The sequence below is a fragment of the Duganella fentianensis genome, from assembly GCF_964031615.1.
Taxonomy (GTDB): Bacteria; Pseudomonadota; Gammaproteobacteria; order Burkholderiales; family Burkholderiaceae_D; genus Rugamonas; species Rugamonas fentianensis_A.
In genome coordinates this window covers 115,343-204,941 of the sequence record NZ_CAXIQN010000018.1, presented here as the reverse complement: position 1 = coordinate 204,941, position 89,599 = coordinate 115,343, and the positions used below count along the sequence as shown (strand labels likewise).

87 protein-coding genes, 2 tRNA genes and 1 other RNA gene (1 of these 90 only partly in view) are annotated in these 89,599 nt (G+C 59.7%); 39 read left to right on the top strand and 51 right to left on the bottom strand.

All coding sequences use genetic code 11. The features are described from left to right. The coding region (locus ABNT42_RS12645) for a T6SS immunity protein Tli4 family protein (protein WP_348697441.1) at positions 1-578 on the top strand (578 nt) is incomplete at its 5' end. A 49-nt stretch (positions 579-627) separates the two neighbouring features. Here ABNT42_RS12645 and ABNT42_RS12640 read toward each other — a convergent pair. The 3 genes from ABNT42_RS12640 to ABNT42_RS12630 all read right to left on the bottom strand — a co-directional run bounded on the left by ABNT42_RS12640 (position 628) and on the right by ABNT42_RS12630 (position 1,602). Then, the gene (locus ABNT42_RS12640) at positions 628-975 is read right to left on the bottom strand and encodes a helix-turn-helix domain-containing protein (protein ID WP_348697440.1); all 348 of its coding nucleotides are present in this window, start codon (positions 973-975) and stop codon (positions 628-630) included. Next, entirely contained in the window at positions 953-1,333 is a 381-nt protein-coding gene (locus ABNT42_RS12635; protein WP_348697439.1) for a type II toxin-antitoxin system RelE/ParE family toxin, read from the bottom strand. Before ABNT42_RS12635 ends, ABNT42_RS12640 begins: the two co-directional genes overlap by 23 nt. Before the next feature lie 192 nt (positions 1,334-1,525). Continuing rightward, positions 1,526-1,602, bottom strand: a tRNA-Met gene (locus ABNT42_RS12630). 171 nt (positions 1,603-1,773) lie between these two features. Here ABNT42_RS12630 and ABNT42_RS12625 point away from each other — a divergent pair. From ABNT42_RS12625 to ABNT42_RS12590, 8 genes are all read left to right on the top strand, one after another. Then, complete coding sequence (locus tag ABNT42_RS12625) at positions 1,774-2,355, top strand: NUDIX hydrolase (protein ID WP_348697437.1); 582 nt, start codon at positions 1,774-1,776, stop codon at positions 2,353-2,355. After that, a complete protein-coding gene (gene aat / locus ABNT42_RS12620) occupies positions 2,352-3,080 on the top strand; it encodes a leucyl/phenylalanyl-tRNA--protein transferase (protein WP_348697436.1) in 729 nt (242 codons plus the stop codon). Before ABNT42_RS12625 ends, aat begins: the two co-directional genes overlap by 4 nt. Positions 3,081-3,169: 89 nt before the next feature. After that, a complete protein-coding gene (locus tag ABNT42_RS12615; protein WP_348697434.1) occupies positions 3,170-3,898 on the top strand; it encodes an arginyltransferase in 729 nt (242 codons plus the stop codon). 35 nt (positions 3,899-3,933) lie between these two features. Beyond that, positions 3,934-4,974: a quinone-dependent dihydroorotate dehydrogenase gene (locus ABNT42_RS12610; RefSeq protein ID WP_348697433.1), complete on the top strand. Its 1,041-nt coding sequence runs from the start codon at positions 3,934-3,936 to the stop codon at positions 4,972-4,974. Between the two features lie 24 nt (positions 4,975-4,998). Next, entirely contained in the window at positions 4,999-6,045 is a 1,047-nt protein-coding gene (locus tag ABNT42_RS12605) for an aldo/keto reductase (protein ID WP_348697432.1), read from the top strand. A gap of 103 nt (positions 6,046-6,148) precedes the next feature. Next, on the top strand, positions 6,149-6,400 hold the full coding sequence (locus ABNT42_RS12600; protein ID WP_348697430.1) for a PbsX family transcriptional regulator: 252 nt from the start codon (positions 6,149-6,151) through the stop codon (positions 6,398-6,400). Beyond that, positions 6,394-6,741: a type II toxin-antitoxin system ChpB family toxin gene (locus ABNT42_RS12595; RefSeq protein WP_348697428.1), complete on the top strand. Its 348-nt coding sequence runs from the start codon at positions 6,394-6,396 to the stop codon at positions 6,739-6,741. Before ABNT42_RS12600 ends, ABNT42_RS12595 begins: the two co-directional genes overlap by 7 nt. Positions 6,742-6,897: 156 nt before the next feature. After that, a complete protein-coding gene (locus ABNT42_RS12590) occupies positions 6,898-9,267 on the top strand; it encodes a TonB-dependent receptor (protein WP_348697426.1) in 2,370 nt (789 codons plus the stop codon). A 126-nt stretch (positions 9,268-9,393) separates the two neighbouring features. Here ABNT42_RS12590 and ABNT42_RS12585 read toward each other — a convergent pair whose 3' ends face one another. The 9 genes from ABNT42_RS12585 to ABNT42_RS12545 all read right to left on the bottom strand — a co-directional run bounded on the left by ABNT42_RS12585 (position 9,394) and on the right by ABNT42_RS12545 (position 16,850). After that, positions 9,394-10,329, bottom strand: coding sequence for a CysB family HTH-type transcriptional regulator (locus ABNT42_RS12585; RefSeq protein WP_348697424.1), 936 nt, complete (start codon positions 10,327-10,329; stop codon positions 9,394-9,396). Beyond that, complete coding sequence (locus ABNT42_RS12580) at positions 10,326-11,396, bottom strand: sulfate ABC transporter ATP-binding protein (RefSeq protein WP_348697422.1); 1,071 nt, start codon at positions 11,394-11,396, stop codon at positions 10,326-10,328. Before ABNT42_RS12580 ends, ABNT42_RS12585 begins: the two co-directional genes overlap by 4 nt. Before the next feature lie 2 nt (positions 11,397-11,398). Then, the gene (cysW, locus tag ABNT42_RS12575; RefSeq protein WP_348697420.1) at positions 11,399-12,289 is read right to left on the bottom strand and encodes a sulfate ABC transporter permease subunit CysW; all 891 of its coding nucleotides are present in this window, start codon (positions 12,287-12,289) and stop codon (positions 11,399-11,401) included. Beyond that, complete coding sequence (gene cysT, locus ABNT42_RS12570; RefSeq protein ID WP_348697418.1) at positions 12,286-13,152, bottom strand: sulfate ABC transporter permease subunit CysT; 867 nt, start codon at positions 13,150-13,152, stop codon at positions 12,286-12,288. Before cysT ends, cysW begins: the two co-directional genes overlap by 4 nt. Before the next feature lie 122 nt (positions 13,153-13,274). After that, complete coding sequence (locus ABNT42_RS12565; RefSeq protein ID WP_348697416.1) at positions 13,275-14,048, bottom strand: sulfite exporter TauE/SafE family protein; 774 nt, start codon at positions 14,046-14,048, stop codon at positions 13,275-13,277. A gap of 78 nt (positions 14,049-14,126) precedes the next feature. Then, positions 14,127-14,765 carry a peroxiredoxin gene (locus tag ABNT42_RS12560; protein ID WP_155433193.1) on the bottom strand — a complete coding sequence of 213 codons (639 nt, stop codon included), beginning with the start codon at positions 14,763-14,765 and terminating at the stop codon, positions 14,127-14,129. 23 nt (positions 14,766-14,788) lie between these two features. Continuing rightward, positions 14,789-15,364 carry an alpha/beta hydrolase gene (locus tag ABNT42_RS12555; RefSeq protein WP_348697411.1) on the bottom strand — a complete coding sequence of 192 codons (576 nt, stop codon included), beginning with the start codon at positions 15,362-15,364 and terminating at the stop codon, positions 14,789-14,791. 2 nt (positions 15,365-15,366) lie between these two features. Continuing rightward, positions 15,367-16,368 (bottom strand): sulfate ABC transporter substrate-binding protein, encoded by a 1,002-nt coding sequence (locus ABNT42_RS12550; RefSeq protein WP_348697408.1) that lies wholly within the window; start codon positions 16,366-16,368, stop codon positions 15,367-15,369. A gap of 98 nt (positions 16,369-16,466) precedes the next feature. Continuing rightward, the gene (locus ABNT42_RS12545) at positions 16,467-16,850 is read right to left on the bottom strand and encodes a diacylglycerol kinase (RefSeq protein WP_348697405.1); all 384 of its coding nucleotides are present in this window, start codon (positions 16,848-16,850) and stop codon (positions 16,467-16,469) included. Between the two features lie 103 nt (positions 16,851-16,953). Between ABNT42_RS12545 and ABNT42_RS12540 the strand changes: the two genes are divergently transcribed. Continuing rightward, complete coding sequence (locus tag ABNT42_RS12540; protein ID WP_348697400.1) at positions 16,954-17,733, top strand: IclR family transcriptional regulator; 780 nt, start codon at positions 16,954-16,956, stop codon at positions 17,731-17,733. On the opposite strand, the gene pbpG is transcribed toward ABNT42_RS12540, so the two are convergent. The 3 genes from pbpG to ABNT42_RS12525 form a co-directional block, all read right to left on the bottom strand. Then, the gene (gene pbpG / locus ABNT42_RS12535; protein ID WP_348697448.1) at positions 17,715-18,722 is read right to left on the bottom strand and encodes a D-alanyl-D-alanine endopeptidase; all 1,008 of its coding nucleotides are present in this window, start codon (positions 18,720-18,722) and stop codon (positions 17,715-17,717) included. The genes ABNT42_RS12540 and pbpG overlap by 19 nt on opposite strands. Positions 18,723-18,874: 152 nt before the next feature. Next, positions 18,875-19,570 carry a nitroreductase gene (locus tag ABNT42_RS12530; RefSeq protein WP_348697399.1) on the bottom strand — a complete coding sequence of 232 codons (696 nt, stop codon included), beginning with the start codon at positions 19,568-19,570 and terminating at the stop codon, positions 18,875-18,877. 28 nt (positions 19,571-19,598) lie between these two features. Continuing rightward, positions 19,599-20,507, bottom strand: a complete 909-nt coding sequence (locus tag ABNT42_RS12525; RefSeq protein WP_348697397.1) for a DMT family transporter — start codon at positions 20,505-20,507, stop codon at positions 19,599-19,601. 230 nt (positions 20,508-20,737) lie between these two features. Between ABNT42_RS12525 and ABNT42_RS12520 the strand changes: the two genes are divergently transcribed. Then, positions 20,738-21,295 (top strand): phasin family protein, encoded by a 558-nt coding sequence (locus tag ABNT42_RS12520; RefSeq protein WP_348697396.1) that lies wholly within the window; start codon positions 20,738-20,740, stop codon positions 21,293-21,295. A 143-nt stretch (positions 21,296-21,438) separates the two neighbouring features. Here ABNT42_RS12520 and ABNT42_RS12515 read toward each other — a convergent pair whose 3' ends face one another. The 6 genes from ABNT42_RS12515 to ABNT42_RS12490 form a co-directional block, all read right to left on the bottom strand. Beyond that, positions 21,439-22,161, bottom strand: coding sequence for an ABC transporter ATP-binding protein (locus ABNT42_RS12515; RefSeq protein WP_348697395.1), 723 nt, complete (start codon positions 22,159-22,161; stop codon positions 21,439-21,441). Further along, a complete protein-coding gene (locus ABNT42_RS12510) occupies positions 22,161-22,931 on the bottom strand; it encodes an ABC transporter ATP-binding protein (RefSeq protein WP_348697393.1) in 771 nt (256 codons plus the stop codon). Before ABNT42_RS12510 ends, ABNT42_RS12515 begins: the two co-directional genes overlap by 1 nt. A gap of 10 nt (positions 22,932-22,941) precedes the next feature. Further along, positions 22,942-24,159 carry an ABC transporter ATP-binding protein gene (locus tag ABNT42_RS12505; protein ID WP_348697392.1) on the bottom strand — a complete coding sequence of 406 codons (1,218 nt, stop codon included), beginning with the start codon at positions 24,157-24,159 and terminating at the stop codon, positions 22,942-22,944. Positions 24,160-24,174: 15 nt separating this feature from the next. Beyond that, on the bottom strand, positions 24,175-25,104 hold the full coding sequence (locus ABNT42_RS12500) for a branched-chain amino acid ABC transporter permease (RefSeq protein WP_161033890.1): 930 nt from the start codon (positions 25,102-25,104) through the stop codon (positions 24,175-24,177). A 280-nt stretch (positions 25,105-25,384) separates the two neighbouring features. Beyond that, entirely contained in the window at positions 25,385-26,350 is a 966-nt protein-coding gene (gene ispH / locus ABNT42_RS12495; RefSeq protein WP_348697391.1) for a 4-hydroxy-3-methylbut-2-enyl diphosphate reductase, read from the bottom strand. A gap of 7 nt (positions 26,351-26,357) precedes the next feature. After that, positions 26,358-26,813: an FKBP-type peptidyl-prolyl cis-trans isomerase gene (locus tag ABNT42_RS12490; RefSeq protein ID WP_348697389.1), complete on the bottom strand. Its 456-nt coding sequence runs from the start codon at positions 26,811-26,813 to the stop codon at positions 26,358-26,360. A gap of 90 nt (positions 26,814-26,903) precedes the next feature. Here ABNT42_RS12490 and radC point away from each other — a divergent pair, with 90 nt between their 5' ends. From radC to ABNT42_RS12470, 4 genes are all read left to right on the top strand, one after another. Next, entirely contained in the window at positions 26,904-27,578 is a 675-nt protein-coding gene (radC, locus tag ABNT42_RS12485; RefSeq protein WP_348697388.1) for a DNA repair protein RadC, read from the top strand. Between the two features lie 172 nt (positions 27,579-27,750). After that, a complete protein-coding gene (gene rpmB / locus ABNT42_RS12480; protein ID WP_008451488.1) occupies positions 27,751-27,987 on the top strand; it encodes a 50S ribosomal protein L28 in 237 nt (78 codons plus the stop codon). Between the two features lie 13 nt (positions 27,988-28,000). Then, on the top strand, positions 28,001-28,168 hold the full coding sequence (gene rpmG, locus ABNT42_RS12475) for a 50S ribosomal protein L33 (RefSeq protein WP_155433177.1): 168 nt from the start codon (positions 28,001-28,003) through the stop codon (positions 28,166-28,168). 205 nt (positions 28,169-28,373) lie between these two features. Then, a complete protein-coding gene (locus ABNT42_RS12470; protein ID WP_348697385.1) occupies positions 28,374-28,919 on the top strand; it encodes a discoidin domain-containing protein in 546 nt (181 codons plus the stop codon). A gap of 63 nt (positions 28,920-28,982) precedes the next feature. On the opposite strand, the gene ABNT42_RS12465 is transcribed toward ABNT42_RS12470, so the two are convergent. The 5 genes from ABNT42_RS12465 to ABNT42_RS12445 form a co-directional block, all read right to left on the bottom strand. Next, a complete protein-coding gene (locus ABNT42_RS12465) occupies positions 28,983-30,185 on the bottom strand; it encodes a fatty acid desaturase (RefSeq protein ID WP_348697383.1) in 1,203 nt (400 codons plus the stop codon). A gap of 153 nt (positions 30,186-30,338) precedes the next feature. Continuing rightward, complete coding sequence (locus ABNT42_RS12460; protein ID WP_348697382.1) at positions 30,339-31,676, bottom strand: mechanosensitive ion channel domain-containing protein; 1,338 nt, start codon at positions 31,674-31,676, stop codon at positions 30,339-30,341. Between the two features lie 145 nt (positions 31,677-31,821). Then, complete coding sequence (locus ABNT42_RS12455) at positions 31,822-33,123, bottom strand: RsmB/NOP family class I SAM-dependent RNA methyltransferase (protein ID WP_348697380.1); 1,302 nt, start codon at positions 33,121-33,123, stop codon at positions 31,822-31,824. Positions 33,124-33,142: 19 nt separating this feature from the next. Continuing rightward, positions 33,143-33,754 carry a phosphoribosylglycinamide formyltransferase gene (gene purN, locus ABNT42_RS12450; RefSeq protein ID WP_155433174.1) on the bottom strand — a complete coding sequence of 204 codons (612 nt, stop codon included), beginning with the start codon at positions 33,752-33,754 and terminating at the stop codon, positions 33,143-33,145. 91 nt (positions 33,755-33,845) lie between these two features. Next, positions 33,846-34,232 carry a barstar family protein gene (locus tag ABNT42_RS12445; protein ID WP_348697447.1) on the bottom strand — a complete coding sequence of 129 codons (387 nt, stop codon included), beginning with the start codon at positions 34,230-34,232 and terminating at the stop codon, positions 33,846-33,848. A gap of 450 nt (positions 34,233-34,682) precedes the next feature. Between ABNT42_RS12445 and ABNT42_RS12440 the strand changes: the two genes are divergently transcribed. The 5 genes from ABNT42_RS12440 (at position 34,683) to ABNT42_RS12420 (ending at position 39,057) form a co-directional block, all read left to right on the top strand. Next, complete coding sequence (locus ABNT42_RS12440; protein ID WP_348697378.1) at positions 34,683-35,201, top strand: glycine zipper 2TM domain-containing protein; 519 nt, start codon at positions 34,683-34,685, stop codon at positions 35,199-35,201. A 116-nt stretch (positions 35,202-35,317) separates the two neighbouring features. Then, complete coding sequence (locus ABNT42_RS12435; RefSeq protein WP_348697445.1) at positions 35,318-36,094, top strand: spermidine synthase; 777 nt, start codon at positions 35,318-35,320, stop codon at positions 36,092-36,094. Between the two features lie 22 nt (positions 36,095-36,116). Continuing rightward, entirely contained in the window at positions 36,117-37,949 is a 1,833-nt protein-coding gene (locus ABNT42_RS12430) for a GspE/PulE family protein (protein ID WP_348697376.1), read from the top strand. A 69-nt stretch (positions 37,950-38,018) separates the two neighbouring features. Then, positions 38,019-38,094: transfer RNA gene (locus ABNT42_RS12425), tRNA-Lys, on the top strand. 183 nt (positions 38,095-38,277) lie between these two features. Then, on the top strand, positions 38,278-39,057 hold the full coding sequence (locus ABNT42_RS12420; RefSeq protein WP_348697374.1) for an ABC transporter substrate-binding protein: 780 nt from the start codon (positions 38,278-38,280) through the stop codon (positions 39,055-39,057). Between the two features lie 14 nt (positions 39,058-39,071). On the opposite strand, the gene ABNT42_RS12415 is transcribed toward ABNT42_RS12420, so the two are convergent. Then, entirely contained in the window at positions 39,072-39,917 is an 846-nt protein-coding gene (locus tag ABNT42_RS12415; protein WP_348697372.1) for a PhzF family phenazine biosynthesis protein, read from the bottom strand. Positions 39,918-40,050: 133 nt separating this feature from the next. Here ABNT42_RS12415 and ABNT42_RS12410 point away from each other — a divergent pair, with 133 nt between their 5' ends. Continuing rightward, complete coding sequence (locus ABNT42_RS12410; RefSeq protein ID WP_348697371.1) at positions 40,051-42,135, top strand: S9 family peptidase; 2,085 nt, start codon at positions 40,051-40,053, stop codon at positions 42,133-42,135. A 78-nt stretch (positions 42,136-42,213) separates the two neighbouring features. On the opposite strand, the gene ABNT42_RS12405 is transcribed toward ABNT42_RS12410, so the two are convergent. From ABNT42_RS12405 to ABNT42_RS12380, 6 genes are all read right to left on the bottom strand, one after another. Further along, a complete protein-coding gene (locus ABNT42_RS12405) occupies positions 42,214-42,927 on the bottom strand; it encodes a BON domain-containing protein (protein ID WP_348697369.1) in 714 nt (237 codons plus the stop codon). A 99-nt stretch (positions 42,928-43,026) separates the two neighbouring features. Beyond that, positions 43,027-43,713, bottom strand: coding sequence for a hypothetical protein (locus tag ABNT42_RS12400; protein ID WP_348697367.1), 687 nt, complete (start codon positions 43,711-43,713; stop codon positions 43,027-43,029). A gap of 128 nt (positions 43,714-43,841) precedes the next feature. Continuing rightward, positions 43,842-45,539 (bottom strand): hypothetical protein, encoded by a 1,698-nt coding sequence (locus ABNT42_RS12395; protein WP_348697365.1) that lies wholly within the window; start codon positions 45,537-45,539, stop codon positions 43,842-43,844. Between the two features lie 69 nt (positions 45,540-45,608). Continuing rightward, positions 45,609-47,102 carry an efflux transporter outer membrane subunit gene (locus ABNT42_RS12390; protein WP_348697363.1) on the bottom strand — a complete coding sequence of 498 codons (1,494 nt, stop codon included), beginning with the start codon at positions 47,100-47,102 and terminating at the stop codon, positions 45,609-45,611. Positions 47,103-47,156: 54 nt separating this feature from the next. Then, positions 47,157-48,767, bottom strand: coding sequence for a DHA2 family efflux MFS transporter permease subunit (locus tag ABNT42_RS12385; RefSeq protein WP_348697361.1), 1,611 nt, complete (start codon positions 48,765-48,767; stop codon positions 47,157-47,159). Positions 48,768-48,778: 11 nt separating this feature from the next. Further along, entirely contained in the window at positions 48,779-49,918 is a 1,140-nt protein-coding gene (locus ABNT42_RS12380) for an HlyD family secretion protein (protein WP_348697359.1), read from the bottom strand. A gap of 136 nt (positions 49,919-50,054) precedes the next feature. On the opposite strand from ABNT42_RS12380, the gene ABNT42_RS12375 reads away from it, so the two are divergent. The 3 genes from ABNT42_RS12375 to ABNT42_RS12365 all read left to right on the top strand — a co-directional run bounded on the left by ABNT42_RS12375 (position 50,055) and on the right by ABNT42_RS12365 (position 52,391). Continuing rightward, the gene (locus tag ABNT42_RS12375) at positions 50,055-50,756 is read left to right on the top strand and encodes a TetR/AcrR family transcriptional regulator (protein WP_348697357.1); all 702 of its coding nucleotides are present in this window, start codon (positions 50,055-50,057) and stop codon (positions 50,754-50,756) included. 56 nt (positions 50,757-50,812) lie between these two features. Beyond that, positions 50,813-50,995 carry a hypothetical protein gene (locus ABNT42_RS12370; protein ID WP_348697355.1) on the top strand — a complete coding sequence of 61 codons (183 nt, stop codon included), beginning with the start codon at positions 50,813-50,815 and terminating at the stop codon, positions 50,993-50,995. A 103-nt stretch (positions 50,996-51,098) separates the two neighbouring features. Continuing rightward, the gene (locus ABNT42_RS12365; RefSeq protein WP_348697353.1) at positions 51,099-52,391 is read left to right on the top strand and encodes a M20/M25/M40 family metallo-hydrolase; all 1,293 of its coding nucleotides are present in this window, start codon (positions 51,099-51,101) and stop codon (positions 52,389-52,391) included. A 159-nt stretch (positions 52,392-52,550) separates the two neighbouring features. Here ABNT42_RS12365 and lpdA read toward each other — a convergent pair whose 3' ends face one another. From lpdA to aceE, 3 genes are read right to left on the bottom strand one after another with little or no spacing between them, the layout of a single operon-like run. Next, a complete protein-coding gene (gene lpdA / locus ABNT42_RS12360) occupies positions 52,551-54,326 on the bottom strand; it encodes a dihydrolipoyl dehydrogenase (RefSeq protein WP_348697351.1) in 1,776 nt (591 codons plus the stop codon). Positions 54,327-54,335: 9 nt separating this feature from the next. Beyond that, positions 54,336-56,009 carry a dihydrolipoyllysine-residue acetyltransferase gene (gene aceF / locus ABNT42_RS12355; protein WP_348697349.1) on the bottom strand — a complete coding sequence of 558 codons (1,674 nt, stop codon included), beginning with the start codon at positions 56,007-56,009 and terminating at the stop codon, positions 54,336-54,338. A 30-nt stretch (positions 56,010-56,039) separates the two neighbouring features. After that, positions 56,040-58,730: a pyruvate dehydrogenase (acetyl-transferring), homodimeric type gene (gene aceE / locus ABNT42_RS12350; RefSeq protein ID WP_348697347.1), complete on the bottom strand. Its 2,691-nt coding sequence runs from the start codon at positions 58,728-58,730 to the stop codon at positions 56,040-56,042. A 268-nt stretch (positions 58,731-58,998) separates the two neighbouring features. Here aceE and folD point away from each other — a divergent pair, with 268 nt between their 5' ends. The 5 genes from folD (at position 58,999) to ABNT42_RS12325 (ending at position 64,362) form a co-directional block, all read left to right on the top strand. After that, positions 58,999-59,847, top strand: a complete 849-nt coding sequence (gene folD, locus ABNT42_RS12345; protein WP_348697345.1) for a bifunctional methylenetetrahydrofolate dehydrogenase/methenyltetrahydrofolate cyclohydrolase FolD — start codon at positions 58,999-59,001, stop codon at positions 59,845-59,847. Positions 59,848-59,881: 34 nt separating this feature from the next. Then, the gene (locus ABNT42_RS12340; protein WP_348697343.1) at positions 59,882-61,954 is read left to right on the top strand and encodes a M3 family metallopeptidase; all 2,073 of its coding nucleotides are present in this window, start codon (positions 59,882-59,884) and stop codon (positions 61,952-61,954) included. 211 nt (positions 61,955-62,165) lie between these two features. Then, entirely contained in the window at positions 62,166-62,591 is a 426-nt protein-coding gene (locus ABNT42_RS12335; RefSeq protein ID WP_348697342.1) for a DNA polymerase III subunit chi, read from the top strand. After that, a complete protein-coding gene (locus ABNT42_RS12330; protein WP_348697340.1) occupies positions 62,588-62,983 on the top strand; it encodes a hypothetical protein in 396 nt (131 codons plus the stop codon). The genes ABNT42_RS12335 and ABNT42_RS12330 overlap by 4 nt, the downstream gene beginning before the upstream one ends. A gap of 236 nt (positions 62,984-63,219) precedes the next feature. Further along, positions 63,220-64,362 carry a branched-chain amino acid ABC transporter substrate-binding protein gene (locus ABNT42_RS12325; RefSeq protein WP_348697338.1) on the top strand — a complete coding sequence of 381 codons (1,143 nt, stop codon included), beginning with the start codon at positions 63,220-63,222 and terminating at the stop codon, positions 64,360-64,362. Positions 64,363-64,552: 190 nt separating this feature from the next. Here the strand turns inward: ABNT42_RS12325 and ABNT42_RS12320 are convergent, their stop codons facing one another. After that, positions 64,553-64,873, bottom strand: coding sequence for a c-type cytochrome (locus ABNT42_RS12320; protein ID WP_348697444.1), 321 nt, complete (start codon positions 64,871-64,873; stop codon positions 64,553-64,555). Positions 64,874-65,048: 175 nt separating this feature from the next. Here ABNT42_RS12320 and ABNT42_RS12315 point away from each other — a divergent pair, with 175 nt between their 5' ends. Beyond that, on the top strand, positions 65,049-65,273 hold the full coding sequence (locus ABNT42_RS12315; protein ID WP_348697336.1) for a TIGR04438 family Trp-rich protein: 225 nt from the start codon (positions 65,049-65,051) through the stop codon (positions 65,271-65,273). A gap of 45 nt (positions 65,274-65,318) precedes the next feature. Here the strand turns inward: ABNT42_RS12315 and ilvD are convergent, their stop codons facing one another. Continuing rightward, positions 65,319-67,181 carry a dihydroxy-acid dehydratase gene (gene ilvD / locus ABNT42_RS12310; protein ID WP_348697335.1) on the bottom strand — a complete coding sequence of 621 codons (1,863 nt, stop codon included), beginning with the start codon at positions 67,179-67,181 and terminating at the stop codon, positions 65,319-65,321. Between the two features lie 178 nt (positions 67,182-67,359). On the opposite strand from ilvD, the gene ABNT42_RS12305 reads away from it, so the two are divergent. After that, the gene (locus ABNT42_RS12305) at positions 67,360-68,277 is read left to right on the top strand and encodes a LysR family transcriptional regulator (protein WP_348697333.1); all 918 of its coding nucleotides are present in this window, start codon (positions 67,360-67,362) and stop codon (positions 68,275-68,277) included. Continuing rightward, on the top strand, positions 68,271-69,122 hold the full coding sequence (lgt, locus tag ABNT42_RS12300) for a prolipoprotein diacylglyceryl transferase (RefSeq protein ID WP_348697331.1): 852 nt from the start codon (positions 68,271-68,273) through the stop codon (positions 69,120-69,122). The genes ABNT42_RS12305 and lgt overlap by 7 nt, the downstream gene beginning before the upstream one ends. A 6-nt stretch (positions 69,123-69,128) precedes the next feature. On the opposite strand, the gene ABNT42_RS12295 is transcribed toward lgt, so the two are convergent. The 8 genes from ABNT42_RS12295 to ABNT42_RS12260 form a co-directional block, all read right to left on the bottom strand. Next, positions 69,129-69,959 carry a sulfite exporter TauE/SafE family protein gene (locus ABNT42_RS12295; protein WP_348697329.1) on the bottom strand — a complete coding sequence of 277 codons (831 nt, stop codon included), beginning with the start codon at positions 69,957-69,959 and terminating at the stop codon, positions 69,129-69,131. Then, positions 69,956-70,423: an EVE domain-containing protein gene (locus ABNT42_RS12290; RefSeq protein ID WP_348697328.1), complete on the bottom strand. Its 468-nt coding sequence runs from the start codon at positions 70,421-70,423 to the stop codon at positions 69,956-69,958. Before ABNT42_RS12290 ends, ABNT42_RS12295 begins: the two co-directional genes overlap by 4 nt. Before the next feature lie 63 nt (positions 70,424-70,486). Then, a non-coding RNA gene (gene ssrS / locus ABNT42_RS12285) (6S RNA) lies at positions 70,487-70,667 on the bottom strand. A gap of 46 nt (positions 70,668-70,713) precedes the next feature. After that, positions 70,714-71,028 (bottom strand): cell division protein ZapA, encoded by a 315-nt coding sequence (locus ABNT42_RS12280; protein WP_348697327.1) that lies wholly within the window; start codon positions 71,026-71,028, stop codon positions 70,714-70,716. Further along, positions 71,025-71,267, bottom strand: a complete 243-nt coding sequence (locus ABNT42_RS12275; RefSeq protein ID WP_348697326.1) for a hypothetical protein — start codon at positions 71,265-71,267, stop codon at positions 71,025-71,027. The genes ABNT42_RS12280 and ABNT42_RS12275 overlap by 4 nt, the downstream gene beginning before the upstream one ends. 212 nt (positions 71,268-71,479) lie before the next feature. Further along, positions 71,480-74,068 carry a TonB-dependent receptor gene (locus tag ABNT42_RS12270; protein ID WP_348697324.1) on the bottom strand — a complete coding sequence of 863 codons (2,589 nt, stop codon included), beginning with the start codon at positions 74,066-74,068 and terminating at the stop codon, positions 71,480-71,482. 155 nt (positions 74,069-74,223) lie between these two features. Beyond that, positions 74,224-75,186 carry a LysR substrate-binding domain-containing protein gene (locus ABNT42_RS12265; RefSeq protein ID WP_348697322.1) on the bottom strand — a complete coding sequence of 321 codons (963 nt, stop codon included), beginning with the start codon at positions 75,184-75,186 and terminating at the stop codon, positions 74,224-74,226. A gap of 52 nt (positions 75,187-75,238) precedes the next feature. Next, on the bottom strand, positions 75,239-76,147 hold the full coding sequence (locus tag ABNT42_RS12260) for an SMP-30/gluconolactonase/LRE family protein (RefSeq protein ID WP_348697320.1): 909 nt from the start codon (positions 76,145-76,147) through the stop codon (positions 75,239-75,241). Between the two features lie 253 nt (positions 76,148-76,400). Here ABNT42_RS12260 and dgoD point away from each other — a divergent pair, with 253 nt between their 5' ends. The 7 genes from dgoD (at position 76,401) to groL (ending at position 85,954) form a co-directional block, all read left to right on the top strand. Beyond that, a complete protein-coding gene (gene dgoD / locus ABNT42_RS12255; protein ID WP_348697318.1) occupies positions 76,401-77,549 on the top strand; it encodes a galactonate dehydratase in 1,149 nt (382 codons plus the stop codon). Between the two features lie 44 nt (positions 77,550-77,593). After that, positions 77,594-80,092, top strand: a complete 2,499-nt coding sequence (locus ABNT42_RS12250; protein WP_348697317.1) for a beta-galactosidase — start codon at positions 77,594-77,596, stop codon at positions 80,090-80,092. 26 nt (positions 80,093-80,118) lie between these two features. Next, entirely contained in the window at positions 80,119-81,099 is a 981-nt protein-coding gene (locus ABNT42_RS12245) for a substrate-binding domain-containing protein (RefSeq protein WP_348697315.1), read from the top strand. A 1-nt stretch (position 81,100) separates the two neighbouring features. Next, complete coding sequence (araG, locus tag ABNT42_RS12240; protein ID WP_348697313.1) at positions 81,101-82,702, top strand: L-arabinose ABC transporter ATP-binding protein AraG; 1,602 nt, start codon at positions 81,101-81,103, stop codon at positions 82,700-82,702. Further along, positions 82,699-83,688, top strand: a complete 990-nt coding sequence (araH, locus tag ABNT42_RS12235) for an L-arabinose ABC transporter permease AraH (protein ID WP_348697311.1) — start codon at positions 82,699-82,701, stop codon at positions 83,686-83,688. Before araG ends, araH begins: the two co-directional genes overlap by 4 nt. A gap of 283 nt (positions 83,689-83,971) precedes the next feature. Next, positions 83,972-84,262, top strand: coding sequence for a co-chaperone GroES (gene groES / locus ABNT42_RS12230; protein ID WP_008451606.1), 291 nt, complete (start codon positions 83,972-83,974; stop codon positions 84,260-84,262). A gap of 45 nt (positions 84,263-84,307) precedes the next feature. Next, positions 84,308-85,954: a chaperonin GroEL gene (gene groL / locus ABNT42_RS12225; RefSeq protein ID WP_348697308.1), complete on the top strand. Its 1,647-nt coding sequence runs from the start codon at positions 84,308-84,310 to the stop codon at positions 85,952-85,954. 115 nt (positions 85,955-86,069) lie between these two features. On the opposite strand, the gene ABNT42_RS12220 is transcribed toward groL, so the two are convergent. The 5 genes from ABNT42_RS12220 to ABNT42_RS12200 form a co-directional block, all read right to left on the bottom strand. Then, positions 86,070-86,495, bottom strand: coding sequence for a hypothetical protein (locus tag ABNT42_RS12220; protein WP_348697307.1), 426 nt, complete (start codon positions 86,493-86,495; stop codon positions 86,070-86,072). A gap of 32 nt (positions 86,496-86,527) precedes the next feature. After that, entirely contained in the window at positions 86,528-87,517 is a 990-nt protein-coding gene (locus tag ABNT42_RS12215; protein ID WP_348697305.1) for a glycosyl hydrolase 53 family protein, read from the bottom strand. 132 nt (positions 87,518-87,649) lie between these two features. After that, positions 87,650-88,531: an SMP-30/gluconolactonase/LRE family protein gene (locus ABNT42_RS12210; RefSeq protein WP_348697304.1), complete on the bottom strand. Its 882-nt coding sequence runs from the start codon at positions 88,529-88,531 to the stop codon at positions 87,650-87,652. A 61-nt stretch (positions 88,532-88,592) separates the two neighbouring features. After that, positions 88,593-89,213 carry a 2-dehydro-3-deoxy-6-phosphogalactonate aldolase gene (locus tag ABNT42_RS12205; protein ID WP_348697302.1) on the bottom strand — a complete coding sequence of 207 codons (621 nt, stop codon included), beginning with the start codon at positions 89,211-89,213 and terminating at the stop codon, positions 88,593-88,595. 31 nt (positions 89,214-89,244) lie between these two features. Beyond that, a protein-coding gene (locus ABNT42_RS12200) for a 2-dehydro-3-deoxygalactonokinase (RefSeq protein ID WP_348697300.1) crosses the window boundary here: on the bottom strand, positions 89,245-89,599 show its final stretch. Its footprint extends 539 nt past the window's final position; 355 of the gene's 894 nt are visible here — the last part of the coding sequence; its start codon lies off the right edge, out of view; its stop codon occupies positions 89,245-89,247.

Genomic DNA, 89,599 nt, shown 5'->3' with positions numbered 1-89,599 from the left:
AAGCACAATTTAGTACCCCAATAAATCCGAAGAAATCATCCGAAGAGCGGGTCAGAATTCGGTGCAAATTACGGGTCAGAATCAAATGCAAACTAACAGAAGGTGGATTTGCCAAGTCTGAATACGATTATGAAAAAGCCTCAATCGGTGTCCGATTGAAAGAATTCCCGGATGTCCATCTCTCGATCATGTCCTTAAAAAACGGAGACTTCCTCGTCGAAGGTGACGATATCGAAGACCGGATGAAAGAGGCACAGGAGGACACACCCCACGGTCCTGGCACATGGTACTCAAGAGTCGACTTTCTGCGCCGCGCGCCGCGCCAGATCGCGCACTGGAAAGGCTCGGAAGTGCTGGCTCACTTGCCGCCGCAGAAAACTGCTACTGAATCGCATGAATTCCACTTTACCAGCAGCGGTGCGAAGAACGATCGCTACTACACCCGCCTCGACATCGAACTTAATACTGGCGTCAAAGGCAACCGTCAGGGCGCCGTCCATACCAGCTTGAACGACACCGAGGCCGTGGCGCTCTGGGACAAACTCCTTTCAACACTACAAATCCGTCCCTACCATTAGAACTCAGTACGCGCCACGAACGCACTGACAGCAATTTCGCCCCTTAACCTTACGCCACCGCGAGCAACGCTTCGATGCCCTTTGTTTCAATCAGCTGTAACAGCTTCGCCGCCGCACCAGTCGGATGCTTATGCGCACTTTCCGATTCCCACTTCTGCACTGTCGATACACTCACATTGAGTACCGCTGCAAATACTGATTGACTCATACGGGCATGTTCTACTCTGATTTCCATCACCCGACCAGGCGGATATTGCGGCGGTGTGGAGCATAGGTGAGAAATCAGGCAGAGATCCTTTTTGGAGAGCAATCCACTCTGATTCAATCCTTGTGCAGTCTCGAGCAACTCGCTCAGAACCCGTCGCTGCGCCCCATCATTTGGGCTCATCTTTGCCATCACAAATCTCCTCGAGTTTTCCTGCCAGCACCAGACTATCTAGCTGGTCGGGATTGAGCGTATGAAAACCAGCCGCAACCATTCTCGCCACCTCAACTTCAACGAGGCTAAAATCATAGCCAGCATCACTCTTCTTGCGGCCTGTCAGAAACACAATCGAATACGCACTTCTCTTTGCAATCAGTACTCGCGTGGAACCCCGCTTACCATGTCCGGAAACCGCTACTCTCTTCTTGCATACGCCACCACCTAAGTCTGCATCCCAGATCCCCGCAGCGACCTCCCTAGCAGCCAAGCATAAGACCGCATCCGATAACAGGCCTCCTGCCCAACGGGCAAAGGTTTTAGTTTTGAACACGCGTTTTTCTCCAGCCGAAGTAACCATAGCACATAGTGCAATAGCACGTAAGAGTCATCGTGGCTAACAGCTTATTGCCGTCGCTCATACTAACGCTGGTGAAAGCTCAAGCGGAAAACGAAAAATGGGAGAAAAAACTGGCTGGAAAAGACAAAAGCCGCTGATACCTGACGATATCAACGGCTTGGAATTTGGTTGCGGGGACAGGATTTGAACCTGTGACCTTCGGGTTATGAGCCCGACGAGCTGCCAGACTGCTCCACCCCGCGTCTGATGCGAGTATTATAGGCTAGATCAGCAGTTTAGGCAATATTAATCCTGAAATCGCTGACGATAGCCCGAATAAATGCAGCCATAAGCCCCTCGCGGCCATGCCGTAGCGGTCCCATTCAGTGTAAAGTAGCTGGCGTGAGCATCCTTACTATCGCTGGCTATCCTCTATGAAATTCTGTTCCGAATGCGCCTCCCCTGTCAGTCTGAAGATTCCGGCAGGTGACAACCGCCCCCGCTACGTCTGCGATAGCTGCGACGCGATCCATTACCAGAATCCGAAAATGGTACTGGGCACGGTGCCCGTGTGGGAACAGGATGGCGAGCTCAAGGTGCTGCTGTGCAAGCGCGCCATCGAGCCGCGCTATGGCTACTGGACGCTGCCGGCCGGCTTCATGGAAAACGATGAAACCACGGGCGAAGCAGCGCTGCGCGAAACCCGCGAGGAAGCCGGTGCCAACGTCACGCTAGGCAAGCTGTACACCCTGCTCAACGTCGCGCGCGTCCATCAGGTGCACATGTTCTATCTGGCAACCCTGCAGAATCTGGATTTCGCCCCCGGCGAAGAAAGCCTCGACGTGCAGATGTTCAGCGAGAACGAAATCCCGTGGGACGATCTGGCTTTCCCCACCATTCAGACCACACTGGAACTGTTCTTTGCCGATCGCGCCAAAATCCGCGCCGGTGGCGACTACGGTTTCCACACGCAGGATCTGACCCGCCCCATGCGCTCGGACGCCGCCACCAAGTGATCCCCTGGCTAGACCACGATACGCCCTTCCCTGACGTTAGCACGGCGCTGACGCAGGACGCGCCCGGCCTGCTGGCAGCCGGTGCCGATCTGTCGCCCCAGCGTTTGCTGCTGGCCTATCAGCACGGCATCTTCCCATGGTTCTCGGAAGGCCAGCCCATCCTGTGGTGGAGCACCGATCCGCGCATGGTGCTGAAGACGGAACAGTTCCGCATCACCGACAGCCTCAGAAAAACCCTGCGCAAGGTGGAAAAGGACCGGCTGGCCGGTGGTCGCTGGCAAGTGCGCTTCGACAGCGCCTTCGAGCAAGTGATGCGGTCCTGCGCCGCACCGCGCAAAGACGGCCCCGGCACGTGGATTTCGGAAGACATCATCGCCGGCTATTGCGGCCTGCACCGGCTCGGCTACGCCCACTCGGCCGAAGTCTGGCTGGACGGGCAACTGGTGGGCGGTGCCTATGGCGTATCGATCGGGCAGATGTTTTATGGCGAATCGATGTTCGCCCGCGTCACCGATGCCTCCAAGATCGCCCTCGCCTATCTGGTGGCCTTCCTGCGCCAGCATGGCGTGCAGATGATCGACTGCCAGCAGGAGACGGGCCATCTGGCCTCGCTGGGCGCCGCCCCTATCAGCCGCGCGGCGTTTCTGGCGCATCTACGCCACAGCATCACGCTGCCGCAGATCCGCGACTGGCAAGTGATTGCACCGCTGCCCGCAGCCAGTTAAGCTAGCCATACGCATAGCGCAAGCGACAGCGCAAACCTGCCGCTTGCGCTATCATGGATTCCAACCGAACCGTGCCCGACAGGACGTGCATGACGCAACTCAACGAATTGCCATTTGCCACGCTGCAGTTTTATACGACAGCGCCCTATCCGTGCAGCTATCTCGATGCACGGCAGGCTCGTTCGCAGGTAGCCACGCCTTCGCACCTGATCAACGCCGATGTGTATTCCGAACTGGTGCGCAACGGTTTCCGCCGCAGCGGCATCTTCACCTACCGGCCATATTGCGATGGCTGTCAGGCCTGCATCCCCGTGCGCGTGGTCAGCCAGCAGTTCCAGCCCAACCGTAACCAGCGCCGCGCTTGGGCGCGCCACAGCGACCTGATCGCCTCGGTGGCGGCACTGGCCTTCTCGGACGAGCACTACGAACTGTATCTGCGCTACCAGAACCGCCGCCATGCGGGCGGCGGCATGGATCAGGATAGCCGCGACCAGTACGCCCAGTTTCTGCTGCAAAGCCGCGTCAACACGCGGCTGGTGGAGTTCCGCGATGCCGACGGCACGCTGCGCATGGTCAGCATCATCGATGTGCTGTCCGACGGTCTGTCCTCTGTCTACACCTTCTTCGACCCCGATGTGGCCGGTGCTTCCTACGGCACTTACAACATTCTGTGGCAAATTGCCCAGACGCAGGACCTGCAGCTGCCCTATGTGTATCTGGGCTACTGGATACGCCAGAGTCCGAAAATGTCCTACAAAACCAACTTCCAGCCACTGGAAGCGCGCATCAAAGGCCACTGGAGCGTGCTGGACGCCTGATAAAATACGGGCTAAACATCAACCGAGCCCTGCCCATGTCCGCACACTCCCTGTACTCCCTAACCCGTCCTCTGCTGTTTTCCATGGATCCGGAAGCAGCCCACAACTTCACCCTGCCTGCGCTGAAACGCGCTCACGCGCTGGGTCTAACCAGCCTGATCAGCAAACCGGCGGCCGATCCGCGCACTGTGATGGGACTGACGTTCAACAATCCGGTCGGCCTCGCCGCCGGTCTGGACAAGGATGGCGCCTACATCGACGGGCTGGCCGCACTGGGCTTCGGCTCGATCGAAGTGGGTACCGTGACGCCGCGTCCGCAGGCGGGCAACCCCAAGCCACGTATCTTCCGCCTGCCGGCAGCGCACGCCGTCATCAACCGCATGGGCTTCAACAATGGCGGTGTGGATGCGTTTGTGGCCAACGTACAGTCGTCGCGCTTCTATCAGGACAAGCTGGGCATACTGGGCCTGAACATCGGCAAGAACGCCGATACGCCAATCGAACGCGCGGCGGACGACTACCTGCACTGTCTGGAAAAAGTCTACCCCTACGCCAGCTATGTGACGGTGAATATCTCTTCGCCGAACACCAAGAACCTGCGCCAGCTGCAGGGCGGCTCGGAACTCGATGGCCTGCTGGGCCAGCTGAAAGAGGCCCAGTCGCGTCTGGCCGACCAGCACAAGCGCTATGTGCCGCTGGCCCTGAAAATCGCCCCGGACATGGACGGCGAGCAGGTGAAGAACATCGCCGACGCGCTGATCCGCCACCGCATCGATGGCGTGATCGCCACCAACACCACGCTCAACCGCGATGCTGTCACGGGCATGCTGCACGGCGCCGAAACGGGCGGCCTGTCCGGCGCACCCGTGTTCGAGTTCTCGAACACCATCATCCGTCTGCTCAAAGCGGAACTGGGCGACGCGCTGCCGATTATCGGCGTGGGCGGTATCATGCGCGGCGAAGACGCCAAAGCCAAGATCGCCTGTGGCGCCCAGCTGGTACAACTGTATAGCGGCCTGATTTATGCAGGACCGGCGCTGGTGCGCGACTGCGCCGACGCGCTGCGCCAGCGCTAAGACCCAAACCGGAAAAGGAACAGCATGGACAAAGTACAACTGGGCCAGAGCGCCCTTGAAGTGAGCCGCATCTGCCTCGGCACCATGACCTTCGGCGAACAGAATACCGAAGCCGAAGCGCATAGCCAGCTTGATTACGCGCTCGAACGGGGCATCAACTTCATCGACACAGCGGAGATGTATCCCGTTATGCCGAATGCCGCCACGCAGGGTTCGACCGAGCGCTATATCGGCACGTGGCTGAAAAAGACGGGCGCACGCAGCAAAGTGGTACTGGCCACCAAAGCGGCCGGCCCGAACAAGCAGCTGACATGGGTACGGGGCGGCAAGCAGAACTTCGATGCGGCCAATCTGCGCGCGGCCGTAGAAACCAGTTTGCAGCGCCTGCAGACCGACCATATCGATTTATACCAATTGCACTGGCCTAGCCGTAATGTGCCGATCTTCGGCGCCAGCGTGTTCAAGCCCGACAACGAGCGCAAACACGTCGCCATCGAAGAGTCGCTGGCCGCACTGGGTGATCTGATCAAGGAAGGCAAGATCGGCGCGATCGGCGTATCGAACGAATCGTGCTGGGGCGTCAGCGAATTCATCAAGCAGTCCGAGATGAAAGGCCTGCCGCGCATTGCCACCATCCAGAACCTGTACAACCTGACGGCGCGCCATTTCGAAACCAGCCTGCTGGACGAAACCTGCTTCCGCGAGCAGGTCAGCCTGCTGGCCTACAGCCCGCTGGCGTTCGGCCAGCTCACCGCCAAGTACCACGACAATCCGCAGGCACATGGCCGCCTGACCATCTTCCCGCCGACCTGGAGCCCGCGCTACCTGCGTCCGGCCGTGCTGGAAGCGGTGGGCCGCTACGCCAAGCTGGCACGTGACCACGGGCTTACGCCAACCCAGCTGGCACTGGCGTGGTGCTACTCGCGCTGGTTCGTCGCCTCCACCATCATCGGTGCCACCAATCTGGATCAGCTCAAGCAGAATATCGACGCCTACCAGATCAAGCTGTCGGCCGAAGTCATCGCCGAAGTCGATGCCATCCACGCCAGCATTACCAATCCGGGCCAGTAATCCACTCCGCCACCGAAGGATATACATTGTATAAACAAAGCGTTTGACAGGATTTTTTTAATCCACCTACAATGGACCTCGGCAAATCAAGACGGGAGGATCTATGGAACTTTCAATTCAGAAATGGGGCAACAGTGCCGCAGTGCGGCTACCCACGGAATTGCTAGGCATCATGAAGGTGTCGCTAGGCGATAAACTCTCTGTCAATATCCAGCCGGATGGGGTTCTTCTCAAAGCCGCGCGCCCGGCCTACTCGCTGGCAGAGTTGGTGGCGCAATGCGATGCCAGTGCAGCGGAGCCGGCCGATCTCGCTGCCTGGCAAAGCGCAAAACCGGTCGGCCGAGAAACATGGTAGCGCGTAGCAAATTCGGGCGCGGCGATGTGGTAATGGTCAATCTGAATCCGACCGCAGGCCATGAGCAGCAAGGCATGCGGCCGGCACTGGTTCTGTCCACCAGCGCATTCAATGCACTAGGCACCGTGCTGGTTGCGCCTATCACTCAGGGCGGCGATTTCGCCCGTCACGCGGGTTTTGCCAGTCCACTTGCGGGCAGTGGCTGCAAAACCCAGGGCGTCGTTCTGGTCAATCAAATCCGCATGCTCGATCTGGAAGCACGCAAAGCCAAGCGGGTAGAGACGGTGCCCGAATTCGTCATTGAAGACGCGCTCGCGCGTCTGCGCGCAATTACTGATTAGCGCCGACGACCGCAGTGGACGGCTGCTGACGTGGATTTTTAATGCAGCGCCAGCACGATATCCAAAACTTGCATATCATTAGACATATCCATTCGTGGGCAATCCGCTAGCACGCTGGTAAGATTTTCTTCATCCACAACGTAGAAAGTTCGTCTCATGCGCACCCGCACCATTGCACGTCCCCTGCTGTTAAGCACCCTGATTTCCACCATCGTCATTCCTGCCTTCGCCCAGCAATTGCCGGCCGAAGGCGAACTGCAATCCGTCGTCGTTACGGGCACGTATGCCAAGAACCGCCGCACCGTCGATTCCGAATCGCCGATCGATATCATCGGCGCACGCGAACTGCAGGCTAGCGGCTCGACCGAACTGGCCACCGTGCTGGGACGGCTGCTGCCATCGATGAACTTCCCCCGTCCATCGGGCGCCGATGCCAGCGACGCCGTGCGTCCGGCCCAGCTACGCGGTCTGTCGCCCGACCAGACGCTGGTACTGGTGAACGGCAAGCGCCGTCATAGCTCCGCCGTGGTCAACGTCAACGGTACCCAAGGGCGCGGCTCGGCCCCCGTCGATCTGAATGCCATTCCCCTGTCGGCCATCGATCACATCGAAGTGCTGCGCGATGGTGCAGCCGCCCAGTATGGTTCGGATGCGATTGCCGGTGTGATCAACATCATCCTGAAAAAAGGTGCCGGTGGTGGCGATGCCGAAGTGGGCGTGGGCGAATACCAGAAACGCGACGGCAAACAGCTGACCGTGCGTGGTTCTACCGGCTTTAACCTTGGTGATCAGGGCTGGGTACGGGTGGCACTGGAAGCGGCCGACCGCGATCCGACCAACCGCGCCGGTGCCGATTTCCGCAATCCGGCCGAGCCGCGCTACGGCAAGGTCAACCAGCGCTTCGGCGATCCGGAAACCCGCCCGCGCAGCGTCTTCGTCAACAGCCAGTACCGCGTCAACGACGATATCGACTGGTACGCCTTCGCCAACTATGGCCAACGCAACACCTCTGCTGCGGCAACGTGGCGCACTGCGCTAGTCAGTGGCGCCCAGCGCACCCCGCTGTATCCGGAAGGCTTCCTGCCGCTGGAGAACAGCGAATCGCAGGACACCTCGCTGGTGACGGGTCTGCGCGGCGAAGCTGCCGGATGGCGCTGGGACGTCAGCCTGAACTACGGCCGCAACGAATTCCAGCTCGACCTCGATCACACCGTCAACCAGACACTGGGCGCAGCCAGCCCGACCCACTTCTACGCGGGCAAGCTGCTCAACACCCAGCAACTGTTCAACGTAGATCTGGCACGCGAATATCCTGTCGCAGCCTTCAGCGGCCCGCTGACGGTGGCAGTAGGCGCCGAAGCACGCCACGAAAGCTACGAGATCGGCGCAGGCGACGAAGCTTCCTACATCGGCACGGGTGCGCAGGGCTTCTCCGGCTTCCGTCCCGTCAATGCTGGGCGCAACAGCCGCCATAACGAATCGGTGTACCTGAATCTGGAAGCCGATGTGACGCGCCAGTTCTCCACGTCGGCCGCGCTGCGCCATGAACGCTACAGTGATTTCGGCAGCACCACTTCGGCCAAGGGATCGGCGCGCTATGCCTTCAGCGAGGCGTTCTCGCTGCGCGGTACGGCTTCGTCGGGCTTCCGCGCACCGTCGCTGGCGCAGCAGTTCTACACCATCACCACCACCAACTTCTCGGTAGTGAATGGCGTGAATACGCCGATCGAGACGGGAACATTCGCCGTGGGTAGCGCTGCCGCCGCAGCGCTGGGAGCGACCCCGCTGAAAGCGGAGAAAGCCCGTAACTACAGCCTCGGTTTGCAGTTCTCCCCGCTCACTAACTGGAGCACCACGGTGGATGCCTACCGTATCGACATCGATGACCGTATCGCCCTGTCGGCCAATATGACGCTGTCGCCCGCGCTGCAGGCAGCACTGGCCAAGCAGAACATCCTGGTGGGTGCAGGCCGCTACTTCACCAACGCCATCGATACCCGCACCACCGGCGTGGATGTGGTGAGCACCTATCGTCTCGATCTGGCCAGTGCTGGCCGCTACGATCTGACGCTGGCCTACAACCACAACAAGAACTCGCTCGAGCATGTGAATGCCAACCCGGCCATCCTCACGGCCAACAACCTGACGCTGATCGACCGCCAGACCATCAACCGTCTGACAGTCGGCTCGCCCAAGGACAAACTGAGTCTGGCAACGGATGCCAACTGGGGCGCATGGTCGGCACGTGGCGTAGTCACCCGCTACGGCAGCTTCACGGTCCCGCAGAACAACGCCACGCTGGATCAGACCTATGATCCGCAGTGGGTGCTGGATCTGTCCACTAGCGTCAAACTGAATAAGAACTGGCGTCTGAGTGCGGGCATCGATAACGTCACCAACCGCTATCCCGATCAGGTCACCTCGGCCGGTAACCTGAACAACAACGGCATCAACCCGTATAGCGGCTTTGCACCGAACGGCTTCAATGGCCGCTACTACTATGCCAAGGCGGCCTATAACTGGTAAGCCCGGGACGTAAAAAGCCGGCAAGCGGGAATTCCCTGCTTGCCGGCTTTTTTATTTATCGAACCAGTTTTCTAACGCTTCTAGCGTACTTGCATGGGGTGCAAGGGGGCGGAAATTCTTACCTCGCTATGCGGCTAATTCCCCGCCATTCATTGCCGCATCAATATCGGCGCGGGTCAGCTCGGGAGCGAACTGCTGGATGAAGTGGTAGGCATACGATCTCAAATAGGCGCCGCGGCGCACCGCTAGCCGCGTGGTGTTCTGCGCAAACAAATGCGACGCTTCCACTGCCCGCATACCCTTGTCGCGGCCATGATCGAACGCCATCGAAGCGACGATACCCACACCGAGGCCCAGCGCCACATACTGCTTGATCACGTCCGAGTCCATCGCCGTCAGCACGATATCGGGCTTCACGCCGGCCTGCGAAAACGCCGCATCGATGTGGCCGCGCCCCGTGAAACCAACGTCGTAGGTAATCAGCGGGAACTCGGCCAGATCTTCCAGCCGGATCGGGCTGCGTGCCAGCAGCGGGTGGCCATCTGGCACCACGATCAGGTGGCTCCAGCGGTAGCAAGGGAAGGACACCAGATCTGGGAACTGCGACAGACCTTCGGTGGCGATACCGATATCCGTCTTGCCCGACAAAATCCACTCGGCAATGTGCTCCGGTGCGCTCTGTTGCAGAGCGATGCGCACTTCAGGATAGGCTGTGCGGAAGCTCTGCACCACTTTCGGCAGTGCATAACGCGCCTGCGTGTGGGTGGCGGCCACACTCAATGTGCCGCTCTGCTGCCCCGTGTATTCAAGGCTGGCCTGCTGCAGATTTTCTGCTTCGATCAGCAAGCGGTCGATAATTTTCAGGATGCCTTTGCCCGGCTCCGTCATGCCCGTCAGGCGCTTGCCGTTACGCTCGAAAATCACCACGCCCAGTTCATCTTCCAGTTCGCGGATCTGGCGGCTCACACCGGGCTGCGAAGTGAACAGCGCATTCGCCACTTCCGTCAGGTTGTAGCCGCGCCGTGCTGCTTCGCGGATGGAGCGCAATTGCTGGAAATTCATATCGCCACTCCTGCATCGACGAACACCTGCAGGCGCTTAGGCCGCACCACCAGCGTTTCGCCTTCGCGCAATTGCAGCGCGCTATAGCGCTCGTTACCCAGCACGGCTTCGATCAGTTCGCCCGTATCGGCGCGTTCCAGTTCCAGCTGCGCCAGCGGGCCGATGGCGTGACCACGCAGCAGCTTGACGACGATGCCTTCCGCACCGGGCGTATAGCGTTCGATTTCCAGATCATGGGGGCGCACATAGGCCGTGCCCTTGCCCGCATGGCCGGCCTGCTCAGGCACAGCAAAGCTGACATCGCCACTCGCCAGCACGCCATCCTGCACGCGGCCATGGAACATGTTCACATTCCCGAGGAAGCTGTACACGAATGGCGAAGCAGGATGGTTGTAGACCTGATCGGGTGCGCCGATCTGCTCCACCTGCCCTTTGTTCATCAGCACCACCTGATCCGCTACTTCCAGCGCCTCTTCCTGATCGTGCGTGACGAAGATCGAGGTCACATGCAATTCATCGTGCAGACGGCGCAGCCAGCGGCGCAGTTCCTTGCGCACCTTGGCATCGAGCGCACCAAACGGTTCGTCCAGCAGCAGCACGCGCGGCTCCACCGCCAGTGCGCGCGCCAGCGCGATACGCTGACGCTGGCCGCCGGACAGTTGCGGCGGATAGCGGTCGGCCAGCCAGTCCAGCTGCACCAGTTCCAGCAGCGACTTTACTTTGGCGCGGATCTGCTCTTCCGACGGACGCTGGGCACGCGGCTTGACACGCAGGCCAAAAGCCACGTTCTCGAACACCGTCATGTGCTTGAACAGCGCATAGTGCTGGAACACGAAACCCACCTGACGCTCGCGCACATGGCGCTGCGAAGCGTCTTCCGCATCGAGCAGCACCTGACCGGCATCCGGATGTTCAAGGCCGGCGATGATACGCAGCAGCGTGGTCTTGCCGCAGCCGGAAGGCCCCAGCAGCGCGGTTAGTTCGCCATTCGGAAAATCCAGCGACACATTATTCAGGGCGGTGAATTCGCCGAAACGCTTATGGATGTTTTTAACTGCTATCGTCATGATTACTCCGTAGTGCGAACATCGTCCGCGCGATTTTCATTCAGGCGCCAGGCGACAAAGGTTTTCAGTGCCAGCGTGACCAGTGCCAGCAGCGCCAACAGGGAAGCCACGGCAAAGGCGGCCGCAAAGTTGTATTCGTTGTAGAGGATCTCTACCTGCAGCGGGATGGTGTTGGTTTCGCCGCGGATATGGCCGGACACCACCGACACGGCACCGAACTCGCCCATGGCACGGGCATTACACAGAATCACGCCATACAGCAGACCCCATTTGATATTCGGCAGCGTGACACGACGGAAGGTATCCCAGCCCGACGCGCCCAGTACGATGGCCGCTTCTTCTTCTTCGCTGCCCTGTGCCTGCATCAGCGGAATCAGTTCGCGCGCCACGAATGGGAAGGTAACGAAGATGGTGGCCAGCACGATGCCCGGCACGGCAAACAGAATCTTGATTTCATGTTCCTGCAGCCACGGCCCGAACCAGCCCTGCGCGCCGAACAGCAGCACGTAAATCAGACCGGAGATTACGGGCGAAACGGAGAACGGCAAATCGATCAGCGTGAGCAGTATGCTCTTGCCGCGGAAATCGAATTTGGCGATACACCACGATGCCGCCACACCGAATACCAGATTCAGCGGCACGGCGATCACGGCCGTCAGCAAAGTCAGCTTGATCGCTGCCAGCGCATCTTCTTCCACGATGGCCGCCGCGTAGGCATCCCAGCCCTTGCGCAAGGCTTCGACAAACACGGCCACCAGCGGCACAAACAGGAACAGCGTGAGGAAGGTCAGCGCCACGGCGATCAGCACACCGCGTACCCAGCGCGGTTCCAGTATCTGCGGTGGCGAAGGCAGTTCGCCACGACGCACAGGCGTATTCGGCAAGGCGCTCATGCTTTGCCTCCTTTGCCGCGTGCCCAGGCCTGCAGCAGGTTAATACTGAGCAGCATAAGGAAGGACACCACCAGCATCACCACGGCGATCGCCGTCGCACCGGCATAGTCATATTGTTCCAGCTTGGTGATGATGAACAGCGGCGTGATCTCGGAAATCATCGGCATATTGCCGGCGATGAAAATCACCGAACCGAATTCGCCGGTGGCACGAGCAAACGCCAGCGCAAAACCCGTCATCAGCGATGGCAGGATGGTGGGAAATACCACGCGGGTAAAGGTCTGCAGCGCGCTGGCGCCCAGACTGGCGGCCGCTTCTTCCAGTTCGCGTTCGGCGTCTTCCAGCACGGGCTGTACGGTACGCACCACGAACGGCAAGCCGATGAAGGTCAGCGCAATCACCACACCGATAGGCGTGAACGCCACTTTCAGACCGAACTGCCCCTCCAGCACGCGGCCGAACCAGCCGTTGGCCGAATACAGCGCCGTCAGCGTGATGCCGGCCACCGCGGTCGGCAGCGCGAACGGCAGATCGACCAGTGCATCGACTATGCGTTTGCCGGGGAATTCGTAGCGTACCAGCACCCATGCCACCACCAGACCGAATACGGCGTTGATGGCGGCACCCAGCAGCGAGGCGCCGAAGGTCAGACGGTAGGATGCCATCACGCGCTCGTTGGTGACGGCATGCCAGAAGCCGTCCCAGCTCAGGGTGAAGGTCTTGAGGAAAACCGCCGACAGCGGAATCAGCACGATCAGGGTCAGATACAGGATCGTGAACCCCAGCGACAGCCGGAAGCCCGGCATGACGCGGAATGGTGCGCCCTGCTTGACTAGCGCGGGCGCAGCGAGAACTGCAGACATAGATGCTCCCTTATTACAAATTCTTCTATAAGGGCGTCATATTCTCACTGATGCTTCATAATCCAAACGAAGCTTTTATCATTTAATTAGACGTTTCTGCTATATAGCTGAGCGCTAGCGCTTCAAGACACCAGCTTGGCCGCCACGGCCACCAGCGTGAAGGCCAGCAGGCCGCGCAGCAGGCGTTCCGGCACGGCACGCGCCGCATACGAGCCGATGGTAATACCGGGCACAGAGCCCACCAGCAAGGTCAGCAGCAGGCTCCAGTCAATCGAGCCCAGCCACCAGTGCCCCACGGCCGCAATCGCCGTCAGCGGCACCGCATAGGCGATGTCCGTACCGGCCACTTCGGCTGGCGTCAGGCGCGGATACAGCATCACCAGCAAGGTTGCGCCGATGGCACCGGCACCGATGGAGGAAATGGTGACCAGCGTGCCCAGTACGGCACCGGAAATGATGGTGGCCCACACCAGTTTATCGCCCTGCAACTGGCGATCAGGGTGAGCATTAATCCATGCCAGCATTTTGCGGCGGAACAGAATCGCCACCACCGTCAGCATGACGGAACCGGCGATCATGTAGCGGATGATCTGGCCGATTTCCTTGTTGAGTGTACCGAAGTGTTTGAGGGAATAGCTTGCCAGCAGGGCAGCCGGCAAGGCGCCCAGACACAGACGGCGCACGATTTCCCAGTGCACCGTGCCGCGCAGGCGATGAGTGAACGTGCCCACGCCTTTGGTGAGCGAAGCAAAGGCCAGATCGGTACCGACGGCCACGGCGGGCGAGACCCCGAACAGCAGCGTCAGCAGCGGCGTCATCAGCGAACCACCGCCCACGCCCGTCATTCCGACCAGCAGACCGACACCAAAACCCGATGCGACAAACGACAAATCCATACATTCCCCCAAGAGTAGACCGCAGGGTACAGACTCTTGGGGGAGAACCAAACAACGCAGTTTTTATTTGCTTATGCGTTATTTGTTAGGCTGTGGCGTCACGCGCAGGTAAGGACGGGCTGCCGTATAGCCTTTCGGATACTTTTGCTTGAGCACTTCCGGGTCCTGCACTGTCAGTGGAATGATGACATCATCGCCATCTTTCCAGTTGCCGGGCGTGGCCACCGTGTAGCCATCCGTCAGCTGCAAGGCATCGATCACGCGCAGCACTTCATCGAAATTACGCCCTGTGCTCATCGGGTAGGTGATGTTCAGGCGCACTTTTTTGGCCGGATCGATCACGAACAGCGTGCGCACGGTGGCGGTAGCGGAAGCGTTCGGGTGGATCATGTCGTACAACGTCGATACCTTGCGGTCGGCATCGGCAATGATGGGGAAGCCCACCACCGTGTTCTGCGTCGCTTCGATATCGGCGATCCACTCCTTGTGCGATTCGGCCGGATCGACCGACAGCGCGATGGCCTTGACGTTGCGCTTGTCGAATTCCGGTTTTAGCTTGGCCGTCAGGCCCAGTTCGGTGGTGCAGACCGGCGTGAAATCAGCCGGATGGGAAAACAGCACTACCCACGAATCGCCTGCCCACTCATGGAAACGCAGCGGTCCGATGGAAGAGTCCTGCTCGAAATCAGGGGCGATATCGCCCAGTCGTATGGTCATATTCTGCTCCAGATCGTCATCAGTTACACACAGAAATCATAGGCTACAGCCCTCTTATTCTGCGCCTTTTCTGCTAAAAAATACAATGTTTCCAAGCCTTGGGGCCAGTCACCGAGATTCGACTCGGCATTGATGTGGCCCAGCGCTCCCGCATCGACCAGCACACTGTTCCAGCGTTGCGCCCAGTCGCCGGCTTTCTCCAGCGTCATCCACGGATCGTTGCGGCTCCCCACCACGATAGAGGGCACGGGCAGTGCCTGCTGCGGCAACTGGGCCGCCACCTTGAACTTGTCCGGATCAGCCGGCGCCACCAGCAGCACACCCGCCACACCGGCCGGATGACGCGCCACGCTGTGCACACTGGCCAGCGCGCCGAAGCTGTGCGCCACAATCAGCACTGGCCGGCTATCACGGCCATGCTGACGGTGATGATCGATACGGCTGGCCCAGCGATCCAGATCAGGCTGGGCCCAGTCTTCCTGCCGCACCCGCTCGAAAGCGGGATTGTGCAGCTGCCAGCGACTTTGCCAGTGGCCCGGCCCGCTGTTATGCAGACCGGGGGCAATCAGCACGCGAAATTGGTCGAGTGGGCTAGCCATGATTATTTCGGCTGATAGATCTGATCGAACAGGCCACCGTCCGCGAAGTGGGTCTTTTGCGCCTTGGTCCAGTCGCCGGCCACCTGTGCCAGCGTGAACAGCTTCACGTTAGGGAACTGGTTGGCATATTTCTTGGCGTACTTGTCGACCACCGGACGGTAGTAGTTCTTGGCGATGATGTCCTGCGCTTCATCCGTGTAGAGGAAGTTCAGATAGGCTTCCGCTACTTTGCGGGTGCCGCGTTTGTCCACCACCTTGTCCACTACCGCTACTGGCGGCTCGGCCAGTATCGAGACAGAGGGCGCGACGATATCGAACTTGGTCGGGCCCAGTTCCTTGATCGCCAGCAGCGCTTCGTTTTCCCATGCGATCAGCACGTCACCGATACCCCGTTCGACGAAGGTGGTGGTGGCACCGCGTGCACCGGAATCGAGCACCGGCACGTTTTTGTACAGCTTGCTCAGGAATTCCTTGGCCGAAGCTTCGCTACCGCCCGGCTGGCGCAGGGCGTAGCCATAGGCAGCCAAGTGGTTCCAGCGCGCGCCGCCGGAAGTCTTAGGATTCGGCGTAATCACGGCCACACCCGGCTTGACCAGATCGCTCCAATCCTTGATGCCCTTAGGATTGCCTTTACGTACAAGGAACACGATGGTCGAGGTGTAAGGCGTGCTGTTGTGGGAGAGTTTTTTCTGCCAGTCGGCACCCAGCAGTTTGTGCTCGGCGATGGCATCGATATCGTAGGCCAGCGCCAGCGACACCACATCCGCTTCCAGACCATCGATCACGGCACGGCCCTGCTTGCCGGAACCACCGTGCGACTGCTTGATTTTCACCGTGTCGCCCGTCTTGGCTTTCCACTGTTTGGCAAATTCAACGTTGACGTCCTGATACAGTTCGCGGGTCGGGTCGTAGGAAACGTTGAGCAGAGAGATTTCTGCTGCCAGTGCAGGAACGGCAGCGGACAGAGCAAAGACAGCAGCAGCGATAATTTTTTTGGACAGCATAGGATTCCCCTGTGAATGAAGGTCTCCAGATTAATGCTGTCCTTTATAATTTAAAACGAAGCTTTTAGCAGTTCAATATACCAAAACTTCATATACCATCACAGAAAGCGATCGGTCAGCACCACGCCCCATGCTGCTGCCGCCAGCAAACAGGCCAGCAACACGGCAGCACTGCCGAAATCCTTGGCATTTTTGGACAGCGGATGGCGCTCCAGCGACACCCTATCCACCACGGCTTCGATCGACGAATTAATCAATTCCACGATCAGGATCAGCACCAGCACGCCGATCAGCAGCAGTTTTTCAAACGCCGAGATGCGCAGCGCCAATGCAATCGCGCTACCTACCACCAGCAACGCCACTTCCTGCCGGAAAGCCGCCTCGTGGCGCCACGCCGAACGGAAACCATCGCGCGAATAGCGCAGAGCGGCAAACAGCCGCTTCAGACCCGGTTTGCTTTTGAATTCACTGGTAGGTTGCATGGATTTGCCACATTAGAAGGATGCCTCATTATGCATTATTTCACATTGTTTTCACATTGTGGTATAAAGAAGTCATCGCATACCGCACCGCACCAACCACATCATGAAAATCGAACCGGTAACCGAACAAAAAACCACCATACAGGTGATCGAACGTATGGTGGCTTTACTCGATGCTCTGGCCAAATATCCCGACCCTGTCAGCCTTAAAGAACTTTCCAAAGTCTCGGGGCTACACCCTTCCACCGCACACCGGATTCTGAACGATCTGGTACTCACCCGCTTCGTTGACCGGATCGAACCGGGCACCTACCGGCTCGGTATGCGGCTGCTGGAACTGGGCAACGTGGTCAAGAGCCGCCTGTCTGTGCGGGAGGCAGCCGTGGACTTTATGCGTGCACTGCACAAAAGAACCCAGCAGACCATCAATTTATCAGTTCGTCAGGGCGACGAAATCGTCTATATCGACCGTTCTTTCTCGGAGCGTTCGGGCATGCAGGTGGTTCGCGCCATCGGTGGCCGCGCCCCACTGCACCTGACCTCGACGGGCAAACTGTTCCTGTCGGTGGATGAGCCCAAAGCCATCCGCGCCTACGCCACCCGTACGGGACTGGCCGGCCACAACAAGAACTCGATTACGGATCTGCCGAAACTGGAGCGGGAACTGAATCTGGTGAAGTCGCGCGGCTATGCGCGCGATAACGAAGAACTGGAACTGGGCGTGCGCTGCATGGCCGCCGGCATCCACGACGACAGCGGCAAGCTGATTGCCGGCCTGTCCATCTCGGCACCGGCCGACCGTCTACAGGAAGAGTGGCTGGAAGATCTGGTCACCACGGCCAACCAGATCTCCGCCACGCTCGGTTACATCCCCGTCGAATAAGAAGGCGAGCTAAGCGCTGCAGGCTTGAGCGCTTCCAGCCACTTGCGCATGCGGCCCGCATCGGCTGCACGCGCCTGCTTGCCCTTGGAATCGAGGAACACCATGATCACGGCACGGCCTTCGATCACGGCCTGCATCATCAGGCAGCGCCCTGCCTCGTTGATGAAGCCCGTTTTCTGCAGGCCGATCGACCAGTCAGGGCTGGCCACCAGATGGTTGGTGGTACCGAACTGCATAGGCTTGCCATTGGCTTCCACGATGGCTTTCACATCGGTCGAATACTGGCGCAGCAGCGGCTGCTGGTAGGCGGCCATGGCCAGCTTGGCCAGATCGCGCGCACTGGCCACATTCATCTTGGACAGGCCGCTGGAATCCACATAATGGGTATCCGTCATGCCCAGCTCGCGCGCCTTGGCATTCATGGCTTCCACGAAGGCCGGCTTACCACCGGGATAGTGGCGCCCCAGCGCCGAGGCAGCACGGTTTTCCGAACTCATCAGCGCGATGTGCAGCATATTCGCGCGGGTCAGCTTGCTGCCCACTTTCAGACGCGAACTGCTGAATTTCTCGCGGTCCACATCCTCATCCGTCACCGTCAGGACTTCATCCATGTCCTGCCCTGCTTCGACCACCACCAATCCCGTCATCATCTTGGTAATGGAGGCAATCGGCAGCGCCACATCGGAATTCTTTTCGAACAGCACTTCGGCATTCGACTGGTCGAGCACCAGCGCCACATTCGATTTCAGATCAAGCGGATCATGGGTCTGGCTCAGACCGGCCAGATCGCCCATGGTCGGCACCGCAGGTGCTGCCACCATCATGCGCTGGTAGACCACCTTGCGCTTGCCATTGACCATCATCACACGCTTGACCGTGCGCTCGGCCGAGGCGGCCGCCACCACTTTGCTACTCTGCGCCTTGGACTTCTTGCCATGCTTCTTGGCCGCGCCACCATGGGCCGCGTGCGCCACACCGGAAACCAGCATCAGTGCGATCAGCGCACCGCCTGCTTTGGAAATGAGCGTTCTTTTAACCATTCCTATCCCCGTTTAACCTAATCAACAACGCTATTCAACAACGAGCAATTACTTGCAGTTTAGCAAATTGCTAAGCCAGCACAAGCCTTGCCCCTATAAAACTATTCGACAAATTTCACAAACTCTTGAAGCGCCATGCGCTCCGTCTGCAAACTATTTTCTACCTTGCTGTGATCAGCATAGCCCAGTGCCATGCCACACACCACAGTTTCCTGATCCGGTAACTGCAATTGTTCCGTAATAATCCGGTGATACTGGGTAAATGCAGCCTGCGGGCAGGTATCCAGACCACGGCCGCGGGCTGCCACCATGATGTTCTGCAGGAACATGCCGTAGTCCAGCCACGATCCTTGCTCCATCACACGATCGATGGTGAAAATCAGCCCCACGGGCGCACCGAAGAAATCGTAATTTTTGCCATGCTGTGCCGCCATGCCGGCCTTGTTGTCGCGCGTCAGTCCCAGCAGCGCATACAGATCCCAGCCCACCTTGCGACGGCGGTCGATGAACGGCGACACCCACTGGCTCGGGTAGTAGGCATATTCTTCCGTGTGCTGGGCGGCCACGGCCGGATCGTTGTGGGCGGCCAGAATGGCAGCAGTCAGCTGGGCCTTGCGCTGGCCCGTCAGCACATACACTTTCCATGGCTGGGTGTTGGTGCCGGACGGTGCCCGCCCTGCCACCTGCAGCAGTTGTTCGATATCTTCGCGTGCCACTTCCTGCGGCAGGTAGGCGCGGATCGAGCGGCGGCTGGTAATCGCGGCATCAACGGCCTGCTGGGTAGAACTGGAAATCATACGGTCTCGCTCATAGTGCGCACGGGCGCTAGTTAGGTTTCTTCACGACAAATATAACACCAGTCACGGCCAAACCCATCCCCAGAATACCGAGGCTATTAAAGGCTTCACCGAACATCAGCCATGCCATGATGGCCGTGGTGGGCGGGGTCAGATACATCAGACTGGTCACTTCCGTGGCGTGGCTGCGGCGGATCAGGGCAAACAGCAGGAAGATGGCGCCGATCGACAGGCCCAGCACCGACCATAGCAAGGCAGCGAGGAAGCGCGGCGTCCACTGCACCGCAGCAAAATCTGGCCCCAGTCCTTCCAGCCAGACGGCCAGCGGCAAGACTAGCAACAAAGAAGCCGAGAACTGGATCACCGTACCCGTACGTAGATCAAATTGGGCGCAATAACGTTTCTGGTACAGCGTACCCGCCGTGATCGACAGCAATGCCAGCACGCATAACAGAATCGCCGGCGTGGTCAGGCCGACCAAGCGGATTTTAGCGGCCACCACCAGTGCCACCCCACCCAGCCCGAAGACCAGCCCCAGCCACTGACGGGGACGTACCCGTTCGCCGATCAAGCGGGCCGACAGTGCCGTCAGAATAGGCTGCATTCCCACGATCAGGGCGGACAACCCAGCCGGCATCCCCTGCTTGATGGCGCACCAGACCCCGATCAGATAACCGGCTTGCACCAGCAACCCTGCCAGCGCGATATGGCCTATGCGGCCATGCGGCCACGGCGCCCGCAACAGCAGCACAGCCGGTACTAGGAACAGCAGAACACCGAGAAAACGCAGCACCAGAAACGTCAGCGGCGGCGCATACGGCAGGCCGAACTTGGCGACGATGAAACCGCTACTCCACAGCAGCACAAAAAACAGCGGCAATGGCGACAGAAAAGAAGCGCGTGCTGCGCTGCGTGATGGTGGGCTGGCAGTAGTCATCGTACGAGTCTAACACGGCCGCGCACACCCTGTGCCTAGCTCTACGAGATGTCAATATTACATGCTTTGATGCAACGCACAAAAAATGCTTGACTTAATTTTTGAAGCCCGTAGAATTCGCCTTGTTGCGTTGCACAATATGTTGTTCGGTCTGAAACGTCGCTGCTTTGTTTCTAACCGGCTATAAGAAACAGCAGTACCCACAAAATACCCTACTACTGGAGAAACACATGTTTTCGATCCCTGAGCAATTTTCCAATGCGACCAAAGCTAACTTTGAATCGCAATTCGCTATTTTCTCGGCCCTGACCAACAAAGCTTTCGAAGGCGTAGAAAAATTCGTCGACCTGAACCTGAACGCTGCCAAAGCATCGCTGGAAGAGTCGTCGGCTACCGCCAAGCAACTGCTGGCTGCCAAAGACCCACAGGAATTCTTCTCGCTGGCCACCGCACAAGCTCAGCCAGCCGCTGAAAAAACCTTGGCCTACGGCCGTCATCTGGCCAGCATCGCTTCGAGCACTGGCGCCGAGTTCAGCAAAGCTGCTGAAACCCAGATCGCTGAAACCAACCGTAAAGTGATCTCGCTGGTTGACGAAGTGAGCAAAAACGCCCCAGCCGGCACCGAAAACGCTGTAGCCGCATTCAAATCGGCCATCGGCAATGCCAACGCCGGCTACGAGCAGTTCGCCAAAACCGCCAAGCAAGCTGTTGAATCGCTGGAATCGAACCTGAACCAGGCTGTTAGCCAGTTCAGCGCCGCTGCTACCAAAGCAACTGCCAAGAAATAATACTTCTCAACCTACGCGGTTGATCGCCCCGGCCCTGCCGGGGCTTTTTTTTATCTGGGGTCAGGTCGGGCAAAGTGCAGGTGTCAGGTCGGGCACATGGGCAACGGTTGAGTCTGTCCCTTTGCCCGACCTGACCCCACATTTTATTCGCCGAGGTAGGCGGCTTTTACGCGGGGATCGTCGAGCATGTCGGCCGCATTGCCCGTCATGGTAATCACGCCAGAATCCATCACATAGCCGCGGTGCGCGGCCTGCAGCGCCAGTTTGGCATTCTGCTCTACCAGCAGGATGGTCACGCCCTGCGCCGAAACGGCACGGATCACTTCGAAGATCTTTTCCACCATGATCGGCGACAGCCCCATCGACGGCTCGTCCAGCAACAGCAGTTCCGGATGCGACATCAGCGCGCGCGCCATGGCCAGCATCTGCTGTTCGCCGCCAGATAAAGTACCGGCCAGCTGGGCCGAGCGCTCCTTGAGACGGGGGAAAGTCTCGTACCATTTAGCGATGTCGGCATCGATGCCGGCCTGATCGTTACGGGTGTAAGCGCCCATCATCAGGTTTTCATGGATGGTCATGCGGGTGAAGACGCCCCGCCCTTCCGGTACCATGGCCAGCTTTTTCTCTACCAGATGGAAAGACTGACTGCCTTTCAGCGAAGCGCCCTTATAGGCCACCGTGCCTTCCACCTTGCAGGCTGGCAGCGTGCCAGTGATGGCTTTCAGGGTGGTGGTCTTGCCCGCGCCGTTAGCGCCGATCAGCGCCACCAGCTCGCCTTTGTTGACTTCCAGATCGATGCCTTTGACGGCCTTGATACCACCGTACGCGACTTTCAGTCCCGATACTTTAAGAACGTTGTCGCTCATTAATGCGATCCTCCCAGATAGGCGTCAATCACCGCCTGATTACTCTGTATTTCGGCCGGCAAGCCTTCGGCGATAGGTTTGCCGTATTCCAGCACCATCAAGCGGTCACACAGGCTCATCATCATCTTCACGTCGTGCTCGATCAGCAGCACGGTCTTGCCTTCGTTTTTGATTTTTACCAGCAGTTCGCGCAGCGCCAGTTTTTCCGTGGCATTCATACCGGCGGCCGGTTCGTCCAGCGCCAGCAGTTGCGGTTCCGTCGCCAGTGCACGGGCGATTTCCAGCCGGCGCTGGTCGCCATAGGACAGGAATTTAGCGGTACGGCTAGCAAACTTACCTATCCCTACAAAGTCCAGCAACTCCTGGGCACGACGACGGATCGCCGCCTCTTCCTCGCGCGCGGCCTTGTGGCGGAAGATGGCGCCGAACACGCCCTGATGGGTGCGCACATGGCAGCCCACCATGACATTTTCCAGTGCCGTCATTTCCCCGAACAGGCGGATATTCTGGAAAGTACGGGCAATACCGGCCTTGGCCACTTCATGCGGCGCCGACGGCGAATACGGTTTGCCCGCCAGCTCGAACGTGCCCGTATCAGGCTGGTACAAGCCGGTAATGACGTTGAAGAAGGTGGTTTTGCCGGCACCGTTCGGGCCGATCAGGCCATAGATCTGGCCGCGCATGATTTTGATACCCACATCGGTCAGCGCCTGCAGGCCGCCGAAGCGCTTGTTCACACCGGCGATGTGGAGGATTACTTGTTCGCTCATCTGTCTTTCCTCAGGCCGCCATGGTGCCGGACGATTGTTCTTTGGTGTCGGAATCGCTATCAGGGCGATCTTCATGCTTGGGCGCTGGCCACAGGCCGGCCGGACGGTTCAGCATGATCAGCACCATGGCCAGACCGTACAGCAGCTGGCGCAGCACTTCCGCTTCCACCAGCACATGGCCGAACAGGCGTTCCTGCAGCGGCTCCACCACATGGCGCAGCACTTCCGGCAACGCCGCCAGCAGCGCGCCGCCCATGATCACGCCGGGAATATGGCCGATACCACCGAGCACCACCATGGCCAGCACGGCGATGGATTCCGTCAGCGAGAACGATTCTGGCGAGACAAAACCCTGGAACGACGCAAACATGGCACCGGCAATCCCGCCGAACGAAGCCCCCATCGAGAAGGCCAGCAGTTTGACGTTACGGGTATTGATGCCCATGGCCTTGGCGGCGATTTCATCCTCGCGGATCGCCACCCAGGCACGGCCCAGACGCGAGTGCTGCAGACGGGTGGTGACGAACACCACGGCCACGCACAGGAACAGGAACAGGAAGTAGTAAGCATTCACGGACGGCATGGCATAGCCGCCCACCATCACGGTGGCGCGCGAACCAGCCTCGCCGGCCAGATTCACGCCGAACACGCGGATAGGATCGATCAGGTTGATCCCCTGCGGGCCGTTGGTAAAGTTGATCGGCTCGTTGAGGTTGTTCATGAAGATACGGATGATCTCACCGAAGCCCAGCGTCACGATGGCCAGATAATCACCACGCAGTTTCAGCGTCGGCGCGCCCAGCAGCGCACCGAACAGACCGGCCAGCGCCGCTGCCAGCGGCACGATGACCCACACCGACAGGTGGATACCGTTCTGCTGGATTTCCGGACCCAGCACCGCCACCAGCGTATTGCCGATCGCCGGATATTCATTGATCAGCGATTCCAGCAGCGTCGCAAACTGGGGCGAAGCCAGCAGCCCCGTCATGTAGGCGCCGACCGCATAGAAAGCGATGTAGCCCAGATCGAGCAGACCGGCAAAGCCCACCACAATATTCAGGCCTAGCGCCAGCATGATGTACAGCAGCGCCATATCGACGATGCGCACCCACGAGTTACCGAACGGTGCCGCGACAAACGGGAAGATCAGCAGGCCGATCAGCACCACTGCCATGCTGGCATAAGCCTGACGGGGATTACGGGAGGTATCGAAATTCAAAAGTGCCATGGTCATCCTTCCTGCTTAGGCGCGGTCCGCCACACGCTCACCCATGATGCCCGATGGGCGCACGGTCAGCACGATGATCAGTACCACGAAGGCGAAAATATCCTGATAGTGGCTGCCAAGGAAACCACCGGTCAGATCGCCGATATAGCCGGCGCCCAGACTTTCGATAATGCCCAGCACGATGCCACCTATCATGGCGCCGTAAATATTGCCGATGCCGCCCAGCACCGCGGCCGAGAATGCTTTCAGTCCCGGCACAAAGCCCATGGCAAACTGGATGGACGCATAGTTGGCGCCCCACATCACACCGGCCACGGCGGCCAGCGCGGCACCCAGCGCGAAGGTGGTGACGATGACGCGGTTGGCATCCACCCCCATCAGTCCGGCCACGCGGGGATTTTCCGCCGTGGCGCGCATGGCGCGGCCCATCTTGGTTTTTTCTACCAGCAGCACCAGTCCCACCATGGACAGGGCGGCCAGCACCAGCAGCAGAATCTGGGTTTGCGAAATCAGCGCGCCACCGATCATGATGGGTTCCGACGACAGCAATTGCGGGAAGGCCAGCGGGTTACGCGACCAGATCATCATGGCCACCGTCTGCAGCAGAATCGACACGCCAATCGCCGTAATCAGCGGTGCCAGACGGGGGGCATTGCGCAGGCGGCGATAGGCCACGCGCTCGATCAGCACATTCACCAGCATACAGACAGGGATCGCACCGGCTATCGAGATGGCCAGTTTGACGTAGCCGGGCAAGTCCGGCGCGTATTCATTGAGGTACTTGAGGATGGTCAGGCCCGTCATGGCGCCCACCATCAGCACATCGCCGTGGGCGAAGTTAATCAGGTTAAGCACGCCGTACACCATGGTGTAGCCGAGTGCGACCAGTGCGTACATGCTGCCGAGCACCAGTCCGTTAATAATTTGTTGGATAAAAGTATCCATGCAGAGTGCCTTTACTATTGTGTTACACAGCCGGTTCAAGTAACAAAAACGGCACCCGGAGAAGTGGTCTCCGTAGTGCCGCCGTTGACTACGCTTTTACGTTGCAAGTTCTGTGCCTGAATCAGCACCTCGCTGCGAGCCGCGTCCTCTACGCTCAGGACTGCCAGTTGACAGTTCATCTACTAAAGGGCGAAGCAATGATAGCGAGATTTTAGGAAAACGAACGGCGGAATAATCCGTAAAGTGCTAAATATTATTCCGTTATCCGTCTGGTAGCGCCTCAAGAGGCGCTAGGCGTCTCCTCTGTGGCTTTGTTGCCATCCAGCCCCTTGGGCAGCGGGAAAGTGACCGCTTCTTCCACGCCGTCCAGCGTGCGGACACTGCGTGCGCCCAGTTCCTTGAGCCGGTCGATCACGGCCTGCACCAGCACTTCCGGCGCCGAAGCACCGGCCGTAACGCCGATGCGCGCCTTGCCTTCCAGCCATTGCGGCTGGATCAGACTGGCGTTATCCACCATATAGGCAGGCGTGCCCTTCTTCTGCGCCACTTCGCGCAGGCGATTCGAGTTCGAGCTATTCGGACTGCCCACGACAATCACCACTTCCACCTGCGGCGCCATGAATTTCACGGCATCCTGACGGTTGGTGGTGGCGTAGCAGATATCGCCCTTCTTTGGCTCGATAATGGCCGGATAGCGCGCTTTCAGTGCCGCGATGATGTCGGCCGTGTCGTCCACCGACAGCGTAGTCTGCGACACATAGGCCAACTGGTCCGGCTTGGACACATTCAGCTTGGCCACATCTTCCACGGTTTCCACCAGATACATGCCGGCATCAGCCTGCCCCATCGTGCCTTCCACTTCCGGATGGCCCTGATGGCCGATCATCACGATTTCGCAGCCCTGCTTGCGCATCTTGGCCACCTCCACGTGCACCTTGGTGACCAGCGGGCAAGTGGCATCAAAGATGCTCAGACCGCGCGCTTCCGCTTCGGCCCGTACCGCGCGCGAGACGCCGTGTGCCGAGAACACCAGCGTATTACCGGCTGGTACATCATCGAGTTCTTCGATGAAGATGGCGCCCTTGGCGCGCAAGTCTTCCACCACATAGGCGTTGTGCACGATTTCGTGGCGCACATAGATCGGCGCACCAAACTGGACCAGTGCGCGCTCGACGATCTCGATGGCACGGTCAACGCCGGCACAGAAACCGCGCGGCTGGGCTAGCAGAACTTCTTTATCGCTCATCCGTTCCTCACAGCACAGAAATAATCTTGACTTCGAAGGTCAGCGGTTCGCCGGCCAGCGGGTGGTTGAAGTCGAACAGGCAGACTTCCTCGCCCAGTTCGCGCAGCACGCCAGCAAAACGGCCGCCACCGGGCGCCGCGAAATCGACCAGATCGCCCACCTTGTATTCCGCATCGGGGCTGGAGTTTTCATCCAGCGTGGCACGCGACACTTGACGCACCAGTTCCGGATTACGTGGCCCGAAGCCCACACCCGGTTCCAGATTGAAGGTACGGTGCGTGCCTTCTGGCAGTCCCAGCAGCAATTCTTCCAGCACCGGCGCCAGTTGACCCTGGCCCAGCATCAGGGTGGCAGGATTGGCGTTGAAAGTAGTAACGATGTCTTTGCCATCGAGCGAAGCCAGACGGTAATGCAGAGTGAGATAAGCCGATTGGGTGACGACAGCAGGTTGCGCGTTTGACATGACGTGAGATTGGTTAGGCTAAGGAAGGCTATATTGTAAGCCAAGCCAGCCAAAACGCCCCGTATAGCTGGCATCGCATGGAGCGCTAGCATGCCGATCAAGCAATGGCCGCAACAGCAACGTCCGCGCGAGCGCCTGATCCGCGAAGGCGCGCACGCGCTGTCCGATGCCGAACTGCTGGCGCTGTTCCTGCGCACCGGCGTGCCCGGTTGCGATGCCGTGCAACTAGCGCAAGGCATGGTGCAGCATTTCGGCTCGCTGCAAGCCCTGTTCGGCGCCAGCCTGAGCCAGTTCTGCGCGCTGCACGGACTGGGACCGGCAAAATACACCCAGCTACAGGCCGTAATGGAACTGGCCCGGCGCGCCATCGGCGAGGAAATCCGCAGCGGCACGGCGATGTGCTCGCCAGCCGCCGTCAAACAATATCTGCGCGCCACCTTCAGCGGGCAAGCGCGCGAAGCCTTCCATGTGCTGTTCCTGGATGTAAAGAACCGCCTGATCGAAGCGCGCGAAATGTTTCGTGGCACATTGACCCATACCAGCGTATATCCGCGCGAAGTGGTGAAAGCGGCACTGGCCAGCAACGCAGCCAGCGTGATGCTGGCACATAACCACCCGTCCGGCTCGCCCGATCCCAGCGAATCGGATCTGCAGCTGACCCGTGCATTAATTCAGGCGCTAGCCCTGGTCGATATCCGCATCCTCGACCATTTCATTGTGGCCGGCCAGCAGGTTTACTCGTTTGCCGAGCATGGCCAGCTTTAGGTTTACCCCTATGCGCTCAAGGGTTTACGCGCGGTTTCTCAGGGAAGACACAATTGTTAAATTTAATCATCGAAACGAGACACAATTGTTTTTCACAAGTCATTGAAAAAGCTCAGTTTTTTAGATATACTCTTGTTTTTCCAATTCTGGAATGTCTTTTAAGGAGTGCGTTATGGCACGTGTTTGCCAAGTTACTGGGAAGAAGCCGATGGTCGGCAACAACGTTTCCCATGCAAACAACAAAACCAAGCGTCGTTTCCTGCCTAACCTGCAGAACCGTCGTATTTTTGTTGAATCTGAAAACCGCTGGGTCTCCCTGCGTCTGTCCAACGCTGGTCTGCGCGTAATCGACAAAGTCGGCATCGATGCCGTACTGGCCGACATGCGCGCCCGTGGCGAAAAAGTCTAATTAGGGAGCTACCATGGCAAAAACTGGCCGCGACAAAATCAAACTGGAATCGACCGCAGGTACGGGTTTCTTCTACACCACCACCAAGAACAAGCGCACCATGCCAGCTAAAATGGAGATCATCAAGTTTGATCCTAAAGCTCGCAAGCACGTAATGTTCAAAGAAACCAAGATCAAGTAATCGATCGCCGTTTCCGAAAAAGCCGCTCAGCTTACGCTCAGCGGCTTTTTTATTTCCTAGACAAGAAACAACTGCCCGTGCGCATTGTGCCGCAGCATATAAAAAAAATAATTGCATTGCTAAAGTAGTACGCTATAATTCCCCTTAGAAATTGCTTAAGAAATATTTTTATTACCTTTAAGTAAATAAACATCTGGGGATACACATGAAAAAAACTCTGCTAGCCAGCCTCGTTGCCCTGTTCGCTGTAACGGCTAACACTTACGCTGCTACCAATATCGCTGCCGATCTGTCGGCGCAAAGCTATACTCAAAGCAGCACCTGGGGTGGCTTCACAGCCCGGACTGCTTTCAACGGCGGCAGCTGGAATGCAGGCAGCCACGGCTACCAATGGTTGCAGGTGGACCTTGGTGAAGTAAAGAATATCGCCAGCGTGCAATACACCCTGAACCTCCTGCCGAATAACGACGTCGCGCAGAAAGTGTTTGTTTCCGACTCCGCCATCGGCAATAACTGGAGCAGCCTGACTCCGGTCGCATCGTTCAGCGGCTTTGGTCGTAACGGTGATGTGCTGACCCAGTCCATCAATACCAGCGGCCGCTATGTGGAAATCCTCGCCTATGGCGGCCAGAGCTGGACGGCCCTGTCGAATGTTAATGTGACTGCAGTGCCAGAGCCGGAAACCTATGCAATGTTGCTGGCAGGTCTGGCCATGGTAGGCGCCATGCGCCGTCGCCAGAAGTCGGCCTGATACATCTGCACACAAGTAAAAACGGCACCCTCGGGTGCCGTTGTTTTTTTGCTCGTGCGGGTATCAGGCGTAGCTACGTAGGCGCAGCGAGAATTCTTCCAGCGACTTGATACCGGACGCTTCGGCGCGGTCGCACCAGTCCTGCAGTTTCTGCAACAACTGGTCACGGGTAAAGTGCGAGCGCTCCCAGATCACGCCCAGCTCCACCCGCATCTGGTGCATGGTTTCCAGCGCCTTGCTGTGCTGGAACAATTCACTCAGCTGCTGCTGTTGCGGCGCTTCCAGCTTGGCCGGTTCGCGCTGCAACAGTTTGCGCGAGGATTTCAGGAAGCGCGCTTCCAGTTCGGCCTTGTGCTTCAGGTGTACCAGCTCTTCTTTCCAGGCCTGCTTGAGTGATTTGGCATACTTGGCCATCACATCATAGCGATTAGTGATCACCGATTGCAGCGTATCGAAATCTGCTTCCAGCTTGCCCTTGGCAAACTTAGGCGCAGGTGCACGTTTCTTCACTTTGGCCAGCCCCACCATTTCCATCGCACGAATATAGCCCCAGCCAATATCGAACTCATACCACTTTGACGACAGCTTGGCCGAAGTAGCGAAAGTGTGGTGGTTGTTGTGCAGTTCCTCGCCGCCGATCAGCAGACCCAGCGGGAAAATATTGGTCGAAGCATCGGCGCAATCGTAGTTGCGGTAACCCCAGAAGTGACCAATGCCGTTGATCACGCCGGCCGCCATCACGGGGATCCACATCATCTGCACGGCCCAGACAGTAATTCCGATCACGCCGAACAGCGTGAAGTTAATGATGAACATCAGCACGATGCCCATCCAGCTACGCCCCGCGTAAATCTGACGCTCGAGCCAGTCATCCGGCGTGCCGTGGCCATACTTTTCCATGGTTTCCAGATTCAGCGCTTCAGCGCGGTACAGTTCAGCCCCCTGCCAGAATACCGTCTTGATGCCGCGGGTGACAGGGCTATGGGGATCTTCTGCCGTATCGCATTTGGCGTGGTGCTTGCGGTGGATCGAGGCCCACTCCTTGGTCACTTGCGCCGTCGTCAGCCACAGCCAGAAACGGAAGAAGTGACTAGGAATCGCATGCAGATCCAGCGCACGGTGAGCCTGATGGCGGTGCAGGAAGATGGTCACGCTGGCGATCGTGATATGGGTCACGATCATGGTGTAGGCAAACACCTGCCAAGCACTGGCGCGGGTGACGCCGTTCGACAGGAAATCCAGTACATCGTTTAGGTTCAAGCTCATTACTACTCCAAGGTGGGCACGTCTCGTGTTCGGGTACTTACGCCAATATTGCGCTTTTTACAGGCAGATCGACCCCGTAACCGCTTCTAATAGGCAGATATTGTACGCCGGTTTGCCGCTGACTTAGTCAGGGTTTTCCCTACGTCATTAAAACTAAGCGGGCGTCTTGGGGCTTTCCACAGGGGAAAACGGTGGCACGGCCGGCCCCAGTATGCGCATTTCCCGTTGCGGGAATGGAACAGAGATATTGTTCTCCTTGAGTGCGCGCCAGACGGCACGGTTCACATCGGAGATCACCCCGCCACGGCCGTTCTGCGGATCATTGATCCAGAAGCCCAGTTGCAGGTCCAGACCATCGGCGCCAAAACTGAGCAGCTGGGCCGACGGTAACTTATCTTCCTTCAGCACCCGTTCGACCGACAGCGCCGCCTGTTCCAGCAAGCGCAGCACCTGATCCACGTCGGTATCGTAGGCCACCGACACTTTGGTAGACAGCCACAACTGGCTATTCGACAGCGAAGAATTCTGCACCGCGCCCGACACCAGCATTTCATTCGGCACGATAGATTCCACTCCGTCCAGTCCCTGCAGCACGGTGTAACGGGTATTAATCTGGGTCACGCGGCCGCTATATTTATCGACTGTAATCATGTCGCCTATGGTCAGGCTGCGGTCCAGCAGAATCACGAAACCAGACACATAGTTACTGGCTATTTTCTGCAAGCCCAAGCCCAGCCCTACCCCCAGCGCGCCGCCGAACACGGACAGCACGGTCAGGTCTATTCCCACCAGCGTCAGGCTCATCAGCACAGCCACGAGGATAAGCAGCGCGCGCGCCGTGCGCGCTACCACCACACGCAGATTGGTGTGCATGCCCTGCACTTTCATCAGCTGTTCTTCCAGCGCAGCACCCGCCCACATGGCCAGTATCAGCAGTACGACCACCGAGACGGTGGCTTGCAGAACGTCAGCAATCGAGACTTTATATTTACCTAGCGGCAGGATGGTGTTCTCCATGTAATCGAACACATCCACCCACAGGCCGGTGATGTACAGCACGAACGCCAGCCAGACCAGTAACTGGAACACTTTCTCGAAAGCCTGCATGGTGGCGCCGATCTGACCTTCGCGGGCAAACACCCGCCGCAGCAGATAAAAAGTGAAGCGGATCACTGCCAGCGAACCAAAGATGGGCAGCGCCACCTTGAGCAGATTCACATGCTGGTGATATTTCACGAACAGCACCCGCGCCAGCCACAGCCAGCCCACGACGGCCAGCGGCGCCAGCACGCGGCCAAAGCTTTCCACGCCCCACTCGATGACGCCAGTATGGCCGTCACCGTGACCGAAACGCCGGCGGAACAGCCGCGCCAGCCCGAAACCCAGCAGCACAGACAGCACTACCGCACCCAGTTGCCATAGCAGGCTAGGGTCTTGCAGGTCGCCGGTCAGGTCATCGATCAGGTTCAGCAGCGGCTGTTGTGGGTTCATCTTCATGCAGAGCGAGTTAAAAACATTGCTAGATTAACGTAAAAAAGGCCGGTTACCCGGCCTTTTCAGATCAGTGGTGCGGCAGCTCAGTATGACCGGCTGCGCTTAAGCCGCCCTGAACCGGCTTACCCGCACAGGAGGCGAATTATTCCTCGCTATCCTGCTCTGCTTCCTTGGCGGCTTTTTTCGCCATCGGCTTGCGCTCGAACACGGCGGCGAAGAAGCCGTCCGTTTCATGCTTGTGCGGCAGCAGTTTCAGGTAGTCACCCATTTCCAGCGCGATCTTCTGTTCGGCCAGCACTTTGCTCATCGGTACCAGTTCGAAGTCCGGATGGGTTTCAATGAACTGCTGGGCGATGAAGTCGTTCTCGTCGTCGAGGAAGCTGCAGGTGGCATATACCAGACGGCCACCGCCTTTCAGCAGACGGGCCGCACCATCCAGAATGGCGGCCTGCTTCTGCTGCAGTTCGGCGATAGCGCCCGGTTGCTGACGCCATTTCACGTCCGGATTACGGCGCAGCGTACCCAGACCCGAGCATGGTGCATCGACCAGCACGCGGTCGATCTTGCCGGCCAGACGTTTGATCTTGGCGTCGCGCTCGTGCGCGATCAGCACCGGATGCACGTTGGACAGGCCGCTACGAGCCAGACGAGGTTTCAGCTTGGACAGGCGCTTTTCCGACACGTCGAACGCATACAGACGGCCCGTGTTACGCATGGTGGCGCCCAGCGCCAGCGTCTTGCCGCCAGCACCGGCGCAGAAGTCCACGACCATTTCGCCGCGCTTGGCGCCGACGATGGCCGACAGAATCTGGCTACCCTCGTCCTGCACTTCGATATGGCCTTGCTTGAACAGGGGCAGGTTCTGCAGCGCCGGCTTTTGCAGCACGCGCAGACCCAGCGGCGCGAACGGCGTCGGCGTGCTGCGGATCGGTGCTTCCAGCAGCTTGGCGGCCACGTCTTCGCGGTTATCCTTGAGCGCGTTGACGCGCAGGTCCAGCGGCGCCGGCTTGTTCATGCCGTCGGCCAGCAGCAAGGTTTCTTCTTCGCCCATCTGCTCGACCAGCTTGTCGAACAGCCATTTCGGCATATTCGAACGGCTCGATTTATGCATCAGCTTGCGGTCGATCTGCATGATGCGCTCGACCCATGCCACTTCTTCTTCCGTCAGGCCGCCCAGCGATTCCACGCCCACGGCGTCGCTCATGCCCAGCAGGGTCAGACGGCGCATGGTGGCACCGCCACCGGCTTCGGAAAAATCGGTGTAGAAGGACTTGTTGCGCAGTACGTTGTAGATACACTCGGCAATAGCGCCGCGCTCGCGGCCGCCCAGGCGGGGGTGATCTTTGAAATAGCGCGACAGGGTGGTGTCGGCAGGCGCGGAAAAGCGCAAAATCTCGCGCAACACTTCTTCGGCGTTGGCGAGTATCGCTGGTGGCAATCTCATGGAGTTCCTTGTTTAGTTTTTACTTACTGTGGTCGACCTGGACCGCGCCCTGCACTATCGTTAGCCGGTCTTCGACAAACCAGCGTACTGCCTGCGGATAAATGACATGTTCCTGCTTGAGCACCCGGGCGGACAGGGTGTCTACGGTATCGTCGGGCATGACCGGCACGGCAGCTTGCGCCACCATCGGGCCATGATCGAGTTCGGCGGTGACAAAGTGCACGGTAGCACCATGCTCGGCCACCCCGGCCCGCAGTGCCTGCCCGTGGGTATCGAGACCGGGGAACAGGGGCAGCAGCGAAGGGTGGATATTGAGCATGCGCCCCGCGTAATGTTCCACGAACGGGGGCGTGAGTATCCGCATGAAGCCGGCCAGCACCACCAGATCGGGCGCATAGCCATCGATCACAGTCTGCAGGGCCGCGTCGAACTCGGCGCGACTGGCATAGTCTTTATTGGCGACCACAGCCGTCGGGATTCCCTGCGCCGCTGCAAAACCTAGCCCGGAGGCATCGGCGCGGTTGCTGATCACTGCAGCGATACGGGCGGGCCAGCGCTGCTCCTGGCAGGCGCGTACCACGGCTTCCATATTGCTGCCGCGACCGGAAATCAGGATGACGATATTTTTCATAGCCCGCCATTGTACCTTGTTCAGGCTGTCGGGACTACCACTAAGCGGGCGTCGGCGCGGCCAGCGCGCCGTTTTACAAGGCGATCAGCCCTTATTCGAACGAGTAGAACACCCGGAATGGCACTTTTTTCTCGGCCCAGTAGTCGGCCGCGTCGCGGAACACGTCGAGCAAGGTTTCACGCGCTTCCTTGTCGAATTTCTGGGTATTCGGCAATTGCTCCAGCACCACGAGGAAGCCGTTCTGCTGACCGGCAGCGGCCATGGTTTCCGTCAAAGTGGTCCGCAAACCATCAAAATTCTTGCCTACACCCTTAGGAAAACGGAAGGACTCGGAAATAATGCCCAGCACCTGCTGTTTGGTCAGGCCGGCAATGCAGTGGGCGTAGAGGAAATGCTGCTCCAGCCGGGCCGCTTCTTCCTGCAATTCGGCCACGCGGAACGCGCGTATCGATTGCACCAGATTGGCTGGCACGCTCATCAGCAAACTCTCGGGTCCTTCGGCTTGAGCTGGCATGTAAGGGGTGTCCACTTTTTTGTCGGGAGTGCCTAGCTTGTGAATTAATGAGTAGATAATTTGAGCACCTGTGCACTTTACGCGGCGTACGGATCGGCGTATGACCGCGGCGGTATCCTATGTTTCACGAATTCCCTACGCGTATTAGGGTAACGTGTTGTTCCTTTCAGATCAACTTGATTGTGGTTTCCCACGCAATATTTGTTAAAAACAGAACATTTTGTCAGAGATTGTGGGCTAATTCGGCACATTTTCCCTCTTGCAGCGGGGCGACGGGCTAACGGGGCCGATGTTACAATTTGTTGCCATAGATACTTAATCAGCACTAGTTGTCGTCGTGCGCGGGGGTTACCATACTCTCCATGCAATATCAGAATCCCTGATAAGACATTCAAATTGAAACGAGGTCACCAAATGAACTTGCAAGCCAAACTGATCGCATCCGTCCTGTGCGTGGGCGCCCTGCCTTTCACCGCTCAAGCAGCCGATTTCGAAGATTTCGGCCGTGTGGTTCGGGTCACCCCGCAAGTGGAACAGATCAACCGTCCACGTCAGGAATGCCGCACCGAATACGTGCAGGTGCAGCAGCCAGCGCCCCAGCGCGGCGTAGGCGGCGCCATTGTTGGCGGCCTGATCGGCGGTCTGGCCGGTAATCAGGTCGGTGGCGGCACGGGCCGCTCGGTGGCCACTGCCGCCGGCGCCATCGCCGGTGCACTGGTGGGCGACCGTGTCGACAACGCCAATACCCCTAACAGCGGCGGCGTACAGGAACAGCAGGTGAAACAGTGCCGTACCGTGGATCACTGGGAATCGCGTACGGCCGGCTATGAAGTCACTTATGACTACCGTGGCCGTAACTACACCACCGTGATGTCCTACGATCCGGGCGAGCGTGTGCGTCTGCGCGTTGTGGTGGAGCCTGCCCAGCGTTAATTTCAGCGCGATATATCCTGCACTGCCGGCCTCTGAGCCGGCAGTGCCGTTTTCAGGCTTGCCTTGATCTAAAGCATCGCGGGATAATGCCAATTCACACTGTCGCCACCCGTCCCATGCTGATCAAACGTAAATCCATCGAAAAAGAAGAATCCTCCCGTCCTGCGCGCAAACCTAAATATGCGCCCGTGACCCTGTCGGAACAGGAGGGCGTACGTTATCTGCACTTCGGTACGGAATGGGTGCAGGGTGCCATGCGCATCCGCAAGCCCAACTGGCCGGAGCTCGAATATGCCCAGCAGATGATGGCATGGATGCTGTGGCTACCCCAGCCGCGCCACATCACCCAGCTGGGTCTGGGTACGGCCACGCTGACCAAGTTCTGCTACACCACTTTCCCTGATGCGACGGTAACGGCGGTCGAACTCAATCCGGCCGTCATCGGCATTTGCGCCTCGATGTTCAAACTGCCGCCCAATGATGCGCGGCTGCAGGTAGTAGAAATGGATGCGCTCGACTACGTCAATGATCCGGCCAATGCCGGCACGCTCGATGCCCTGCAGGTAGATCTGTACGACGCCACCGCGCGCGGCCCCGTACTGGATACGGCCGAGTTCTATCAGGCCTGCGCCAACTGCCTGAACGACGACGGCATCATGACCGTCAACCTGTTTGGCGACCACCCCAGTTACGCGCGCAATACCAAAGCCATCAAGTTCGCCTTTGCACAAGTGATTTGCCTGCCACCGGTGCATGATGGTAACGTGATTGCGATTGCCTTCAAGCGCCAGCGCAACATCGATCTGGAAGCCTTGAAACTGCGGGCTGCCGAGATCGTGGCGGCCACCAAACTACCAGCCAAGAGCTGGGTAAAAGGTCTGGCAGCGACCTAACTCCTTTTGAAAGCGGCGCCCGATGTCTGTCACCCCTGCTACTGCATCCGCTAATGCGCCGCTGCCACCAGCCGCGCCACTCGATCTGCAGCAACTGTATAGCTGGCTGCTAGCCGACGGCATGCTACGCAAGACGGACGTCAAGGAAATGTATGCCCACAGTCAGGGCATCCTGAAAAACGCCGTCGGCAGCATGCACCCGCTGTGCGCCATCGCCCACAGCAAGATCCTGTCGGCGCGCCCGCCGCACAAACTGCTCACCCTCGATCTGCTGTGCGAATGGCTGGCCGCCCGTTGCGGCCTCGGCTTTACCCGCATCGATCCGCTCAAGGTGGATTTCACCCGTGTGGCCGATGTGATGTCGGCCAGTTACGCGGCGCGCTTCAACATCCTGCCGCTGGAAATCAGCGCCGATACGCTGGTGGTGGCCACTGCTGACCCGTATGTAACGGAGTGGGAGCACGAAATCAGCAAGATTTCGCGCCGCGCCATCCGCCGCGTGATCGCCAACCCGCTCGATATCGCCCAGTACATCACCCAGTTCTTCAGTCTGGCCAAGTCGATCAAGAAGGCCAACAAGCACAATGGCAATGACCTCGCTCTGCGCAACAATTTCGAGCAGCTGGTCGAAATGGGCAAGAGTAACAAGCAGGTCGATGCCAACGACCAGCATGTAATCAATATCGTCGACTGGCTGTGGCAGTATGCGTTCGAGCAGCGCGCTTCGGACATCCATCTGGAGCCCAAACGCGAACTGGCGGCCATCCGTTTCCGTATCGATGGCGTGCTGCATCAGGTGTATCAGGTGCCGGCGGTAGTGATGATCGCCATGACGGCGCGTATCAAGCTACTGGGCCGCATGGATGTGATCGAAAAGCGCCGCCCGCAGGATGGCCGCATCAAAACCCGCACGGCGGGCGGGCAGGAAATCGAACTGCGCCTGTCCACCCTGCCCACGGCCTTCGGCGAAAAGCTGGTGATGCGGATCTTCGATCCCGAAGTGGTCGTCAAGACGCTGCCGGAACTGGGCTTCCCACCGGCCGAAGCGCAGCGCTGGGATCAGCTGACTCAGCGCCCGCACGGCATCATTCTCGTTACCGGCCCCACTGGTTCGGGCAAGACCACTACCCTGTACACCACGCTCAAGGCACTGGCCACACCGGAAGTAAATGTCTGCACGGTGGAAGATCCGATCGAAATGGTGGAACCAGCTTTCAACCAAATGCAAGTGCAGCCTGGCATCGAACTCTCGTTTGCCGACGGCGTGCGCGCCCTGATGCGGCAAGACCCCGACATCATCATGGTGGGCGAGATCCGCGATCTGGCTACGGCCGAAATGGCCATACAGGCGGCTCTGACGGGCCACCTCGTACTCTCCACCCTGCACACCAACGATGCGCCATCTGCTGTGATGCGCCTGCTGGAACTGGGTGTCCCCTACTATCTGCTGGAAGCGACCCTGATCGGCATCATGGCGCAGCGGCTGGTACGCACCCTGTGCAGCGACTGCAAGCAGCCGGACGGTAGCATCAGCGACGAGATCTGGGATAGTCTGGCTGGCGGCTGGAATATTCCCAAGCCTGGCACTGTGTACCGCCCGGTCGGCTGCCCCGAATGCCGCCAGACCGGCTACCGCGGCCGCACGGGGCTATATGAACTGCTCAGCGTTACACCGGGCTTCAGCCAGCTAGTCAAGGCCGACAGCAAACTGGAAGCGCTGCGCGCCCAGAGTCTGGCCGATGGCATGCTACCGCTGCGTATCGCGGGCGCCCACAAGATACTGGAAGGCGTGACCAGCGCCGAGGAAGTGCTAAAAGTCACGGCGGCACTGGGCAGTCCTACCAGCGCCAGCTAAAAAAAACACACTAGTTAAAAAATAGCTTTGCTATTTTTAATAGCCTGTATATAATAATGCCTCTTTCGGGGGTCGTTAGCTCAGCTGGTAGAGCAGCGGACTTTTAATCCGTTGGTCGCAGGTTCGAATCCCGCACGGCCTACCACCGAATTTGCAGTAATAAATCAAGGAGTTACGAGTAATCGTAGTTCCTTTTTTTACGCCTATACCTAGCCCAGCACCGCTATTTTCTATTGCTGCGCCGTTGCAACACCCACTCCCCCATCCTGCACAGACGTCTGCACCATAGTGGTGTAAGCTAGACAATTATTAGTGCAAAGGAGACAGCATGGCGAGATGGCGTGACAGACTCAGGCTAAGGCTCAGCGGCCTCGGCATGGTCTTGCTGTGCGCCTTCAGTCTGCCAGTCCACGCCATCGTCATCCGCACCGCCGCACAGGAGGGCACGGAGCCCAAATTCATTGCCGCTGGCGGAGAACGGATAGTCGGCATGTGTGTCGATATCTACCGCGCCATCGAGCAGATCGATCCGGAATTGCAGATCGTCGGCGATCAGAACTGGAAGCCGCTGGTCCGTGCCTACTCGGAAATCGAGCATGGCCAGCTCGACATCGGCTGTGCCGTCCAGCGCATCGGCCAGCGCGAGCGCCGCTTCGATTTCATCGGGCCGCCACTGTACAACAATGAGTACCATTTTCTGGCGCGCATCAACGACCCCGTCAAAATCACCAGCTGGGAAGATCTGCGCCAGCTAGCGCCGGACAATACGGTACTGATCAACCGCGGCTTCGCGGCCGGCGACATCATCCGCGCGCAAGGCGGCATACCCATCGACGAGAGTGCTACCAATCAGGTGTTGAATCTGCAGAAGCTGGTGGCGGGGCGAGGCCGCCTGTTCTTTCATCGGGGGCGCGATCTGCGCAAATTGCTGGAGCGCACAGGCAATAGTGGCAAGGTGCGTATCTTGCCGCAAGTGATGCTTAGCTCGCCCGTCTATTTCGCTACCAGCAAATTGCTGGCACCTCAAACGCGCGACCGGCTCGAACGGGCGCTGTTCCAGCTGGAAAAAAGCGGCGAGCTGGACCGGCTAATCCGCAAGTGGGACTAGCCGGCCGCAACGGCTTATTCTCCCATCATGCGCGCCCGCCCCGACACGCGGATGGCAGCGCCAGCCTCGGCCGGTATGCTGACCTGCAGGTGGCAGGGCGCGCCCATATCCACGCCCTGCTCGATGGACAGACTACCGCCATGCGGCCAGTCCAGATCGCGCAGATAACCGGCCAGCGCAGCGGCCGCAGCCCCCGTGGCCGGATCCTCATACACACCACCCGAAGCAAACGCATTACGCGCATGGAAGCGCTGCGGCGTTTCCGCATAGATCAGCGAGATCGTCGTCAGCCCATGCTGCTGCATCAGGCTGCGCCCTGTAGCGAGCTGGTAGCGCATCGCGCGCAGCTTGTCGCGGCTAGTCAGCGCCAGCACCAGATGGCTGGCACCACCATTCGCAATCGCCGGCGGAATCCGGTCATCCAGATCGGCCAGCCGGTAGCCAAACAGTTCCAGCGCGGCCTGCACCAGCGCCGGTGGCGCCGGTAGACTGCTGGTCATGGGCGCCTGCAGCGTGGCATGGCCAAGGCCATCGCGCGCCTGCGCCTCCACCACTACCTGACTATGGTTGGTCGTCAGCGGGAACACGCCGTCGCCATGCTGCTGCGCCAGCACGGTGCCCAGCGCAATCGTGGCGTGGCCGCAGAACGGCACTTCCCCGTCGGGCGAGAAATAGCGTACCCGCCAGCCATCGCCCATTGGTGCAGCGAACACGGTTTCCGAATAGCCCATCTCTGTCGCTATGTGCTGCATGGCCCGCTCATCCGGCAAGGCCGCACGTATCATCACGCCGGCCGGATTGCCGCCCTGATCGTCAGCAGTAAAAGCAGCAACCTGATGGACTTTGATGATGGTTTGCATAGCTGGTTCTCCATAGAAAGGGTTGAATGGAAAAGCTTCTTGATTGACAGCAATGAGAGAGTTAGCCACTATCACATTTCACCGACTTACCAGCGAACTCGTCATGACTATACCGCGACTTTCCCTTATCGCCATGTTAATTTCTGTCGGCTTGAGCCAGCCTGTGCTCGCCGCCACCGAAGACAATACGGCCAAACATGCCATCACCCATGAAGATGTGTGGTTGATGAAGCGCGTCGGCGCACCGCTACCTAGCCCGGACGGTAAATGGGCCGTATTTTCCGTTACCGATCCAGCCTACGACAGCAAGGAGCAATGGTCCGATCTGTGGATCAAATCCCTCACCGACGACACCCCGGCGCGCCGCCTGACTTTCAGCAAAGGCGGGGAAGGCAGCATGAACTGGTCGCCGGACAGCCGCTATCTGGTGTTCGTCGCCAAACGCGATGGCGACGACGCTGCCCAGATCTACCGCCTCGACCTGCAGACGGGCGGCGAAGCCCAGCGCCTGACCAGCCTGACGCTGGGCGCCCGCGCGCCACGCTACAGCCCCGACGGCAAACAACTGCTGTTCGTCAGCGACATATATCCGGGCAATAGTTCGGAAGACGACATCAAGAAATCGGCCAAGGAGCACAAGGACCGCAAGTATTCGGCGCGCGCCTATGAAACCTTCCCGCCCCGCTTTTTCGATAAGTGGCTGGATGAGAAGAAAGTCCGCCTGTTCGTGATGGATGCCGAAGCCGGCGCCAAGCCGCGCGATCTGCTGAGTAGCACCCGTCTAGCCGCCCTGCCCGGCTTTGGCGGCGCACAGGGTGACGAAGGCCAGTCGCTCGAAGCGCTGTGGGCACCGGATGGCAAGACCATACTGTTCGTAGCCTCCACCAACCGCGACGAACTGGCGCGTGCCAGCGGCTACACCCAGATCTACAGCATGCCGGTCACCGGTGGCGAACCGCAACAACTGACGCGCGACCGCCACAGCTACCATGGTCTGAAATTCGGCAACGAAGGTAAAGCCCTGTTTGCACTGACGGAAGCGGAACAGGAAGGCAAAGTGTATGACGTGACGCGCCTGATCAGCTTCGCATGGCCTTTCACCAGCAATATCCCGAAAGTGCTGACGGCCACGCTGGACCGTTCGATCTCGCGCTACGTGCTGCCGGCTGGTAGCAACCGCGTGCTGTTCAGCTACGAACACGCCGGCCTCGAACAGCTGCATTCGATGAATCTACAGGGTGGCGATCTGCGTGCAGAGAAATCCCTGCCTACCGGCAGCATCAACGCGCTGGCCGCTGGTGGCAAGCAGATCGTCGGTGTGTGGGAATCTGCCATCAATCCGCCGGAAGTGTATGCCTTCGGCCAGAACGGCCCGAAACGCCTGACCAGTTTTAATACGGAACGCGCCGCCAGCATCGACTGGCAGGCGCCCGAGCATTTCTGGTTCAAAGCCAGCGATGGCCGCATGATCCACAACATGCTGGTGAAACCGGCCAACTTCGATCCGGCCAAAAAATATCCGCTGTTTGCCGTCATCCACGGTGGCGCAGCGAATATGTGGCGCGACCAGTTTGTACTGCGCTGGAACTACCACCTGCTGGCCCAGCCCGGCTATGTGGTGCTGCTGACGGACTACAAAGGCTCGACCGGCTATGGTGAAGAGTTCGCCCGCGCCATCCAGGGCGACCCGCTCAAAGGTCCGACCGAAGAAATCAATGAAGCGGTCGACGAAGCCATCAAAAAATACAACTATATCGACGGTAGCCGCCTCGCCGCTGGCGGGGCCAGCTACGGTGGCCATCTGGCCAACTGGCTGCAGGCCACCAGCACGCGCTACAAGGCCATCGTTTCGCACGCAGGCGAAATGGATCTGATCATGCAATGGGGCACCAGCGACAGCATTCACGGCCGCGAAGTCAACAGCGGCGGCCCTGTCTGGGGCGATCAGCCCGTGTGGCGCGAACAGAGTCCCGTACTGCAGGCGGGTAATCACGCCAAAGGCACGGGCTTCACGGCGCCTATCCTGATCTCCGTCGGCGAACTCGACTATCGTGTACCAGCGAATAACGCGCTGATGAACTATGCGCTACAGCACCGCCTGAATGTACCGGCCAAGCTGCTGGTCTTCCCTGATGAAAACCACTGGATTCTGAAAGGCGAAAACAGCCGCTACTTCTATCAGGAAGTACACGGCTGGCTGGCTAAATATCTCAAGTAATCCGCTCGCAATTTAAAGCAACGGGAGTGCAGCCGCGCAGGCTGGCACTCCCGTTTTTTTTATCGCAGCAAGCGCGGCTTACTTGATGCGCAGCGAGCTCTGCACTTTGTTGACGCCTTTCACATTACGCGCCACGTCCACCGCCTTGTCCACTTCCGCTTGCGATGGCACGAAGCCGCTCAGCATCACCGTGCCGTTGGTGGTTTCCACATGCACGTCGAGCGACTTCAGACTAGGTTCGGCCAGCAGTTCGGTTTTCACCTTGGTGGTAATCATGGTGTCGGCCATGCTGTCGCGCGCCTGCGCCGTTTTCGAGCGGGTTTCGCATCCCACTTTATCGGTGCCCGTCATGTTGCTGCAATCTATGCCGGTCTGCGCAGTATCAGCCATCTGGCGGCCTTCCTTGGCATCATTGATCGCTGCCACATGAGCCGACTTGGCCGTATCCAGACAGCCGGATTTATCAGCGCCCGTCATGGAAGCACAGCGCGCCTTGGCCAGATTGTAGTTAGCATCGGCCACTTCGGTCTGAGCCTTCTGCATGGACTTCTTGTCGTTGCGATACTGCATGGCCGCTTGCGCTTCGCTGTTGGCACGTGCCACCTTGGCCGTCTCGACGCAGACATCCTTGGCGGTGCCGGACTGGGCGTCGCAAGCATCCTTGGCCGACTTGTAATCCGCTGCAGCTTTCTGAGTAGCGTTCTTGTAGGCCACGCTATCGTTGTTGGGCGCCGATGCAGCGAAGCTGGCACTGGCAGCCGTTGCCATCACAAGTAAGAGCAATTTGTTCATGATGTGTCCCTTTATGGTAGTTGGTGGACACATTAAACGCCGCACAGCGCCGTGCATCTGTGCGGAAACGTACGAAGTTGCAGAATCGCTAGCGCAGACTTATTCGCCGAGCAGTAAATCCTGCTGCAAGCCTTGCTGCCAGAGTTGCTCGACACGCTGCTGCCAGCTTGCGCCGGCAGCAAAGACTGCCGCCGTCGGTACCTGTTGCAGCCATGCTGCCGTGCTATGGCTGCCCGCTGCTGCGCCTGCACCTTTCGGCTGACGTACTTGCCGCATCCAGCCCAGCACAGCCGCATAGCGTTGCGGCTGATGTTCTGCCGTCCATGCCAGCGCTACCAGATCGGCATAGCCTTCTTCGCGGCGGGTTTCCTGCAACGCCATTTCAGGCGCACTGGCGGCCTGCTCGAAGCCGGCCGGTACGCTATGCCATGCGCCCTGCACATAACGCCAGCAATGGCCGATCTCGTGTGCCACCATGGCTTCTATCATCCAGCTCTGCTGTTCTGCCGGCACGCTGGCCAGCACATCCTCGCTATGGGGATTGCCGCGCAATGACAGCACCAGCTTGCAGCGGCCATCCTGATAGCCGAGTGCCAGCGGCACATCGCTGGCACGCGCCTGTGGCTGTACGGTGATATCGAGTGGAAGCTGCAGAGTCTGCTTTGCGTAAGCCAGTACGGCACTGCCGGCACTGAGCCAGCGGATTTCCTGCGCCGTCAGCTCGGCCGCAGGCACGCTAGCGGCCGACAGCAGAAGAACAGACAGGGACAGACAGTGCTTGATCATGGTGATCAGACTGTAGCACGGCGATGGGGTAAAAATTGCCGTAAGGAAGCTTCTACAACGCTTTATTTCTACGTAGAAAATTTGGAATGCCGGAACGGCAATAGCCGTTCCGGCAAGGGCTAGCGGACTTATTTCACCAGCTTGGCAGCCGTCGTGAAAGCAGGCCGTATATCGTTAGGCACCACTTTCATCTTGTCCAGCGCCTTCTGCACTTCAGGACGGATCACCACATACTTGGCGATCATGGCCTGTGCACGCGCATAATCGCCGGTCGCTTCGATAGTGAGGAACTCGCGGTCGAGGTCCGTCACGGCCTGTCGGATCTGCTTGAAGTTGACAGAGAAGGTACCGTCGCCATGCGCCACAAAGCCGCCCTTGTCGAGCAGGTAGTTCACCTGTATCGCCATACCGCGGGCATGTGAATCCGTCAGACCGAAGTGCAGCGTGCGGAAGGCCGAAGCAAGGAAGGTGGTGTACAGCTTGCGCTCGGCGGCAGCGCCCTGCCCCAGCGTACCGGCTAGCTGGCCCTTGTCCATCATGTAGGCCAGCGCATACAGGCCGGTGATATCGGCCTTGGCTTCCTCGATGGTGGAATAGGCTTCCTTCAGGTCCTGCCGCGGTGTCGATTCGGCACCGTTCACGCGGGTGCTGTGCGGGCCTAGGCCATGCATGATTTCATGCGCGAGAATATGAGTGAAGAAGGAATCAAAATCCAGATCGCGCTGATCGGCCTTCTTCAGCACCAGCTTGGAAATCGGCGTCAGCGTGGCCTTGAACTTGGCTTCCTGTACGTTCTTCAGCATCACGCGCTTGGAGCCGCGCTGGCTGATGATGCGCTCATCGTTAGGCAGATTGTAGGCCGCCGTCTGCACGCCCATATTGCCGTCGCCAGCGCCATACACCTGATTCACCACCACCATAGGCGCGGCCGCACCGACTTTCGGATTGCGGTATTGCGCATCGAGCGGCAGATTGTCTTCCAGTTCCTGCATGTGCTTGGCGAAGAAGTCCAGCTTGCGGGTCTCTTTCTCGTCGCGGATATTCACATAGGCTTCGAACGCAGCCTTGTAGCCGAACAGTTCATCGTTATAGGTCTCGTATGGGCCGATGGTGACATCGACCGGCGCATCCAGATCCATCCATGCAAAGTCGGACGCCAGATAGTCGTTACTGAGGAAGGCATCGGCACGCAGCGTGAGGAATTTTTTCAGCGAAGCGTTATCCGTATCAGCGGCAGCCTGCTTCAGCAGAGCGGCAGCGCGTTCCAGTTCAGGCTTGTATTCGTCCGAGTACTTAACGGTGACGAACTGGCCGGCTGCATTCTTACGGATGGTGGTGAAGAACCACTGCGCCTGCTCCTTGTCGGCGGCTGGCAGCGCGTTGATCCAGCTTTCCAGCGCAGCTTTGCTGGCGCCTTCAGGATAGAAGTTGGCCGCTTCCGGCTTCTTTTCGGGGATGGCGATGCCGGCCAGTTCAGCCGGCAGGAAGCGCTGATGATCGTCGAGGATGGACCAGGGGCCCTTGTTGAGCCAGAAGTATTCCTGGCGCGCCTTGCCCAGCGGGCTCTGGTCTTTTTGCAGCGCCGCCCACAGCGCTTCATTACCGGACCAGCGCTGGCGCAATTGCAGCACATCGAGAATTTTGGCAGCTTCGATCAGCTTGGCGATGGCTTTGCGGTCGCCGGCCGACAAGGCACTGGTATCGGCCGTCAGCGCGACCGGGGCAAAGCGCTTGGTCATGCGCTGCAGTTCAGCCACGTTGGCCGGCGCAGCATAGGCAGCGAAACAGGCGCTGGCCAGCGCCAGCGGGAGCAGAATTTTCTTCATACTAGCCTCGGAAATGGTGAGGCTAGTATTTTAGTCTACTGCGATTACCTCCTCAGTAATCGCACACGCTTAGCGTGCGGCCGGCTTGAGCGTACCGTTCGGCGCACCGTTCTGCGCCACATTGGCCAGCTGCTCCGAAGGCTTCCAGCCAGCGCCCAGCGCGCGGGCAACGGAAACGGCGGCCAGCAGACGCTGGGTGTTGATCTGCACCGCAGCACGATCAGCCGCCAGTGCGCTGCGCTGGGCATCCGTCACATCCAGATAGGTCGACACGCCCCGCTCGTAGCGCGCACGCGCCACCAGATAGCCGCGTGCTGCTGCCACCTGCGAGGTAGCTTGTGCCTCGCCCTGCAACTGGCGCTGCTGCACATCAGACAGCGCATCTTCCACTTCACGCAGTGCCGTCAGCAGCTTGCTCTGATGGTTGGCCACCGCCTCTTCGTAGCGTGCCTTGGCCACCGCCAGATTGGACTTGTTGCGACCACCGTCGAACAGCGGCAACGACAGCGCCAGGGGACCGGCGCTGAACTGACGCGCCCCGCCCTTGCTCAGATTCTGCAGGCTTTCCGACGCAAAGCCGAAGTTACCCGTCAGGCTAAAGGAAGGATAGAACGCACCTTCGGCCACGCCCACTTGTGCATTGGTAGCGCGCAGGGTGGCGACACTCGCAGCCAGATCGGGGCGCTGAGCCAGCACGCTGGCCGGCACACCGACAGGAATCGCAGGCGGCAGCGGCAGGCTGGCCGCATTGCTGCTGACTGGCAGTTGCAGCGCCGCTGGCGTAGCACCGACCAGCGTCGCCAGACTATGTTCAAGCAGATTACGCTGACGCTGCACTTCATGCAGATCGGCCTGCGCATTGGCGCGCTCGATACGGGCACGCGACACATCGAGTTCATTCGACAGACCAGCATTGAAGCGCGCCGTCACCAGCTCTTCCGATTCACGACGGGTATCGAGCGCGCTATTCAGAATCGCCATTTCGGCATCCAGACCGCGCAGCTGCCAGTAGGTGGTAGCGACTTGCGAGGACAGCAGCAACAGCACGCCATCGCGGTCGGCTTCGGCTGCCAGCGCCTGTGCATCGGAAGCTTCTACCAGACGACGCACGCGGCCCAGCAGATCGACTTCGTACGACAGCGACACACCAACCTGATAATCATTACCCTTGATGGAACGGCCACCCAGCGCCAGCCCTTGCGAGGTTTCAGCCGAAGTACGCGAGTTACCGATAGCAGTGCGCGCATTGATCTGCGGCTGCTGGCTGGAGCGCGTCACACCGGCCTGCTCAAGCGCCTGCACCAGTCGCTGGGCCGCAGCCTTCACGCCCGGATTATCACGCAGCGCCGTCTGTTCCAGCCGGTCCAGCGTGGCATCGTTGAAAACCGTCCACCACTGTGCCGGCAGGCGAGCTTCGCTGCTGGCGGCTGGCGCCAGATGGCGGAAGCTGGCATCGGCCACGGCTGGCGGTGCGGAGAAATCGCTACCGACCGTAGCGCAACCGGTGACAGCCAGCGCAACGGCAGTGGCCAGAGTCAGACGCTGGAAAGCGGAATGGAACATGGTGTTACCTCACTTGTATTTGATTTGTCGGGCGCTGCACTAAACCATCAATGCTTAGTGCGCACCACCACCGCCACCCGAAGGGGCTTTAACTTTATCCGAGAACCACAGCACGCCGATGCAGCCGAACAGCACAGCGCCAACGAGGAAGAAACCGTCGTTGTACGCCATCACATAGGCTTCGCGCCGCACGATGCCGTCGATGGCCTTGAGCGCCATATCGCCCGCCGTAGCGCTATCGAAGCCGCGACTGAGGAAGGATTGCGTCAGTGCTGCCAGACGTTCCTGCGTGGCGGCCGCAAAGCCCGTCACCGATTCACCCAGACGCTGCGAATGGAAATGCTCGCGCGAGGTCAATGCCGTCGCCAGCAGCGCGATGCCGATCGAGCCGCCCAGATTACGGGTCATGTTGATCAGGCTCGAGGCCGAAGGCATGTCCTTGGGCTGGATACCGTTCATGGCGAAGTTCGACAGCGTCAGCATCACGAACGGCTGCCCCAGTGCACGCACGACCTGCGACAGCAGCAGCTGGTCATAGCCGGTGGTGGCATCCATATACGCATTCATGAAGCAGGAACCACCGAACAGCAGCAGGCCAAACGTGCACAGAATCCGGTTATCCACCTTGGACGACAGCTTGGCCACAAACGGCATAATGAACAACTGCGGCAGACCGGCCCACATGATCACTTCACCAATCTGCATCGGCGAATAACCGGCGATCTGGCCCAGATACAGCGGCAGCAGGAAAGACGAGCCATACAGCCCCATACCCATCGCCATCGACAGCGCCGTGGCAGCGAAGAAGTTACGCTGACCGTAAAGCCCCAGATTAACGAAAGGCTGCTTGCGCAGTGCGCCCGTCACCGCCCAACCCAGCAGGCCGATGATGGCCAGCGCAGCGAAGGTAATGATGAAGCTCGATTCGAACCAGTCCTTGCTATTGCCTTCTTCAAGGAAGATGGTCAGGCTGCCCAGCCCCACCGCCATGAAGGCGATACCCAGCCAGTCGGCGTTGTACAGCAGCTTGAGTTGCGGCTTTTCCTTGTCCAGTCCCAGTGCGATACCGGCGATCAGCAGCAGGCCGGGGCCCCAGTTAATGTAGAAGATCGAAGGCCAGCCATACAGCTCGCTCAGGTAGCCGCCAAAGGTCGGGCCCATGGACGGTGCCAGCGTGGCTGTCAGACCGAAAATCGCCATGCCGGTAGCGCGCTTGGTAGCAGGCAGTTTGGCCATCACCAGCGTCATCGCCATCGGAATCAGCGCACCACCGGTAAAGCCCTGCATCATGCGGAACACGATCATGCTGGGCAGATTCCATGCGAAGCCGCACAGCGTGGAACACAGCAGGAACAGCGACGTAGTGCCTATCATGTAGGCGCGCATACCGAACACGCGCGTCATCAGCCCCGTCATGGGAATGATGATGATCTCGGCCACCAGATAGGCCGTGGCGATCCACGAACCCTCTTCCTGCGTAGCCGACAGCGTACCGAGAATATCCTTGAGCGAGGAGTTGGTGATCTGGATATCGAGCACCGCCATGAAGGCGCCCAGCATCCCTGCCGCCACCGCCATCCAGGTGCGGGCGCTGACCTTCTCGCCCGGCGCCGGCGGGGCAAACGGCTTGAGTGCCGCTGGCGTATCGTGGGTTGTGCTAGCCATGAGGCAGCTCCTTAGTGGGCAGCTTTAGCGTCGGCAGCAGCGCCGGTATGTTTCAGCGAGACTTCGGCGATGGCCGACATGCCCGGCACCAGACGGCCGCTGAGAGCTTTCACATCTTCCGGCTGGAAGGTGATTTTCACCGGCACACGCTGCACGATCTTGGTGAAATTACCGGTGGCGTTATCGGCTGGCAGCAGCGCGAACTGGGCACCCGAAGCAGGCGCGAAGCTATCGACTTTGCCGATCAGTTCCTTGCCCGGCAGCGCATCAATGGTGACTTTTACTTCCTGACCCGGCTTGAGTTCAGCCAGCTGGGTCTCTTTGAAGTTGGCCGTCAGCCAGACGTTTTCCTGCACGATGGCCGTCAGTTGCTGGCCTGGCGTCACGCGCTGGCCCACTTCCACCGTACGCTTGCCGATCCGGCCAGCCACGGGTGCCAGCACGCGGTTGTAAGCCAGCTGCTGCTGGGCGTCCTTGAGCTGCACGCGCAGCACCGCAGCCTGCGCCTTGAGCACATCGCGCGCCGCATGGGCAGCGCTGATCTGGGCTTTGGCCGCAGCGGCACTATCCTTACGCGCCGTTACATCGGCCGTCGCGCTGGCGCGGGCGGCAACCGCAGCATCGAGTTCCGCTTTCGACACGGCCTTCATCTGGCTGTTATACAGCTGACCGAAACGCTCGGCATCCTGCTTGGCGCGTACCAGCTGGGCTTCCGACTGCGCTACCTGCGCGGCAGCGGCGCTGGCCTGTGCCTGCACCTGCGCGATCTGGGCGTCCGCCTGAGCGATCTGCTGCTCGACCGAACCGATCTGCGCCTGAATCTGCTCCACTTTCACCTGCTGATCAAATGGATCAAGTTCGGCGATCACATCACCGGCATGCACCATCTGGTTATCGTCGATCAGCACCTTGGTCACAGTACCGGCGATACGCGCCGACACATTGTGCACGTGGCCAGCCACATAGGCATTTTCCGTTTCGACGTAGTTATGGCTGCGGTACCACATGCGGCCACCCAGCGCCAGCGCGGCCAGACCGATAACGGCGGCAATCACCACCACACGGCGGTTGGCAGGCGGCGTCGCGCTAGGCGCGGCGGCAGCCGGGACAGCGCTGAGGGGTTTCTGCTCCTGATTTTGCTGAGTGGACATGTACTGCTCCAATAAAAAATGAAATGAGAGATGTGCATTATGGCCGTTTTTTTGCCAAAGTCAAGAAACGAAACGATTGCATTTCATTTTATTTTGCACTACGATGCAGGCATCGAAGCTCATTCCACTGACCACTATGAACGCCCACGACCTCGACGAAACGGACTGCCCCGAGGAAATCGCCAACCAGACTGGCGCCGCGCCCTGCACCGGCAAGAGCGCTGGCCGCCCGCGCGCCGCCGATAAGGAAGCCCGTCATCAGGCCCTGCTGCAGACGGCAGGTCGCCTGTTCCTCGACAAAGGCTATGGCAACGTCAGTCTGGAAATGATTGCCCGTGAAGCCCACGTGGCCGTACGCACCATCTACGTGAAGTTCGGCGGCAAGGTGGGCCTGCTCAACGCCGTCATCGTCAATCGCCGCGCCCACTTCTTCGAAGGCATGCAGAACATGGAAACCGACATGCGCCCGATGGAGCAGGTGCTGACCGATTTTGCGTTGCGTTTTCTGGAACTGCTGTCACAACCGGGATCGAACCAGCTGTACCGCATGGTGGTGGGCGAATCGCGCACCTCGCCCGAGCTAGCCGAAACGTTTTACGAAGCAGGGCCGAAGCGCACCCGCGCCGAACTAGCACGCTACTTCGACCGTCCGGACGTGCGCGCCCAACTGCGCAGCGAATTCTCCAGTGACGTCCTCGCCTTCCATCTGCTGAACTGCGTACTGGGCGACAGCATGTGCAGCCTGCTATTCCCGCACGAGACAGCGCTGCCGCTGGAAATACGGCAGGCCCGCGTCAAACAAGGGCTGCAGCTATTCCTGCACGGTGTGCAGCGCTAGGCGCTGTAAAAATTTATCATTTGGTCTATACTGCTTTTTTTACATGGAGCAGAAATATGAGCAAAGCGAATCGACTGGACTGGAGTAGACAGGTAACGCTCATGAACGAGCGCATTAAATCGTTTCAGGCCAACCCCGGCCAGGAACAACTGGAAGCGGTAATCGCGGAACTGCAGGCCTATGCCGAAGCAGCGCGCAGCGGCGGCATTGAAATTCCCGCCCAGTTCACCGTCAACTAAGATCCTCCACCAAGCCCTCCGCCGCGACTGCAACCAGGCTTCAATCTGGCGCACTGACAGTGCTATGCTACGGCGTCCGTCACCGTACTTAGCTGGAGCGTCCATGAGTCTGAAGCAGATCGCCTTCGCCGTCCTCACGCTGGCCTATGCCACCGTGCAGGCGGCCAACCTCTCCCCCATCGAACAGCGCATCGTCGCCGACGTCAAAGCCCACAACGAACAGGGCCTGCAACTGCTGGAGCGCGCCGTCAACATCAACAGCGGCACCATGAACCACGAAGGCGTACGTGCCGTGGGCGCGCTATTCCGCGAGCAGTTCGAGCAACTGGGCTTCCGTACCCGCTGGGTCGACATGCCGGCCAGCGTGCAGCGTGCCGGCCACCTGATCGCCACGCGCGAAGGCAAGCAGGGCAAGCGACTGCTGCTGATCGGCCACCTCGACACCGTGTTCGAAAAGGATAGTCCCGTCGCGCTGTGGCAGCGTAATGGCGGCAAGGTGCGTGGACAAGGCGTAACGGATATGAAGGGTGGCGACGTGATCCTGATACAGGCGCTGCATGCGCTTCAGCGCGCCGGCGCCCTCGATAACACCCGCATCAGCATCATCTTCACGGGTGACGAAGAAAATGCTGGCGATCCCGTCGAAATCTCGCGCGCCGACATGCTGGCACTGGCCAAGCAGAGCGATCTGGCGCTGGCGTTCGAGAACACCGCACGTAACAAACAGGGCGAAGATACCGGCACCGTAGGCCGGCGCGCCTCGTCCGAATGGGAAGTCAAAGTACTGGGCAAACAGGGCCACTCGAGCGGCGTATTCAGCGAGCGCGCCGGCTACGGTGCCATCTATGAAGCCGCGCGTATTGTCGACGGCTTCCGCCAGCAAGTCATCGAACCGGACCTGACTTTCAACCCCGGCCTGATCGCCGGCGGCACCGGCGTCAGCGTGGACGGCAGCCGTGCGCAAGTAGCAGGTAAGAACAACATCATCGCCCCGACTACCACCATCAAAGGCGACCTGCGCTACCTGAACTACGAGCAGCGCGACCGTGCCCGTGCCAAAATGCGCGCGATCGTCGCGGCCAGCCTGCCCGGCACCAGTGCCAGCATCGAATTCCACGACCACTATCCGCCGATGGCACCCACGGCAGGCAATCTGGCGCTGCTCAAACTCTACTCGCAGACCAGCGCCGATGCAGGGCTGGGCGAAATTCCCGCCTTCCCGCCTGGCGAACGGGGTGCTGGCGACATCCAGTTTGTCGCCCCGCTGCTCGACAGCCTCGATGGTCTAGGCGCCACCGGCAGCGGCACCCACTCGCCCGACGAAGAACTGGAGATCGCCTCAATCGAACGCGCCACCATCCGCACCGCCCTGCTGCTGTATCGCCTGACGCGATAGTAAAGCTTGGGGTCAGGTCGGGCAAAGTGCAGGTGTCAGGTCGGGCAAGTGGGCAGATTCGGCACATAAGGCGAACTCTGCGCCAACGCCCGACCTGACCCCAAAATAAAAAAAGCCGGGAACGATCCCGGCTTTTTGTTTGCTGCTTGCTGCGCGTGCTTAGCGCTTGCGCGGTGGCGGCAGGTCGGTACAAGTACCTTCGTACACTTCGGCAGCCATACCGATCGACTCGCCCAGCGTAGGGTGCGGGTGGATGGTCTTGCCGATGTCGGTGCCGTCGCAGCCCATTTCGATGGCCAGTGCGATTTCGCCGATCATGTCGCCCGCATGGGTACCGACGATGGTGCCGCCGATGATGCGGTGGGTTTCAGCGTCGAACAGTACCTTGGTGAAGCCTTCGGCGCGGCCATTGGCCACAGCGCGGCCGCTAGCTGCCCAAGGGAAGTGGCCCTTCTCGACCTTGATGCCCTTGGCTTTGGCTTCGTCTTCGGTAATGCCGGCCCATGCCACTTCCGGATCGGTGTAAGCCACCGACGGAATCACCTTCACATCGAAGTGCGACTTCTGGCCCGCTGCAGCTTCCGCTGCCACGTGCGCTTCGTGCACGGCCTTGTGCGCCAGCATAGGCTGACCCACCAGATCGCCAATGGCGAAGATGTTCGGCACGTTGGTGCGCATCTGGCTGTCGACCGGAATGAAGCCACGGTCGGTGACGATCACGCCAGCCTTGTCGGCTGCCAGTTTCTTGCCGTTCGGGCTACGGCCCACGGCCACCAGCACCAGATCGTAGACTTGCGGAGCAGGCGCAGTCGCACCGGCTTCGGCCGCTTCGAAGGTGACTTTGATCCCTTCCGGCAGCGCTTCAACGGCCACCGTCTTGGTCTTGGTCATAACGTTATCGAAGCGCTTCTCGTTGTACTTCTGCCAGACTTTAACGGCATCACGATCAGCGCCCTGCATCAGGCCGTCCATCATTTCGACGACGTCGATGCGCGCACCGAAGGTCGAATACACGGTGGCCATTTCCAGACCGATGATGCCGCCGCCGATCACCAGCATACGCTTAGGAATCTGACGCAGTTCCAGTGCACCGGTCGAATCGACGATGCGCGGATCTTCCGGCACGAACGGCAACTTCACCACCGACGAACCGGCAGCGATGATGGCCTGCTTGAACTGCACGACTTTCTTGCTGCCGTCAGCTGCAGTCACTTCGATGTGATTAGCGCTAAGGAACTGGCCAACACCCTGTACGATCTGGGTCTTGCGCGCCTTGGCCATACCGGCCAGACCGTTGGTCATGTTGGCGATCACGCCTTCCTTGTACTTGCGTACCTGATCGATGTCGATAGTCGGCTTGGCAAAGGTCACGCCGGTGTTCGACATGTGCGACGTTTCATCGATTACAGATGCCACGTGCAGCAGCGCTTTCGACGGAATGCAGCCCACGTTCAGGCAGACCCCGCCCAGCGTGCTGAAACGCTCGACGATCACGGTGCTCATACCCAGATCCGCTGAGCGGAAAGCTGCCGAGTAGCCGCCGGGGCCACCGCCGAGCACCATCATGTCGCAGTCGATGTCGATCTGGCCGCTGTAGCTGCTGCCAGCCGGCGCCACGATAGGCGCAGCTGGTGCGGCGGCTGGAGCGGCAGCGGCCGGAGCCGGTGCTGCTGCGGCAGGCGCGGGAGCGGCAGCGCCAGCACTGGCTTCCACCAGCAGCAGGGTGACGCCTTCCTTGACCTTGTCACCGACCTTGACCAGCACTTCCTTCACCACACCTGCGTGCGAGGAAGGCACTTCCATACTGGCCTTGTCCGATTCCACCGTTACCAGCGACTGATCCACCTTGATGGTGTCGCCCACTTTGACCATCACTTCGATCACTTCTACATCTGCGAAGTCGCCGATATTCGGCACTTTTACTTCTGTGCTCATAGTCGCTCCTTACAGCAGAATTTTGCGCATGTCGCCGAGCACTTCGCTCAGGTACACGGAGAAGCGGGCGCCCATTGCACCATCGACCACGCGGTGATCGTAGGACAGCGAAGTACCCATCATCAAACGAGGCTGGAAGGCTTTGCCATCCCATACCGGCTTGATGGAAGCTTTCGACAGACCCAGAATCGCCACTTCCGGCGCATTCACGATAGGCGTGAAGTGGGTACCACCGATGCCGCCCAGCGACGAAATGGTGAAGGTAGCGCCTTGCATATCGGTCGGTTTCAGCTTGCCTTCGCGTGCCTGTGCCGACAGTTCCGTCATTTCACGGGCGATCTGCGAGACCGATTTCTGATCGGCGTTTTTCACCACCGGCACGACCAGACCATTCGGCGTATCGGCCGCGAAGCCGATGTTGTAGTACTTCTTCAGAATCAGGTTCTCGCCCTTCTCGTCCAGCGAGGCATTGAAGGTCGGGAATTTCTTCAGCGCGGCCACGGATGCCTTGATCACGAACGCCAGCATGGTCAGCTTGGCAGCATCCTTGTTCTTGGCATTAGCGTTATTGGTCTCGACGCGGAACGCTTCCAGATCGGTGATGTCGGCATCGTCGAACTGGGTAACGTGCGGAATCTGTACCCAGTTGCGGTGCAGATTAGGACCGGAGATCTTCTTGATACGCGACAGCGGCAGCAGTTCGGTTTCGCCGAATTTGCTGAAGTCCAGCGACGGCCATGGCAGCACACTGAAGTTGCCACCACCGCCCACCGAACCACCGGCAGCAGCGCCAGCAGGTGCGGCTACGGTACCGGCCATCACGCCCTTGACGAAGTTCTGTACGTCCAGCTGGGTGATGCGGCCTTTCGGACCCGAACCCGGCACTTTGCCCAGATCCACGCCCAGTTCGCGGGCGAACTTGCGGATCGATGGCGATGCGTGTGCCAGTTTGCTGGTCTGTACCGAACCTTGCGACGCTGCGGCGGCTGGCGCAGCAGCAGCGACAGGTGCAGAAGCTGGTGCCGAAGCTGCAGCAGGGGCTGCGGCTGGAGCGGCAGCGGCAGCGGCAGCGGCAGGTGCAGCCGCAGGGGCAGCAGCGCCGCCGGTCGCTTCGACTACCAGCACCACAGTGCCCATGCCGACTTTATCGCCCACCTTGACGCGCATTTCTTTCACGACGCCGGCGTGCGACGAAGGGATTTCCATGCTGGCCTTGTCCGATTCCACGGTCAGCAGCGACTGGTCTACCTTAATGGTGTCACCCACTTTGACCATGACTTCGATAACTTCCACTTCCTTGAAGTCGCCGATGTCCGGCACGGTCACTTCCACCGGACCGGCTGCTGCCGCAGGGGCAGCAGGGGCTGGTGCAGCAGCGGCAGGCGCCACAACTGGTGCCGGCGCCGCAGCGGCGGCCGGTGCAGGTGCTGCAGCAGCAGCCGCGCCATCCGCTTCCACCATCAGCAGCAGCGAACCTTCGGCAACCTTGTCACCAACTTTAACTTTGATTTCCTTCACCACACCCGCAGCGGACGAAGGAATTTCCATACTGGCTTTATCCGATTCAACGGTGATCAGCGACTGATCGACCTTGATGGTGTCGCCGACTTTAACCATCAGCTCGATGATTTCCACTTCCTTGAAATCACCGATATCCGGGACTTTAACTTCCACAATGCTCATAGCGTTTGCTCCGTATCTTTTATCAGCGGATTATTGGGTCACCGGATTTGGTTTGTTCGGATCCAGACCGTATTTGACAACAGCCTGCTCCACCACTTTGGCGTCGATCTTGCCTTCTTCAGCCAGCGATTTCAGCGCTGCTACGGTGATGTAGTAGCGGTTCACTTCGAAGAATTCACGCAGTTTCACGCGGCTATCCGAGCGGCCGAAACCGTCGGTACCCAGCACGCGGTAGGTGCGGTCTTTCGGCATGTAGGCACGGATCTGTTCAGCGAACAGACGCATGTAGTCGGTGGTCGCAACGATAGGACCTTCGGTACCCTGCAGCAGCTGGGTCACGTATGGCACGCGCTGTGGCTTGGTCGGGTTGACCAGATTCCAGCGTTCGGCATCCTGACCTTCACGGGCGACCAGCGTCAGCGACGGCGCAGACCAGATGTCGGCAGCGATGTTCCAGTCGTTTTTCAGCAGTTCGGCAGCGAAGATGGATTCGCGCAGAATCGTGCCCGAGCCGATCAGCTGTACGCGCTGCTTGGCGGCTTTGTCGCCCTCTTGCAGCAGATACATACCCTTCAGAATACCCTCTTCCTGACCAGCCTTCAGGCCAGGGTGCGAGTAGTTCTCGTTCATGATGGTGATGTAGTAGAACACGTCTTCCTGTTCCGTCACCATGCGGCGCAGACCATCCTGAATGATCACGGCCACTTCGTGCGAGAAGGTCGGATCGTATGGCAGGCAGTTCGGAATCGCGGCAGCGAACAGGTGGCTATGGCCGTCTTCGTGCTGCAGACCTTCGCCGTTCAGCGTGGTACGACCAGCGGTACCGCCCATCATGAAGCCACGGGCGCGCATGTCGCCGGCAGCCCAGGCCAGATCGCCGATACGCTGCATACCGAACATCGAGTAGTAGGTGAAGAATGGAATCATCACGCGGTTGTTGGTCGAGTACGAAGTCGCCGCAGCGATCCACGAGCTCATACCACCGGCTTCGTTGATACCCTCTTGCAGAATCTGGCCAGCCTTGTCTTCACGGTAGTACATCACCTGATCTTTATCGACTGGCTCGTACAACTGACCTTGCTGGTTGAAGATACCGATCTGACGGAACAGACCTTCCATACCGAAGGTACGCGATTCGTCCACCAGAATCGGCACTACACGCTGACCCAGACTCTGGTCTTTCAGCAGCGCGGTGATGATACGCACGAAGGCCTGGGTGGTCGAAATTTCGCGGCCTTCCGGAGTCGCTTCCAGGACGTTCTGGAACGACGACAGCGGTGGCACCACCAGCGTTTCGTCAGCTTTTACGCGACGCGCAGGCAGGTAGCCGCCCAGCGCTTTGCGGCGCTCGTGCAGGTACTTGATTTCCGGTGCGTCGTCGGATGGTTTGTAGAACGGAATGTCGGCCAGCTGATCGTCCGGAATCGGGATCGAGTAGCGGTCGCGCATTTCGCGCACAGCTTCGTCACTGAGTTTCTTGGTCTGGTGCGCAGTGTTACGTGCTTCACCGTGTTTGCCCATGCCGAAGCCCTTGATGGTTTTCACCAGCAGTACGGTAGGCTGACCTTTGTGTTCCTGTGCGACCTTGAAGGCAGCATAGATCTTGTGCGGATCGTGACCACCGCGGGTCAGACGCCAGATGTCGTCGTCGGTCATGTTGGCGACCATCTCCAGCAGCTTAGGATGCTTGCCGAAGAAGTGCTTACGCACATAGGCGCCATCTTTGGCTTTGTAATTCTGGTATTCGCCGTCGACGGTTTCCATCATTACTTTTTTCAGGATGCCTTCCTTGTCCTTGGCCAGCAGTGCATCCCAGCCCGGACCCCAGATGACTTTGACCACGTTCCAGCCGGCGCCGCGGAAGTCCGATTCCAGTTCCTGAATGATCTTGCCGTTGCCGCGCACAGGGCCGTCCAGACGCTGCAGGTTGCAGTTGACCACGATGACCAGATTGTCCAGCTTCTCGCGGCCAGCCATGCCGATCGCGCCCATCGATTCCGGCTCGTCCATCTCGCCGTCGCCGCAGAAGGCCCACACTTTACGGTCGGTGGTGTCAGCGATGGAACGGGCGTGCAGATACTTCAGGAAGCGTGCCTGATAGATCGCCATCAACGGGCCCAGACCCATGGACACGGTAGGGAACTGCCAGAAGTCCGGCATCAGTTTCGGGTGCGGGTAGGACGACAGACCCTTGCCATCGACTTCGCGACGGAAGTTGGTCAGCTGGTCTTCGCTCAGACGGCCTTCGAGGAAGGCGCGGGCGTACACGCCCGGCGACGAGTGGCCCTGAATGTACAGCAGGTCGCCACCGTGGTTTTCGCTCGGGGCTTTCCAGAAGTGGTTAAAGCCGATGCCCAGCATGTTAGCCAGCGAGGCGAACGAGGACAGGTGACCACCGAGGTCGCCGTCAGCGCGGTTAGCCTTGACCACCATGGCCATGGCGTTCCAGCGCATCCACGAGCGCAGCTTTTCTTCGTATTCCAGATTGCCCGGGCAGTGGGTTTCCAGATGGGCAGGAATGGTGTTGACGTAGGCAGTATTGGCGGAGAAAGGAATGTCGGAGCCAGCCTGACGGGCCAGATCGATCAGACGTTCCATCAGGTAGTGAGCACGTTCAGGGCCCTCTTGTTCCAGCACTGCGGCCAGTGCGTCCAACCACTCTTTAGTTTCCTGCGCGTCCGGGTCGGTGCTTACCGTAACCTGGTCAAGTTGAGCTGACATGTATGAAGTCTCCTGAGTTAAGGACCCGATCCGCCTATGCCGAAAGGGTTTTTACGCTGATTATTTACCAATACTACTAAGCCGTGTGCGGATTCTAACAGCACTTTTCCGCTTTTTCAAATTACGATATGAGATTTTATATTGTGAAATTTCCCTATGAAAAACTTGTGCGGCGCAGCACCGCGCCATGCAGGAAACACGGCGCAATCAGCGCTGCGGCCTTATAATCACGCTTTCCCTCTCTTTCTCTCTTCAATCTGCCCACATCATGACTGCTCAACTGATCGACGGAATCGCCCTCTCCCAAAAACTGCGTGCTGAAATTGCTGCACGTGCTGCCAAACTGACCGCTGAAGGAAAACAACCCGGCCTCGCCGTGATTCTGGTGGGCGACGATCCAGCCAGCCACGTCTACGTGCGTAACAAGGTCAAAGGCTGCGAAGATGCCGGTTTCTATTCGCTCAAGGAGCAATACCCTGCCGATCTGACGGAAGCCGCCCTGCTCGAACGCATCGCCGCGCTGAACGTCGATCCGACCATCCACGGCATCCTCGTGCAGATGCCGCTGCCTAAGCACATCAACCCGCACAAAGTCATCGAAGCGATTTCCACCACCAAGGACGTGGATGGCTACTCGGTACTGAGCGCTGGCGAACTGATGACGGGTCTGGAAGGCTTCCGCCCATGCACCCCGTATGGCTGCATGAAGCTGATCGAAAGCACCGGCGTTGATCTGCGCGGCAAACACGCCGTAGTCATCGGCCGCAGCAACACCGTGGGCAAACCAATGGCACTGCTGCTCTTGCAAGCTAATGCCACCGTCACCATCTGCCATAGCGCGACGCCGGATCTGGGCCTGTACACCCGTCAGGCCGATGTGGTGGTCGCAGCCGTCGGCCGTCGCAACACCCTGACGGCAGACATGGTGAAACCGGGCGCCATCGTGATCGACGTCGGCATGAACCGCGATGACGCGGGCAAGCTGTGCGGCGATGTCGATTTCGCCGGTGTGAAAGAAGTCGCTTCGCACATCACGCCTGTGCCGGGCGGTGTGGGTCCGATGACCATCACCATGCTGCTGATGAACACGGTGGAAGCAGCCGAGCGCACCCGCTAATACAGCGGCCAAACTTACAAGGACTGGATACGAGATGACTGACCAAAATCCCCTGCTGGACTTTTCCGGCCTGCCGCGCTTCGATGCCATCAAGGCCGAACACGTCACGCCTGCGATCGACACGCTGCTGGCACAGAGCCGTGCCGTGGTGACGCAGCTGGAAGCACCGCAAGCGCAAGTAAGCTGGGACAATTTCGTCGCACCGCTGGAACAGGCGACGGAACTGCTGGGCCGTGCATGGGGCATCGTCAGTCATCTCAACAATGTGGTGGATACGCCCGAGCTGCGCGCCACCTACAACGAGAACCAGCCTAAAGTGACCGAGTTCTGGACCGCGCTGGGCCAGAACGAAGTGCTGTTCGATAAATACAAGGCGCTGCGTGCCAGCGCCGAATTCGCCACGCTATCGCCAGCGCGCCAGCGCATCATCGATAACGCCGTGCGCGACTTCCGCATGGGCGGTGCCGAACTGCCAGCGGAACAGAAAGCACGCTACGCGGACATTCAGGAGCAACACGCGGCCGTGTCCACGCGCTTCTCGGAAAACGTGCTGGACGCCACCAACGATTTCAAACTGCTGGTGGCCGATGAAGCCGATCTGGCCGGCGTACCGGCGGACGTGAAAGCGGCGGCGCGCGCAGCTGCCGAGAAGGAAGGCAAAGCGGGCTACGAATTCTCGCTGCACTTCCCGTCCTACTTCCCGCTGCTGCAGTTTGCCGACAAACGCGAACTGCGCGAGACCATTTACCGCGCCAATGCCACCAAGGCTTCCGATCAGGCCGAAGGTTTCAGCAAGAAGGAAGACTGGGACAACACGGCCAACATCGTCACCCTGCTCAAGCTGCGTGACGAAGAGGCCAAGCTGCTGGGCTACCGCAATTTCGCCGAAGTGTCGCTGGTGCCGAAGATGGCGCAATCGCCCGAACAGGTCATCAGCTTCCTCGAAGATCTGGCCCAGCGTGCGCGCCCGTTTGCGGAAAAAGATCTGGAAGAACTCAAGCAGTTCGCCCGCGCCGAACTGGGTCTGGACGAACTCAAGGCATGGGATATTCCCTATGCATCGGAAAAGCTGCAGGAACGCCGCTACGCCTTCTCGGCACAGGAAGTAAAGCAGTACTTCCCTGAACCGAAAGTGGTCGATGGCCTGTTCCGCCTGATCCAGCGTCTGTTCAATGTCGACATCAAAACCGATAGCGCGCCCGTCTGGCATCCGGATGTACGCTTCTTCCGCATCGAACGTGCGGGTAAGCTGATCGGCCAGTTCTACCTCGATCTATATGCACGTGCCGGCAAGAGCGGCGGTGCATGGATGGACGATGCGCGTGGCCGCCGCGCGAGTGGCGACCAAGTGCAAACGCCGGTCGCCTACCTCACCTGCAACTTCACCGAACCAGCCGTGGTCGATGGCGCGGCCCAGCCTTCGCTGTTCACCCACGATGAAGTGATCACCCTGTTCCACGAATTCGGCCATGGTCTGCACCACATGCTGACGGTCGTCGATGAACTGGGCGTATCGGGCATCGCGGGCGTGGAATGGGATGCAGTGGAACTGCCATCGCAGTTCATGGAAAACTTCTGCTGGGAGTGGGATGTGCTCGAGCACATGACGGCGCACGCCACCACGGGCGAACCATTGCCGCGCGCGCTGTACGACAAGATGCTGGCTGCGAAGAACTTCCAGTCCGGCCTGCAAACCCTGCGTCAGGTGGAATTCTCGCTGCTCGATATGCACCTGCACTACGACTACGATGCCAGCGGCAGCCAGTCGGTGCAGGAAGTCATCGACGGCGTGCGCCAGCAGTTCGCCCTGATCATCCCGCCGGCGTTCAACCGCTTCCAGAATTCCTTCGGCCACATCTTCGCCGGTGGCTATGCGGCCGGCTACTACAGCTACAAATGGGCCGAAGTACTGTCGGCCGACGTGTATGCGGCTTTCGAGGAAGCGCAGGCCATCAGCCCTGCCGCGACGGCGGAAACTGGCAAGCGCTACCTCGAAGAAATTCTGTCCGTGGGTGGCTCGCGTCCTGCGCTGGAATCGTTCACCGCCTTCCGTGGCCGCGAACCCAGCATCGACGCTTTGCTGCGCCACAGCGGCATGGCAGCCTGAGCGCTTTCCGGCCTCAAAACGCTGCAAGATGCAACCATAAAAGAACGGCTGTGCTAACGCTGCAACATGGCGTTAGCACGCACAAAAACAGGCCAAGTCAAGCACCTGAAAACCGTGCGCACGGTAGCAAAAGCGATGCCAGCGACAAGGTAGATTTTGCCGTACACTGGTCGTTCGCCCTGTTCAAAGTGACCTGATTTAAGAGAACCTCATGACCCGCATCGACTTCCACACCAATGTGCCGGACAAAATCGCCTATGCCTGCCGGCTGGTGCGCAAAGCCCGTCTGGCCCGGAATAAAGTGGTGCTGATGACCGACGATGCCAGCCAGCTGGCCGAACTTGATGCGGCAATGTGGACTTTTTCCGTCACCGACTTCCTGCCCCACGTGGCCGCCAGCGATGCGCTGGCGGCACAGACGCCGGTGCTGCTAACTGACAACGATGCGGCAGAATTACCACACCGCGAATTATTAATTAATCTGTCGCGCCGCACCCCGGCCACGCTGGACCAGTTTGCGCGCGTGATAGAAATCATTTCCTCCGATGAGGAAGATGCGGCCGCTGGCCGCAAGCGCTATAGCGCCTACAAGCAGCAAGCCTATCCACTCACCCACTTTGTCACAGGAAAATCATGAGCCAAGCACCATCATTTGATGCCAGCATCCCTGTCTTGACGGAAGTAATGAAGGTCGATGCCCTCAGCGACGACCTGCTACCGGGCGAGAGCGCCCCGCCCCGTCGTACCGATCTGGCGGCACAACTGGAAGAAGATGCCATCGAAAACTGGACCGATACGGAATGGGAAGCCATGGAGCACCGCCTGTCCAGCCGCATCATGCAGCGATTGCTGTCGCGCGTCGATTTCGTGCTCGAGCAGCGTATCAAGGACAGCATGGCAGAAGTACTCAACCACGCCCTGCGCGACCTGACCAACGAGGTGCGTGTGGGCCTGCACGACACCATCGAAAAAATCGTCGCCCGTGCAGTGACGCAGGAACTGATCCACCTGCAAGCACGCAAAAAGTAAGCCCCTTCATTCGCCTCTCATTAGCCCTTTATGGCTGCCGGTAGATGCCCGTCATGGTGCATCTACCGCCCTGTCTTAGCGCAAACCTGCCTCAGCGCAGGGCGTGCTCTGCGAAATCCCCACACTGCAGCAATCTTTCCTATCCGGCATGCATATTTTGTTGTACGGTATGGCTCTTGCAGAATATTCTGCCGCGTCCCCGCACCATGTCGCTATTCAACCATTGGAGAATGTATATGCTGTTCAAGACCAAGTTCATGCCGCTCGCTATTGCTCTGGCTTTTACTGCAGGCGCTCACGCGCAGGAAGTCATCAAGCTCGGTCACGTTGCCCCCGTTTCCGGCCCATCGGCCCACCTCGGCAAGGACAATGAAAATGGCGCCAAGATGGCGGTGGAAGAACTGAATGCCAAAGGCATCAAGATCGGCGGCAAAGCCGTCAAATTCACCCTGATGCTGGAAGATGACGGAGGCGATCCGAAACAGGGCACGGCCGTGGCACAGAAGCTGGTCGATGCCAAAGTACAGGGCGTGATCGGCCATCTGAATTCCGGCACCTCGATCCCCGCCTCGAAGATTTACCACGATGCCGGCATCCCGCAGATTTCGCCCGCCACCACCCAGACCAAATACACCCAGCAGGGCTTCAACTCCGTCTTCCGCGTAGTCGCCAATGACGCCAAACTGGGCGGCACGCTAGGCGCCTATGCCGTCAACAAACTGGGTATCAAGAAAATCGCCGTAATCGATGACCGCACGGCCTATGGTCAAGGCGTAGCGGACGAGTTCATCAAAGGCGCCAAGAAAGCCGGTGGCGGTGTGCAGATCGTCGCAAAGGAATTCACTACCGACAAGGCTACCGACTTCAACGCCATCCTCACCACCATCAAGGCCAAGAATCCTGATCTGGTGTTCTTCGGCGGCATGGACTCGGTAGGCGGCCCGCTGCTGCGCCAGATGAAAGCGCTGGGCATCAAAGCCCGCTACATGGGTGGTGACGGCATGTGCACCGAATCACTGCCCAAGCTGGCTGGTGATGGTGCAGCCAACGAAATGGTGGTGTGTGCCGAAGCAGGCGGCGTAACGCCCGAGCTGCAAAAGAACATGGACGACTTCGTCGCCCGCTACAAAAAGAAATACAACGGCGACGTGCAACTGTACGCCCCGTACGTATATGACTCCGTGATGACGATGGCTGCCGCCATGCAGCAAGCGAATTCGGCCGAGCCAGCCAAATACCTGCCCGTGCTGCAAAAAATTCAGCATCAGGGCGTAACGGGCATGATCATGTTCGACAACAAGGGCGACATCAAAGATGGCGCACTGACCCTGTACACCTACAAGGACAACAAAAAAACCAAGATGGAAGTCATCAAGTAACCCCCAGTGGGGTCAGGTCGGGCAAAGTGCAAGTGACAGGTCGGGCACTGGGGCAAAGTTTTGCTGAATCATTGTTCATATTAAATGTGCCCATTGCCCGACCTGACACCGGCCGTTTGCCCGACCTGACCCCGGCTTTGGACGAAAAAAAACGCGCATCAGCGCGTTTTTTTTGCTTCACGGGGAAGGCTTATTTTTGTGCCAGAACCCATTTCACCAGGGTCTTGGCTTCGGCTTCGTTCACCTGTGGGTTAGCTGGCATAGGGATAGCACCCCAGGCGCCCGAACCACCTTTCAGTACTTTGGTGACCAACTTGGCTTCTGCGTCTTTCTGGCCAGCGTATTTTGCAGCAACATCTTTGTAGGCCGGGCCTACCAGCTTGGTGGCGACTGCATGGCATGCCAGGCAGTTTTTGGCTTTCGCCAGATCAGCACCAGCGTCAGCCATAGCAGCTTGCGAAACAAAAGCCGAAACCAGAACCAGACCAGCCATCATTACGTTACGTTTCATCGTTTTCTCCAGTTGAGTACTAAGCAATTCTATAGGCCATTCTACCGTGTTTTCGCCTGTTGCTATTAACGTCCGCGCGAGTTTAGGCGTTGACGCGACACATAAAAACACCTTTAAAATTTCCGCAAAGCAAGTAAAATAGAATCTTGCAGCATCTTGCACCGAGGAGAGCCCCATGCCACTAATCCTGTTGATCGCCGCCCTGTGCGGTCTGCGCTACTTCGAGGTGTGGCAGTTTGCCACGCTGTCGTGGTGGTCGATAGGCGGCTTGATGGTTTTCGCGTTTATCTGGTTCGAATTTCTGGAACCCTTGCTGGGGCTGGATAAACGCAAGGCCCACAACGAAGACGAGAAGCGCCGCAAGGCCCGCGTAGCACAGGAGTTCGGTACAAAAAAATAATCCCGCTCCAGCGGGAGCGGGATTCTTATCTAAAGCGCGACTGAATTAGCGCTTGATCTGCGACAGGTCACGCACAGCGCCGCGATCGGCAGAAGTGGTCAGTGCAGCATAGGCCTGCAGCGCTTGCGAGACATAGCGCTGACGATCCACCGGCTTCCACGCAGCATCGCCACGGGCATCCATCGCCACACGGCGTGCTGCCAGTTCGGCATCGCTGATGCGCAGGCTGATGGTACGGGCCGGAATATCGATATCGATCATATCGCCCTCTTCCACCAGACCAATCGCGCCGCCTTCGGCCGCTTCTGGCGAAGCGTGGCCGATCACCAGACCGGACGAACCACCGGAGAAGCGGCCATCGGTCAGCAGCGCGCAAGCTTTGCCCAGACCTTTGGATTTGATGTACGAAGTCGGGTACAGCATTTCCTGCATGCCGGGGCCACCTTTCGGGCCTTCGTAACGGATGATGACGACATCGCCTTCATGCACGGTATCGCCCAGAATGCCTTCAACGGCGGCGTCCTGACTTTCGAACACGCGCGCCTTGCCACTAAATTTCAGGATGCTTTCGTCCACACCGGCAGTCTTGACGATGCAGCCATTCACGGCCAGATTCCCGTACAGCACAGCCAGACCGCCATCCTGCGAATACGCGTGCGCCTTGTCGCGGATGCAGCCCGTGCTGCGGTCCAGATCCAGCGCGTCGTAGCGCTCCGCTTGCGAGAACGCCACCTGGGTCGGCACGCCGCCCGGTGCAGCGCGGAACAGCTGCTGCACGGCTGGATCGTCGCTGACCTTGATATCGTTGCGGGCAATTGCTTCGGCCATGGTCGGCGCGTGGATGGTCGGCAGCGAGGTATCGAGCAGACCGGCACGTGCCAGCTCGCCCAGAATCGCTACGATGCCGCCAGCGCGGTGCACGTCTTCGATGTGGAACTTATCCGTCATCGGCGCCACTTTGCACAAACAAGGCACTTTGCGCGAGATGCGGTCGATGTCGGCCATGTCGAACGCCACACCCGCTTCGTGCGCCGCCGCCAGCAGGTGCAGCACGGTGTTGGTGGAACCGCCCATCGAGACGTCCAGCGCCATGGCGTTTTCGAACGCGGCTTTGGTAGCGATCGAACGTGGCAGCACCGAATAGTCATCCTGCTCGTAGTGGCGCTTGGCCAGTTCCACGATCAGGCGGCCAGCGCGCAGGAACAGCTGTTCGCGGTCGGCGTGGGTAGCGACGATGGTGCCGTTGCCAGGCAGGGACAGGCCCAGCGCTTCGGTCAGGCAGTTCATCGAGTTGGCAGTGAACATGCCGGAGCAGGAGCCGCAGGTCGGGCAGGCCGAACGTTCGATCTCCGCCACATCGGCATCGCTCACGGTCTGGTCGCCAGCCTTGATCATGGCGTCAACCAGATCGAGCTTGATGACCTTCTTCGAGCCGTCTACCACTTTCAGCACTTTGCCCGCTTCCATCGGACCGCCCGAAACGAATACCACGGGAATGTTCAGGCGCATGGCAGCCATCAGCATGCCGGGCGTGATCTTGTCGCAGTTGGAGATGCACACCATGGCATCGGCGCAGTGGGCGTTGACCATGTATTCCACCGAGTCGGCGATCAGGTCGCGCGATGGCAACGAGTACAGCATGCCGCCGTGGCCCATGGCGATACCGTCATCCACCGCGATGGTGTTGAATTCCTTGGCCACACCGCCGGCTTTTTCGATCTCGCGTGCGACCAGCTGGCCCAGATCCTTCAGGTGCACGTGGCCCGGCACGAACTGGGTGAAGGAATTGACCACAGCAACGATAGGTTTATCGAAATCGCCATCCTTCATGCCGGTGGCGCGCCACAGGGCGCGGGCACCGGCCATGTTGCGGCCGTGGGTGGTAGTGCGGGAACGGTATTGCGGCATGTTGTCTCTCCGGTAGTACGTAGTGTGGTGCAGGGTTGATAAGGCCGCTTTAAGCGGCCTACACTAACCTCGCCTAGTCTGACAGCTTGCACTGACCCTGCCCTAGTGTCAAATATATGATTTCAGCACCTGTGAGTCGTATAAAATATCACAGAAGATAAGCACTCACGCTCCGGATATGACCAACGACTTACGCAACATCGAACTACGGCCGCTGCGCTACTTCGTCACGGTGGCGGAAGAACTCCACTTCGGCAAGGCCGCGCTGCGCCTGCATATGACCCAGCCGCCCCTGTCGCAAACCATACAGGCGCTGGAGCAGCAACTGGGCGCGCCCCTGTTCGAGCGCAACCGGCGCGGCGTGGCACTGACGCAGGCCGGACTGGCCCTGCTACCTGCCGCGCGCCGCTTGCTGGCGCAGGTACAGGAACTACCGCAACTGGTGCAACGCGCCGCCGCAGGAGAAGTGGGCAGCCTGACGCTGGCCTTCGTTTCTTCGGCCGACTACAGCGTGCTGCCGCCCTTCCTGCGCGCCTACCGCGCCGCCTATCCGCAGGTGCAACTGACGCTGCAGGAAGCCACCTCCGATCTGCAACTGGACGATCTACTACAGGGCCGCATCGATGCCGGCCTGCTGATCCCGCCCCTGCCCGACAAGGCCAGACAGGAACTCGACTATCTGCCCGTGCTGAACGAGCCGCTGGTGCTGGCCCTGCCGGCCGACCTGCACGGCGTGAAACGCAAGGGCAAGCTGACGCTGGCCAGTCTGCCACCACTACCGCTGATTATCTTCCCGCGCGCGATCTCGCCAGCGCTGTATGACGCCATCCTGTCGGTATTCCGTAGCGCCGGCCTCACGCCGCAGATCGGCCAGCAGGCCATACAGATGCAGACCATCGTCAGTCTGGTATCGGCCGGCATGGGCATGGCACTGGTGCCGCAGTCGGTCTCCAACCTGATGCGCCCCGGAGTAGAATACCGGGCGCTCACTGAAGCCACGCCGCTGGTAGAGACGGGGCTGGCATGGCGACGCGATAATGCCTCGCCGGTACTGCACGGATTTTTAGATTTACTGAGAAAGAGCACCTTATGCTGATACACCCTATGCCCGATCCCGTTGCCCTGCACCTTGGGCCCGTATCAATACACTGGTATGGCCTGATGTATGTGCTGGCCTTTGCCCTGTTTGTCGCGCTGGGCCGCGTGCGTATCCGCCAGCCCCATATCGCGGCGCAGCGCTGGACTAAGGAAGATCTGGACGACATGCTGTTCTACGGTATGCTGGGCGTAGTGATCGGCGGGCGTATGGGCGAAGTGCTGTTCTACCATCCGCTCGAATACTTTGCCCATCCGCTGGAAATCTTCAAAGTCTGGCGCGGCGGCATGTCCTTCCACGGCGGCTTCCTCGGCGTGCTGATCGCCATGGCCGTATGGGCGCGCAAAGCTGGCCGCAATCTGCTCGATGTGTACGACTTCATCGCGCCACTGGTGCCGCTCGGTTATGCCGCCGGCCGCCTCGGTAACTTCATCAATGCCGAACTGCCGGGCCGCGTGGTCAGCGATCCTTCGCTGCCATGGGCCATGCTGTGGCCGGACAATGCCTACCCGCTCAGCCCAGCCCCCGTATTCCTGCAAGGCCTGCGCCACCCATCGCCGCTGTACCAGATGCTGATCGACGGTCTGCTGGTGTTCGTGATTCTGTGGCTGTTTGCACGCAAAGAGCGTCCCCGTCTGGCCGTGGGTGCGTTCTATACCCTGCTGTATGGCTGCGCGCGGTTTGGCACCGAATACTTCCGCACGCCGGACTGGGAAACCACCGTGCTGGGCCTGCCCATCACGTCCGGTCAGGTGCTGTCGCTGCCGATGATTGCCGGCGCCATCGCCATGCTGGTATGGGCCTACAAGGTGCGCCAGCAAGGCCGTCCGCCACTGCAGCGCTAATGCGCTTCAGCCGAGCGCCTTGTACAACATATACGCCGCCAGACAGTACAGCATGACGGCGAAGATCTTCTTCAGCGTCTGCACCGGCAGACGGTGGGCAGCGCGCGCACCGAACGGCGCCATACTGACACTGGCGAGCGCCATCACGGCCAGCGCCGGCACATACACAAAGCCCAGCGCATACGGCGGCAGACCGGCTACCTGCCAGCCGTAATAGATATTCGACAGTGTGCCCGATAGCGCGATGGGGAAGCCCAGCGCAGCGCTGGTCGCCACCGCGTTCTGGATACGCACGCCGCGCCGCATCAGAAAAGGCACGGACAGAAAACCGCCACCCGCGCCCACTAGCCCCGAAATCACGCCGATCAGCATACCAGTGCCGAACATGGCGCTACGAGCGGGCAGATGGGCGGCATCCTGCTGCGCGGACGCCGATGGCTGCGCCGCCGCCTTTTTACCGAACAGAATCTGGCTAGCGGAAATCGTCAGGAACACAGCGAACAACAAAGCCTGTCCTGACGAACTGAGTTGCTTGGCGATCCAGGGACCGCACCATGCGCCCAGCAAAATCCCCGGCGCCAGCAAGGCCGCCACGGGCCACAGCACAGCGCCATGCTGGTGATGGGCGCGCACCGACGAAATGGAGGTGAACATGATCACGCCCAGCGAAGTGGCCACCGCCATGTGGATGATGGCGTGCGGCGCAAAGCCCTGCGCCGTAAAAATCATGGTGATGAAGGGCACGAGAATCATACCGCCGCCTATACCCAGCATACCGGCCGCAAAGCCGCCGAAAGCCCCCATCAGCAACAGCAGCAGGATCAGACCCGTGCTCATTGAACGCCTATCAGCAGTGCCTCGATAAAGCGCCACTGGTCCGGCGTCACGGGCGTGATCGACAGCCGGCTGCCCTTCTGCAACAGCACCATCTCGGCCAGCTCCGGTATGGCGCGCAGTTCGGCCAGCGATAGCAAGCGGGTCTTGTGCGTGCCCTGCACATCGATGGAAATCCAGCGCGGCTGTTCCGGTGTGGCTTTCGGATCGTAGTAGGGGCTGGCCGGATCGAACTGGCTAGCATCGGGATAGGGCTGGCTGACGATGCGCGCCAGACCGGCAATGCCCGGCTGCGCGCAACTGGAATGGTAGAACAGCACACCATCGCCCTCGCGCATGGCATCGCGCATGAAATTACGCGCCTGATAGTTACGCACTCCGAACCATGCGGTGGTGCGCTCGGGCGATGCCATCACATCGTCGATGCTCACTTCATCAGGCTCGGACTTCATCAACCAGTATTGCATTGCTTTGCTCCAGACGAAAAAAAGCGGCTGCGCACTCTCATGCAAGCAACCGCTTCAAGATATTCAGGCCCCGCCTGTGCCGTCTTTGCCGGCATCCCGAACCGAATGGTTCAAGGTGGTCACAGTTAGTTCAATTTCGGGTTCATCGGACTAGCGACGCTCACGCCCATCAAACAAAATTCCGCAACCGGTGCACATAAATGGTTCAAGGACTATATGGCAATCGCGAACACCGCAGGGTAGAACGCAGTTTACTCCTTTGTGCGCCGCAAAGGAAGAAAAAACCGGAATTAAAACAGGGTTTCTTGCGGCGTTAGCGCGCCATCAAGTACCTGATGCATGGCGCTGATTTTGGTCTGCATATCGAGTAATGACATATCCGACAACGGTCCGGCCGGCGAACGGGCCGACAGAAACTCCGCCGCCACACCCAGCGCTGCCATCACGGCAATGCGGTCATTCCCCTTGATCTTGCCGGCATCACGGATGGTCGTCATTTTCTTGTCGAGGAAGGCGGCCGCTTCGCGCAATGCACGTTCTTCCCCCTCTTTGCAGACGAGGCGATACGGTGCGCCCATGATGGTCACATCGACAGTGGTGCTCATTGTGCTTCCTCACTGGCTGGCTGTTGCTCGGGATCGATCTCCGCCTCGAGCGCAGGGATCTGCTCCAGCAAGGCGGCCACACGCGCGGAGGCTTCTCCCAGTTTGCGCTGGTAGCCCATGTTTTCCACCACCAGCGCCGAATTGGCCTGCCGTAGCTGGGCATTTTCGCGGCGCAGAGCGTGGGTCAGTTCGGCCAGCTGGTCGATTTTATCGGAGAGTTCTTGGAAATCTGGAATCATCCCATCACTATAGGGAGCGCGCCGTGCGCCGTCAACAGGCACACACGCTGCGCCAGCAGTTTCAGGGGGAGCAATGTGACAAATTGTTCCCCATCATCAATGTTGCTATCGGCCTTGTCGATTTGATAGCGAATCAAATTTGATCCGGCCAACAAAAAAGGCGGGGCGGTGCTGTATGCACCGCTCCGCCAACCGAACACACGACTACGGGATTAGAACTTGTAGGACAGGCCCAGGTTGTAGCGACGACCGAATTCCGTCACTTCCTGCTGCTCTGGCACATTGGCGCTGGTGTACACCACCTTCTGGTTGGTCAGGTTGTCGATACCGAAGCGCAGTTGCAGTTGCTTGGTCAGCTGCTTGGCCAGATTCAGCGTGACATAGGTTTCCGCACCGTTTTCGATCAGCTGGCCAGCCGCCCAGGTCGGGTTACGCACAAACTTGCTGTGGTAATTGACCGACGTACGGGCTTCGAAGCCATCACGCTCGTACCACAGGGTGACACCGCCGTTGTGCTTCATCAGGCCTTCGATAGGGAACGGATTCTTGGCCGGGAAGCTTTCCTTGATATCGCTGTTGGTATAGGCATAGTTGCTGAAGATACCGAAGCCATTGTCGAAGGCATGCTGGTACACCAGTTCCAGACCCTGCACATTGCCACCCTCACCGTTGACCGAACGGGTGATGATCGCTTTGCGGCCATCGATGGTGGTGGTGTCGCTCGTGATGCCGATATAGCGCGTCACCTTTTTGTAGAACGCGCCAGCCGACAGCAGCGAACCCTTACCGAAGTACCACTGGTAAGCCAGATCGAGCTGGTTAGCCATCATCGGCTTCAGGCCCGGATTACCGGCGCTGCCGGTCAGCGGCATGACCGGATTCGGGTCGATATAGATGGTGCGCGAAGCGCGCATTTCATCGAGCGGCGCACGCGACATGGCGCGGGCCAGACTGAAACGCACCTGCTGCTCCTGCTTCTCGTCCAGATTGAAGATCAGGTTCAGGCTAGGCAGCACTTCCGTGTAGCTGGCGCTTTCCGAGACGGGCGTCGGGGTGGCACCGTTCAGGGTCTGCATGCCTTCGCCCGTCTGGGTGGTGTGCACTACGCGCACACCGGCATTACCGCGGTAGCTATAGCCGCCCAGCGTACCATCCAGATCGCCCTGTGCATACAGCGAGGAGCTACGTTCCTTTACCTTCCAGCCAGACAGCAGATCGTTCTGGGTCTGGGTGCGGCCGCTAGGATCGTAGGCCTTGGCGCCGAAGGCTTTCAGCGTGCTGCCCATGACGTCCTTGAGTGCCAGATACGGTGCCGACAGACCGGCTACTTTGACGGACTCGTATTCGGAATCGGCAATCGCACTCACCGGCTGCATATTCCACGTGGTCTGGTGGTAGTCCTTCTGACGATCGGTCACACGGGCGCCGATTTTCAGGCGGCTGACCGGGCCCCACTCGACACCGCGCGCAGCATTCACGTGCAGCGCATCGAGACTGTCGCGCAGATGACCGTCGGTATCGACGTACAGGGTGGCAGGCCAGAAGTTGGCGGGATTGCCGGTATCCTGACCGAACGAGAACGATGGATTCTCGTTACCGCTGAAGGCATAGCTGACGGTAGCACCATTCTTGGCCGACTGGCGCAGGTCATACCATGCGCTGTCGCGACCAGCACGCGAAGTGGACAGATCGGTTTCCAGCTTCCACTCGCCCACGTTGAACTTGCCGTTCACGCCGGTGGCGAAGGTATCCATATCCTGCGTCCACAGGGTGTCGTTGGTGGTCAGGCCTACGCCCGTCACCGTCGCGCCCACCACATAGCCATTGCGGATATCCAGATTGCTGTAGGCAGATTTCTGCCAGCCGTCCCAGTTACCCACGTCGCCGCTCCAGTGCTCCAGACCCGGCTCGCGGATCTTGGCCTGTGCATAGTAGGCGTCCGCCGTGATGATGGCGTCGCTGCTCGGTTTCCATTCCACCTTGCCCAGCACGCTGCTGCGCTCATCCTTGCCGCGCTTGATGGAATCGCCCCAGCCCCAAGGCGTCTTGTCCACTTTACCGTCACCATTCAGGTCGCCCGAATGGTCTTCATTAAAGCCCCAGTGCTTGACGTTCTTCTGCACGGAAGGCTGATCCTGATAGCTGAAGGCCAGCGCCACACCCAGCTTGCGATCATCGAACTGGTCGATATAGATGCCGCCCACACGAGGCGCCGTCTTGCTGGCACCCGGCACATCGCGGCCGATTTCGTAGTACAGCGCATCGGCTTTCAGCGAAGCCTGACGGCCGTTGTACTTGAGCGGGCTGACCGTCTGCAGATCGATGGTGGTGGCGATGCCGCCCTCCACCACTTCGGCCGACTGGGTCTTGTAGATGGTGGCACCACTGAGCGATTCGGACGGGAACTGCTCGAAACGCACGGCGCGGTTCGGTTCCGACGAGGCCAGTTCGCGCCCGTTCAGGGTCGCGCCGATGAAGCGCGGGCCCATGCCCCGTGCCACGATCTGGCTGGCGTTACCGCGATCCATACCGGACGACATACCGGGCAGACGTGCCAGCGATTCGGCAATCGTGGTGTCCGGCAGTTTGCCGATGTCTTCCGACGACACCACTTCCACGATGCTGTTGGAAGCTTCCTTGATAGCCAGCGCATTGCGCACCGACGCACGGATACCGGTAACGTTGACCTGCTGCGTTTCGGTATTGGCGCCACTGCTGGCTTCTTGTGCCAGCGCCTGTTGCGCCAGCAGAGGGGACGTGAATAGCGTGGCTATCAGCCAGCTGATTTTTTTATGCTTCATTAGCATCTCCAGTGTTTGTATTTATATTCCGTCTCTATTGAGCGACTCGGACGAATAACTGGATGCTAGCGAAACGCTCCGCGCAGTTCCAATTCCTTATTGCGCGCGCGGCATATCAAGATCGTATATCAGAAACCTTCAGGCAAAGATGGAGCTCACTCCGGCCTGCGGTAATGCGGGTACATGCTGGCAGCAGCATCGCGCAGCGCCTGCAACATGGCATCGGCGCCCGGCGAGAGCTGGTGTCGCTTGCGCGTCACAATACCGAAGGAATCCATGCTGACGCCGAGATCGAATGGCAGCGCCGTCATCAGACCGGCTGCCAGATAAGGCTGCACGGCATCTTCCGGCAACGCCACGATCATGTCGCTATTCAGCAGCAGGCTGGCGACTACCGGCAGATCGGGCGTCTCCACGGTTTCTGCCGGCTGTTCCAGACCACGCGACAGGAACAGCGCTGTGAGCCGGTCACGCAAGATGCTGCCGGCCGGCGGCAGTATCCAGCACTGTGCCATCAGTTCTTCCAGTTGCAGATCGTCGCGCCCTGCCAGCGGGTGACCGGCGCGCACGATCAGACGGTGCGGTTCATCCGTGAGCGGTTCGAAATGCAGTTCATCGGCGGCAGCCGTATCGAGGATGCGGCCGATCACCAGATCGAGTTCGCCGCCACGCAGGCGCTCCACCAGCGCTTTGCTCGTCGACATGCTGACGGCCACATGCACGCGCGCATGGCGCGACTTGAGCAGCGTGATCGCCTGCGGCACCAGCCCCGTGGCCGGTGCCAGCACCGTACCCACACCGACGCGGCCACGCAGACCGGATAGCAGTTCCATCACTTCCTGATGTGCCGCATCCATTTCCGCCAGCGCCGCACCGGCACGCCGGATCAGCACCTTGCCATACCATGTAGGCGCGACACCGCGCGACAGACGTTCAAATAGTTGAACACCGAGCGCGTGTTCCAGCTCGCCCAGCAGTTTGGACGCACCGGGCTGGGTCAGATTGGCAGCTTGTGCCGCATGGGCGATGGAACCGTGGCGCCCCAGTTCGACCAGCAGCACCAGATGGCGGGTCTTCAGATGGGAGCGGACAAAACGGTCGGAGCGGGAATCAGTCATGATGGGTAATAGAGGGCTCGCCCATCATAAGGCGGGGTGGCAGCAGCGTCAATCACCACGCCGTGCCTGCCCGCAATGGCTGGGCTTCGGAATAGGCGTCGGCAAAGGGCGTATCGGCCAGACCGGCAAAGTCCACGCCAGCGACCTGAGGAGAGACTCTAAATACACCGCCATCGGCGCCAATTAACAACAGCTGATCCAGTTGCATACCACCTGCAGCAGCACCGGCCAGCACCTGATCGCCGATCACGATCATCTGGCGCACGGCACCGCCGGCGTCATGCTGGCACAGCGCCGGACCCTGGGTACTCCAGACCTGATCGCGTGCATCCACCAGCAGCGCACCGCCGCCGATGCCACCCTGCGCAAATAACTGCACCTCGCCTACGCGGGCGCGCTCGGCATCGTAGCGGCAGCGCATGATGGCACCCAGTGTGGCGTCGGAAAAATACATCTGCGTGCCATCACGGCTGAAGGCGATGCCGCAGGCCGTGGCCACGGTGGGCAAAGCCAGCCGGCGCAGGCCGTAGCGCTGCGAATACTGATAAAAGCTGCCGATCGGACGTCTATCCGCAGCGATATTCGCGCTGCCGAACACGAAATAGCCATGCCGGTCGCTGGCACCATCGCTCATGACCGTGCGCGGTTCGGCCGGATCGATGGTCGCCAGCACCTGCGCCTGCAGCGGTCGCGCCGGCGCCACGCTGGCCGGCAGCTCGGCCATGCCCAGCCGCTTGCCTTGCCCCAGCAGCACCCGTCCCGAGGCACAGATGGCCATCACGTTCGCATGTTCCTGCAAGCGTATTGGACGGGCACTATCACCTTGCGCCGCCAGCGAGTGCAGCATGCCGCTGACGGGATCAAGCCAGTGCCATGCACTGCGACGGGCATCCCAGCGCAGCGCTGCCGCGCTCTGGCCGCTGCGCATCAACAAGGGGGCATAGGTAGAAACCAGACTCATACTGGGGTGGCTCCGATCGGAAATAGCGAGGAATTAGGGGCTGACAGAGGGATAGCGATCGCGCCAGTCTATAGGCGCGTGCCATACCTGAGCTATGAATAATCACGCCCCTGCCATAGCGTTTTCGGATAGCGCTACCAGCCACCTGCTAGCTATCCGGATTTGATATGCCTACTTACGAATTAATCATATTTCCGATCTAGCGCACGGGCTTAGACTGCAGGCTGTTCCTGAACTCATTCCTCTAGCCTCTATGAAAATCATCAAACTGACGACCTACCGTGTGCCACCGCGCTGGATGCTGCTGAAGATAGAAACCGACGAAGGTGTGGTTGGCTGGGGCGAACCCGTCATCGAAGGCCGTGCCCGTACCGTTGAAACAGCCGTGCAGGAGATGGAACCGTATCTGATCGGTCAGGATCCGGCCCGCATCAACGACCTGTGGCAGACCATGTACCGCGCTGGCTTCTACCGCGGCGGCGCGATTCTGATGAGCGCCATCGCCGGTATCGACCAGGCTCTGTGGGACATCAAAGGCAAGGTACTGGGCCAGCCTGTGCACCAGCTGCTGGGTGGTCTGGTACGTGACCGCATGAAAATGTATAGCTGGGTAGGCGGTGATCGCCCGTCCGACATCATCGAACACATCCGCACGCTGCGTGAAGGCGGCTTCGATACCTTCAAGATGAACGCCACGGAAGAACTGGGCATGCTAGACACGGCCGCCGCCGTCGATAAAGCCGTGGAACGCGTAGCGGAAATCCGCGCCGCCTTCGGCAACAGCATCGAATTCGGTCTGGACTTCCATGGCCGCGTGGCCGCGCCGATGGCCAAGACCCTGCTGCGCGAACTGGAACCTTACCGTCCGCTGTTCGTGGAGGAGCCGGTGCTGGCCGAACAGGCCGAGTACTACCCGCGTCTGGCCGAAATGACCTCGATTCCGCTGGCAGCAGGCGAACGGATGTACTCGCGCTTCGAGTTCAAGCATGTGTTCGAAGCAGGTGGTCTGTCCATCGTCCAGCCTGACCTGTCACACGCTGGCGGCATCACCGAGTGCATGAAGATCGCCTCGATGGCCGAAGCCTATGACGTTACGCTGGCGCCGCACTGCCCGCTCGGCCCGATCGCGCTGGCCTCCTGCCTGCATGTGGACTTCGCCTCGTACAATGCCGTGCTGCAGGAGCAGAGCATGGGCATCCACTACAATCGCGGCGGCGAGCTGCTCGACTACGTGGTCAACAAAGAAGACTTCCGTATCACCGATGGTTACATCCAGCCATTGACCAAGCCGGGTCTGGGCGTGATCGTGGACGAAGAAAAAGTCATCGAAGCGAGCCGCAACGCGCCGGACTGGCGCAACCCCGTCTGGCGTCATGACGACGGCAGCGTGGCGGAGTGGTAAGCACTGCCAGCCCATCATCGCCCAAGAATAAAGACGGAGACCCGATGCTGTTCTCAAACTCGATAAAACTGCGCCGCCATGCCAGCGCTGCGCTGATCGCCGGCCTGTTCGCCGGCGCAGCAAGCTGCACCAGCTACGCTGCCACCCTGCGCATTGATGCCAGCGCCGCCACACCGGCGCCGGCCGCGGCAGCCCTGCGCATGGGCAGCGCCGTTGCACCGAACGGCGACACGCTGGGCGTGAACGCCCGCTACCTGACCCGCAACGGCGCACCATGGCTGCCCGTGATGGGCGAATTCCACTACAGTCGCACGCCGGATAGCCAGTGGCTGGCCGAACTGCAGAAAATGAAAGCTGCCGGCATCGATATCGTGGCCAGCTATGTGATGTGGAACCACCACGAAGAAGTCGCCGGCAAGTTCGACTGGAAGAACGAACGCAATCTGCGCCGCTTCGTCCAGCTGGCTGCGCAGGCGGGTCTCGATGTGGTGGTGCGCGTGGGCCCGTGGGCCCACGCCGAAGTGCGCTACGGCGGCGTGCCGGACTGGGTGGTCAACAGCATGCCCACCCGCAGCAACGATGCCCAGTACATGGCACTGGTGGAAAAGCTGTACCGCGAAATCGGCCAGCAGCTCAAAGGCCAGCTGTGGAAAGATGGCGGCCGCGTGATCGGCATCCAGCTGGAAAATGAATACAACCTCGATGGCCCGGGTCGGGGCAAAGCCCACATCGCCGCACTTAAGCAGCTGGCATTAAAGGCTGGCCTCGATGTGCCCTACTACACCGTGACCGGCTGGGATGGCACCATCTATCCGCATGGCGAAGTCACGCCCGTGTTCGGCGGTTATCCCGATGAGCCATGGGGCACCAGCACCAAGGAGCTGCCGCCCAAGGAAACCTATGCCTTCCGCTTCGATACCCGCGTCAGCGGCGACCTCGGTGCGCAGACGGCCGCCCATGCACCGGGCAGCGCCGAAACCGACAAGGATGTAACGCCCTTCCTCGGTGCCGAATATGGCGCCGGTCTGCCGTTCATGTACCGCCGCCGCACCGTGGTATCGGCCGATGATATCGCCTCCATGCTGCCCGTGCAGCTGGGTTCCGGCGTGAATCTGATGGGCTACTACATGTTCCATGGCGGGCGCAATCCCACCGCCATCGGCGGCACCTCGATGGAAGAAAGCACGCTCAGTGGTGGCTACAACGATACCACCATGATCAGCTACGATTTTCAGGCGCCGCTGGGCCCGGACGGTCAGCAGCGCAAAGTGCTGGAAAAACTGCGCCCCTTCCACCTGTTCCTGCATGATTTCGGCAGCCGTCTGGCACCGATGACGGTGCGCAAACCGGAAGTTTCGCCCGCCACGCCAGACGATCTGCAAGCGCCCCGCTTTGCCGTGCGCAGCGAAGGCGAACGCGGCTTCCTGTTCGTGAATAACCATGTGCGCCAGTACGATATGGCGCCACAGCAGGCCAGCCAGTTCGAAGTCAAGCTGCCGAACCAGACGCTGACGCTGCCTAGCAAGCCGATCGATATCGCCAAGGGCGCCTATTTCATCTGGCCGCTCAACCTCGATCTGGACGGCACCAAACTGACTTATGCCACCGCCCAGCCACTGACGCTGCTTGATCAGGGCCGTGCCGGTGTCACCGCCGTATTCAGCGCTACTGCCGGCGTGCCGGTAGAACTGGCACTGGATGGCGTGACGGCCCAGCAGGTGCAAGCCAACGGTGCTAGCGTTAGCGTCAGCAATGGCCGTCTGCTGGTCAGCGACATCCAGCCCGGCAGCAGCGCTGCCCTGACGCTGCAACGCCCGGGCGCCCGCCCGCTGACCATCGTGGTACTCACGCCAGAACAGGCGCAGCAACTGAGCGTGGTACAGCTGGCCGGCCAGCGCCGCCTGCTGCTGAGCGCTCAACAAACTTACGTGGCTGACGGCGCACTGCAATTGCGCTCGGTCGGCAGCAACCAGTTCCGCTTCGGTGTGTATCCCCCTCTGCCGAAACAGCCGCGCACGGATGCCGCCGCATCCGTGCTGCGGGCTGGCGGAAACGATGGCCTGTTCCAGACCTATAGCGCAGAACTGCCAGCGCGCCGCATCACGGCAGACATCACGCCGCTGCGCGCGGCACAGGAAGCTGCGCCTGTCATGATAGGCGGCAGCGCGCGCGCAGCTATCCAGCCGGCACCGGAAAGTTTCAAGGCTGCTGCTGCATGGCGCGTCAACGTACCACAGGAGCAGTTGCGTGGTCTCGACGATGCCCTGCTGCAGATTGATTTTGTCGGCGATATCGGCCGCCTGTTCGCAGGCACCCGCATGCTGGACGACTGGTACTACAGCGGCTATCCGTGGCAGGTCAGCCTGCGTTCGCCGCAGACCGCCGCCAGCGGTGCGCTGACGGTTAGCGTGCTGCCGCTGCGCGCCGATGCGCCTATCTACCTGCCACGCGAAGCCCGTCCCGACTTCGGCGCAGCCAAGCAGATCGCCCAACTGCGCGGGGTCAGCGTGGTGCCGGTCTATCGCCTGCGCGTGACCCCGTAAACAAAAAACAGACACTGGAGATATACATGAAACGAAAAATAATCACCGCCGCCGCGCTTTGCCTGATGGCCGCTGCCCAGCTGGCACATGCTGCCGACGCAGTCAAAATCGGCTTCCTCGTCAAACAGGCCGAGGAGCCATGGTTCCAGGACGAGTGGCGCTATGCCGAGCAGGCCGCCAAAGATAAAGGCTTCACACTGGTCAAGATCGGTGTACCGAACGGCGAAAAGATGATCGCTGCGATCGACAATCTGGCCGCCCAGAAGGCGCAGGGCTTTGTGATCTGCGCGCCGGACGTAAAACTGGGTACGGCCGTCGAACGCGCGGCCCGCCGCAACAACATGAAAGTAATTTCGGTCGATGACCGTCTGGTCGATGGCAGCGGCAAACCGATTGCTTCGATTCCCCACATGGGCATTTCCGGCTACGCCATCGGCAAGCAGGTCGGCGAAGGCATCGTGGCCGAAATCAAGGCACGCAAATGGAATATGGCCGAAGTGGGCGCGATTCGCGTCGCCTACGACCAGCTGCCTACTGCCAAGGAACGCACCATGGGCGCAATCGACGCGCTGAAAGCGGCCGGCTTCGTGGCCGCCAACGTTATCGATGCACCGCAGGCCAAGACCGATACGGAAAGCGCTTTTAATGCAGCCAACATCGCGCTGACTAAAAACGCCCGCTTCAAATACTGGGTGGCCGTAGGCCTCAACGATGAAGCCGTGCTGGGCGCCGTGCGCGCTGCCGAAGGCCGCGGCATCAAGGCCGACAGCATGATCGGTGTAGGCATAGGCGGCGCCAAAGCCGCCGAGAACGAACTGAATAAACCGGCAGCCACGGGCTTCTTCGGCTCCGTCATGATCAGCGCCAAAGAGCATGGTTATCAGACCTCGGTCAATCTGGTCAACTGGATCACCGGCAAAGCCGTGCCGCCAGCCGAAGTACAGACCAAGGGCATGCTGATGACGCGCGCCAATCAGGCGGAAGTCCGCAAGCAGATGGGCCAGTAATATGAACGCGTATCTGCAATTTGATCAGGTCAGCAAAGTTTTCCCCGGCGTGAAAGCGCTGAACGGGGTGAGCTTTGCGGCCCATGCCGGTCAGGTGCACGGCCTGCTCGGTGAAAACGGTGCGGGCAAATCCACCCTGCTGAAAATCCTCGGTGGCCAGTACAAGCCGGACGGCGGCCGCCTGCTGGTCAACGGTCAGGAGTGCCGCTTCACTAGCGCCAAAGATGCGATTGCCGCCGGCGTCGCCATCATCCATCAGGAACTGCAATATGTGCCGGAACTGACGGTGGCCGAGAACGTGCTGCTGGGCCGTATGCCCACCCGTTTCGGTCTGCTCGACAAACCGCGCGCCTATCAGATCGTGGCCGAAAAGCTGGCCGCCATCGGCGTCGATCTGGCCCCGGATGCCAAGCTGGTCGACCTGTCCATCGCCCAGCGCCAGATGGTGGAAATCTGCAAGGCCATCATGCAGGATGCACAGGTGATCGCGTTCGACGAACCCACCTCCAGCCTGTCGCACCGTGAAACAGAAATCCTGTTCCGGCTGGTGAAAGAGTTGCGCGCCGAAGGCCGCACGCTGATCTACATCTCGCACCGGCTGGAAGAACTGTACGAACTGTGCGACGCCTGCACCATCTTCCGCGATGGCCGCAAGATCGTCACCCATGACGTGATGGCCGACGTGCCGCGCGAACGCCTGATCAGCGACATGGTCGGCCGCGAACTGTCCGACATCTACGACTACCGCGCCCGCCCGCTGGGCAAGGAACGCCTGCAGGTACAAGGCCTGTCGGGCCAGCACATCAGCCAGCCGCAAAGCTTCAGCGTGCGTGCCGGCGAAGTGCTGGGCTTCTTTGGTTTAGTCGGCGCCGGTCGCAGCGAATTAATGCGGCTGCTGTACAACGCCGATGCACGCAAATCCGGCAGCGTGCTGCTCGATGGCACCGTGGTGCCGACCAGCGGCCCTTCCGCTGCGATTAACGCCGGTATCGTGCTATGCCCCGAAGACCGCAAGGAACAGGGCATCCTCGCTACCGCTTCCGTGGCCGAGAACATCAACATCAGCGTACGCCGGCTCGATCTGATGGGCGGCCTGTTCCTGCGCCATCAGCGCGAAGCGGCGCTGGCCGAGGAGTTCATCACCCGCCTGCGCATCAAGACACCGAACCGCCAGCAGGAAATCCGCCTGCTTTCGGGCGGCAACCAGCAGAAAGTGATTCTGGCGCGCTGGCTGGCCGAACCGGGCCTGAAAGTGCTGATCCTCGACGAGCCTACCCGCGGCATCGACGTGGGTGCCAAGAACGATATCTACCGCATCATCCACGAAGTGGCCGAAAAAGGCTGCTGCGTGATCGTGATCTCGAGCGAACTGCCAGAAGTACTGGGCATTTCCGACCGCGTGATCGTGATGCGCGAAGGCCAAATCTGCGGCGAACTGCCGCGCGAGCAGGCCAGCGAAACCGCCGTGCTGGCACTGGCGCTGCCCGATACTGCTCCCGCTACCGCATCGGCTACCGCACCAGCTACTGCACCGGCTACCGCTGCCGCCGCACCAACTGAAACTACCGAATCATCCGCCCTTCCTATCCGGAGCATTGCATGAACGTCGCACAAATGAATTCCGCCGCTACCCCAGCGGCCCAGACCAACCAGCGCCAGCGCCAGTGGCTGGTGGACTACAGCATGCCGCTCGGCTATGTGGTGCTGTTTGCCGTGCTGTCGGCTACGGTGGAAAACTTCTTCTCGCTGACCAACGTGGTGGGCCTGATGCTGTCCGTAGCGCAGATCGGCATGGTGGCCTGCACCATGATGCTGTGCCTGGCCTCGCGTGACTTCGACCTGTCGGTGGGCTCCACCATCGCCTTTGCCGGCGTGCTGGGCGCCATGGTGCTCGAGCACACGGGCAGCGTACTGCTGGCCGTCGGCGCCGGTCTGGCCGCCGGTGCCATCATCGGCGCGGCCAACGGCGTGCTGATTGCCTACCTGCGCGTCAACGCCCTGATCGCCACGCTGGCCACCATGCTGATGGTGCGCGGCCTTGCCTTCATCGTCTCCAAAGGTCAGGCGGTCGGCATCAGCAACGACGCCTTCATCGATTTCGGCGACAGCCGCATCTTTGGTCTGCCGCTGCCGGTGCTGGTGTGCGCCGCCTGCTTCGTGGTATTCGGCATCCTGCTCAACCAGACCATCTTCGGCCGCAACACGCTGGCTATCGGCGGCAATCCGGAAGCAGCCCGTCTGGCCGGTGTGCAGGTGGAACGTCTGCGCGTCTGGATCTTCCTGATTCAGGGCGTGGTCACCGCCATGGCCGGCCTGATTCTGGCCTCGCGCATCACCAGCGGCCAGCCGAATGCGGCACAGGGCTTCGAACTGGATGTGATCTCGGCCTGCGTGCTGGGCGGCGTCTCCCTGCTCGGTGGTAAAGCCCGCATCTTCGGGGTGCTGATCGGCGTGCTGATCATGGGCACGGTGGAAAACGTCATGAATCTGCTCGACGTGGACGCCTTCTATCAATACCTGATGCGCGGCGTGATTCTGCTGGCCGCCGTGCTGCTGGACCAGCTGAAAACCCGCGGCGAGCGCCGCTAAGCCTAGTCATCACGCGCCGGCCAGACACCCCTGCCGGCCTGACAGCATGGGGCTTGAGCCGCCGCTCAAGCCCCATTTCGTATCCTCCAAGCAAGAATCCCCCTGAAATACTGCTTTTTTTGCGCCCGCGCAAATTTTGCGCCTTGAAATGGCTAAGGGTCGTCCCTATAATTGGCACTCGATACGGAGGAGTGCTAACAGTCTGCTTCGTTAAATTTCCGCTGCGGCAACCTTGTTGAAGCAGCAACAAACTGTACCATTGTTAATCATTAAGGAGTTTTGTATGAACCTTCGCCCTTTGAACGATCGCGTAATCGTCAAACGCCTCGACCAGGAAACCAAAACTGCGTCCGGCCTGATCATCCCTGATGCGGCTGCTGAGAAACCAGATCAAGGCGAAGTCCTGGCTGTAGGCAATGGCAAGATTCTGGAAGACGGCAAAGTCCGTCCACTGGATGTCAAAGTAGGCGACCGCGTTCTGTTCGGCAAATACGCCGGCCAGACCGTCAAAGTTGACGGTCAAGAACTGATGGTGATGCGCGAAGAAGACATCATGGCCATCGTGGTCAAGTAAGACCAGCGATAGACCTCGTACCTACCTAATTTCGGAGAATTAAACATGGCAGCTAAAGATGTAGTATTCGGCGACGCAGCGCGCGCCAAGATGGTTGAAGGCGTGAACGTACTGGCCAACGCCGTTAAAGTCACCCTGGGCCCTAAAGGCCGTAACGTAGTACTGGAGCGTTCGTTCGGCGCCCCTACCGTCACCAAGGACGGCGTATCGGTTGCTAAAGAAGTCGAACTGAAAGACAAGCTGCAGAACATGGGCGCGCAGATGGTCAAAGAAGTGGCCTCGCGCACCAGCGACAACGCCGGCGACGGCACCACCACCGCGACCGTGCTGGCACAAGCCATCGTACGCGAAGGCATGAAGTTCGTTGCTGCCGGCATGAACCCGATGGACCTGAAGCGCGGTATCGACAAAGCTGTTGCAGCGACCGTCGAGCAGATCGCTGTGATCGCCCGTCCATGCACCACCACCAAAGAAATCGCTCAAGTTGGCTCGATCTCGGCTAACTCGGACACCTCGATCGGCGACCGTATCGCTGAAGCGATGGAAAAAGTCGGCAAAGAAGGCGTGATCACCGTTGAAGACGGCAAATCGCTGAACGACGAACTGGACATCGTTGAAGGTATGCAGTTCGACCGCGGCTACCTGTCGCCATACTTCATCAACAACCAAGAGAAGCAAGTTGCTGCACTGGACAACCCATTCGTTCTGCTGTGCGACAAGAAAATCTCGAACATCCGTGACCTGCTGCCAGTACTGGAGCAAGTTGCCAAGTCGGGCCGTCCACTGCTGATCATCGCTGAAGACATCGAAGGCGAAGCACTGGCAACTCTGGTGGTGAACAACATCCGCGGCATCCTGAAAACCTGCGCAGTGAAAGCTCCAGGCTTCGGCGACCGTCGTAAAGCCATGCTGGAAGACATCGCTATCCTGACCGGCGGCCAAGTCGTGGCTGAAGAAGTTGGTCTGACCCTGGAAAAAATCACCCTGGAAGAACTGGGCCAGGCTAAACGCATCGAAATCGGCAAAGAAAACACCACCGTAATCGACGGCGCTGGCCAAGCTGCTGCGATCGAAGCGCGCGTAAAACAGATCCGCGTTCAGATCGAAGAAGCGACTTCGGACTACGACCGTGAAAAACTGCAAGAGCGCGTAGCCAAACTGGCTGGCGGCGTTGCCGTGATCAAAGTCGGTGCTGCAACCGAAGTTGAAATGAAAGAGAAAAAAGCCCGCGTTGAAGACGCACTGCACGCTACCCGCGCAGCTGTGGAAGAAGGCATTGTGCCAGGCGGCGGCGTAGCGCTGCTGCGTGCCCGTGCTGCTCTGAGCATCAAAGGCGACAACCCGGACCAGGACGCAGGTATCAAGATCGTTCTGCGCGCCATGGAAGAGCCACTGCGCATGATCGTTCAGAACGCCGGCGAAGAAGCTTCGGTCGTCGTTGCAGCGGTTCTGGCTGGCTCGGGTAACTACGGTTACAACGCTGCCAACGGCACCTACGGCGACATGGTTGAAATGGGCGTGCTGGATCCAGCTAAAGTCACCCGCTCGGCACTGCAGAACGCAGCATCGATCGCTGGCCTGATGCTGACCACCGACTGCATGATCGCTGAAGTAGCCGAAGACAAACCAGCCGGCGGCATGGGCGGCATGGGTGGTATGGGCGGCATGGGCGGCATGGACGGCATGATGTAATGCCTAAGGGACGGCAACGCCGTCCCTTTGCCAGCCTCGCTAGCAAAAAAAATCGGGGTCAGATCTGTCAAATGGACATTCGTGTCCGATTGACAGATCTGACCCCGAATCTATTTCAAGCGTCGTGGTAGGCTGCTTCCAGTTCTTCGCGGCGCGGCGCATCGGCGATATGCACGATCAGCACTTCGCGCAGCGCCAGCGCCGGATGAGCAGCACGGTGACGCGCATACCAGAACACTTCTTCCAGTTCGTCGTCATCATGTGCTGTGACGACCACGGCGCGTTCGGCCGGCACATCGTCATAATCGGCCGCTTCCAGCGCTGCATCTTCCAGCGCTTCGCGCCATGCTTCGCAGTCCTTACCCCACACCAGCGCCAGCATGCAGCCCGCGTCCACCAGACCGCGTGCGCTTTCCCACATGCTCATCTCGGCCACTTCGCCATCCAGCACGACAATGGCCTGAAACTGCCCCATGCCTTTCAGTTCAGGCAGCGGACTATCGGGAACGAGGTGCAGATATTTAAGCGTGTGGTTTTGCATGGTAGGACTTCTAGTGTGGCGTGTGCGGCATTCTAGAACGGGTCCATGGCCGGTGTAAACTTACCGGCTGCATCGAGTGCACCCATGGTGTAGCCCTGCCAGCCCGGATAAGCTTGCGGCTCCCAGTAGAACACCCCGAGCCCGTTGCTGCCCAGCGCCTTGGTCTTGTTGAGCAGGTCGGCCAGCATGGCTTTGGATGTGGCGCTCTGGGTCCAGTCCATGCCCACTTCCGTCACCATCACAGGCTTGGCATAGCGCGCCACCATATCCCACATATTGGTGGAGATCTTGCTGTTGTAGCTGGCCCAGTCCGAAGCAGGCGGATAGTGCGACATACCGATCACATCCCACTTGGCGCCCGCCCCTTTCACACCATCGAAGAACCAGCGGAACATGGGATTATCGTAGCCATTGGCCAGATGCAGTATCACCTTGGCATTCGGGTACACCGCCTTGGTGGCGTTGTAGCCGCTGTTGATCAACTGTGCCAGATTAGCGAAGCTCGTGGTCTTCCCTTCCGGCCACAGCATGCCGCTATTGATTTCATTCCCCACCTGTACCCACTCGACCGTGATGCCGTTCGACTTCAGGTAGCTGAGGATGCCCTGCGTATGGCTGTACACATCGTTATTCAACTGGCTCAGCGTATGGCTGGACCACGCCGCCGGCTTGGTCTGCTGGCCCGGATCGGCCCAGCCATCGCTGTAATGGAAGTCGATCAGTATGCGCTGGCCCTGTGCCGTCGCCCGTTTGGCCTTGTACAGCACGTCCGCACCATCATTCCAGCCACCCGATGGATTGACCCACACGCGCAAACGGATAGCATTCACCTGCAGATTCTTCAGCAGCACAAACGGGTCGGTCTTGACGCCGCTGCTGTTGTAGAACGCATAGCCGCTAGACTCCTGCTGGCTGACCCAGCTCACATCGGCACCGTTGGCAAAGGTGGCAGCTTGCGCCGCCATGCCCCACATCAGACTCGCGGCAGCTAGCCAGCCTGCCAGACGCTTTTCCAGTTTCATTTTTTGTCTCCTAGTTTATTTTTATTTACAGCGACAGCAAAAAAACGGCGCGCAGAAGCTCCTGCCGCTGCGCGCGCGGCACCTACAAAAATCGAGAGGGAGCGCTGGCAGAACGCCAGCGCTTACAGGGAATCAGCCGTAGCGATAGGCGGCAACACCGGCCACGTCTACGCGCGCGGCAAACAGCGCACCGCTCAGGGGATAGGCTTGCAACTGTTCCGCCGTGTTGTCTTCACAGGCGGTGGTGATGTAGAGCGTACGCAGATCCGGTCCGCCCAGCGTGCACGAAGCAGGATTGCGCGCTGCCACCGTCACGGTTTCCAGCAGCGTGGCATCGGGCGCATAGCGGCACACGCGGCCACCGCCCCACTGGGCGACCCACAGACAGCCGGCACTATCGACCGTCATGCCATCCGGCGCACCTTCGTCGCCTTGGAACTGACGCCACAGGCGCGGCTCGCCCAGCGTGCCATCGGCCGCCAGCGGATAGGCGTAGATGCGGCCTTCATAGCTGTCGGTGTGGTACAGCGTGGCGCCGTCGGGACTGAGCGCAGGACCATTGCAGATATGGTAGTTGTCATCCGCCACGCTCAAGCTCTGGTCGGATGCCAGCCGGAACAGCCGGCCGGCCGCCTGCGCATAATCGGTGTTGTGCATGGAACCGGCCCAGATGCGGCCCGTGCTATCGGCCTTGGCATCGTTCATGCGCAGGCCGCTGCCTTCGGCAAACGGACGCGCCACATATTCAATGCGCACCTCTGGTTCCAGCCACAGGCGCACGATGCCATCGCGCAGACCGGCCATGAAACCATCACCATCACGGCGCGGTACCAGCCAGCAGATATAGTCCGGCATCTCCCAGCGATGACGCTGGCCATCGGCCAGATCGAGTGCATGCAGGGCGCAGCCTTTCAGATCGACGAAATACAGGCGGTTCTGCTGCGCCATCCACAGCGGGCCTTCGCCCAGTTGCGCGCCCAGTGGCCAGATGCACTGTGCTTCCTGCTTGCTCATACGCTGTTCTCCAGAATTCGAATCCGCCATCATAAAGCTAAACTGCAGACCAACTGGCCTATTACAGCGCGGCCAGACTGCGCCACTGGCTCATATAGGCCTCGGCGCGGCGCTGCAATTCGTCCAGCGCGATACCGGGCGTGTACAACTGGCCGCCGATGCCAAAGCCGGTGGCACCGGCCTGCTTCCAGCCTGCCATGTTATCCGGCGTGATGCCGCCTACCGGCCACACTGGCGTACCGGCCGGCAGCACGCTGTTGAACGCTTTCAGGCCCGCGTGGCCCACCATATCGCAAGGGAAGATCTTCAGCGCATGGGCGCCGGCATCGAGTGCCGCAAAGGCTTCCGTCGGCGTGGCCACGCCCGGTGCACAGTACATGCCCAGTTCGGCCGCGCGGCTGATCACGGCCGGCACGCAATTCGGCGATACCAGCAGACGGCCACCGGCCGCATACACGGCTTCCACGTGCGGCACGGTCAGCATGGTACCGCCGCCTACCAGCGCGTCAGGGAAGCGCTGCACCAGCGCAGCAATGGACTCCAGCGCACCGGGGCGGTTGAGTGGCACTTCCAGCGCGCGGAAACCCGCCTGATACAGCACCTCGCCGACGGCGATAGCATCTTCGGGAGCCAGGCCGCGCAGGATCGCGACCAGCGGTACAGCAGGATGGGACATAGGCATGGTGTCTTCTATCAAAAAAATCACAAAGCGATCACAGGAAAAACTGCTGGGCGGCGGCGCGATACACACGGTGCGGATCGAGCACCGTGCAGGGCAGATTGAAATGACTGGCCGCTTGCGCGTAGCGCTGCGCCAGTGCCGGACTGCCGATCACGGTAATCCCGCTACCGGCCGCGACGGAATGGGCCGCCGCCGTGAACTCGGCACCGATCAGCAGGCCGCTGACCACGGCTGCCGCCTGCGAGGCCGGCGCCGCCTTGGCCACCACACCGGCACGTACGCGGAACAGCGTGTTGGACAGGGGCTCGCCGCGCGCCGCCTGCTGCAGACCGATGGCATAGCCTTCGGCGTCGGCGGCGTCACCTTTCATCATGGCCGACAGCGTG

Coding starts and splice junctions, on each gene's coding strand:
- ABNT42_RS12640 (WP_348697440.1), bottom strand. CDS start 975: ATGGCAAAGATGAGCCCAAATGATGGGGCGCAGCGACGGGTTCTGAGC.
- ABNT42_RS12625 (WP_348697437.1), top strand. CDS start 1,774: ATGAAATTCTGTTCCGAATGCGCCTCCCCTGTCAGTCTGAAGATTCCG.
- ABNT42_RS12615 (WP_348697434.1), top strand. CDS start 3,170: ATGACGCAACTCAACGAATTGCCATTTGCCACGCTGCAGTTTTATACG.
- ABNT42_RS12610 (WP_348697433.1), top strand. CDS start 3,934: ATGTCCGCACACTCCCTGTACTCCCTAACCCGTCCTCTGCTGTTTTCC.
- ABNT42_RS12605 (WP_348697432.1), top strand. CDS start 4,999: ATGGACAAAGTACAACTGGGCCAGAGCGCCCTTGAAGTGAGCCGCATC.
- ABNT42_RS12600 (WP_348697430.1), top strand. CDS start 6,149: ATGGAACTTTCAATTCAGAAATGGGGCAACAGTGCCGCAGTGCGGCTA.
- ABNT42_RS12595 (WP_348697428.1), top strand. CDS start 6,394: ATGGTAGCGCGTAGCAAATTCGGGCGCGGCGATGTGGTAATGGTCAAT.
- ABNT42_RS12590 (WP_348697426.1), top strand. CDS start 6,898: ATGCGCACCCGCACCATTGCACGTCCCCTGCTGTTAAGCACCCTGATT.
- ABNT42_RS12585 (WP_348697424.1), bottom strand. CDS start 10,329: ATGAATTTCCAGCAATTGCGCTCCATCCGCGAAGCAGCACGGCGCGGC.
- ABNT42_RS12580 (WP_348697422.1), bottom strand. CDS start 11,396: ATGACGATAGCAGTTAAAAACATCCATAAGCGTTTCGGCGAATTCACC.
- cysW (WP_348697420.1), bottom strand. CDS start 12,289: ATGAGCGCCTTGCCGAATACGCCTGTGCGTCGTGGCGAACTGCCTTCG.
- cysT (WP_348697418.1), bottom strand. CDS start 13,152: ATGTCTGCAGTTCTCGCTGCGCCCGCGCTAGTCAAGCAGGGCGCACCA.
- ABNT42_RS12565 (WP_348697416.1), bottom strand. CDS start 14,048: ATGGATTTGTCGTTTGTCGCATCGGGTTTTGGTGTCGGTCTGCTGGTC.
- ABNT42_RS12560 (WP_155433193.1), bottom strand. CDS start 14,765: ATGACCATACGACTGGGCGATATCGCCCCTGATTTCGAGCAGGACTCT.
- ABNT42_RS12555 (WP_348697411.1), bottom strand. CDS start 15,364: ATGGCTAGCCCACTCGACCAATTTCGCGTGCTGATTGCCCCCGGTCTG.
- ABNT42_RS12550 (WP_348697408.1), bottom strand. CDS start 16,368: ATGCTGTCCAAAAAAATTATCGCTGCTGCTGTCTTTGCTCTGTCCGCT.
- ABNT42_RS12545 (WP_348697405.1), bottom strand. CDS start 16,850: ATGCAACCTACCAGTGAATTCAAAAGCAAACCGGGTCTGAAGCGGCTG.
- ABNT42_RS12540 (WP_348697400.1), top strand. CDS start 16,954: ATGAAAATCGAACCGGTAACCGAACAAAAAACCACCATACAGGTGATC.
- pbpG (WP_348697448.1), bottom strand. CDS start 18,722: ATGCTGGTTTCCGGTGTGGCGCACGCGGCCCATGGTGGCGCGGCCAAG.
- ABNT42_RS12530 (WP_348697399.1), bottom strand. CDS start 19,570: ATGATTTCCAGTTCTACCCAGCAGGCCGTTGATGCCGCGATTACCAGC.
- ABNT42_RS12525 (WP_348697397.1), bottom strand. CDS start 20,507: ATGACTACTGCCAGCCCACCATCACGCAGCGCAGCACGCGCTTCTTTT.
- ABNT42_RS12520 (WP_348697396.1), top strand. CDS start 20,738: ATGTTTTCGATCCCTGAGCAATTTTCCAATGCGACCAAAGCTAACTTT.
- ABNT42_RS12515 (WP_348697395.1), bottom strand. CDS start 22,161: ATGAGCGACAACGTTCTTAAAGTATCGGGACTGAAAGTCGCGTACGGT.
- ABNT42_RS12510 (WP_348697393.1), bottom strand. CDS start 22,931: ATGAGCGAACAAGTAATCCTCCACATCGCCGGTGTGAACAAGCGCTTC.
- ABNT42_RS12505 (WP_348697392.1), bottom strand. CDS start 24,159: ATGGCACTTTTGAATTTCGATACCTCCCGTAATCCCCGTCAGGCTTAT.
- ABNT42_RS12500 (WP_161033890.1), bottom strand. CDS start 25,104: ATGGATACTTTTATCCAACAAATTATTAACGGACTGGTGCTCGGCAGC.
- ispH (WP_348697391.1), bottom strand. CDS start 26,350: ATGAGCGATAAAGAAGTTCTGCTAGCCCAGCCGCGCGGTTTCTGTGCC.
- ABNT42_RS12490 (WP_348697389.1), bottom strand. CDS start 26,813: ATGTCAAACGCGCAACCTGCTGTCGTCACCCAATCGGCTTATCTCACT.
- radC (WP_348697388.1), top strand. CDS start 26,904: ATGCCGATCAAGCAATGGCCGCAACAGCAACGTCCGCGCGAGCGCCTG.
- rpmB (WP_008451488.1), top strand. CDS start 27,751: ATGGCACGTGTTTGCCAAGTTACTGGGAAGAAGCCGATGGTCGGCAAC.
- rpmG (WP_155433177.1), top strand. CDS start 28,001: ATGGCAAAAACTGGCCGCGACAAAATCAAACTGGAATCGACCGCAGGT.
- ABNT42_RS12470 (WP_348697385.1), top strand. CDS start 28,374: ATGAAAAAAACTCTGCTAGCCAGCCTCGTTGCCCTGTTCGCTGTAACG.
- ABNT42_RS12465 (WP_348697383.1), bottom strand. CDS start 30,185: ATGAGCTTGAACCTAAACGATGTACTGGATTTCCTGTCGAACGGCGTC.
- ABNT42_RS12460 (WP_348697382.1), bottom strand. CDS start 31,676: ATGAACCCACAACAGCCGCTGCTGAACCTGATCGATGACCTGACCGGC.
- ABNT42_RS12455 (WP_348697380.1), bottom strand. CDS start 33,123: ATGAGATTGCCACCAGCGATACTCGCCAACGCCGAAGAAGTGTTGCGC.
- purN (WP_155433174.1), bottom strand. CDS start 33,754: ATGAAAAATATCGTCATCCTGATTTCCGGTCGCGGCAGCAATATGGAA.
- ABNT42_RS12445 (WP_348697447.1), bottom strand. CDS start 34,232: ATGAGCGTGCCAGCCAATCTGGTGCAATCGATACGCGCGTTCCGCGTG.
- ABNT42_RS12440 (WP_348697378.1), top strand. CDS start 34,683: ATGAACTTGCAAGCCAAACTGATCGCATCCGTCCTGTGCGTGGGCGCC.
- ABNT42_RS12435 (WP_348697445.1), top strand. CDS start 35,318: ATGCTGATCAAACGTAAATCCATCGAAAAAGAAGAATCCTCCCGTCCT.
- ABNT42_RS12430 (WP_348697376.1), top strand. CDS start 36,117: ATGTCTGTCACCCCTGCTACTGCATCCGCTAATGCGCCGCTGCCACCA.
- ABNT42_RS12420 (WP_348697374.1), top strand. CDS start 38,278: ATGGCGAGATGGCGTGACAGACTCAGGCTAAGGCTCAGCGGCCTCGGC.
- ABNT42_RS12415 (WP_348697372.1), bottom strand. CDS start 39,917: ATGCAAACCATCATCAAAGTCCATCAGGTTGCTGCTTTTACTGCTGAC.
- ABNT42_RS12410 (WP_348697371.1), top strand. CDS start 40,051: ATGTTAATTTCTGTCGGCTTGAGCCAGCCTGTGCTCGCCGCCACCGAA.
- ABNT42_RS12405 (WP_348697369.1), bottom strand. CDS start 42,927: ATGAACAAATTGCTCTTACTTGTGATGGCAACGGCTGCCAGTGCCAGC.
- ABNT42_RS12400 (WP_348697367.1), bottom strand. CDS start 43,713: ATGATCAAGCACTGTCTGTCCCTGTCTGTTCTTCTGCTGTCGGCCGCT.
- ABNT42_RS12395 (WP_348697365.1), bottom strand. CDS start 45,539: ATGAAGAAAATTCTGCTCCCGCTGGCGCTGGCCAGCGCCTGTTTCGCT.
- ABNT42_RS12390 (WP_348697363.1), bottom strand. CDS start 47,102: ATGTTCCATTCCGCTTTCCAGCGTCTGACTCTGGCCACTGCCGTTGCG.
- ABNT42_RS12385 (WP_348697361.1), bottom strand. CDS start 48,767: ATGGCTAGCACAACCCACGATACGCCAGCGGCACTCAAGCCGTTTGCC.
- ABNT42_RS12380 (WP_348697359.1), bottom strand. CDS start 49,918: ATGTCCACTCAGCAAAATCAGGAGCAGAAACCCCTCAGCGCTGTCCCG.
- ABNT42_RS12375 (WP_348697357.1), top strand. CDS start 50,055: ATGAACGCCCACGACCTCGACGAAACGGACTGCCCCGAGGAAATCGCC.
- ABNT42_RS12370 (WP_348697355.1), top strand. CDS start 50,813: ATGAGCAAAGCGAATCGACTGGACTGGAGTAGACAGGTAACGCTCATG.
- ABNT42_RS12365 (WP_348697353.1), top strand. CDS start 51,099: ATGAGTCTGAAGCAGATCGCCTTCGCCGTCCTCACGCTGGCCTATGCC.
- lpdA (WP_348697351.1), bottom strand. CDS start 54,326: ATGAGCACAGAAGTAAAAGTGCCGAATATCGGCGACTTCGCAGATGTA.
- aceF (WP_348697349.1), bottom strand. CDS start 56,009: ATGAGCATTGTGGAAGTTAAAGTCCCGGATATCGGTGATTTCAAGGAA.
- aceE (WP_348697347.1), bottom strand. CDS start 58,730: ATGTCAGCTCAACTTGACCAGGTTACGGTAAGCACCGACCCGGACGCG.
- folD (WP_348697345.1), top strand. CDS start 58,999: ATGACTGCTCAACTGATCGACGGAATCGCCCTCTCCCAAAAACTGCGT.
- ABNT42_RS12340 (WP_348697343.1), top strand. CDS start 59,882: ATGACTGACCAAAATCCCCTGCTGGACTTTTCCGGCCTGCCGCGCTTC.
- ABNT42_RS12335 (WP_348697342.1), top strand. CDS start 62,166: ATGACCCGCATCGACTTCCACACCAATGTGCCGGACAAAATCGCCTAT.
- ABNT42_RS12330 (WP_348697340.1), top strand. CDS start 62,588: ATGAGCCAAGCACCATCATTTGATGCCAGCATCCCTGTCTTGACGGAA.
- ABNT42_RS12325 (WP_348697338.1), top strand. CDS start 63,220: ATGCTGTTCAAGACCAAGTTCATGCCGCTCGCTATTGCTCTGGCTTTT.
- ABNT42_RS12320 (WP_348697444.1), bottom strand. CDS start 64,873: ATGAAACGTAACGTAATGATGGCTGGTCTGGTTCTGGTTTCGGCTTTT.
- ABNT42_RS12315 (WP_348697336.1), top strand. CDS start 65,049: ATGCCACTAATCCTGTTGATCGCCGCCCTGTGCGGTCTGCGCTACTTC.
- ilvD (WP_348697335.1), bottom strand. CDS start 67,181: ATGCCGCAATACCGTTCCCGCACTACCACCCACGGCCGCAACATGGCC.
- ABNT42_RS12305 (WP_348697333.1), top strand. CDS start 67,360: ATGACCAACGACTTACGCAACATCGAACTACGGCCGCTGCGCTACTTC.
- lgt (WP_348697331.1), top strand. CDS start 68,271: ATGCTGATACACCCTATGCCCGATCCCGTTGCCCTGCACCTTGGGCCC.
- ABNT42_RS12295 (WP_348697329.1), bottom strand. CDS start 69,959: ATGAGCACGGGTCTGATCCTGCTGCTGTTGCTGATGGGGGCTTTCGGC.
- ABNT42_RS12290 (WP_348697328.1), bottom strand. CDS start 70,423: ATGCAATACTGGTTGATGAAGTCCGAGCCTGATGAAGTGAGCATCGAC.
- ABNT42_RS12280 (WP_348697327.1), bottom strand. CDS start 71,028: ATGAGCACCACTGTCGATGTGACCATCATGGGCGCACCGTATCGCCTC.
- ABNT42_RS12275 (WP_348697326.1), bottom strand. CDS start 71,267: ATGATTCCAGATTTCCAAGAACTCTCCGATAAAATCGACCAGCTGGCC.
- ABNT42_RS12270 (WP_348697324.1), bottom strand. CDS start 74,068: ATGAAGCATAAAAAAATCAGCTGGCTGATAGCCACGCTATTCACGTCC.
- ABNT42_RS12265 (WP_348697322.1), bottom strand. CDS start 75,186: ATGACTGATTCCCGCTCCGACCGTTTTGTCCGCTCCCATCTGAAGACC.
- ABNT42_RS12260 (WP_348697320.1), bottom strand. CDS start 76,147: ATGAGTCTGGTTTCTACCTATGCCCCCTTGTTGATGCGCAGCGGCCAG.
- dgoD (WP_348697318.1), top strand. CDS start 76,401: ATGAAAATCATCAAACTGACGACCTACCGTGTGCCACCGCGCTGGATG.
- ABNT42_RS12250 (WP_348697317.1), top strand. CDS start 77,594: ATGCTGTTCTCAAACTCGATAAAACTGCGCCGCCATGCCAGCGCTGCG.
- ABNT42_RS12245 (WP_348697315.1), top strand. CDS start 80,119: ATGAAACGAAAAATAATCACCGCCGCCGCGCTTTGCCTGATGGCCGCT.
- araG (WP_348697313.1), top strand. CDS start 81,101: ATGAACGCGTATCTGCAATTTGATCAGGTCAGCAAAGTTTTCCCCGGC.
- araH (WP_348697311.1), top strand. CDS start 82,699: ATGAACGTCGCACAAATGAATTCCGCCGCTACCCCAGCGGCCCAGACC.
- groES (WP_008451606.1), top strand. CDS start 83,972: ATGAACCTTCGCCCTTTGAACGATCGCGTAATCGTCAAACGCCTCGAC.
- groL (WP_348697308.1), top strand. CDS start 84,308: ATGGCAGCTAAAGATGTAGTATTCGGCGACGCAGCGCGCGCCAAGATG.
- ABNT42_RS12220 (WP_348697307.1), bottom strand. CDS start 86,495: ATGCAAAACCACACGCTTAAATATCTGCACCTCGTTCCCGATAGTCCG.
- ABNT42_RS12215 (WP_348697305.1), bottom strand. CDS start 87,517: ATGAAACTGGAAAAGCGTCTGGCAGGCTGGCTAGCTGCCGCGAGTCTG.
- ABNT42_RS12210 (WP_348697304.1), bottom strand. CDS start 88,531: ATGAGCAAGCAGGAAGCACAGTGCATCTGGCCACTGGGCGCGCAACTG.
- ABNT42_RS12205 (WP_348697302.1), bottom strand. CDS start 89,213: ATGCCTATGTCCCATCCTGCTGTACCGCTGGTCGCGATCCTGCGCGGC.